Origin of the sequence: Flavobacterium subsaxonicum WB 4.1-42 = DSM 21790 (assembly GCF_000422725.1) — a bacterium.
Taxonomy (GTDB): Bacteria; Bacteroidota; Bacteroidia; order Flavobacteriales; family Flavobacteriaceae; genus Flavobacterium; species Flavobacterium subsaxonicum.
The window spans coordinates 1-96,566 of record NZ_AUGP01000003.1 but is presented as its reverse complement, the minus strand read 5'-3'; the positions used below and the strand labels follow the sequence as shown (position 1 = coordinate 96,566).

Genomic DNA, 96,566 nt, shown 5'->3' with positions numbered 1-96,566 from the left:
GGCGGTAAGCATCATCGACTACCCGCACTTCTTTACACCAAACGGCGATGGCTACCACGACACCTGGAACATTGTAGGGCTTAAGAACTACCCGGAGGCGAGGATCTTTATCTTCGACCGTTACGGCAAGCTGCTGAAACAGCTAAGCCCGGAATCGGATGTAAATGATGGCGAAGGATGGGATGGTACTTATAACGGCCAGCCTGTACCGGCTGACGACTACTGGTTTACCGTTACCTACCCTGATGGTAATGTAACTAAAGAATTTAAGGCACACTTCTCGTTAAAACGATAAGCAGCCTATAAATAACAAATACCAAAACCGCCCCATGCTGATTGCATGGGGCGGTTTGTTTTAGGGGTATATCAGGATTCTCTGTAGAGACGCATTGAATGCGTCTAACACAATAATGTCAAAGCTGGATTGGAGACGCATACAATGCGTCTCTACGTGAAATAGGGAGTGGTTTAAAACAGGAATGGCCTAAAAATAAGAAAGGGAAAACTGTATAGTTTTCCCTTTCTTTGCCCCCAAAAATACCGTAAAAATTAATTTTACTAATGCTATTTTGGGTAAATATATATGCTTTTATAATACCCTGCAACTTTTTCAGGCAAAAAACCTAAAAATTCGTTGAAATGCGTCTTTTTTAAGTTATCATTCGAATAATAGGCCTTACGAAAACAATTGAGAAATGGTATTAGCCTTTTTTTATTTAATCTTTAATTATTAATAGGCCCTTGCATCGTTACCTTCGTAAAAGTTAATAAAGGCACGGTTTACCACACGGTTTCCACCCGGTGTAGGGTAATCTCCGGTAAAGTACCAGTCGCCTAAATTTTTAGGGCAGGCAACGTGTAAATTATCTACCGTCTGGAAAATAATCTTAACCTCAGCCTTAGTTTCCGGCGTGGTTAACATATGGGCAATTTTATCCGATATTTCCTGATCTGTAAACGGAGCGTAAAACTCGGTTACATAGTTTACCACATCTTTATCGGCAAGGTTTTCCTGCGCTTTCGATTTTTTGTACACATCTTCTATAATGTGCTCCATGCCGCGCTCTTTAAGCAAGGCTAAAGCCGCCTGGAAAGCAATAAGCCCTTCCAGCTTTGCCATATCTATACCATAACAGTCAGGGTACCTGATTTGCGGAGCACTTGATACAACAACAATACGCTTAGGGTTAAGCCTGTCCATCATTTTAATGATACTCATTTTTAACGTAGTACCACGAACAATAGAGTCGTCTATAATAACAAGGTTATCGGTAGGTTTAATAACGCCATAGGTAACATCGTACACATGCGCAACAAGATCATCACGGCTGCTATCTTCGGTAATAAACGTACGAAGCTTGGCATCTTTAATGGCAATTTTCTCGGTACGTATTTTAACCGAAAGCAAATCTTTAAGCGTTTCCTCGGTAAGGGTGTTCCTGTTATTAAGGATATCGGTATTTTTACGATCGTTTAGAAAATCCTGTGCCGCTTCTACCATACCGTAAAACGACGTTTCGGCCGTGTTAGGAATGTACGAGAATACTGTATTATCGGTATCATCATCAATGGCTTTAAGCACATCAGGCAATACTAATTTACCAAGGTGCTTGCGCTCTTCATAAATCTCAGCATCGCTACCGCGAGAGAAGTAAATTCTCTCAAAAGAACATGCTTTTTTAGGCAGTGCCGGTATAATTTCTTCTACCGATACTTTACCACTTTTCTTGATAATGATAGCATGGCCCGGTTCAAGCTCCTGAACATCATCAAAAGCTACGTTAAACACGGTTTGTATAACAGGCCTTTCGGATGCTACAACAGCAACCTCGTCATCCTGATAATAGTATGCAGGGCGGATACCCGCAGGATCGCGGAAAACAAATGCATCGCCGTGGCCAATAAGGCCGGCCATTGCATAGCCACCATCCCATTGTTTGGAGGCACGTTTAAGTATACGTGCAATATTTAATCTTTCTGATATTACCGGAGAGGCTTCCTGCTTGCTGTAACCTTCGTTTTTACAATCCTGGTACAGGTCGCTAACTTCATCATCTAAAAAATGACCTATTTTTTCCATTACCGTAACAGTATCGGCAAGTTCTTTAGGATGCTGGCCAAGCTCTACAAGGCTGTCAAAAAGCTGCTTAACGTTAGTAAGGTTAAAGTTACCGGCAACAATAAGGTTACGGTGCATCCAGTTATTTTGGCGCAAAAATGGGTGAACACTTTCTATGCTGTTTTTACCAAAAGTACCGTAGCGCACGTGGCCCAAAAACAATTCGCCTACATAAGGCAACTGGTCTTTTTGCAGCTGAACATCGTTAGCATACTCAGGATGAGCAGCCATTTCTTCGCTAATGCGGCCATTGATCTGGGCAAACACATCTTGTATTGGCTGTTGCTGGTTAGAGCGAACACGGCTAATATAACGCTGGCCTGGTTTAACATCCAGCTTTATACTGGCAAAGCCTGCACCGTCCTGGCCACGGTTATGCTGCTTTTCCATTAACAAGTACATTTTTTGAATGCCATAAAAGGCAGAGCCATACTTTTCTTTATAGTACTCCAGTGGCTTTAATAATCGTACCAGTGCTATACCGCACTCATGTTTTAAAGCGTCGCTCATAATTGTTGTGTGTTGTAGTTATATTAAAAAAAGCCCCGCAATGAGGCCTTAGTATTCTTTACTCCTGTTCCAGCGCTATATCAAACTGGGTTAATGCCTTAAACTGTTGCAGCCTTTCGTGCACCTCGTCTTTATCAAGGCGCTGCAGGCGTGCCGTACCAAACTCTTCTACGCAAAACGATGCAAGGTTAGAGCCGTATATTATAGCATTTTTCATGTTCTTAAAACTTAGGTTTTCGCTTTGTGCAATGTAACCCGTAAAGCCACCCGCAAAAGTATCGCCTGCCCCGGTAGGGTCAAACACCTCTTCTAACGGTAAGGCCGGTGCAAAAAATATTTTTTTATCGTGGAAAAGCAATGCACCATGCTCTCCTTTTTTAATTACCACATACTTAGGGCCCATGGCATGTATTTTAGCTGCTGCTTTAACCAGGCTGTATTCTCCGGTAAGCTGGCGGGCTTCTTCGTCGTTAACGGTAATAACATCTACACGTTTAATAACTTGCAATAACTCTGCCAAAGCACAGTCCATCCAAAAGTTCATACTGTCTAAAACAATAAGCTTAGGGGTGGCAGTAAGCTGGTCTAAAACACCCATCTGAACAATTGGGTGCAGGTTACCCAGCATTACCACATCGGCGTCTTTAAAATCAGCAGGAACAACGGGGTTAAAATCGGCCAGTACGTTAAGCTGGGTATCCAGCGTATCGCGGCTGTTAAGGTCGTTATGATAACGGCCGCTCCAAAAAAACGTCTTCCCCCCTTTTACAACTTCTATACCCGATATATCTATATTCCTCTCTGTAAACAAATCTAAATACTCTTGAGGGAAATCATCGCCTACAACAGATACTATGGCCGACTTAACATTAAAAAATGCAGCCGACAGCCCTATGTAGGTAGCTGCACCGCCCAGTATTTTGTCGGTTTTACCAAAAGGCGTTTCTATAGCATCAAAAGCTACGGTACCAACAATGAGTAATTTATTCATAAACAGTTATAGAATTTAAAGGCGCAAAGATAATGCTTTAGTTACACCAAAGCAATACGTGCAGTATCAATTTAGCTTATGGGTTTATAGGCAAAATAATAGCTTTTAAATAATATACTTGATATATTGTTAGATGGAGCCTTTTCAAGATATATTTACTTAAAGATTCACAATTATCAGTTAAGCATTTTTTTATTAATTTTACATGTACTAACATAATTATAGCACCCAATGAATAGTCCAGATAGTATGTCTGATTTTCTGTTTTATACTTCAAATGATGGTAAAATAAAAATAAATGTTGTCATAGATGACAAAAATGAAACAGTATGGTTAACTCAGCAAAGAATTGCCGAACTTTTCAATGTTGATAGAAGCGTAATCACAAAACATTTAAGCAATATTTATAAAGATTTAGAATTAGAGAAAGATTCAACAAGTGCAATTTTTGCACATGTTCAAAAAGAAGGCAACAGACAAGTAAAACGAAATATTGAATTTTATAATTTAGATGCAATTTTGTCAGTAGGCTATAGGGTAAATTCATACGAAGCCACACAATTTAGAAAGTGGGTAAATAGTATTTTAAAAGAATATCTCATTAAGGGATTTGTTTTAGATGATGATAGATTAAAGCAAGGCAAAAACCTTTTTGGCAACGATTATTTTAACGAACTACTCGAAAAAATTCGGGAGATCCGCGCAAGTGAAAGACGTTTTTATCAAAAAATCACCGACATATATGCTACCTCCATAGATTATGACTCCAAAGCACAAATTACACAAACTTTTTTTGCTACGGTTCAAAACAAATTAGAATTCGCAATCACTAATAATACTGCTCCTGAAATAATTAAACTTAGGGCAAACTCCAATGAATCAAACATGGGGCTTACAAGTTGGAAAAATGAAAAAACAGGCGGCAAGATTCTAAAATCTGATGTGACCGTTGCAAAAAACTATTTAAATCAAGATGAGATATCTGAACTCAACATGATAGTTTCAATGTATTTAGATTACGCTGAAAATCAAGCTAAAAAGAAAAAATTAATGAACATGAAAGACTGGATCACTCGGTTAGACGCATTTTTACTTTTCAATGACTATGAAATACTTGAAAATTCTGGGAAAATTAAATCTGCCATCGCAAAAACATTTGCCGAACAGGAGTATGAAAAATTCAGGAAAATTCAGGATAAAGAATACAAATCTGATTTTGACAAAGTTATAGAAGATATTAAAACTAATGGAAATTTACCTCCGGAAGCCACCACTACCTCTTTTAACCCCATGTCAATAAAATCCGTATCTAAATTATCAAAATTTAATGAACACTTAAAAAAAACACTTGATCAAAATAGTGACGAAAACAAGACAAGAGAATAGAACTAAAGCTATAAAACAACCCAAATACAAAAACTACTTTTGTCAAAATTTTATATAATTATCGAAAATAACTAAACCATCTTACTACCCACATCTTCATAAAAAGCATCAACATTTAAGTTGGGCAATGTAGATGCCATCACAGCAAGCTGGTCGCAGCGCTCGTTTTGCGGATGGCTGTTATGCCCCTTTACCCATTTAAAATCTACTTTATGCTGGCGGTATATTTTTAAGAAGCGTTTCCACAAGTCAGGATTTTTTTTACCTACAAAACCTTTTTTTTCCCAGCCAAAAACCCAGTTTTTAACCACCGAGTCTACCACATATTTAGAGTCAGACACCACAAGCACACTCGTGCCCGGCGTTTTTAACTTCTCCAGGCCCACAATAACTGCAAGCAGCTCCATGCGGTTGTTGGTGGTAAGCCTAAAGCCCTCGTAAAATTCTTTACGGTACGGCTGGCCAACCAGTTCCATTACCACGCCATAGCCACCGGGACCGGGATTGCCCTTGGCAGCGCCATCGGTATATATGTGTACGGTGTGAGCCATTATTTAGATTTTGGATGGTTAGATATTTAGATTTTTGGACGGTTTAATAATCTGCTATTTTAGAAATCATATTATGTTTAAATGGAGTTGTCTGAACCGAATAATCATGTATATCAACTAAATACCAACAATTATTATAATAACTAAATTTATAATTTAATGTTTGTTCGCTTTCAATAGCTTTGTAAATACATGTCACAGTATCTTTATTTCTATCTATTTCATGCTTGTAATTGATTTTTGATTTAGCATACGATTGAAAATCTGTTTGAGGCAGTTTTAAAAAATGTTGGTAGTTATCCCTGCCTACATATTCAGTAATTAAAGTATCGGCTGAGTTTTCATAATAATGCAGCAGTAGCGGAAATTTAATATGCTCTCTTTGGTATAAGCTATCCTTTACAAAAGCTTTAAAAAACGCATCAAAATTAACCTCACAAACAATTTCATCTATAGGCATTTTAACCTCTTCCTTTGTACCTTTATTCCTGTTACAACCAAGCAACATCCCAAACAGCAATGGTAAAAATACACTTCTCATAGTACTACTATCTAAAAATCCAGTAACCTAATTATCCTGTTCATTCAACAATTCCTCAATAACTCTCGGAAAATGCTCATGCTCTAAAGCCAGTACTTTCAGGGCAACATCTTCGGGGGTAAGGCAGCCGTCTAAGGGTACCGATTGCTGAAATATTATGTTGCCTTCGTCGTAATTATCGTTTACATAATGTATGGTAATACCGCTTTCGGGGTCTTTATTTTCTAAAACCGCGCGGTGAACGTGCATTCCGTACATGCCTTTTCCGCCATAATTAGGCAATAATGCGGGGTGAATGTTAATAACCCTGCCCGGATAAGCCGAAATTATGTCGGCCGGAAATTTTAACAAAAAGCCCGCAAGCACAATTAATGCCGGGTTAAAAGCCTGCACATGGCGCAGCACAAAACCATTATTTAGCTCGTCTTTTGTAAACACAAGCGTGGGCACATTGTAGGCCTCTGCTTTAGCCAAAACACCCGCATTTTGGTTGTTAGCAAGCACAAGTGCCACTTTATGGGTTTTACTTTGTGAGAAATATCGCATAATTTGTTCGGCATTAGAGCCCCCACCCGATGCAAAAAGCACTATATTTTTCATGTTGAAGTAATTTTTATTGTGCAAAAAAAAGAATAATATCCCGCAAAATAACGCATCTTTCACATTATTGTAAAATTAATTTTTTACTTTAGTACTCACATTTTTTGGGTAAACCTCGGTTTTAAAATAAAGTTTTTTATTTTTGCCGTTCAATTTAAATTCTAAAATTAAAGATTATGTCAGACATTGCATCAAGAGTAAAAGCGATTATCGTAGACAAATTAGGTGTTGACGAAAACGAAGTTGTAACAGAAGCTAGCTTCACAAACGATTTAGGAGCAGATTCATTAGACACTGTTGAGCTTATTATGGAGTTTGAAAAAGAATTTGATATTCAGATTCCAGACGATCAGGCTGAGAACATCTCTACTGTTGGTCAGGCTATTTCTTACATAGAAGAAGCAAAAAAATAATAAATACCTAACATCCATGCAGCCTTATAATTGCATGGATGTTATTATTTATTGGCGGTTTTTAAGCCTTATTAAAAAGATTTTACCGAAAAAAGGCTCAAAACCAGCCTTCTATAATATGCAAGTGCCCATGTATTGTTAATCTTATTTGTTTAGATAGACGCATGGGTATTGTTTTATAATTTTAAACTATAAAATTAGCTTTATGAAATTACGGAGAGTTGTGGTAACCGGTTTGGGCGCACTAACCCCTATAGGAAATACGGTAGAAGAATACTGGAACAGCCTTATAAATGGCGTTAGCGGTGCTGCCCCCATTACATATTTTGACACCACTAACTTTAAGACCAAATTTGCCTGCGAAGTAAAAAACTTTAATGTTGAAGATTTTATAGATCGTAAGGAAGCCCGAAGAATGGACCGCTACGCACAGTACGCCATTGTGGCTACGGATGAAGCCGTAAAAGATGCAAATTTTGATTTTGAAACCCTTGATAAAGACAGGGTTGGCGTTATTTGGGGCTCTGGTATAGGAGGTCTTGAAACGTTTCAGGAAGAGGTAATAAACTGGACTAACGGTAACGGTACACCCAAGTTTAACCCCTTTTTTATACCTAAAATGATTGCCGATATTGCAGGTGGCCACATATCTATTAAGTATGGCTTTAGAGGCCCTAACTTTACTACGGTATCTGCATGTGCATCATCTACAAACGCAATGATAGATGCGTTTAATTACATTCGACTTGGCCATGCAGATGTTATGGTAACAGGCGGAAGCGAAGCAGCTGTAACCATTGCCGGTATGGGCGGGTTTAACGCTATGCACGCACTTAGCACAAGAAACGACGACCCTAAAACAGCAAGCAGACCTATGGATAAAGACCGCGAGGGCTTTGTACTGGGCGAAGGCGCAGGCTCTCTTATTCTTGAAGAATATGAGCACGCCATTGCACGAGGGGCTACAATATATTGCGAAGTTGGCGGCGGCGGCATGAGTGCCGATGCGCACCACATTACTGCACCACACCCCGAAGGGCTTGGCGCACGCAACGTTATGAGAAACTGCCTTAAAGATGCAGGCTTAAACCCTGAGGATGTAGATGCCGTAAACATGCACGGTACCTCTACCCCACTGGGCGATATTGCAGAGAGTAAAGCTATTATAGAGGTTTTTGGCGAACATGCTTATAACCTTAACCTTAACTCTACAAAATCTATGACGGGGCACCTTCTTGGGGCTGCCGGCGCTATAGAAACAATATCGTGCATACTTGCCATTAAACATGGTATAGTACCACCTACCATTAATCATTTTACAGATGATGAGAACATCGACTCTAAACTAAACTTTACCTTTAACAAAGCCCAGAAAAGGGATGTTAAAGTGGTTATGAGCAATACCTTTGGTTTTGGCGGACACAATGCCTGCGTACTGGTTAAAAAACTTGAAGAGTAATGAACCATTATGGGTATTTTTAATAAAATATTTTCTAAAAAATCCCGTCTGCCGGAAAGTGACGGGATTTTTTTTACCGAAATACAAAACATGCTGGGGTTCGATCCGCTCGACCTTAGCCATTACCGTAAAGCATTTACCCACAGGTCTTCCAACAAACTCGACGAAAAAGGCTTTCCTATAAATTACGAAAGGCTGGAGTTTTTGGGCGATGCCATGCTGGGGTCTGTTATTGCTGCCCATCTTTTTAATGAGGTACCTACCGGAGACGAGGGCTACCTTACCAAAATGCGCTCTAAAATTGTTAGCCGCGAACACCTTAACGAGCTTGGCCGCGATCTTAACCTTATTAAATGGGTGGAGAGCAAAGTTAGCGCACAACATTTTGGCGAAAACATTCACGGTAACCTTTTTGAGGCTTTTATTGGAGCCATTTACCTGGACAGGGGCTTTGATTACTGCGAAAAATTTATCCATCAAAAAGTAATACTGCCTTATGTAGATATTGCCCAGTTAGAAGGCAAGGTTATAAGCTACAAAAGCCTTGTAATTGAATGGTGCCAAAAAGAGAAAAAACCTTTTTTATACGAAGTTTACGAAGACAACGGCGTAGAGGGCCAAAAACATTTTGGGGTAAAACTTAAGATAGACGGCAGGGTAGTTTCGCGTGCGCGTGCCACTTCTAAAAAGAAAGCCGAGGAGCAGGCATCCAAACGTGCGTTTTTCGCATTTCAGGAAAAAATTAACAAAAAATAAATCAACCTGATAGATTACTCAAACGTTTTCGTGAAAAAAATAGCGTTAACTTAATTTTAAGAGTGTTTAATGTAAGTTATAAATAGTATATTTACGACTTATTTGGATTTGGAATTTATGGCTACTCATAAATTAATGATTGACGATTTTGTTTCAGTTGATTATGGATTGATTGCCATACACTCCTCCCTTGAAGATTACCGCCTGGCTTATTTTATAAACCGACATTTAGAATTAAGGCTCGAAAGATGCCCAAGAGATGTAAGTTTTAAACGCAAAGATGGCGAGAGTTTTTTTTCCAGGTATCTTTTTGAAGACGACACTAATGATGCCGCCTGGAGCCTTATCCAAAATAAAAACAGCATGGTGAGCACGCATACAAACAATACATCGCTTTTTGCAGGAGAAGGCCTTATGGGTACCTCAAGTGCTTTGTTTATCCCTGAACTTAAAACGGTAGATTATATCTTAAAGATAGAAGATACAGAAAGCGATACGGCTATAGACAATGCCGTTACCGGCCTGCTTGCCATAAAGTATATTGCCACTGCGTATAAAATAGACCACTATAAACTAAAATCGAAAAACAATTTAATTTTCTAATAGAATGTCGACAAGAAAAAAAACCAAAATTGTAGCCACGTTAGGCCCTGCATGCAGCACTAAGGAAGTGATTAAAAACATGATCGATGCCGGTGTAAATGTATTCAGGATTAACTTTTCTCACGCTGATTATACCGATGTTAAAGAACGTATAGACATCATCCGCGGACTTAACGAAGAGTTTGGCTACAACACCTCTATACTTGCAGATTTACAAGGCCCAAAACTTCGTGTGGGTGTTATGGGCGAAGATATTATTGTTCATAAAGGCGATATTATTACTTTCCAGACTGCCGAAGATGTTATTGGTACAGCAGACAGGGTTTACATGAACTACAAACAATTTCCTAACGACGTTAACCCGGGCGAAAGGATTTTGCTTGATGATGGTAAACTAATGTTTGAGGTTATTGAAACCAATAAAATAGACGAGGTTAAAACTGTAGTTGTACAGGGTGGCCCGCTTAAATCTAAAAAAGGGGTTAACCTGCCTAACACTAAAGTGTCTTTACCGGCCCTTACAGAAAAAGATATCAGGGATGCTATTTTTGCCATTGGCCAGAATGTAGACTGGTTAGCGCTTTCTTTTGTACGTACGCCAAGAGACTTACAAGACCTTCAGGATCTTATTGCTGAGCATTCAGACCATAAAATTCCGATTATAGCTAAAATTGAGAAACCGGAAGCGGTAGAAAATATAGACAAGATCGTAGCATTTTGCGACGGCCTTATGGTTGCCCGTGGCGACCTTGGTGTAGAGGTTCCGGCACAAGAGGTACCACTTATCCAGAAAAAACTAATAAACCGTGCTAAAACGGCCCGTATTCCTGTAATTGTTGCTACCCAGATGATGGAAACCATGATTACAAGCCTTACGCCTACCCGTGCCGAGGTTAACGACGTTGCCAACTCTGTAATGGATGGTGCCGATGCTGTAATGCTTTCTGGCGAAACATCTGTAGGTATGTACCCTGTAGAGGTTATTGAGAAAATGACACAGATTATCGAGGCTGTTGAAGATTCTCCGCTAATCACTGTTCCGCAAAACACACCACAGGTGCGTACAAAACGTTTTGTAACCAAATCTATTTGCTACCACGCTGCACAAATGGCAAACACCATTAAAGCTAAAGCAATTGTTACGTTAACAAATAGCGGTTATACAGCATTCCAGATTTCTGCATGGAGGCCAATGTCTCAAATATTAGTGTTTACAGATAACAAAAGGATACTTACACAAATGAGCCTTTTATGGGGTGTTAATGCTTTTTATTACGATAAATCGCTTAGTACCGATGAAACTGTAACAGAGGTTAACCAGATAGCGCAAGAAAAAGGCTATGCTGAAAAAGGAGACATCCTTATTAACCTTGCTGCTATGCCCGTTGCAGAACGCGGTATGGTAAATACCCTTAGGGTATCTGAAATCGAATAGTTTTATTCTTATCCGTTTTTATATAGTGGAAAAAGCTGCCTTAGGGCAGCTTTTTTTATAACCAAATTTCCCCAGGGCCGATGCCCCGGGTTATCTAAAACCCTTTCAGGGTTACCTTTACCGTTTACTTAAGCCTAAAAACTGTAAACTGCGACTGAACACTGTAAACTGCGCTCTACCTTACCTCTTCTAAAAATGGAATTTCGGCGTTTAGTATCTCGTTAATAAGCGTTACCAGTTGCGACTTGAATTCTTCTAAAACGGCGGTATCAACAATATCTAAAACGGGAGCGCTTTTATCGTAGCCATCTTTAAAGTTAAAGCCCATAAAGCCGCTTTTCATGTTTTTGAAGGAAATAATACCCGCCTCTATTTCCTTACCTTCAGCGTGCTGTTGGTACATAAAAACATAGCATAGCAACTGGATTATTTTGTCGTTTTTAATATCGGTTGTAAGTCCGTCCCAGGTTTTAAGCACCACATTGGCTTTATCTACCTTACCGGTTTTATAATCAGTAATGCGTATGCGGCCGTTTCGTTCTTCTATACGGTCTATATTACCCGATATCATTACCGGATAGGGCAACCTTTCATCAGTAAGTACACGCTCATATTTTTGCTCCAATGCAATAATCCTGATAGCATCGCCATCGGTCAGGTCTTGTTTTTCCTGCTTTAAAAAGTTGTGCACATTACGCTTGGCTACCTCAAAAGCCAATAAGTTACGGCCTTTTCTAATCTCTCCCTCTTTATAAACGGTAACAAACTGGCGCATAACCTCGTCATCAGCCAGGGCGCCCATAGCAGCGAGGTTTTGTTCTGAAAGGAATTTGCCAATAAACGGTTTGTACAGCTCCTCTAACGCACCGTGAATAATAGTACCCAGTGTGTTAAGTGCAATACTTTCTTCTACCTCGTCGGTCTCGCGAATGCGGAGGATGCGCTGGTAGTAAAACTGTATGGGGTTGCGCAAATAGCCCGTTAACGCCGATGGCGAAAAGCCCTTGCCTGTAGCAATTTCTTTTAATCGCTCTGTTACGGCGGCGGTTTTTGGCACCGTCATGGGTTCGTAAGCCTTTTCGGGCAGGTGGGCGTTATAAATAACGCTGGTAAGGTTGTGTGCCGGCTTTTTCTCAATTTCTAACTGGGTTAAAAAGCGGCTGCGTTCGCCGGCATCGAGGCCCTCGCTTTCGGTGTTGTAAAGCAGGTAGATATTTTTGGCGCGGAGTAAAAGGTGGTAAAAGTGGTAGCTGTAAATAGCGTCTTTTTCTTTATACGTTGGCAATCCTAACTCGCGCTTTACATCATACGGAATAAACGAATTCTGGCTCTTTCCCGCAGGAAATTTACCCTCATTCATACTCGTAATAATAACATTCTCAAAATCGAGCACGCGGCTTTCCAGCACTCCCATGATCTGGAGGCCCAATAGCGGTTCGCCTTCAAACGACACCTCTGCCAGGTCGATTACCTGTTTGTAAATAGCATGCAGCACCGTAAGGTTATTTATTTGCGGATGGGCCTCGTGATAATTGATAAGCTTATTGATAACCTTAAAAATAGAATACAGGAATGCCTTGGCTATCTTATCCTCTTCTTCATCGGTGCTAAGGAACAATTTTAAGCCCAGCATGATGTTAGAAAGGCGCGTGAGTATATTGCCCACATTATCGTCCCATCGTTCAAACAGGAGCCTGAAAAACGGTGTGGCGTTGCCCTGAATCTCGAACAGCTTGTTGAGTGAAAAGAAGGTTATATTGTTTTTATTGATGGTATCTACCAAACGCGATGCATCGGCATACGGCTCCACCAAAGGGTGTGTAAGGATGTCCAGCACTTCGCGATAATACAGCGTGTAGCTTTTTTCGTTTCGGTTTATGGCATTGGTGTGCATTTTAAACAGCTTTTGCACCAATATTTGCGCCGGGTTGTTTTTGCTGCTGTAGCCCATTGTAATGTTGAGGCTGCCCACATTGGCCGGAAGGCTGTACAGCAAGGGTATTAAAAGGCTTTCTTCGCCAAGAACCAACGCTGTTTTATCGAGGCTGTAGCCTGCATTTTGAATTTGCTCTGTTATTTCGCCCGCAATTTTGGCCTGCCCAACGGTTTTTGGTGTACCAATGATCTGTATGTTCTTTTCCTGGCTAAACTCGTTGGTAATCCACTCAAAAGGGTTGGCGCTGTATTGTTTCCAGTCTTTTTGAAAACGGCGGATAAAAAGCCCGGCATCGTGGTAGGGATCGCTTAAAAAAGCATAGTCTATATCCCAGTACACGCGTGCCTGCCCGCCCGACATAAGGTGCTGGATAATTTTTTCTTCGGCAGCATTAAGCGCATTAAAGCCTGCAAATACGTGCTGGCCCTGTGTATAACTGTTGCTAAAATGGGTAATGTTTCTAACCGCTTCGCGATATATAAGCCCCTGGTAGCCCACGCCTTTATCTAAAAGGTGTGCATATAGGGTGTTGTAATAGGATGGAAGAAGTTTCCAGAATTCTAAATAGGCCTCTATCATGGTAGTGCGCTTGTCTACATCTACCGCCCAGTGCTCTATTTCCTGTATATTTTCAAGGTATGATAATACGTGCGATGGGTTAAGCAGGTAACGGTCTATCTCGTTAAAATCCTGCAAAAGGGTTTTGCCCCAGTTGGCAAAGGTTTCAAAAGGTTGTTGCTTGTCTTTCGGCGTAAGCCCAAGGTATACATTATAAAACTCAAAGAGCAGTTCTATAGCATCTATAGATCGTATTCCGGCTACATCGGCCACAAAATCTTCTATGCTTATAATATTGGGTGCAAATACTGTGGTGCTCAGCTGCTTTTTAAGCGCCTCAAGCAAAAAAATGCGTGCCCTTTTGTTGGGCAGCACTATGGTAATGTTGGGCAGGTTGCTGCCGTAAATGTTTATTATCTCTGTACTTAGTTTATCTAAAAAGCTGGGATTTGCCATGGCATAAAAATAAAAAAACGCCCCCGATAAATCAGGGGCGTTCTCTATAAATATTTAAGCTTTTTAAAAACTATTAGTTAGTTTTTATAAGTTTAACTTCAACCCTACGGTTTTGAGCTTTACCTTTTGCATTTTTGTTAGATGCAATTGGTTTAGTTTCACCAAATCCTGTAGATGTTAACCTGTCAGCTTGTATACCGTTTTCTACTAAGAAGTTTCTAACAGCAGCAGCACGGTTTTCAGATAATGTTTGGTTAAGCGCGTTGCTACCATCGCTATCTGTGTGACCTTCGATGCTAAAGCTTGCATTTGGATACTCTTTAAAGATGCTTAGCATTGAAGCAAGTACCGGAAGAGTTTCTTCTTTAAATGTAGCTTTACCACTATTGAAAAGGATAGTTTTAGCGTACTCGTTAAGACGTTTCATTACTTCTTCAGTAACTTCAGGACATCCACGGTTAGCAGCAGTACCTTTAACTGATGGGCAAAGATCATCTTTGTCTAATACACCGTCGCCGTCAGTATCTGGCCATGGGCATCCACCGTTTTCTTTAGGACCAGCAACTTCTGGACATTTGTCATCTTTATCAGCTACACCATCACCGTCGCCATCAGGGCAACCGTTAAGTTCTTTAGGACCGGCAACTGTAGGGCAAGCATCATCTTTATCAGCTATACCATCACCGTCTGTATCAGGACATCCCTGGAATTCTGGTAAACCAGCTTCTGTAGGACATGCATCATCTTTGTCAGGAATACCATCTGAATCTGTATCAGGACATCCTTGGAATTGTTTTAAACCTGGTACTTCAGGACAAGCATCGTCTTTATCGTAGATACCATCTTTATCAGTGTCTTTTCCACCAAATTTAAATGTAATACCTGCAAAGTGCTGTATGTGCTTAGGCACATTAGCTTCAGCCTGGTCTTCGAATGTGTGTTTGTAAGTAGATTGTACTGTAAGACCAACATTTTCTGTAAACCAGAAGTTGATACCAATACCACCGTTTACTGTACCGTTACCTTGCTCATCTAACCAAGTGTAACCTCCACCAACGTGAACGTAAGGGTTAAACCAGCTTTTTGGAAGGAAACCATATTTAATAATACCGTCTACTCCGTAGTAAGTAAGATCTCCCGGATCTGTTACATCGTAGTAAGTAGCGCCCGGCTGACGAGTAACAACTTTATCAATTTTGTTTACAGATCCTGTAATACCAAAAGAGAAGTTGTCGCCTACGTGCCTTGACACGTTTAAGTAAGACACAGATGGAAGTACGTTCCAGTACTCATCGGTTTTAAAGAAACCGCCAAATTGGTCTTCAAATTTAGAAGCAGCGCCAAAACGTGTGCTCACTGCGTTGACACCGAAGGATATAGCCCAAGGGTTGTCTTCGTCCTGCGCTTGTACATTTAGTCCTACGACTAAAAGTGCAGCTACGAATAGTTTGTTAAGATGTTTCATACTTTTTTTGTTTTAATTACAAATAGGTTATATAGGACAAAATTACTGTGTTAAAATATAACAACAAAACGTTTTAATACAAAATATCCTACTAAACCCGCTAAATTATAGTTAAATTACACTTAACGATTTCCCAACTTGGGTAAAAGCGGCAATTGCGTGGTCTAAATTTTCTTTAGAATGGGCTGCCGAAAGCTGTACTCTTATTCTCGCTTTTCCTTTAGGTACTACCGGGAAGAAAAACCCTATAACGTAAATGCCAAGGGTTAGCAATTGGTCGGCCATTTGTTGCGAAAGCTTTGCATCATAGAGCATTACAGGCACAATGGCCGAGTCTCCGTCTACAATATCAAAGCCTGCTGCCTTAATACCTTCTTTAAAATAGTTAGTGTTCCACTCCAGTTTATCGCGTAAGCTTGTATCTTTTTCTAAAAGCTCAAAAACCTTTAAAGATGCCCCTACTATAGAGGGTGCCAGCGAGTTAGAGAATAAGTACGGCCTTGAGCGCTGCCTAAGCAGTTCTATAATTTCTTTTTTGCCCGTAGTATAACCACCCATAGCACCACCAAGGGCCTTGCCAAACGTACCGGTTACAATATCTACACGGCCCATTACGCCTTTAGCCTCAAGCGTACCTTTGCCTGTTGCACCTATAAAACCGGCTGCGTGGCATTCGTCTACCATTACCAATGCATCATACTTATCGGCCAGGTCGCATATTTTATCTAATGGGGCAACAACGCCATCCATAGAAAAAACACCATCGGTTACAATTATCTTAAACCTGCGGCCTTCTTCATTGGCTTTTATTAGCTGCTGCTCCAGCTCTTCCATATTGCTGTTCTCATAACGGTAGCGCGCTGCTTTACAAAGGCGCACACCATCTATAATAGAAGCGTGGTTAAGACTGTCTGATATTATAGCATCCTCTTCGCCCAACAGCGGTTCAAACACCCCACCGTTAGCATCAAAGGCAGCGGCATATAATATAGTGTCTTCGGTACCATAAAAATTAGCTACGGCTTTTTCAAGGTTTTTATGAATATCCTGCGTGCCGCATATAAAACGGACTGACGACATACCAAAGCCGTGGGTGTCCAGCGCATCTTTAGCTGCCTGTATAACCTCCGGGTGAGACGATAGCCCTAAATAGTTGTTGGCACAAAAGTTTAATACTTTTTGTCCGCTATCCAGGGTAATTTCTGCCCCTTGCGGCGATGCTATTATACGTTCTTTTTTAAACAGGCCGTTCTCTTTAATAGATTCTAATTCGGCTGTAAGGTGTTCTTTAATTTTTCCGTACATGGTTTTAAGTTTTCAGTTTGTTGTCTTTATTTTGTTTCACAAAGATGCGCTAAGAAGCCGCAAAGTTACACAAAGCCAAAAGTTAGCGTAAAATTTCTTTGCGAATCTTTGTGCCTTCTTTGTGGTTCTTTGCGAAATAGATTAATCAAGATTTACAATCTCGATGTTCTCTCCTATATATACAAGTGTTTTTTTAGCCACTTGCAGTCCCATAGCCTGCAATGCGTTTTGATAGCCTGCCAGCTGCTTTGCATACTTATCTAAATGTGCCCCGGTTTTATAATCCAGCAAATACGCCTTGCCATCGCGCACGGCTACCCTGTCGGGTTTAATGTTGGCGGTTTGCGGGGCAATAATGCTCTGCTCGTTAAAAATAGTATTGCCCTCGGCGAAAAATATGTTCAGTTCCGGATGAAAAATAACTGCATTTAGCGTTTTTTCTACCTCGTCTTTTTGTGAGTGAATGATAAGTCCGTTTTCTATGGCTTTCATGATCGCGACAGGAATATCGTTCTCTGTTTTTATGTACGATAATATTTCGTGCGTAACGTTACCAAACTCTATGGCCTGCAACTGCGTGCTGCCCCACATAAGCGATTCGCGCTGCGCAATTTTAACCGATCGCGGATTAAAATGCTCTTTTACCACTTTAATAGTATGCTGCCCGCCCACGTGTGTTTCGGGTGCAGAGAGGCGCGTGACATTGCCAAACTCATATTCGGCAACCGTGTTATCAAACAATTGCTTTTGCTGCAGGAACTTTATAAAGTAACTCGACATGTTGTTGGTAAGCTCACCCCTCGATGTAAAATTGCGGTTAGATATAATGTACAGCTGCTCTTCGGCGCGGGTTAGCGCTACATAAAGTATATTTATGTTGTCCAGCAGTTCTTCCTGGCTCTTTATAAAATACATTTCGGCGGCTTTTTCGCCATATTCGGCAACAGCCTTGCTGCTGTCTATTAATGCTTTCTGGAATTCGAAGGTTTCATCGTCCAGTTCCAGCCACAGCTTATCGCGGCGGGAGCGGGCGTAGTCTTCTTCGGCAAACGGAAATATCACAACCGGAAACTCCAGACCCTTACTCTTATGTATCGTCATTATCCGTACGGCATCGTTGCCTTCCGGCGATGGTATGCTGAATTTTGACCCATTATTATCCCAATATTCTAAAAAGTCGGAGATGCCGCTTTGCGTACGGATGTCGCGCTCTAAAACCAGGTCCAAAAAATACTGCACGTAACTCTGGTTACTCTTGGCTTTAATAAAAGCATCTATAATAGTTTCTACCGCCTCGTAAAGCGATTTTTTACGGCAGCTTTTAAACGATATGCTAATGTTGTAATTGGCCAGCCATTTTTCGAGCGCGTCTTCATCGGGCTGCGCCATGCCCTGGGCAATAAAATCGTGTATGCCGGCATCGGTTTGCGTGTTGGCAGCAAAGTATAAAAAGTGGGCCTTAGCCTCTACATTCTCGTTACTTTTTAGGTAACGCAGCAGGTTGATGATAAGTTTAACCTCGGTGGCGTTCTCAATTAAAAGTGTTTCAGATGATAAAATGGGTATGGCATTCTCTGTAAGGTAGTTGGCCAGCAATATGCCGGGCTGCCTTTTACGGGTAAGCAGCACAATATCTTTATACTGAAAACCCTGCGCCTGTGCTTTGCGGATAACGGCAAGCGTTGCGGCAAGGTACAGGTCGTTCTTATCGGTGTCTTCGTCCAGCTCCTGCTCAATTTCCGGCAGGAACGATATGTTTACGTAGCCGCCCAGTTTAGGGTTTATTTCCTGAATGCTGGCGGCATACATGGCGCTGTAATCCTGGTTGTCGAATTCGCCCGAAAGGAATGAGAAAAAGTTGTTATTAAATCCTATAACCTCGCTGTAGCTCCTAAAGTTAGTACCCAACGGAATGGTTTCGCGGCTTGGGTTACTAAACGGGTTGTGGCCTTTGCCCAGTTCTATAAACTGCTCTGCCTTGCCACCACGCCAACGGTAGATAGACTGTTTTGGGTCGCCCACTATCATTAACGATCCCGGCCCGGCCAGCGGGTCTTCGCCCGCAAGGGCATTGTCAATGAGCGGGATAAGGTTATGCCACTGCATTTGCGATGTATCCTGAAACTCGTCTATAAAAAAGTGGCGGTAGCGTTCGCCCAAGCGCTCGTATATAAAGGGTGCAGGCTGGTTTTGTATTTCGCGGTGAATAATGGCATTAAACTCTGATATGCTCAGTACATTCTGCTCTTTCTGGATGCGCTCCAGTTCCTGGCCTATCGAATTTAAGAGCGATAGCGGTGTTATATTTTTAAGGAAGGCCGTATAAAAATTCTTTTTCTCGTAGTTTTTGTACACCTTTTTAAGCAGCACCAAAAGCGGGTCCAGCAGGCCTTCTATAACCAGCCTGTCCTTCGCGGTTTTGTTTATTTTAATATCCTCGGATTCGTGGTATTTTTTGTGTGATGATGTTAGCCTGCCTTCTTTTATGTAACCTATATGGTTAGGAAAATGCCCTGCCGAGAACGACTTGGGGTCTACTCCGCTACCATCCAGCAGCGCCGTCATTTCATCGGCCAGCGCCGAACATTCTGCTTCTAACGCTGCAACCGACTCTTTTAATTTTTCTTTTATGAATAGAAACTCCTCAATACTTTTATCTTTAAACTGCACCAGTTCGTTACGGTTGTTCTCGTCTACCAGTAGTCGCCCGGTTTCAAAGAGCTCGCGGGTAACATCCCAACTCTTATCGTTATCCAGCTTATCTAACGAAAAATCTACCAACAGGGCGGTAAGCACCTCATCATCGCCCGCCTTGGCAATAATAGCGTCTACAGCTTCCTGCAATAAAATATCGGTCTCCAGCGACACGTCAAACGAAACCGACAAATTTAAATCGTGTGCAAATGCACGGATAACCTTGTGCGTAAAACGGTCTATGGTACTAATATCAAACGATGCGTAGTTATGTATGATGTTTTTTATAATGGCGCGGCTCTTGTCTTTTATGGTCGCCAAAGAGAGGCCCGTCTCAACAGAAAGTACCTTCATTAACGATTCTGCACGGTCGCCCGGATCGTCTTTACTAAAGTCGGAGAGGTTGAGTATAATACGGCCCTTCATTTCCTCCACCGCTTTGTTGGTAAAGGTAATGGCGAGTATGCGGCGGTAGGCATCATCGGTAGGGGCCTGCAGCAAAATGCGCAGGTATTCTTTAACCAGGGTATAGGTTTTGCCGGAGCCCGCCGAAGCGTTGTATACCGAAAATGCAGTTTTACTCACTTAAAATGTGGGTTTTATAGTTTGGGATTAGAAATTATAACAATTTCTTATTTTTTATAATGCTTTAAATCTGTAAATTTGGATTAAAATTAATATTAATCTTTTAAAAATAAGATATTATGGCTTTTGAATTACCAAAATTACCTTACGCATACGACGCCCTGGAGCCACACATTGATGCAAAAACGATGGAAATACATCATACTAAGCACCATAACGCATATACTACCAATTTAAACAATGCTATTGCCGGCACAGATCTTGAGGGCAAAACAATAGAAAATATCTTATTAAACCTGGACCTTACCAACGCTGCGGTAAGAAATAACGGCGGCGGTTTTTACAACCATAACCTTTTCTGGACTATTTTATCGCCTAAAGGCGGAGGCGAGCCAACCGGCGAGCTTGAAGAGGCTATTGATAAATCGTTCGGATCTTTCGAAGAGTTTAAGGCTAAATTTGTAAAAGCGGCTACAACCCAGTTTGGTTCAGGATGGGCATGGTTAACCGTACAAAAAGGCGGCAAGCTTGAAGTGGTTGGTACGCCAAACCAGGACAACCCGCTAATGCCGGAAATAGGTGGCGAAGGCACACCAATTCTTGGTCTTGACGTTTGGGAGCACGCTTACTACCTAAACTACCAAAACAGAAGGCCGGATTATATTGAGTCGTTCTTTAACCTGGTTAACTGGGAAGAAGTAGCAAGGCGTTTTGCTATCGAGAAATAGTCTTTTTACATTATAGATATAGAAACGGGTGCTGAAAGGTACCCGTTTTTTTTTCTTTTTTCTTGAACAAAAAAAAAAAAGAAACCGCCTGCACCCCTACAACCTTGTAGTTAAAATTACTTTTATTACCGTATACCATCAACGGTTAAACAACGTTAAATCTTAACATTTCGTTAAGATTTAGCCTTTAAAACAATTACATTTGCTTTTATATTTGATGTTTGTTTAATGATGATAGTCCGCTTATTACTTTGCCTGTTGTTGTTTACCGGCCTGCCCATTGCGGCGCAGACCGTAACCGATGCACAGACTATTTTTAACGAGGCATCATCGCAACTGTATACCGATACCGATAAAGCCCTAAAGGGCGCCGACTACCTTTTAAAGAATGCCGCCAGCAATGATGATAAGGCCAATGCTTTGTGGCTGCAATCTGAAATTTATAGCCTTAAAGGCAACTATCCTAAGGCAACCGACCTGCTTTTTGATGCTAAGCAACTTGCTAAAGACAAAATACTACAATCTAAAATTTTTACGGCAATTGCCGTGCAGTGCCAGCTTGCGGGCCTGATTGATAAGGCTAAGGAGTATGCAAAAGAATCGAATAAGTTGTCTGCAACCAGGCTTAAGCCCATTATCGATTTTAACCGGGTAAAAATTATGCAATTAGCAGACGCCGACAATGAGCCTGCCATTGCCGTAAAAAACATTAACACCATACTACCGCAGCTCCAAAAATCGCAGGATGTGCTGCTTAAAGCCATTGTGTACAAAAAGCTGGCGCACAATTATCTGTTGCTTAAAGATGGCCCCAATTACAGCGCTTATAACGAGCAGTTTGATTCGCTTAACGAAATGATAAGCGAACAGAAAGACAAGGCACGCATTGCCCTGCTTAGCCATATCGATAAAGATTATGAAGCCGCAGCTATAGCCGAAACTCAAAGCTATACCACCTTTATTACCATTATAGGCGGCACGCTGCTGTTGCTGAGCCTTATTGGGCTAATCTACTTGTTAGGGTTGAAAAAAGACTACAGGCAGTACCAAAAAATATTGCACGGACTGGAAGCATCTGAAGCTGCCAAGCGCGCCGAAGCCGCTATTGTGCCGGAAACCAAAGTATACTCCATGCCCGAAAAAACCGAGAAGGGCCTGTTAGATAAACTGGCACGTTTTGAAGAGTCGGGTAAGTTTATCAGCAATAACATTTCGCTTAGCGGCCTCGCCAGGCAACTGGACACCAATACTAAATATTTATCTGAAATTATAAACACGCATAAGGGTGGTAATTTCAACACTTATATTAATGAGCTCCGGGTAAAATACATTCTCAAAAAACTACAGTCAGATCCGGTTTACCTCAATTATAAAGTAAGCTACCTGGCCGAGGAGAGTGGCTTTTCGTCGCACAGCGCGTTTGCAACCGTATTTAAGTCCGTTACAGGTATTTCGCCTACCACGTACATCAGCTTCCTTAAAAAAGAGGCCGATATTCTTATAAACCAACAAGCTGCCAGCCATGCCTCGTAAAAAGATATACCAACTTTTTATGTGCCTGCTGTTATGCCTGGCTGCTCCTGCTTTTGCACAGGGCGAGCTTAATTTGGATACACTTACGCAGCAGGCCGGCAAAGAGCTCTATACTAATCCGGACAAAGCCATAAAGCTTGCGCTTAAAATTTATGATCTTTCTGAGGGCGATACCCAACACCAGATAGCGTCACTGATAATAGTATCTAACGGCTATTTTTCGCTTAAAAAAGGCAAAGAGGCCAAGAAATATGCGTTTAAGGCTATTGAACTTGCCCAAACCACCAACGATTATGTAAACCAGGTTAAACTGTACGGTTTGCTTGGCAACCATTACCAGGTGCTTAAAATTAACGACAAGGCACGATTGTACCTTAACAAAGCCGAAGAGATACTACAGCAACACCCCATGCCACCCGACATGGCCTATCTTAAAGGCAATATTTACGCGGTTAAGGGCAACAGTTATAAAAACGACCTGGACTGCGATTTTGCCATTACCTATTTTGATAAGGCCATTAACGAGTTTAAGCACACCCAGCATAAATCGGCGTCAACCAACCTGCGGCTGGTTATGGTGCAAAAAGGGTTTTGCCTTTTAGAAAAGCAAATGCCCAACGAGGCCACTGCTATATTTAACGAGGCTATTAAAAACACTTCGGCTACACAATATTACGATACCTGGGTGTATGCTAAGATTGGGCTGTCTAAAAGCCTTGCCCAAAAACAGCAATACAACCTGGCTATTATACAACTAACAGAAGCCCTTAACGGCAGCCCCAAAGATGGGCAGGTAGAAATTAAAAACGACCTGTATCGTAATTTGTCTGACAATTACTTAAAGTTAGACGACCTTAATAATTACCGCAAGTATAATTCGCGCTATCACGAAACGCTGGTTAAGGCTACCGCCAATAAAGAACATTCTTTTAACTGGCTTGCCAACGACCTTACCGATGATGCTAATGAGCAGTTACAGGCTACCCGAACCACCTATAAAATATATGCTATTGCCGCGGCAGCAACAGGCCTGGTTTTACTTTTTTTGATAGCCGTTGCCATCAAAAAAAACCAAAAAAAGGCGGCTGCTTTAAAGCAGCAACTGTTCAGGAAAACACTAAACAGCCAGGTTTAGCGTATACCACAAGCTTAGTAACACAATCGTAACATTTTCTTTAAAATCAAGTACAATTCCTTTATTTAAAAGGGATTGCGCAGCATTTTTGGTTATTAAAATCTTAAAAAATTCTGCAATACCAAAAGCCCTTCTCTTTTATATAGTATACTAATGCGCTAAGTTTGGCCTATAAAACGGTTACAGCCTACCCCCAATTACCGCTGTACCGCTTTACCCGAAAATGCTATTACTTTAACTACTTAATATATTAATCAATGAATGAAAAATTGCTACACCGCAGGCAAAAGGGCACGCTCTTTTTTGCCTCGTTTTTAGGATTGGTGGCCTGCCCTTCGTTCGCGCAAAACGGACTTACCGTTTTTGGTAACACGCATGTGGGCCCTGCTACAGAGCTGCATGTAAAATCGTATACCATAAACCTGCCGGGTGTTGCCACCACACAGCGCGAAACGCCGCAAGGGGTGGTATCGCTAAGCAGCGATGCCGCAGTGGGCAGCGTGTCTCCCACGGGCTTTATTAACGGTTTTGTGCGCAGTTATACTACAGGCGCTGTGGTATTTCCTGTTGGCAGCACGGCTTATGCCCCAATTACTATTACCCCCACAACGGCCACGGCGTTAGATGTTGCTTACAACAACGGTACGTTTAACCCCACCGTTTTTGACCCTTTGGTTTTAGAAGAACTTTCTGCAACCGGCTATTGGGATGTACTTGGCGCTAACAGTGGCACGGTTACCCTTGCGTGGCAACAAGTTACAAATTTAGGCGACATTACTACAGATCTTACCAAACTAACCATTGCCGGCTGGAACGGTACCGCATGGGTTGCCCTTGCAGGCATTACAGGTTCAGGAGCCACACTTACAGAGGGTACTATAACCTCTAACGCTGTGGTAGATTTTACGGCATACTCTGCATTTACGTTTGCTAAAGTGTATGAGGCACCTGTTGCGGGTGTTACCGGCTTTGATGCTTCTAAAACCTTTATGCTTTTACAAAACGGCCAGTTTGAGCTTAGCTCAATACAGCAGGTTAAACAGGTAGAAGTGTATGATGTTAACGGCAGGCTGGTACAATTGTACAGTGTTAATGCTACAGATTACCAAAACAACTTTAACCACGCCACCGGAATTTACATTGCCAAAGCCCTTTTAGACAACGGCAAAACCGTGACCCGAAAATTACTAAACCGATAAACCATTACTCTGAAGCCGCATATACCGCGGCCAAAAAATATATATAACACATTAACTTTTCTTGATCATGAAACTAAAACAATTGTTCCTTTCATTGGGCGTTGCCCTTGTTGCTACTGCAGCATCTGCACAGGTTAAAATAGGTGCTAACCCTACAACAATAAACAGTACCGCCGAACTGGAAATAGAAAGCACCACTAAAGGATTTTTGCCTCCAAGGCTTACTACAGCACAGCGCGATGCTATTGTTAGCCCCGCCGAAGGCCTTACTATTTATAATACGACCACTAAATGCCTTAACTGGTACGATGGCCTTGCATGGTTTAGCCCGTGCGAAGCTGCTACACCGGAGCCGGAGCCGGAACCGCTTACTTTTTGCAACATTACCGTGCAATGGCAGGTATACCCTATTAGCAGCGTAACCTTTGCAGGTATTGCCAATACAAGTGCCAGCGCAACATCTACCGACCTGACTCTTGCCAACCAGGATTTTACAACCATAGAGGGCAACGTTACCAAGGGGCAATCGTATCCTATTACTTTAAAAGGAAACACCGGCAGCTGGGCACCACAGGTGTGTAAGTTTACCGTATTTATAGATTTTAACCACAATGGCGTGCTTAACGATGCCGGCGAGGTGTTTGAGGCAGGCAGCATTCAGGGGTCTAACGGTACCGATGCTGTACAGGCGGTTACCAACATTGCCATACCGGCGACTGCCCTTACCGGCGAAACCAGGATGAGGGTAATTTATAACACAACCGATTTTGCTTTAGATCCTTGTGCTACCTACAGCTGGGCTCAAGCCGAAAATTATACGTTGAATGTAGCTAACTAAGCGTAAGCATACATAGTAGTGTTTTAACCCCGGCCATCCCAGCCGGGGTTGTTTTGTTAGGGATAGGGTTTGCGTCTCTACGGGTGCTGATACTGTTTAAAACAACCGCAGCTGTTCGCCTTTAGTGCCATCAAACAGATTGGTGGCGAGGGGCAAAATCCCTTCGTTGGTAAAAAACTTCTGGCGGCCTATGCGAAAGGTAGTATGGATCATTTCGGCAATATTGCCTTCGCCTTTTTTGCGTTTGGCTACATTTTTTTCGCCCAGCTTGCCACCGTGCATTGAGGCTATGTGGTTCAGCACTTTTTCTTTACGGTCGGGGTAATGTTCTTCGAGCCAGTCGATAAAAATAGGCTCAACGGTATCGTTAAGTCGAACCAGCGTGTATCCAAAGCTTTTTGCCCCTTTTTCGGCTATAACCTTTAATGTGTTTAAAATTTCCATGCTGTTAAGCCCGGGAATTATGGGTGCCACCATAACATGGGTAGGTATGCCGTTTTTAGAGAGCGTTTCCAGCGCCTGCAATTTGGTGTTGACAGACGACGTTCTCGGCTCCAGTTTGCGCCGTAGTTCTTCGTTTATAGTTGGGATGCTAAGCGATACGCTAACCAGGTTTTTTTCGGCCAGTTGGGTTAATATATCAAGATCGCGGGTAACAAGGGCATTTTTGGTAAGGATATCTACCGGGTGCCGGTAATCTAAAAACACCTGTAGTATTTTGCGGGTAATTTCAAGCTTACGCTCTATGGGCTGGTAGCAATCAGTATTGCCGGATAGTAATATCGGCTCCGGCTTATAGCCGCGTTTTTTAAAGAACTGCTCTAAAAGTTCGGGGGCATTTTTCTTAACCAGAATCTTTCGTTCAAAGTCGACACCCGCGCTATAGCCCCAGTACTCGTGCGTGGGGCGGGCAAAGCAGTACGCACAGCCATGCTCGCAGCCCTGGTAGGGATTCATAGAATAGGCCATGCGCAAATCAGGGCTTTTAACCGGGTTTACAATACTTTTAGGAAAAACCTCCAGTATCTCGGTCTTGGCAACGGTTTCCTCAAAATCGTCATCATAGATGGATTTCTCGTAACGGTTTTTTATAAAATGATTGTGAATGTTGGCAACTGCGCCCTGCCCTTTTATCTTATCCGTCTTCATAACTGCTCCATTTTTAGATGGATGCAAATTACAAAATAGAAGATTATTTTCTTATATAAGAAAGAAAATATTATCAACAATGAATTTTACCACTAATGACACGAATTTTCACAAATTTTAATTAGAGGCTATATAGCAGGTTTTAACACACACAGTAATTAATTACTGTAATTAGAAATTGTAGAATTTGTGCAACCCGCCTACCCACAGGCAGGTTCGTGGCAAAAGATATTAATTACCCGAAAACGGCGATACTTTTGGAGGGAAGACGTGGTCTTTCCAAAAATCGATTACGCCCTTTAGTACATTGGCAAGTTCGTTAACCTCGGTATCGGGTTTGTAGTAGGCATGCACAAAAGTGTGCAGGCTGTTAAGTTGGGTTCGGCTTTTTGTAAGCACTAAGAATATATAAGGCAGCACATCGGTTTTAAACTTTTCGTGCATGTATACCATATTCCGGGTATCGGGCACCTCTATGCCGGGGGCATTGGTGCTTTGCAGCAGTATAAATACATCCAGTATATTATTGCGCATGTAAGTACCTGCCTCATCAGACGATGAAAAACACATTACATCGTTTTTATAGCGCAGCGCTTTTATTTGCTGGCATATAAAATCCCTGTTATCATTATCGGCCTCCAGTACAACTATCGTTCCGTCCTTATTCATTCTGTTTCATAGTAGGTAATTTACAAAGCTACCCTTTAACTACTGGTAACGGGTTATAACATTATACGCTATTTGTTATCATGTGTATATAACAAGGCCGCCCCAACTTAGTTGAGGCGGCCACAGGAACAGGCAATAGTTGAGTTAGTTAATAATACTTGCCCTTAAAAAAGTAGTAGATGTTATTGCTTTAATATTTTTATGGTTTTGGTTTGGTTGCCCGCATAGGCCTTTAAAAAATAAACACCGCTTGCAAGCCCTTCAACAGTAACATTTCCGGAATTGCTGTTAAGCTTTTGCGATAGTACCAGCTGCCCGGTTAGCGTATATACCTCGGCAGTATCTATGGCCGTCGCGTTGCTTAGGGTAAGGGTGTTAGCCACAGGGTTTGGATAAACCGATAAGCTATTAAAAACAGCATCAGGTACAGAAAGCTGATCGGTAGTTGTAAAAGATACCTGGCTCCAAATACTCCACGTACCATCGGCACAGGCAGAGCGCACGTAGGCAACATACGCTGTTTCCGACTCTAAACCGGTTAGTACTCCGCTCGATCCTGTAGTTGCCGTACCGGTTGCAGGCAAAGCACCCGACTCTGTTGGCAGTGCCGCAAATTCGTAGGGCCCACCAACAGCACCGTTCCAGTTAAGGGTGGCCGTAAACGGAGTAACGGAGGTTACAGATAGCCCTGTGGGAGAAGCGCAATCTGAACCATCTACTTTAATATCATCAAGGTAAAGCAGCCCCTGGTTGGCCTGCGTATCCACATAAAAGGCAACATTGTAATTGCCTGCAACTTCTACAGTAAACGATTGTTTTGGAACACTAACCGCACTACCCGAAAAATTTTGGTGTGTGCTTATAACCGCTTGTGGAGCAGTAAAGCCATTTGGCGATACTATAACATCCATCCTGCCAATTACACCCGCAGGGTTGCTAAGGCCATATTTATAAGATACCGAATAGTTGCCCTGAGGTAAATAAATAGCCTGAGAGGTAAGGTTTGAGCCAATGCCGGGATTAACGCCACCATTGCTTTCTACAGCAGTATCATATTGCAATACGTTTCCGGTAAAGCCTCCTATCGAGCCGCTTGCGGTTTCCCACATTTCCGATGAGCTAAAAGTAGTAAATGAGGTACTTACACAATTGGGCACAAAAGGCGGTGTAGTGCCTTCGGCATCTATAGTATACGGAACCTGTGCCGGTTGGCACTGCGCTATTGCCCTGGGGGCAAGCAGCAGCAAAAAAGCGGTTGTTACAATAATAATTTTCATAGTATTTTGGATTTTTAGGAATTTATAAGTGCTGTATTAGTTTTGGCGATTAATGTACACCCACCCCGTTTTAGGGCTGCCGGTTGGCTGGTGTATTACATAATAGTAGGTACCCGTTGGCAGTTCGTCTCCGCCGTTGGTTTGCCCATACCACTGTGCCACATAATTGGCACGGGTATACACTTCCTGCCCGTAGCGGTTAAACACAGCCAGCTTTATAACATCAAGGCCGGTAAGGTCGAACTCATCGTTCTTGCCATCGTTATTAGGCGATATGCCTTTGGGTATAAACGGCACAACGGGGTCTACGGGTGGCTCAGGGTCTACAGGCAGTTCCGGGCAAAGCGTGGTAATGGTGTAGGTTTGCGTTGCCGTACAACCATCGGGGGTAGTAACGCTTACAGTATAATCTCCTAAGGCATCAATAGTAATTTGCTGCTGGGTTGCCGTAAACCCATTGGCGCCCTGCCATGCATAGGTTGCTGTTGCGGCATCAAAAGAGTTATCTGTTGGCAGTACTCTAAGGTTGTACAGGTTGTCCACGCAACCTTCTGTAAAAGTTACGGCAAAAGTATCTTTAACTATAGTTGTGCTTTTGGTAAACGAGCAGCCATTTACGGTAACTGTAACCATGTACACACCAAACCCCGTTGCCTGAATGCTGGCCGTATTACCGGCAATGGGCTGGCCGGTAAACTCCCATTGATAGGTAGCTGTAGCAGGGTCGAAATTAAGGGCTTCGGTAGCTATGGTAACGGTATTGGCAACGCATGCCGTGTACGTTTCGGGCAGGTTAAACTGCGGTAACGGGGTTATTACAATCTGCTGTTGTAAAACCCTCTCGGTACCGGGTTTAAAGGCAGTAAAGGTTACGGTATAGGTGCCGCCTGCTGCGTAGGCATGCACCGGGTTGGGTTCTGTAGAGGAAGTGCCATCGCCAAAATCCCACAGTACGCTATCGTAAGCAATATCGGCAGTAAAAGAAAAGGTGGCGTTAGCACCTTCGCACAAACCCTGCACTTCTATAGCAAGCTGAGAGGGCCAGATATTAAACGGCAGGCCTATAACGCCGGATCTTCCACCTAAATCTACCGCATGCGGAACTACATTGCATCCCATGCCGGCAACTTCCGGATTATTAATTACCGAAAGTGAAGTTTCAGCACTATTAACCATGTATATTTTGCCATCGGCAGCGCGTTGCAGGGCACCCCCAAAATAGGAGCTGTCATCTAAAACAGTAATTTCAGATGCCGCTATGTCTTCGGCCTCCATGTCAAATTGCACTACATAGGCAGAATTGTATTTAGAGAGGTACATTTTTTTGCCCGATGCCGAAAATTCAAGTCCGTAAAAATTCCATTCGCTGCTAATGGCAACCTCATTGCTAAGCAGCCCGGTTTGGTTATCAAAATCCAGCATGTAAATGGCTATCATGTTGCTAAGTGCAATTTTAGAGCTATCCGGCGATGCCTTCATATAACCGGAAAACGACGATATTGATGAATCGCTTGTAACGGCCTGGGTAGTTACGCCATTAGGAGTAATAAGAAACGAGAAAAACTCGCCGCTCTCTCCGTTTTTGCTAATTACCCAAATATCAGTACCATTACGATGAAAGGTTGCCGTAAGCTGCTCGCCGGTATCGTCTTTAAGGTGTATGTTCTTGTTTTGGGTTACAACACCAAGGCCATTATTACCGGCCATATCTATTTCGCTAAAATTTAAGCCTTTAAGAGGCAAATCTTCGGCGGCACCGGCAGTAAAAATGTAGTAAATGGTTGCAGACCCCGGCTTTGGCACAATAAGCAGCTGTGTTGCAGAGCTGTGGCCCAACAGGCCGTGGCCATTTGGCATAACCAGGTGGTCTTTATTATACACCTTTACACCATCGGTATAAAAAAGCAGGTTACCGTTGGCATCGGCTACAGAGGCTGAACTTTCGCTACTGGTAATCTTGCCATCCAGCAATGCAACAGGCTCAGGGCCATTAAAGTCTACACCGGCCTTATTGCCAAAATACCATATATTGCCCTGCTTTTGAGAAAAGGCCAATGCAACCTGCATTAGCGCTATAAATAGGATTAGTTTTTTCATGGCTTTTATCTTTTTGGTTATGGTGTAAAACTATAAACCAAAGAGTAAAAGGCAGTTATTAAAAAACCGGTATTAGTTATAGATTTCGAGTATAGAAGCCTGCAAACCAGAAGGTGTTAAGCCCGTTTGCGCTTTTATAAAGCCGTTAAAGTTGGCCGGGCTGTCAAAATTAAGCTCGTAGGCAATTTCTTTTAAAGACAGGGTGTTAAGCAGCAGCATGCGCCTAATTTCGAGCAAAAGCTCTTCGTGTATAAGCTTAAGGGCGGTTTTGCCCAGGCTTGTTTTGCAGGCATCGTTAAGCTTGTCGAGGCTGCATCCCATAAGGGCGCAATAGTCCGATACTTTTTTCCTGCCCCTGATGTTATCCGGCAGGAGCGATAAAAACCGCACTACTAAGTCCTGATGGATGGTAACCGACTGCGTTTGCAGCTCGGGCAACGAAAGCAGCAGTATTTGCAGGTAGCTGTATATTTTATGTGCCGACAGGGTATTGATCTCTTTTACTTCTATTAAAGCCATAATACGCTCTGCCACTTCGTAAAAATGGGCAAAGGTATCGGGCTTTAGCGTAAAGGCCTGCTCTTTAAAGTACAGGTGGTAGTGTTGCAGGGGTTGTATAAACCTGAAGATGTCTTTCCTGAACTGGATAAGCAGCCCCTGTGCCGAACTGCGCTGCATTAGGTGCACCTGCCCGGGGTAAATGGCGTACAACTGACCGGCCGACATAGTGTAGGCCGAAAAATCGATTACCTGAGAGCCACTACCGCTTTTTACCAGTACAATTTCGAAATAATCGTGCCGGTGCGGCTTATTAAAATCGTACGGATTGTTGTAATCTAACGGTTCTATAATTACCGGCTTCTCCTTTTGTGGCAGGCTTACCGGCGCATCCAATAGTTGTTTTAGATAATTCATAGTTTTTGTTAATTTACTGGTATTCAAATACCGTTATAACTACAGAGCAATTATAAGAGGGTATAAATTAACAACTAACAAATTATTTTCCCTATAGAAAACATCATAAATTTTATATTTTTTTTAACGAAAACGGTTTAGTGGTTACGTATGTCACAAAAAAAACCGCCCAGATAGTTTAACCTACCAGGGCGGCCCTACATAAAACAAACAATTAATCTAAATAATCTAAGGATTGAACGGTCCTTACATTAGCGTTTACTGCCATCCGCCGCCCAGTGCGCGGTACAGGTTTACAACAGCCTGCAATTGCTGCAGCTTATCGTTAACCCCGCTTAACTGTGCAGCCAAAAGGCTTTGTTGCGATGTTAATACATCGGTATAATTTGTTGTAGAAGTATATTGTAATAACTGCTCTGTATAATCAACCGCCTTGGTAAGCGCTTCTACCTGCTTAACACGTGACTCTTGTTTAGAAACAGCCATTTCGTACGAGTACAATGCGTTGCTAATTTCCTGCCCGGCCACAAAAATGGTTTGCTGAAAGTTATTTAACGCCTGTACCTGTTGCGATTGTGCCGTTGTTAAACGCTGCTTGTTTAACCCACGGTTAAATATGGGCTGTGTAAGCGAACCTACAATGCTGTAAAATATAGACTGTTTAAAAAAGCTGTCTAAACTTAACGTAGATGCGCCGCCGTTTGCCGTAAGCGTAAGGCTTGGGTAAAAATACGTTTTGGCAAGGTTTACATTTTCGAAAGCATTTCTAAACGCCATCTCTGCCTGCTGCACATCGGGCCTGTTTTCTAACAGTTGCGATGGCACACCCACCGCAAGGGTTTGCGGCACAGTCTGGTCCTCCAGGGTTGTCCTGTCTATAGGTCCCGGTGCCTGGCCAAGCAATATGCACAATGCATTTTCGGTTTGCCTGATGCTTAATTTAAGGTCTGGTATGGTAACCTCGGCAGCATAGCGGTTGGCTTCGGCCTGCACAACAGCAGCACCGTTTACAATGGCAGCCTCTTTAAGGGCATTTACAATTTCTATGTTATCTATCCTGCTTTTAAGGGTTTGCTCTGTAATCCTTAACTGCTCATCATAGGCAACAAGTGCGTAATAGTTGTTGGCAATGTCTGATATCAGCTGCGTTTGCACGGCTCTTTTGGCGGCATCGGTTTGCAGGTAGCTGGCAAGTGCCATACGCTTGGTGCTGCTTATCTTACCCCAGATATCAGCCTCCCACGAGGTGCTTAAATAGGCTCTGTAAACATCGGTAAGGGTATTGATGTTAATACCCGCCGGAAAGTTTAATGCCGCCTTAGACTGCTTGGCGTGTGTAATATCGGCATTGGCGCTAAGCGTTGGGTAATAACCCAGTTTGCTTTGCTTAAGTGTAGCCTGGGCCTGCACAATATTTTCTATGGCATTTTTAAGGTCTACATTTTGGGCAAGGCCTTTAGATATCAACGCCTTTAGCTTGGCATCGGCAAAAAGCTCTTCCCACGGCATGGTAGCCATAGTAACGGTATCGGTACCCTTAAGATCTCTAAAAAGGTCTTCGGTCTTTACATTGGGGCGATCGTACTTTTTTGTAACGCAACCGCTTAAAAGCAGGGTTAGCGCAAGGGCTGCAAAAAAGGGAATCTTATATTTACTAATCATTTTTTTAGTGCTTAAATTATACATCCTGGGTATGTTCTGGTAATGCCAATACAGGTTCTTCGTCGTCATCATCGTCATCGTAACCATCTTTAGCCGGGCCACTTACTTTTTCCTGTAAGGTCTGGAAAATAACGAACAGTACCGGTATAACAAATACCCCTAATATGGTACCTATAAGCATACCGCCCACAGCACCTGTACCAATAGATTTGTTACCTATAGCACCGGCTCCGCTTGCAAACATTAACGGCACAAGGCCAAAGATAAAGGCAAACGAGGTCATTAAGATTGGCCTGAAACGCGCCACGGCACCCTCTATGGCCGATTGTACGATTGGCATGCCTTTTCTGCGCCTGTCCAGCGCATACTCTACGATAAGGATACCATTCTTGGCCAATAGCCCGATAAGCATGATGAGCGATATTTGCAGGTAAATGTTACTGTTTAGTTTAAAGATGATAGAGAACAAATAAGCCCCTGCCAAACCAAACGGTAATGATAATAATACTGCAAACGGCAATATATAACTCTCGTACTGTGCACTTAATAAAAAGTAAACAAACACAAGACAAAGCATAAATATAAATATGGTTTCGCTACCCGATGCAAGCTCCTCTCGCGTTAAGCCCGAGAACTCGTAGCCATAGCCGGTAGGCAAGGTTTCGGCAGCTACATCCTGGATTGCCTTAATGGCATCACCCGAGCTAAAGCCCGCATTTGGTGCACCGGTAATGGCTATGGATGTAAATAAGTTGAACCTTGAAATTTGCTCCGGACCAAATACCCTCCTCATTTTAATAAATTCGGTAATTGGTGCCATTGCCCCTGCGGCGTTCCTCACAAATATGTTGTTAAGGTCTTCGGGGTTTTTACGGAATTCCGGCGGCGCCTGGATCATTACACGGTACTGTTTACCAAATTTGTTGAAGTTGGATGCATAAATACCCCCAAAATAACCCTGCATGGTGCTTAACAGCGTGGTAACACTTACGCCTGCCTCTTTACATTTTTCCAGGTTAACATCCATCATGTATTGAGGGAAGTTAGGGTTAAACGATGTTGTGGCATACTGAATTTCAGGTCGTTTAGCCAGTTCTGCAAGAAAGTCGTTATTAACTTTATAAAAGTCGGCTGTACTGTGCCCGCCTTTATCCTGCAACTGGAACTCGAAACCACCACTCTGGCCAAAGCCCTGTAATGTTGGTGGCGATATAAAGAAGATACTCGCCTCGCGGATGCCTGCTGTTTTAGCAAACATTTCTTTAATAATATCATCTACCGTCCTGTCTCTTGCGCTCCATGTTTTAAGCCTGATGATAACCATACTGTAGGCACTACCTGCACCTGCGGTAAAGTTCTGGCCCACAATTCTAAGCGAGTTCTCTACCTCGGGTATGGATTTAGCAATACTGTCTACCTGCTTGGCAATTACGGTAGAACGCTCCATAGATGCCGATGGCGGAAGGCTGATGTTGGCAAACAATACACCCTGGTCTTCAGATGGTACAAAAGCCGATGGTGTGGTTTTCATCATATAATATAAACCGCCACCTGCTACAAGTATAAATACCCCAACAAGCCATTTTGTGTGCGAAAGGAAGTTAACCGATTTTTTATACTTACCGGTAACCCTATCAAAACCAACGTTAAACGCGGTATAAAAACGCTGTATAAAGCTTTTGTGTTTGTGGTCGTCTTTATGGGGTTTTAGCAATATGGCACAAAGCGCCGGGCTTAATGTTAATGCATTTACTGCCGATAATATAATAGCTACCGCCAGCGTTACACCAAACTGCTTATAGAATACCCCGGTAGAACCTGTAATAAACGTTACAGGTATAAATACCGCCGCCATTACAAGGGTAATAGATATAATAGCCCCGGAAATCTCGTCCATAGCATCTATAGTTGCCTTTTTAGACGATTTATAGCCTTCGTCGAGCTTGGCGTGTACCGCCTCTACCACTACAATGGCATCATCCACAACAATACCAATGGCCAGTACCAATGCAAACAGTGTTAGTAAGTTAATGGTATAACCAAAAAGATTTAAGAAAAAGAACGTACCCACAATTGCCACCGGTACTGATATGGCCGGTATTAAGGTAGACCTGAAATCCTGAAGGAAAAGGAAAACCACTATAAACACCAGTATAAAGGCCTCTACAAGGGTGTGGATTACTTTTTCGATAGAAGCATCCAGGTTATCGTTAATGTTGATTAGCGTAGTATATTTTATACCTGCCGGAAAGGTTTTTGCTGCCTCTTCTATAATTGCCTTAGACTGGTTAATTACGTCTCGCGCGTTAGATCCCGGTGTCTGGCTTACCGCAAAACCAACCGACGGCTTGCCGTTAGTGGTACTGGTAGAGGTATAGGTAAGGGCATCAAGCTGAATGGTAGCTACGTCTTTAAGCCTTAAAAACTGCCCTTGCCCTGCTGATTTTATTATAATGTTTTCAAACTCCTGCTCGGTAACCAAACGGCCTTTGTATTTAATTACATACTGAAAAGCCTGCTTGCCGTTCTCGCCAAATTTACCCGGTGCCGCCTCAATATTCTGTTCGGCAAGGGCTGCGGTAATATCGCTTGGTATAAGGCTGTACTGCTGCATAACATCGGGCTTAAGCCAAATACGCATCGAGTAGTCTTTACTACCAAAAACGGTAACCTCTCCTACACCCGTAACACGTTGTATCTGGGGTATAAGGTTAATTTTTATATAGTTTTGAAGAAATGTCTGGTCGTAGCCCGGCACATCGCTGTAAAGCGATGTAATAAGCAGGTTACTACTCTGGCTTTTAGTTACGGTAACACCCGCCTGTGTAACCTCTTGTGGTAAAAGGCTGGTAGCACGCGATACCCTGTTTTGCACGTTTACCGCAGCAAGATCGGGGTCGGTACCTACTTTAAAAAATACTTTTATACTTGCAGAACCATCATTGGTGGCGGTAGAGGTCATGTAGGTCATGTTCTCTACACCATTAATCTGCTCTTCTAAGGGTACGTTAATACTTTTAAGTACCACATCGGCATTGGCGCCGGTGTAGCTTGCCGCCACCACAACCGTAGGCGGGGCAATATCCGGGTACTGGGCAATAGGCAGGGCGGTAAGGCCCAAAATACCCAGTATTACTATAATTACAGAGATAACCGTAGAGAGTACCGGCCTCTGGATAAATATTTTAAACATGTGTTGTTATTTTAAATTTGCATAAACGGTTTCGGCAGATTGCGCTGTTGGTTTAATTTGTGTGCCCTCTTTAAGGTTGGCAACACCTTCCAGCACTATCTGGTCTCCGGCTTTAAGGCCGCTCTCTACAATATAGAAGTTGCCAATAGTATTATCTCTTACTGTAATAACCGCATTTTTAGTTTTGCCCTCTTTATCTACAAGTACAGCAAAACGCTTGTCCTGCAACTCGAAAGTGGCACTTTGCGGAACAATAATAACATCTTTAACATCCTCAGGAATACGCACCTTAGTACTGCTACCGCTGCGAATAATGCCTTTATTATTAGGGAAACGCGCACGCACATTAACCGATCCTGTTGCAGTGTTAATTAAACCGTTTATGGTTTCAATGTGTCCTTTTTCGGCATATTCTGTACCGTCAGATAATAAAAGCGATACCGGTGGTATCCTTTTTATTTTGGCAGCTAAAGAGTTAGCGGTGCTGTCTTTGGTTATGCTTAGCAATTGCTTTTCGTTAAAGGCAAAGTAGGCATATACGTTACCAATGCTCGATACGGTAGTTAACGGATCGGCAGTGGTAGCACCTACAAGGCTTCCTAACCTAAAAGGTATAGAGCCTACAACGCCGTTTACCGGGCTTTTAACTGTGGTAAAGCCTACGTTGGTGCGGGCGTTAACAAGGCTGGCCTGCGCTTGCGCAAGGGCTGCCAGGGCCGACTCATAACTAAACTGCGCCGACTCTAATTCGTACTTGCTTACAATTTGTTTTTGTACCAGTGGGGTTACTTTATTAACCGCCAGTTTTGCAGCGCTAACATCGGCCTGTGCACTTTTTACACTGGCTGTGGCGGTACGTACTTCCTGCTCGTACTGTGGCGCGCTGATTTTAAATAACGGCTGGCCTGCTTTTACAACAGCACCTTCGTCTATATATATCTTCTCGATATAGCCGTCTACCCTTGGGCGAATTTCTATATTTTCCTGCCCCTGTATGCTTGCCGGGTAATCTATATTTACTGTGGCCGATTGTGGCGCTATAGTAACAACCTTAAAGTCTTTAGGCTGAGAGGCAGCAGCTGCTGCTGTGGCCGGGTCTTCTTTCTTTCCGCAAGCGGATAGTATCATTAAGGCTGCAATTGCCCCAAAAAAAGATCTGTTTTTCATTCGTGTTTATTAATTGTTTATTATGTATAATGCCTTAATGTTTTATGTTTTTGCGATTGTTTAACTAACAATCAAAGTTCGGGCTTATAATATAAGGGGCCGGGGCATTATAGACATACAGTGTGTTTTTGTCTACAAACAGTGCTATATCCTCTACCTGCTTTACTCTCTTAACTATCTACCTGCTCTTCTATGGCCTTAAACTTTATTATGGCCTTGTTAAAAAGCTCCTGCATTTGTATAACGTGTTCTTTGTAAGCCAGGCATTTTTCCAGGTCAATGCGCTCTGCAGGGCTGTTTTGGGTACTCTCCCTGTAATGCAGCATCTTGTCTATAATCTGCCTTTCAAAAGCTATCATTTTAATGTAATTATCAAACCGTTCGCTAAAGGCAGCCGGCCTGTAGTATTTTTTACGGTCGCCGGGCAGGGTGTAGTAATTTACTTTGCCCAGTTTAAGCAACAGGTTAAGGTTGGTAGACACAGAGCTTTTGCTGGCGCCGGTTAGCTCTACCACATCATCAAAGGTAAACTGGCGGGTACAGCCATCTATAATAAAGGTGGCCAGTATCCGCGACCCTAACGGTGGCAGGTGGTGCAGCGTTTCGAAATGGATGCCGAAAAGCTCTATAAGTTCTTCGCGCTCTTTCTTAATATCTTGCATCAATGACTTAATTTGAAGCAAAGGTACAACTTAGTTCGGCTACAGCCGAACTAACCGAACTAAAGTTTACGTTAAAGATTTGTTAAGAAATTTATGAGGCAATAAAACCGCCTGCACTAAAAGGATTTCGTGATTTTGGCAGATAGCTGGCACTGTGGGTTGTAAGTAATTATTGGGGCTTTTAGTAAAATTATATAAATATTTCAGGATTTATTTATAGTTAAACATTTCATTAACATTAATTACAACGTGTTAATTTGAATATTTGATTTATTTTTGCGGTGTAAAAAACAAGAAATGTCTTTAAAGAAAGCCTACCTTATTGTAATTGCCGTATTGCTTATAGACCAGATTAGTAAGATCTATATTAAAACGCATTTTAGACTACGCGAAAGCAAAGAGGTGTTTAGCTGGTTTTACATACAGTTTATAGAAAACGACGGTATGGCCTGGGGCGCCGAGCTGCCCGGTTGGGCCGGTGGCAAGCTTACGCTTACCCTTTTCAGGATACTGGCAGTGGTGGGTATTGGCTGGTGGCTTAAAGACTCTATTAAAAAAAGAGAGTCTAACTACCTTATTGTTTCTATAGCACTTATTTTAGCCGGCGCTTTTGGTAACATTATCGACTCGGTTTTTTACGGGCTAATTTTTGACCATAGCCTGCCTAACAAGGTAGCGGCCTTTAATACTGCCAACCATTATGGTACAATATTGCACGGCAAGGTGGTAGACATGCTTTACTTTCCTATAATAGATACCACATGGCCAAGCTGGGTGCCTGTTTTAGGCGGAAGGCCTTTCTCGTTCTTCAACGCTATTTTTAATGTTGCCGATGCCGCTATATCTGTAGCTGTGGGCATACTGATTATCTTCAACAAAAAAGCATTCCCAAAACGATAATTATTTAGAATTTTCGCCGCAGTGTTTGTCGTACAATTCTACAACCAGTTCCAGGCCTTTGTCTTTAAAAGCAGCCTCTGTAAGGGCGTTTAAAAAGTCGGGGCAATCATTGCTGAATAATTCTGTCAACGCCTTTTTAAGGTCTTTAAAATCACGTATGGTAAGGCGGTGCCTGTCGGGCATCATGTAAATGTAAGTGCAAAAATCGTCTGATGGCCTTTGCAGGTAAAAACCATAGCAGTTGGTAAGCTCTGTGCCCACACTACCATTTACTGCCGGCACAACATAGTTAAAAACCAACAGATTTATGCTACCTTTTTTAACCACTTGCAGCCACGATTTTTTATTTGAATTTTTAGATGTTTTTAGCGTAACGTACTTAACCGTTTCGTTATCATTATCCAGCACCATAAGTTCCTTAACATCATCTATAGATATCTTTTCTACAGGGGCATCAGGGTGTGTTTTAAACTTTACTTTACCGGCATTAAATTTAGGAATGTTAATGAGTCCGGTTTTAATAGTACCGTTGTTTAGCGTTACAGTACCATTGTACATGGTAGCAAAGGCATGAAGCGGCAACAGCAACAGCAGGAGTAAAAGGTGTTTCATTTGGGAGGGAATGATATCCGGTGTTAAAAATAATATAATTTTTGATATAACCCCTAACTAAAGTCAGGGACAACACAACTTTACATATAATTTAGATATAAAAAGCATTACCACCCCCCATAGCATAATTAGGGCACGTGTTGCCCGTGACTTTAGCAAAATATAAAATAATTGGATTGGAAATACATATTGGGAGACGCATTCAATGCGTCTCTACCTAAAAACAAAAACCCCAAAACAGTAAATGCTTTGGGGTTTGATATTATAAATCGTGGCGACTGAAAACTGCCACTGTATACTGAAGACTATTTGCCCAAAAACGCTTTTAATAAAAACGTAGTCGAACTATCGTGTTGTTTAACATCGCCGCTGTTAATTTCGCCAAGAATAGAGTTAGCAAGCTGCTTGCCAAGCTCTACGCCCCACTGGTCGTAGCTAAAGATGTTCCATATAACACCCTGCACAAATATCTTGTGCTCGTAAAGCGCCACTAACGACCCTAAAGTCTCTGGTGTAAGCTTTTTGATAAGCAAGGTATTGGTTGGCTTGTTACCCGTAAATATTTTGAATGGCGTAAGATAATCGGCTTTTTCTCCGGTAACACCTGCTTTTTCAAACTCGGCACGCACCACCGCTTCGGCTTTGCCGTTAAGCAGGGCTTCGGTCTGGGCGAAGAAGTTCGACATCAATTTATCGTGGTGGTCTTTATTGCCGTAAAGCGGCTCAATAAAACCAATAAAGTCGGTAGGTATCAGTTTAGTACCCTGGTGAATTAACTGAAAGAAAGCGTGCTGGCTGTTAGTGCCCGGCTCTCCCCAAATAATAGTACCCGTTTGGTAGGTAACCGGTTTGCCATCGCGGCCAACACTTTTACCGTTACTTTCCATAATGCCCTGTTGCAGGTACGGCGCAAGCTTTTGAAGGTACTGCGTGTACGGTATAAGCGCTTCGCTTTCGGCACCAAAAAAGTTGTTGTACCAAACGCTAAGCAAGGCCAGCACTACGGGAATGTTGTCTTCGAACGCCGCCGTACGGAAATGCTCATCCATATCGTGCGCGCCTTTAAGCATCCCGTCAAAATTATCAAAACCTACTGCAAGGGCAATAGATAAACCTACGGCGCTCCATAAAGAGAAACGGCCGCCAACCCAGTCCCACATCGGGAAAACGTTGTTAGGGTCTATACCAAACTCGGTAACTTTTTGTATGTTGGTAGATACTGCCACAAAGTGCTTGGCAACATCGGCCTGAGAGGCAGTATTTAAAAACCAGTCCCTTGCCGTCTCGGCATTGGTAAGTGTTTCCTGTGTTGTAAAGGTTTTAGAGGCAATTACAAACAGCGTAGTCTCGGGGTCAAGGCCTTTAAGGCTTTCTGTAACGTGGTCGCCATCTACATTAGATATAAACCTAACGTTAAGTGGTGTTTTGTAAAACTTAAGAGCTTCAACCACCATGTTGGGGCCAAGGTCAGACCCACCAATACCTACGTTAACCACATCGGTAAACGGCTTGCCGGTATAACCCGTTTGTGCGCCACTGATAATGGCCTCTGTAAAGGCTTTAATCTTGTTTTTAACCGCATATACTTCCGGCAATACATTAGCACCGTCTACAAGCACGTTAGCGCTCTCCGGGGCACGTAATGCAGTGTGCAGCACCGCACGGCCTTCGGTACGGTTTATAGCATCGCCACCAAAATAACTTGCTATAGCACCGCTAAGGTCTACTTGTTTGGCAAGGTCCTGAAGCAGCTCTAACGTTTTTGGGTTGATGATGTTTTTAGAGTAGTCTATTAAAAAGTCGTTCCACTTAATGTGAAATTTCTCTGCCCTGTTAGTATCTGCCGCAAACATATCCTGCATAGAGGCGGTTTGCATTTCGGCAAAGTGTTCGCCAAGCGCCTTCCAGGCAGCGGTACTTGTTGGGTTAATATTTTGTAATGCCATGGTGTTGTGTTTTTATTGGGTGTTGAATTTTTTATCTGATATACTGTCCAGCTCTTTTTTAAGCGGGGTGCTGTAGGCCAAAAAGCGCGGCTTGTCTTTAGCGCTCATAGGTTCAGAGCTTGGCAGGCGCTGCTTAAGGGCATCTACCTGTACGCCATTTTTCCAGAAGCGGTAGCATACGTGTGGGCCTGTAGCCAAGCCGGTACTGCCCACGCGGCCAATGGTTTCGCCCTGGGATACACGCTGGCCCTGGCGCACCAGTATTTTAGACATGTGCAGGTATTGCGTAGTATACTGGCCGTTGTGCTTAACTTTTACATAGTTACCGTTACCGGATGTATAGCCCGCCTGGATTACCACACCGTTAGCGGTACTCATAATAGGGGTGCCGGTTGGGGCGGCATAATCGGTACCGTTGTGCGCTTTCCAGCGCATTTGCACGGGGTGGAAACGCTTAGGCGAAAACTTGGAGGTTATATGGCTAAATTTTAACGGGGCTTTTAAAAACATGCTTTTTAGCACCTTGCCCTCGTCATCATAATAATCGGCTTTGCGCGAATTCACGTCTTTTTTGAAGGGGAAAGCATATATTTTTTTGCCTTTGTACTCAAAATACGATGCCTCTATGCTTTCTACACCGGCATAAATGGTATCGCTAATGTAGCGCTCGTTTACAATAACGGCAAATTTATCGTTTTTCTGGATTTTAAAGAAGTCGATACTCCAGGCATAAATTTCAGACAGTTCGTGCACCATTGCGGGGCTTGCACCTGCCTTGCCAAGGGTTTCGGCCAGCGAGCCCTCTATAGCAGCAGCAATAATGCGCCTTTTTATGGTTATGGGCTTAACCACCTTTGCTACTTTGGCAACGGTATCGTTAAGGTTTATAACATAGTAGCTTAAATTATCGGGCTCGTAGATAAAGGCTTTAAGGGCGTTGGGCGCTTTTTTATCTTTAAGCATGGTGTAAGGCCTGCCCACACGGATATCCCTCAAATCAAACGTATCCTTAATTTGCTCTGTAATTTTATGAATCTGCCCTGCATCATACCCTTCTTTACCAAGAAGTGCCCCAAAAGTATCGCCGCTTTTAATAGTATCGTTAACCACATTAAAGTTGTTAAGCGTAAAGCCGAATTTTTTAACTACGGCTACTTTTTTTTGTGCTGTTGGCTGTGCTTTTAGGTTTTTTTCTGGCTCTTTATTGCAGGCTGTTAGGGTTAGGAGTATAAATAATATGAATGCGGTATATCTCAATTGTGTTGTTTTATTGTGTGTTATACATTTTCGCCCCAGGTACGCAATTCTTCCTCGCTCCATAGCTCCGGGAAAAATATCCGTCTTTGGTACTTAGGGTGCATGTACTTTTTCCAGTCGCTGCCGCCGGTAGCCTCCTGCGGGCCGGCAGAACTTTCTATATATTTTTTTGCTGCGTTAAGGTGGCCCATAACCCAGGTTACGTTTACGGTATAATCGTAATGGCGCATGGCTTCAACCAGTTTTTCGTCTTTTTGGGCATCGGCAGGCAACTCCTTAAACTTTCTCCAGATGTTTATGGTGTTGTACTCTTCCATGTGCCTTAAAAATTCGCCTTTGTATTTGCGCTCAAACTCCTTAAGCAGGTAGCTTTTTTCGCCGGTGCGGTAGTCTTTGCCGGCAGCCTGCCAGTACAAATGCTCTAAAGCATGCTCGTAAGGCGTGTTGCGGTCTATAGTGCTCCTAAAACGGTAGTCTATCAGGTTTATTAAATCAGTACTTGCGAACTCTATAAGGCGGTATTGCGCACTCTGGAAACCGCTTGCCGGGGTAAGGGTGTTCCTAAATTTCATGTACTGGTCTATGCTCATGCCATCGCCCATAATATCGAACGATGTGGTAAGCATATCAAAGTAGCGGCTAATGCGCCTAAGCTTCTCGGTAAAAAAATCGGTAGCCGGGGCATCGGTATGGCACAGCTGCTCTACCTCCCACAGTATCATTTTAAATAAAAGCTCGTTAACCTGGTGGTACATAATAAAAACCATCTCATCAGGCAGTGTGGTTCGTTGTATTTGCAGGTTTAGCAACGCATCGGTATTAATATAATCCCAGTAAGTAATAGGTTTGGCCCACACAAGCCCCTCAAGGTGCGTTTCGGTCTTTTGGTTTATGGCCCGAAATTTCTCATCAAGCGCATCAAGTTTTTCAATTATCGGGGATGTGATCTCCATTTGTTCTATTTTGCTTTTTTTACCGTAAACGGATGCGCCAGGCCTTTGTATTCTTCGAGGTCGGCTTTAAGCGAACCTACTGCAAGGCTGGCTTTAATACGTACGGGTACTTTATTTTCATCGTCTGATATCCAGACTGTTAAACTCTCTTCTTCTTTAAATACACGGCCTGCCTGAACGTAGGGGCGGAATATCATAGTAGAAACCACGCCAAATTTAGTGCTTATATCTTCCCTGCCAATAAATTTGAGCTTAAATTTTGTAACTTCTTCATCAAAAAACATATCTACCGATATGGCTTCGCCCACCTTCATTTTATCTACAGAGGGGTGGTTGCGCAGGTAATAAAACGTAGACATGATGTCCTGAACGTTTTCTGTAACCGAAATTGTTTTCTGGCTTTTGTGCTTGTAGTCTTTTACCAGCACGGTATTTTTATCCTGGTTAAAAAAGCCTTCCTGGTTTTTGGTGTAGCCGCCTTCGTCTATTTTTCTAACATACTGGTAGGGTTTACCGGTAACTTTATCAAAATAGGTTTCGTACAGGTCTGTTACTTTAAAGAAAAACTTTGTCATGCCGGTAGTAACGCCGGTTCCTACAACATGATGTACTTTTTTATTATCTCTTACAGCCTCTTTAACTTCCAGGGTTGCATTACCGGCATTTACTACGCCATAATGGATCCTGAATTTTAAAACCTCGCCTGTTTTAAAGGCATCCTGCGAAAAAGCATCGCCTACGGCAAAGAACATAATTATAGCAATCAATCTTTTCATAGTACAATTTTTTGTTGGTGTGTATGGCTTAAATGCAATTTCTGTTCCAAATTTAGTGAAACAAAAAAACCCAGTCAAAATAATGACCGGGTTTTTATGCTATTAACCAACCAAAAACTATAAATTATGAAAAATTTACCTGCAAAAAGACAAGGTTGTTGCTTACCTTCTTTTTTGCGAGTGCAAAGGTATCCACTTTTTTGAAAATTATGCATTGAAAATCAACTTTAACACACATTTCGCAAAAAACTTATTACAGAAGGGCTGATTATTAAATTATCTTTAATAAACGATTAAATTTATAACGTACCTCGCAGTTCCTGCTCGCGTTCTATGCTCTCAAACAGCGCTTTAAAGTTACCTGCACCAAAGCCACGGGCCCCCATTCTCTGAATTATTTCGTAAAACAGTGTTGGGCGGTCTTCAACCGGCTTGGTAAATATCTGTAAAAGGTAGCCTTCTTCATCGGCATCTACCATAATGGCCAGTTTCTGTATCTCTTTAATATCTTCTTTAAATGCATCGCGGTGCACACCCAGCCTATCGGGCACTGCATCATAATATGCCTGTGGTGGTGCCGATAAAAACTCTACGCCACGCGATTTAAGATCGCTCACGGTTTTAATAATATCATCGGTAGCAATGGCAATGTGCTGTACACCCGGGCCACCGTAAAAATCAAGATATTCTTCAATTTGCGAACGTTTTGCACCTTCGGCCGGCTCATTGATCGGGAATTTTATCCTGCCGTTACCGTTGCTCATAACTTTACTCATAAGCGCAGAGTACTCGGTATTGATCTGCTTGTCATCAAACGAAAGGAAGTTAACAAAGCCCATAACCTCTTCGTACCATTTAACCCAGATGTTCATCTCATTCCAACCAACGTTGCCCACCATGTGGTCTACGTATTTAAGGCCTGTTGGAGCCGGGTTGTAATCGCTTTTCCACTCCCTGTATCCCGGTAAAAATGCGCCGGTGTAGTTTTTGCGTTCTACAAACATGTGTACGGTTTCGCCATAGGTGTAGATGCCGGAACGTACCACTTCGCCAAACTCATCGGTCTCTACCGTTGGCTCCATGTAGGGCTTAGCACCACGAGATACCGTTTCTTCAAACGATTTGCGGGCATCCTCTACCCAAAGGGCTACTACCTTAACGGCATCGCCATGCTTAACAATATGGTTGTTAAGTTCAGATTCGCCCGTAAGCGGCGTAGTAAGCACAAGGCGAATTTTGCCTTGCTGCAGCACGTAGCTGGCGCGATCGCGAACGCCGGTCTCTAAACCTGCATAGGCAAGCGACTGGTAGCCAAAGGCGGTTTTATAGTAATGAGCAGCCTGTTTGGCGTTGCCCACAATAAATTCTACATAATCGGTTCCTAATAGCGGAAGGAAATCCTGTGCGCCTTCAAATATTTTTTCAAGGCCGTATTCTACGTTTTTAATTTCGTTGCTCATATCTTATTCTTTTTGATCACGTGTGCGCGATCAGTTAGTTTTTGTTTTGTTTATACTGTTCTTTTGTCTTGAAACAAAAGAACCAAAAATTCAAGGCTTGCACCCTTTTACGCTACAAAGTGTTACATTCGGCTAAATCATTTGAACTCGCTACGCTCAAACAGCAAATGATTTTTAACGCCTTACTCCACACTTTGCTTAACGCTTAAAGGCTGATACCTTAGCTTCACTCATACCGATATTCTTTGCGGACTCATGTTTTCTGTCCTCACCCCGGCCCCTCTCTTTTGGAGAGGGGTGGAGCTTCACTCATGCACCTGGCACGTTGAAGATTTATTTGACCTCGCATAGCATCTTTTTGACCTCACCCCCGGCCCCTTTCCTTCAGTATAATATGAAAGCCTTTTTAGTCCTCACCCCCAGCCCCTCTCCGAAGGAGAGGGGAGGAACTTCACTCATGCACCTGGCACGATGAAGATTTTGGTAATCTTTCTATTTAACCTCACCCCCGGCCCCTCTCCAGAGGAGAGGGGAGCCAGTACCGCTAACTCATACGGCTTACAGCTGAATGAAGCTGCTCCCCTCTCCTTTGGAGAGGGGCTGGGGGTGAGGTCTGATGGAGCGGCATGTTTCTTTTGTTTCAAGACAAAAGAAAATCAGCCACCCCTCCATAGGAGGGGAATGCCACGATTGCTGTTATTAGCAGCCTATTCTACCCACGATTTATAATACTGTCCGTCGTCTAAGCCCATAGCTTCGGCGGTTACCATAAGCGGGCGGAAGGTATCTACCATTACCGCAAGCTCTTCGGTTACTGTTTTGCCTATGCTGCGCTCCATAGCACCAGGTGCCGGGCCGTGTGGTATGCCTTTAGGGTGCAGTGTTATGTGGCCCTGCTCTATATTGTTGCGGCTCATAAAGTCGCCATCAACGTAGTACAAAACCTCATCGCTATCTATATTGCTGTGGTTGTACGGCGCCGGTATGCTTTTAGGGTGGTAGTCGTACAGCCTTGGGCAAAACGAGCACACCACAAACCCCGTTGTCTCGAACGTTTGGTGTACCGGTGGCGGCTGGTGCACGCGGCCGGTAATGGGCTCAAAGTTATGAATGCTAAAGGCGTACGGAAAGTTGTAGCCATCCCACCCAATAACATCAAACGGGTGCGTGGCATACACTACCTCGTGCATCATGCCTTCTTTTTTTATTTTGATGATAAAGTCGCCTTTCTCATCGTGCGTTTCCAGTTCGGTTGGCATTTTAAAGTCGCGTTCGCAAAACGGCGAATGCTCTAGGTGCTGCCCGCTCTGGTTTTTGTAGCGCTTAGGCGTGTAAATGGGCGACGTTGACTCTACGTAAAACAGACGGTTCTCGGTCGTATCAAAATCGATCTGGTAGATCATGCCACGCGGAATGATAAGGTAATCGCCGTACTCAAACGGAATGTTACCCATAAATGTGCGCAGCGTGCCTGTGCCTTTGTGTACAAAAAGCATTTCGTCGGCATCGGCATTTTTGTAAAAATACGTACGTAGCGATTGCTGTGGCGCGGCAAGCCCAATAATACAGTCGCGGTTAACCAGCATGGCTTTGCGGCTGTCTAAAAAGTCGGCTTCCGGCTTTAGCTCAAAGCCTTTAAGCAGCAGCGATTTTATGTTTTTATCGATGGCTATTTTAGGCTCTACCGAATAAGATTTAATAATCTCTTTAACCTGTGTGGGCCTGTGCACGTGGTACAGCAGGGCAGAGTGCCCATGAAACCCCTCGGTACCAAAAAGCTGCTCGTAGTAAAGGCCGCCATTGGGCTTTTCGAACTGCGTGTGGCGCTTTTGCGGTATATTTCCTAATTTATGGTATATAGGCATGTTGTAAATGTATTAGTTATGAATATTTAACGGCATAACCGGGCGTGCTCATTCCGGATTTCGTTTAATGAGAAATTTTAGGTAAGACAATAAACCCTGCCATTGTGTATTCATGTAACAAATATCGTAAAAATTTAATTTTACGGGATATTTTTTGAGGAAAATTGAATTCCTTCTTTTTCTTTTGCCTTTCTATAAAAGAAAAAGGATACAAAAGTATGCTGCTTTATGAATTTGGCTTTAGCCGAATATTTTTTTCACATCTATACGGGAGATGGATTCAATGCGTCTCTACTGAGAACCTAACAACACTGAAATGTGTTGCCCCTGACTTTAGTCAGGGGTTCGAATATTATGGATGGTTTCTGGCTTTAGCCGAATATTTTTTCCAATTGATATGGGAGACGAATGCAATGCGTCTCTACGGAGAACCAACGCCGCCGCTTTGCTACACAGAAAACTTATACACCCTTTGTGGCGTTACGCAATAACCCAGCGAAACATCGGTATCGTTGTGCGGAATAGCGTCGGCTTCGGCCTCAAAAAAGGAGAGGCCTATTTTTATAACGCCGGGTTTACATTCCGATAAAAAACGGTCGTAAAAGCCCTTTCCGTAGCCCACGCGATGGCCATTGCCATCAAACCCCAGGAGCGGTACAAAAACCACGTCTATTTTATCAGAGGGTACTTCTATCCCCTCTACCGGCTCAGGGATGCCATATTCACTTAGCATAAGCTTGGTGTTATCGGTAAGCAGGTAGTGCACCATGTTGCAACTGCTAAAATCGCTGCGCGATACTATTACCTCTTTGTCTTTGCCGGCCAGTATATTAAGGATAAATTCGGTATGAACCTCTTTTTGGGTTTCGATGGCCAAAAAGATATGAAAGTAAATGTTATTCCAAATATCAAGTGTTAGCAGGCGGTTGGCTATGGCCAGGCTCATTTCTTCGGTATCCTCGATGGTGAGTTCCTGGCGCAGGTACTTGTATTTTTGGCGCAGTTCTTTTTTTGTCATTACAGTAAAAGTAGGTTTACAAATATACACAGAACGGTTACACAGGCGCATAAAAAAATCCCGACAGCGTGCGCCATCGGGATTTTTCAACCTATTTGTGAATGTTGTTTTGTTTATTCTCCTTTACCAAGCCTGCTGTGTTTTTTGCTGTAAGCAAAGTAAAACACAACGCCCAGTGCCATCCAGCCAATTAGCCTGGCCCAGTTTAACCATCCAAGTCCGTAGATCATGGCAAGGCAAACGCCTACACCTAATAACGGTACAAAAGGTACAAACGGGGTTTTAAATTCGCGAACCATGTTAGGCTCTCTTTTTCTAAGTATAATTACCGATATACATACTAATATAAAGGCAAACAGTGTACCAATACTGGTCATGTCTCCTACAATATCGCCCGGAATAAAGGCTGCAAAAAGGCCCACAATTACCAAAATTACAAGGTTAGCTTTATAAGGCGTTTGGTATTTTGGGTGCAGGTGGCTAAAGAATGATGGCAGTAAACCATCTTTACCCATTGAGTAAAACACACGGCTCTGGCCCAATAGCATTACAAGTATTACCGATGAGAAACCGGCAAGGATAGCTATAGTTACAAAGTTACCCAACCAGCCGTAGCCTATCATGTATTTATTGATGGCAAAAGCAACCGATGCTTCTTTACCGCCTGTTCTAAAATCTTCTATAGTTGCCACGCCTGTAAGTACGTGTGCAAACAAGATGTACAACACGGTACAAACCGCAAGCGAGCCTAAGATACCTATTGGCATATCGCGCTTAGGGTTTTTGGTTTCCTGGGCAGCGGTACTTACGGCATCAAAACCAATAAAGGCAAAGAACACCGTACCGGCGGCACCAAGTATACCCATTATGCCCCCAAAGTTATGGCTTACGCCAGAATCGTCTGTATAAGTAGAAGCTGCTGGTATGTAAGTAGCGTGGTTTGCAGGGTTTATAAACTGCCAGCCCAACACTATTATTAGTATTACAATGGCCACTTTTACTATAACAATAAGTCCGTTTACAAAAGCCGACTCCTGTGTGCCTTTTATTAGCAGTAAACTAATAACACCTACTATAAACAAGGCAGGAAGGTTAATAATACCCTGAGAGATAACCTCGTGGGTTACTGGGTCTACAACTTTTTGGAACGGCGAATGCGACAGCGCATACGGTATCGGGTCGGTATGGAGTACCGTGACCAGCAGGTTGTTAAGGTATTCGCTCCAGGCAATACCCACGGTAGCGGCACCAACGGCATATTCTAAAATTAAGTCCCAGCCAATTATCCATGCTAAAAATTCGCCCATGGTGGCGTAGGTATAGGTGTAGGCACTACCTGAAATTGGAATAGACGAAGAAAGTTCGGCGTAGCAAAGGCCGGCAAGGGCACAGCCAATAGCCGCAACAATAAAGCCAATAGTAACCGACGGACCTGCGTTTTGAGCAGCTGCGGTGGCGGTTCTTACAAATAAACCGGCCCCTATAATGGCGCCAATTCCTAAAGCAATTAACGACCATGCGGTTAACGTTCTTTTTAGGCCCTTTTCAGATTCGGCTGCTTCGTTGAGCAATAATTGTAATGGTTTCCTTCTCCAGATAGACATAAATAGTTTGTTTAGTTTTTATTTTGAAGCTTCAAATATAGAGGTTTTGTAATTATTATAATAATTTTAACACATTTAAGTACCAACACCCAACCATAGTTACCTGATAATAAATAAGAAATGAAATTTTAGAGGGAATTTTCTGAAGAAAGCTTATTGAGTTAGTTTTCAGTGGGCATTGGGCAGTGTTCAGTAGACAGTGGGCAGTAGAGACGCATTGAATGCGTCTCCCATACAGAAAAAATGCTATTAGTACTCTGCCCCCAGCCCCTCTTCCAAAATTGCTATTAGTCCTCTCCCCCGACCCCTCTCCGAGGAGAGGGGAGCACGAACGGGTACAGTATGGAGATTGTGGAGTTAGTCGCAATGTTCAGTCAGTTGGCAGTAGAGACGCATTGAATGCGTCTCCCATACAGATTAGCGGGTATGCAATGGTTGCTTTTTGTCCTCTCCCCCGCCCCCTCTCCGAAGGAGAGGGGGGCCGAGAACGGGTACAGTATGGAAATCGTGGGGTTAGTCACAGTTGGCAGTCGCAGTTGGCAGTAGAGACGCATTGTATGCGTCTTCTGTAATGTTTAGGTTATTTTATATTTGGCTAAAGCCAATAACTCGCCTACATAAATCCCGTGGCTAAAGCCACGGGCAACACATGGTAAAACACAACAATTTTTCCAATCTATATGGGAGACGCATACAATGCGTCTCTACAGAGAAACAAACCGATCGCAATGTGTTGCCCATGACTATAGTCAGGGGTTATAAGCAAGAGTAATATTCGGCTAAAGCCGAATATTTTTTTCAGTTGCTATGGGAGACACAATTTTATGGAAGATGCATTCAAAGCACCTCTACTGCCCACTGCTCCTGTAAACTGTAAACTGAACACTGTTCACTGTAAACTATTCCAACACCTTTTCCAGTGTTTCCAGGAAAACGGCCGGGTCCTGCGCGCCGGATACGGCATATTTTCTGTCGAAAACAAAAAACGGAACCCCGCGTATGCCCAGTTGTTGGGCTTCGTTAATATCGTTTAGTACATCGTTTACAAACGCGCCGCTGCCCATAGCATCGGCAAAGGCGCCGCCATCAAGGCCCAGTTGTGCGGCAATGTGTACTAATGTTTGTGCGTCGTCTATGTTTTTGCCTTCGGTAAAGTAGGCTGCAAAAAGGGCTTCTTCGGCGGCCTGTTGCCTGCCGTGCTGTTTTGCAAAATGCAACAGGCGGTGGGCGTTAAAGCTGTTGGCGGGTATGGTTTTATCAAAGTTGTAGGTAAGGCCTACGTTAGCGGCAATGTGCGCCACATTATCGTTCATGCCTGTAGCTTCTTCTAACGATATGCCTTTGTGCTCTGCCAGAAACTGGTGGATGTTTTTGGTATCATCGGTCTTCATTTCAGGCGAAAGCAAAAAGCTTTTCCACTCTATTTCTATGTTGTCTATATTATCTAATTGTGCCAGGGCTACCTCAAACTTGCGCTTGCCGATGTAGCAAAACGGACACATTATATCGCTCCAGATCTCTATTTTCATGGTAAATGTATTTGCTGCAAAGGTACTTTTTATGTAATTAAGTTTATCATATCGCAGCTATCTGTAAGTATAGTTATGTGGTGCATCCCATTGCACCGGTTAGCCACCAAACAAACTGTATATAGTAGCTGCCCAACCCTGCTAAAAGCACCCCCATTAAAAACAGGACCACTATATCTTCGGTATTGCATTTTGTTGGCGATACCGACCTGCGCTGCACCATTGCCACAATTAGGACTATTGTTATATGAACAAAGAAACTGATTGCCATGTAAACTGCAAAAACAACATCGGCAATGCTGCTGTGGTTGCGAAGTACCAGGGAGCACAGTATTAAATAGGCCAAAAAAAGGCCTCCCTGCCGTATTATTGCCAGTTTTACGGCTACCATACTTTTATAAATTAGGGTTGCTTAACCAATTTATAGTGCGTACCGCTGTGCGAGTGTGTCGTTCCAGATCGCTATTTTTCATGCTATTATTTTTCCAAGGTCTTTTCAAACCCCATTTTTATATACAGGGTTTCTTTTTTACTTACCGGTCGGCCTTTAGTCTCGGCATAAATAGCCAGGGCATCATCAACAGTATTTACACCGGCATCAAACGCTGCACGGCCCCATTTATAAAGTGCCACACCCATATTGGTTTCAAAAATGCCCGGTTTTATTTGCACACCGTTATTTTCTATGCCTATAATAGGGGTAAAAAAGTCGAGCTTACCACCCTTAGCCGACTCTTTTATAATATTCTCCTTAATCTGCATCTGCGAAAGCACCTGTATGCCCGTACTGGTAGCATCTTTAAGTTTTTCATTCTTAATAATAGCTGCCGCTTCTTTTTTTATATCGGCAGTGGTTATAATTTTAAATTGGGCATTGTTAAAAGTTAGCTTGTCTCCCTTTATTTTGGTATTAGCTGCATATTTTTCGGTTAACAGTTCGTTAGCCCTGTTTTGTGTCAGGGTGCCCTGTAACGCCGGTGAAAAATTTTTGCTTGCACCGGTTTTAATATCCATAAGCATAAATTCAATTTTAGGAGAAGCCGTAAACAAAAGTAGCGACACTACCTCCTGGCCCCTCATTATCACAAAAAAATCGGATGGCAGCGTTTGTGCCGCATCAATAGTTTCTGCTAAAGAGGGCTTATCATCAATATAAACAGAACTGTTTTTATTCTCTATATTATTTTTAAGCGTATAATAATTATACATTACCGTAAGGCCATCTACCGTATCTGTACCCAATATAACCGAATTAAAAATGGGGTTGTTATTATCATCTGTTTGAGCAAATAGCGAAGCTGAAGAGCACAATACGATTAAGGCAACAAGCAGGTTTTTCATAAATTAGCGGGATGAGCTTTGAGACTGCAATTTATAATAATTTTTAAATAATGAGTATTATAGTAGTTATAGTAATTATTGCTTAACCAGTTTGTAGTGTGTGCCACTGTGCGAGAGTACGAGTGTGTCGGCCTTTATTTTAAAGTTGTATGTAATGCTGTTATTACTATTTCCGGTTTCTTCAAAATAAATATGGTCGGCTCCGGGTAGTTCGTCAGGGTCGTTAACGGCAAAATCGGTTCCTACGGTATAGGTCTTAAAACCTTCAAAACCGGTAACAGTACCGTTTTGATTAAATGTAATGGTAAGCGGCACCGTAACACCTTCAATAATATACGTGCCCGCAATAAGCTGCTTGTTTGCCACCTGCTCTATGCCCCAGCCCATATCGTTATTTTCTGACTGTTTGCCCACGCGGTTGTATTGCTGGGCACTTATAAGCTTGCCCGCCCTGTTGTAGCGGTACATAAAAAGCAGGGTATCTTTAGTGGTTACTTTATAGCCAAGCTCAAAACTGTTATTCGGATTATTATAGTCGGAATAATTAGTGCGCAGGCTATTCGGGCTATGGCCCTTTGCAAAATAAGCCGCGAAGCTGCTGCCCTCGTGGTTGTTAAGGCTTATGCCCACAAACAGGCTGTCAGCCTCGTTATCATCAGTAATTGCTATAGCTGCAATGCCCCGTAATTTATTGTACGATTTAAATGGCGACCCTGTTTTTTGAAGGTCATCAATATAATCTGACGTAACCCATACGCCCTCTATTATGGGCAGGAACTGTTGCTTAAGCACCTCAACATTAGCGGCATCGGCAGGAGCTATACCCGCAGGTAGCTGACTTTCTTTTTTATCCGAAGCACAGCCAACTACTAAAATGCAGCACAGAATCAGGAATAGGTTTTTCATGTAGTGTTAGTCGCAAAAATTGTATTCGGCTGTTTTGCAGGGTTTGCCTGTGGCAATTATGGTATGCGCCTGTTCTTTTTGGTTGTGAAGCACACGATTCATAAAGTCGACAATTTCCTGCGGCTGCTTGGCAAAAAGCTCATCGCTGTACTCGTGTCCGCCCCCGCAAAAGGTGTACAAATGCGTGCTGCCATTAAGGCCAATAATATGGTTGTAGAGGGAATACGACCCAAACAGCATTAACCATCCGCTGGCATTGGCAGGGCAATAATGATGCGCGGCGGTACCGTAAGGCACGGTACGATCGCAACTGCCATGAAAGAACAGCGCCGGAATAAGGTTTTGTTTGGTGATAAGGTTCAAATCCATTATGGCACCCGACCCTGATGCAATACCTGCATACTTAAAGGTATCGGGTAATTTTTGCGGGTACAGCGCCATAACGTTACGATCCCAAAAGGCGGCGTGCAGGGCGGTTTCGGCACCGGCACTACTGCCCGATATAAATATCTTAGTGGTATCTATATTGTATTTATCGGCATTAGTAATAAAAAACAGGGTGGCCTGCCACAGTTGGTTGGCCGCTATCTGGAAGGCCTTTGTTTTTTGAGACAGGATACCATCGCAGCTAAACTTGCGGCCCTTCATGTACAGGGTATAGCTAATAGATGCCGCAGCATAGCCCTGGGTGGCAGCGTGTTTGGCTATGTGGTGGCCGTCTTCTCTCCTGCCGCCCGAAAACCCACCGCCGTGCACGTGTATTAGCAGCGGAAGCTTGTTTGTAGATTTGGTTTTGGGCAAAAAGAGGTCGAGTTCCAGTTTGGTAGAATCGTTTACAAAATAGGTAAGGGTTTTAAAATCCTGCGCAGTTGCGCTGCAAAGTGTAAAAAAGGTAAAGAGTATAAAAATGCTTTTTTTCATGAGGTAGTAGATGTTGGATTTTTTGGAAGCACTAAAATACTAATTATATTTTGAAGAATTTACCGCATGGGGTTTTATACCGGTTGGTATATTTACGGATTATACCTTTTTTGCGCATAAAAATATACCGACCGGTATATTTAAAGGTTTTAATGATTAAAGGCATTAAAGGAGACAGGCTCGTTATGAGGCAATTGCAACAAATTATTATTTGTTAAATAATGCGACCATGCCTTAACTTTTTTTACCACATGACAGTTATACATATTTTGAGAGCTGCAATATTTGCTGGACAAGTCTAATGTAGTTTTAAAAGTTATTTCTAATAATTTTATTAATGCATACGTTTCATTTACCAATGCTGGCCCGCCCCCGGCAAGCATCTCGGTTTCGCCATATTTTATCAGGTCGTAAATTTTATCGTAGTTTAATGAGCCATTGCTGTTTTTATAGTCGATACCTGCCTCGCATAAATAATAACTATACAATTCAAATTCTGAGTATTGATTATAATTATCCATAAATTGCCGCCTTACAGCGGGGTCCTGCGGTTCGTTAATCCAAAAGAAACCAAAATCGCGATCCAAAAAAGAGTAAGCATCATAAGGTTTTGTAAAGGTAACTTTATCCATCAGTTTTAAAACTGTACCAATCTGGCTGTAACTTATTTGAGACACTAAACCTTCTAAAGTATCCATCTGCTCTTCGGTATCTGCCCACCCTTTTAAAGCATCCTTAAGTTTTAACTCCAGACCTCTTACATAATATTGAGTGGTATCTAACGGATGTACCGGATAAACTTTGTACTCCTGCGTTTGCAATGGCCTTATTAGGCTGGCCATATATTTTATATCGTCATCGGTAGTATTATAATCATCAAAAAGACTCAGAATTTGTGCTGAAGCACCTGCAAATTTTGCCCTGTAATTATAGCATACACCATTAATGTAAAGTCTTTTAAAGAGTATTGCTTTCTTTAAAAACAAGTTAGTTTGTTTTTTATCGGCCAGCATTTTATCCCACTGCCCAGAATAAAAAACATCTACAATTCGCCCGGCAGAATAAGACAGGCTGCCATTTTTTTCGTATATCAGGCTCCAATATTCAAAGGCCGTAACAGTATCTAAGGTTAAGCCGTTTATAAGCCTGTTTTCTATAGCCCTGCGTTCTTTAAAAGACAAATCTGTTTTTAACAACTCTATATCGGCACGCAGCGTTGGCGTATATGTAAGATCTATACCGTTGGCTCTGCAATATGCTGTAAGTTTAACCAGCTGCTGTAAAAACCTATAAGCAAACCCTGGTAAGGTGTAGTTAAAACTAATGCTGGACTCATCATACTCTTTAGCAAGCTTAGTTACCTCGTTAACATTACTATTAGTAAGCTCTATAAAGGCATTTATGGCTATAGTGCTATCGTTACTGCTTAATTGGCTAAAAAGAGCAGCCTCTTTGCTAAACGGCAGTAACGTTTGCCCGGCATTGTTAAAAATGCCTTTTTTATCATCCCATTTGTACTGTTTATAGTATTTGCTAAAATAAATAAGCAGGTTTAATTTAGAGTTAGGCTCAAAATCTTCATCAATATGCCAGCTTATCTCTTTACGTTCGTCTTCTACGCCAATAACAGTACCGGTAAGATGCTCCAAAAGGCTTGTAAATTCCTCATAATTAAAATAATGCCTATCATACCGATAGCGTTTTTTAAATAATTCGGATGCTATTAAAAGTAAGGCTTTAGGGTTTTTCTTTTTGATAAGCGAGTCAATCTGGTTAAATACCACCCATTGGGGTGTAAATAATTGGGCAGATTTAGCCTTAAGTTCGGCCATTCTTACAGTAGGCACCTGCCTTACCTGATAACGAATCTCTCTTTTTTCTAAGGGTGTTATTAAAAAAGCATTTGCGAGGTCAGAAAATACAATTTTATCATTGTTTTTGTTTAGAAACCCTAAAAATTGAGCTGTGGTAGCGGTATCAACTAAAATTTCGGTTTTAGTAAAGAGTGTATTTTCATCAACAATCCTTTTAGAGACCTGAGCAACCGAAGGTTGTAAGCGGTGATAGCCTAAATTTTCTACAATAATACTTTTGTCATCAAAATAAGGGCCTATATCAAAAAGTGCCTGCTTATTGGCTTCCATTAGCTTAAATTCTAAAAAATACATGGGATGCCTATCCTGACCCTTTACAGTTAGAATTGTAAGCAAAACTATAAATTGTAAGATTTTTTTCATGCCCCTTTTAGTTTCTACAAATAAATACATCGCATTACAACCCACGGTCAAAGCAAAATGGTATGTTCCGAAAACCAAAAATGGCAATAGGTCTCAAAAATCTAACGACATTTTAGGTTCCAATTTCACATGCAATGACAGACTCTAAAAATAGTTATTTTAAAGGATAACCCAAGACATTTTATACCGGTTGGTATATTATTTTTAAGCCTTTTTATCCATTACAAAAAATTATGGCAATAATTGCCCATAATTATGCGCAAACTCAAAGTCCAAAAGTGAAATATTAAGGGTAAAATTGCCCGAAAAAGCAAAAAAAAGCCCGCGCAACAGCACGGGCAAAATATTTAATTTTTAATACAGTTTAAAGAGTCGGGTAAACACATCGAGCGTGGTTTCGTAGTAATACTTTTCCAAGTCCTGAGGGGCGGTGTAGCTAACGGCGGTTTGCAGTATAAAGCGCACATTGCCCTTGGTTAGCCGTATGTTAACCATAAGGTCTTCTTTAAAAATAGGTTTTTCTTTGCTTTTAATGGCGGTTTGCAGGTCGGCAATAATATCGTAAAGGCTAAATTTATCGCTGATATTGAGCATAGTACGGCAATACAACGTGTTAAACTTAATGTTGTAAAGCGTCTCCGGCGCAAGGTTTTTAAGCTTATCCATCTCGGCGGTTTCAAACACGTAGTAGGTAATGCTGTTTTGGGCTACCCAGCCCTTCATTACCGATTCGTACTTGTAATACCCGTCTTTATACTTCTTAATCAGGATAGTACAGGGCGTGTTGCCCAGGTTAACATCTCTAAGCTCCATGTAAACAAAGTTTTCACGGTTTTCGCCAAGGCTGTTTTGTTCAAGGTCTGAGAGGTTTTTGTACTGAGCCTCAAGGTTTGCCGGAATTTTGTTACGGCCCGATATCCACTGTCCTGATTTATTTTGCAGCCAGCCGGTAGTTTCGAGCATGCGGCCTGTTACAACGGTATTTATTAACGGTGCTGTGGTAGTTGCCTTCTCCTGGGCAAAAACAACAGTACTAATTAACAAATAGATAAACATACTAAATATGTTTTTCATTGTGATAGTAGGTTGTTAAGTTGGTGTTAAATACATACAAATATATATTTTATTTAATAATTAAATACTTACATCGCAAAAATATAATATTATAATCGGCAAATTTTCTTACTAATATAATTGCAAGATTCTCATTATCATCAAATAATTAACAACTTAAAAGCCGACATTGCATTACTGGCCTTATTCTACGCTACAGTTGCCACTATTAATATTTGACACCGTTGGATTATAATAGTTGCCAAACGCTTCAAATATAGTAGTAATATTTCCGGTAGCAGCAATGCCCTGAAGACTGCAAAAGTTCTTTAAAATGGTATTACCGGACAATTTAAAGGTCATACCTTTAAAAGAAGTAAGGTTCTGGAGTCCGTTTAACGACTGTAATGCAGCATTACCAGAGATAGTTAACTCGCCGTACTGGCTGTCACTGCCAATAGATGTAAGGGCATTTAAACCGTTAAGCGATGCTAAATGCATGTTATTTTCTATACTCAAACCGTCTATGCTTACAAGGTTATCTAAACCTTGCATAGATTGTAATGCTGCATTATTGTGTATGCTTACAAACTTTAACGACGTTAATTTTTCTAAACCCTTCATATCCTGCAACATTTCATTGCCTGAGATATTAACTACATTGCCCACTGACTCTAAATTACCTACACCATCTATATAAAAAAGCATAGGATTGTTTAATAGCCGAAAGCTACCCTTTACACGTTTTAGATTGGTTAACCCATTTAAATTGATTAACGTAGGGTTGTCTTGTATAATAAAATCTCCGTTTATTATGACAAGCCCTTCTAAACCTTTAAGATTTACATTTTGGCTTACGTTATCTATCTGTTTTACAGTAACTGTACCGTTTATCTGGCAGTAGTTATGGGCAGCAAATGCATCTATTTCCTGCTGACTGGTAAGAGTAACGTCTCCATTAAAGGTACATTCTGCCGACACTACAGGCTCTATAGCAACGGGTTCTGTATCTACAGCGTTATTATCATCATTACTGCATGCCGCTATACTAAATACAGCCATTATTAAGAATACAAACTTTTTCATTGAGGGAGGGAGGTTTAATGTGTTACAAATATATGTACACGGTTTAAATAACCCCTATAAAAAATGCCCGCTGTTGGGGCGGGCATTTTAATGTAATATAATTTTTTATTAATCTATACTGCAATTGCCAGCTATAATATCTGTAGGTGTTACAGGATTTAAATTATCATAAACAGACACATAACTATTTGATGTTTTGTTTATTAAAATAGATTGCAAAGCACATAGGTTTTTTAGCGCGTTGTTTTGGGTAACGTAAAGGTTGCCGCTAAACTGTTCTATGTTCTGGAGTCCGTTTAGCGAGATAAGCGATGCATTATTTCTTAACGTAAGGCCTCCCAGGTAATTAGTACCATTAAGGGTATTTGTAATACTTGTTACACTCAATAAATGTTCTACAGAAACAATTGCATTATTACCCTCAATAACTAAAGAATTTACATTCCCCGTAAGGTTTTGGAGTCCGTATAGCGATGTAAGCCCCGCATTGTTGCGAACTGATACACCACTTACTGAGATTAACCCTTCAAGCCCTTGCAACGTAGTTAAGTTGGGCAAAAATTCTATACTTATATAATCAGCTTCCGTTAAACCATTTAGCACCGATAATGACGCAACGCCTAAGTCTTTAAGACTTAAATCTCCTATTGTTGCAGCCGTAATACCATTGAGGGTGGCGAGCTGTGGCGAAGATGATATAGTCAACTGGCCAAATTCTGTACAATTTTTAAGCCCTATACAACTAATTAAAGCCGGATTGTTGGTAACCAGCAACTCCCGCATTTTTGTTATTGCCTCTAAACCAGTTAAGTTTTGCAGGCTGGCATTATTATTTATACGTAAAGTTCCGTATTCGTCGAAATTTGTTAAAGCCCTTAGTCCCTGCAAATTTAAAAGCGAGGCGTTGTTTTCTATAAGTACTTTACTAACATTAGCAATATTATGCAACCCCTCTAACGATACAAGATTTGGGTTGTTTTTTATAGTAAATGTAAATCCGGTGCCGGTAGCTGTAACAATATCCTTAAGGGGTTCCAGGCTGGTAATATTGCTTACTCCATTCTGGCTTCCAATATAAAAATTACCCATAACGCCGCAGTAATGGTTAGCACCAAAGGCATCAACTTCGGCCTGGGTAGTTAATATCGCATCACCATTATAATAAAGGCATTCTGCAGGCTGCTCTTCTCCAGGCTGTTCTCCTTCTTCAGGCACAATTACCACAGGTTCATCAGCCGGTTTATCATCATTACTGCACGAAAAGCTCAATGCAGCCAGTAAAACTAAAAATAGGTACGATTTTTTCATGGGAGAGAATATTTGATATCAAAGTTACTATTTCAGACTATTATTATCAAAAATATAACAGAAACAGTTTAGAACACTTGTGGGCTCTATAATAAATGCCCGCTGGGTGCGAGCATTTATATAAAAAGCATTTGTGTCAATAAATTACTCCTTAATTATCTTAAAGTTAGCTGTACCAGATTCTGTAGTTGCGTGTACAACATAGCATCCTGCCTGTAAATTTGTAACATTTATTGCATCCAGGCCAGATGCTGTAGTTATTTCCATTACTGCCTGACCTGTAAGCGATACTATTTTTACACCGGTAACAACATCGGCCGAATTTATGTACAGCTTATCATTAACAGGGTTAGGATAGTACGAAACTTTATTTTTTGCAAAGGTATCTGTACTTAGCACTTCTCCGCCCATAAGCCTTGCAACATTTACCATAGTAGTACTTTTATACTTATTAAAATGGCCTGCTGCAAGTATTTTACCGTCGCCCTGTAGAGCAATAGATCGTACTTCAGAATTTACATCTGCCATAAAGCCATTGTAATATGCGGTACCTGTAGTATAATGATTAAAACTGTCATCCAATGTTCCATCACTGTTTAGCTTTGCGAAGCTTATTCTTGGTTGTCCATTATATGAAAAAAGACTTCCTCCAATAAGTATTTTCCCCTGGGCATCAACCGCAATTGCACGTATTAATCCTATAGCACCTGAGCCTCCCACATTAAACGTTGTATCTAAAGTACCGTTGGTATTAAGGCTGGCTAAACAAGTAATGGGTACGCCATTATAGTTTACAAAATATCCTCCTACAAGCAGTTTTCCATCGGCTTTTACATGTATAGAATGTAATTCAGAATTATTATCAAAGCCTGTGGTAAAAGTAGTATCAAGGCTACCATCTGCATTAAGGCGTGCAATGCTTTTAGCACTTATAGCACTAAAATAATTAAAACTACCTAACGCTAAAATTTTTCCATCGGGTAATACGGCTACAGAATTTACTGTTGAACTAAATCCGGTGGTACCTGCCCCTTCTGTTAAATTCAGAGTTGTATCTACACTTCCATTGGTGTTAATACGTACAAGATTAGCAGTGGCAATGCCATTAATATGTTCAAATGATCCGCCTGCTACTATTTTACCATCACTTTGCAATGCCATAGAAAAAACAGTATCAGCAAAAGCACTATTACTTGCAACAGGTGTAAATGTTTCATCTAACGAACCATCGGCATTAAGCCGTGCAATACAGTATTGAGCACTACCAATTGTAAATATACCTCCTACAACAATCTTTCCGTCCGGCAGGATTAACAGTGCATTAATGTTTCCACTTGAAAAAATTGTAAATTCCTGATTAAGGCTTCCATCTTCATTAAGCCTTACCAGGCCACCATTATTATTACCGATGCCTGTTGTAAAAGCTCCACTAACTATAATTTTTCCATCTGGCTGGACAGCAACGCAGTAAGCTTCGGTGGCAAAATCATTTGCAAAAGGCGAAGTAAATGCAGGGTCAAGATCATGTGGCAGCAGTGGTACATCCTGCCCATTCATTACAAAAAATGAAAAGCACGCTAAAAATAAGCTAAGATAAATTTGAGTAATTTTTAATTTCATAAATAAGGTGTAATTTGATTAATACTGTTAGCGGCAAAAGTAAAGGTTTTAGGGTGATACAAACCCACATCTGCCCTTAGAATTACCATTACATAAAAAAAATCATTACTTTCGCAAATTGATTTTTACAAGCTATAAAAAATGAGCACTAAGTTTACTGAATACAAGGGGCTTGACCTGCCAACGGTAGCAAGCGAAGTCCTTGATTTCTGGAAGAAAGAATCTATATTCGAAAAAAGCGTAACCACCCGCCAGGGCAAGCCGCAATATGTATTTTACGAGGGCCCGCCATCGGCAAACGGCCTGCCGGGCATTCACCACGTTATGGCCCGCGCTATTAAAGATATTTTTTGCCGTTACCAAACGCAAAAAGGCTACCAGGTTAAACGTAAAGCCGGTTGGGATACCCACGGCCTGCCTGTAGAGCTGGGTACCGAGAAAGAACTGGGCATTACTAAAGAAGACATAGGCAAAACCATTACGGTAGAAGAGTATAACGAGGCATGCAAACGCACCGTTATGCGCTACACCGATGTGTGGAACGACCTTACCGAAAAAATGGGCTATTGGGTAGATATGGAAGACCCGTATATTACCTACAAGCCTAAATACATGGAAACCGTTTGGTGGCTGCTTAAACAAATTTATGATAAAGGCCTGCTTTACAAAGGCTACACCATACAGCCGTATTCGCCAAAAGCGGGTACCGGGTTAAGCTCTCACGAGGTTAACCAGCCGGGCGCTTACCGCGATGTTACTGATACTACCATTGTGGCGCAGTTTAAAACCGTGCCCAATACGCTGCCCGAATTTTTACAGGGCTTTGGTGAGGTAGACATCATGGCATGGACCACCACACCTTGGACACTTCCATCAAATACGGCATTAACCGTTGGCCCACACATAGACTATGTTTTAGTGCAGACTTTTAATCAGTACACCTATCAGCCTATTAATGTAATACTGGCTAAAAACCTTGTAGGTAAGCAATTTGGCAAAGGCTATTTTGCAAGTACTGAGGATGCTGATTTTACAAACTTTAAAGATGGCGATAAGAACATTCCGTTCAAGATTATAACCGAAGCTAAAGGTAAAGACCTGCTTGGCATTCGCTACGAGCAGTTATTGCCGTATGTACTGCCCTACCAAAATGCAGAAAATGCCTTTAGGGTAATTGCCGGCGACTTTGTTACTACAGAGGATGGTACCGGTATTGTGCACACCGCCCCTACTTTTGGTGCCGATGATGCCAAGGTAGCCAAAGAGGCCAAACCCGAAGTACCGCCAATGCTGGTGCTCGACGATTATGGCAATCCTGTTCCATTGGTAGACCTTCAGGGTAAATTTACAAGCCATGTAGGCAGCCTGGACAACCCTAACGGCAAGCCTTTAGAACTGGCAGGCAAATATGTTAAGAACGAATATTATGATGCCGGTACAGCGCCGGAGCGTTCATCTGACGTAGAAATTTCTATCTACCTTAAAGAAAACAACAAGGCTTTTAAAGTCGAAAAATACGTACACAGTTACCCACACAGCTGGAGAACAGACGAACCACTTTTATACTACCCGTTAGACAGCTGGTTTATAAAGGTTACCGATGTTAAAGACCGCATGTTCGACCTCAACGATACCATTAACTGGAAGCCAAAGGCTACCGGAGAGGGCCGTTTTGGCAACTGGCTTAAAAACGCTAACGACTGGAACCTTAGCCGCTCGCGCTACTGGGGTATCCCGCTGCCTATCTGGAGAACTGAAGATAAAACCGAAGAGGTACTTATTGGCAGTGTAGAAGAGCTGTACAACGCCATAGAAAAATCGGTTGCAGCCGGTACAATGGAGGCCAACCCGTTTGCAGGCTTTGAGCCGGGCAACATGAGCGAAGACAACTACAGCCTTATCGACCTGCATAAAAACGTGGTAGATAAAATTGTACTGCTATCGCCATCAGGCAAACCTATGACCCGCGAAACCGACCTTATTGATGTTTGGTTTGATAGCGGTGCCATGCCGTATGCGCAATGGCACTACCCTTTTGAGAATAAAGAACTTATTGATAACAGCGAAGCCTTTCCGGCCGATTTTATTGCCGAGGGCGTAGACCAGACCCGTGGTTGGTTTTACACGCTGCACGCTATTGCTACCCTTGTGTTTGATAAGGTAGCTTATAAAAATGTGGTAAGTAACGGACTTGTGTTAGACAAGGCCGGACAAAAAATGAGCAAGAGGCTGGGCAATGCGGTAGACCCGTTTAGCACCCTTGCCGAGTATGGCCCCGATGCTACCCGTTGGTACATGATTAGCAATGCCAACCCGTGGGATAACCTTAAATTTGATATTGAGGGTGTTGCAGAGGTGCGCCGTAAATTCTTTGGTACACTATATAATACGTACTCGTTTTTTGCGCTTTACGCCAATATTGACAACTTTACGTATGCCGAGCCTGAAATTCCGCTTAACGAGCGCCCCGAGATAGACCGTTGGATATTATCAGAACTTAATACGCTTATAAAAGATGTAGACACGTTCTATTCCGAATACGAGCCTACAAGGGCTGCAAGGGCAATATCAGATTTTGTTCAGGAAAACCTGAGCAATTGGTACGTGCGCCTGTGCCGCCGCCGTTTCTGGAAAGGCGAGTATGCGCAGGATAAAATTGCCGCTTACCAAACCCTGTACACCTGCCTGGTTACAGTGGCTAAACTTAGTGCGCCAATAGCACCATTTTTTATGGACAGGTTGTACAAAGATTTAACACAGGCTTCACAGTCGGAAAAATATGACAGCGTACATTTGGCCGAGTTTCCGGGGTATGCTGATAACTTTGTTGATAAATCGCTTGAGAGCCGCATGCAGAAGGCACAAACCATATCATCATTAGTGCTATCTTTACGTAAGAAAGAGATGATAAAAGTGCGCCAGCCACTGCAAAAGGTAATGATACCCGTGCTTGACGCAAAACAGAAGGCAGAGATAGAGGCGGTTGCAGAGCTTATTAAGGCCGAGGTTAACGTTAAAGAAATAGAGCTTTTAGACGATGCCAGCGGTGTATTGGTTAAGCAGATTAAGCCTAACTTTAAAGCACTTGGCCCACGTTTTGGCAAGGATATGAATCTGGTTTCCAACGAGATAAAAACCCTAAGCCAGGAGCAGATTGCAGAGATAGACAGCAAAGGCACACTTGATATTATAGTATCAGGAAAAAGTATTACTTTAACCGCCGATGATGTAGAGATTACAAGCCAGGATATACCGGGATGGCTGGTGGCTAATGCAGGCGGTATTACCGTAGCGTTAGACATAACACTAACCGAAGACCTTAAAAAAGAAGGTATTGCCCGCGAACTGGTTAACAGGATACAGAACTTAAGGAAAGACAGTGGTTTTGAAGTAACCGACAGGATTACCGTTACCCTTACAGAAAATGCTGTTTTACAGGATGCCGTTAGTGCCAACGAGAGCTATATTAAGAGCGAAACGCTTACTGATACGCTGATTTTCAGCGCAGAAGCAATAAATGGTACAGAAATTGAGTTTGACGATATAAAAACCCTAATATTAATTTCAAAATAGATTGACAATGGTAGATGAGCAGCAAATAAGATACTCTGACGCTGACCTGGCAGAGTTCAAGGAATTAATTTCGAAGAAGATTGAGAAAGCTAAAGCCGATTTAGATCTTATAAGAAGCGCCTACATGAACGACCTTAACAATGGTACCGATGATACATCGCCCACTTTTAAAGCGTTTGAAGAAGGCAGCGAAACCATGAGTAAAGAAGCTAACTCGCAACTGGCCATCCGCCAGGAAAAGTTTATCCGAGACCTTAAAAATGCCCTTGTTCGCATAGAGAACAAAACCTACGGCATTTGCAAAGTAACGGGCAAGCTTATCAATAAAGAAAGGCTAAAACTGGTACCGCACGCAACTATGAGCATCGAAGCTAAAAACATGCAGCGATAATATAACTAAGCCGCCCTTACATGGGGCGGCTTTTTATTTTAATGCAGGCGCATAATGCGCTTACATACTTTGTTGTGCCTACTATTCTTTGGTGCAGACGCATTGCATGCGTCTCACATACTTATGTATACCGCCACCAACAATCCTAATAGATGTGGGAGACGCATTCAATGCGTCTCTACGGAAATGTTATGTTCAACCAAACCGATTAATATTGGCAGCAATCGTGTTACGCACTATTGCTCAGTAGAGACGCATTGCCATGCGTCTCATATACAGTACAAAACCTATTTATCTCAGTCATTACGGGAGACGCATAGCAATGCGTCTCTACGGGAACTGCTGTGCCTATCAATACCGGATAGACAATCGTGGCATTCCCCCTCCCTTGTAGGGGTGGCTGAAAGCCGGGGTGGTTCACTCATTAACAAGCAAACCACCCCACCATGCGGGCACCCCGCCAAAGGAGCGGAGGAATGCCAATTAATACAGGAAACGCATAGCAATGCGTCTCTACAAACCGAGCACCTTTATTCAGTAACAACCTGTAAATCCTCTTTCCTTAAATTTAAAACCTCCGGATTGTGTACCCGTAGCGATATATGAAAAATCGCATCGCCCTGATATACAATAGGCGCATCGTTAGCGTTAATAATATAACCGCTGGTGGGCGCCTTAACCTTCTGTTCAAACTTGCCAAACGGGTCGGTTATCAGGGCAATAATATCGCCTTTGTTTACAAACTTACCGGCATGGGTATGGTTCTGGAAAAGGCCGCTGTGCCGCGCACGTATCCAGGTAGAAGCCTCAATATAAATGGGTGGGGCATCGGGTTCGCGGGCATTTTTCCGGATGTTAAGCATCCCTAAATGCTGCAATATGCGCTTGGCACCATGCACCCCCTCTTGGGTAACATCATTATTTATATCTAACGATTTTCCGCCTTCAAACAATAAAATCTTTACACCAAGTTTCATGCAGGCATTCCTGAAAGAGCCCGGAATGTTCTTGGAATATAGCGTAAACGGCGCATTAAAAACGTCTGACAGTTCTTTAAGCTCGGGGTTGCCGGGCACAATGCGAATTTGCGGTGCGTTAAAACGGCTGGCGCCCCCGGCATGAAAATCAACACAATAATCGATATGCGGAATAATCTCTTTTACAATATGGTAGGCAAAACGGCTGGCCAGAGAGCCCATACGGCTACCGGGAAAAACACGGTTAAGGTCGCGCCCATCCGGAAATTCGCGGGTTTTATTCACAAATCCAAAAATATTAACCACGGGTATACAAATAATGGTTCCGCGCTTAGGTTTGTTTATTTTTCGAACAATAATCTGCCTCACAATCTCTACCCCGTTAATTTCATCGCCATGCAAACCTGCCGAAAAAAGTATTACGGGGCCGTCTATCTTAGAGCGTTCTACAATTATGGGTATCTTTAATTTGGTCATTGTATGCAGCCGCGCAATTTCCATATTAATGGTTTTGCTTTGTCCGGGCAGCACGCTTTCTCCAAGTATAGTAATATCTTTATGAGGCATAGGCATTTGTTAAAGTATAAAAATAGTAATTTGCAGTAACATTGGCGTAACAAATTGGGGTATTTAAACGTTTATAGTTAGCCATTTGTTTTTTAACTTTGTTACATGCAAACTCCGCTGGAATTACAAATACAAACACTACCCGACAGCCCGGGGGTTTACCAATATTTTGATAAAGACGAAAAGCTTCTCTACGTAGGTAAAGCCAAGAATTTAAAAAAGAGGGTAATGTCTTACTTTAACAAGGTGCACGAGGTAGGCCGCACCCGTGTAATGGTACGCAAAATTGTTACCGTTAAGCACATTGTGGTACCTACCGAAAGCGAGGCTTTGCTACTGGAAAACAACCTGATAAAAAAACTGCAGCCCCGCTATAACGTACTACTTAAAGACGATAAAACCTACCCGTGGATATGCATTAAAAAAGAACCCTTTGCACGCATATTCTCTACCCGTAACGTTATAAAAGATGGGTCTGAATACTTTGGCCCATACACCAGCTTTCGTACCGTGCACACGCTCTTAGACCTTATAAAAGAGCTGTACCCGCTGCGCACCTGCAATTACGACCTTAGTCCTGCCAACATACAAAGCGGCAAATATAAAGTATGCCTGGAGTATCATCTGGGCAACTGCAAAGGCCCCTGCGAGGGCCACGAACCGTTTGATGTGTACCAGCACCATGTAGATGCCATTCGCGAAATACTTAAGGGCAACTTTAAAGAAAGCCTTCGCGATTTTAAAAAGCTGATGATGGAACTGGCTACCGAAATGCGTTTTGAAGAGGCACAGCGCATCAAACAAAAAATAGAAGTACTGGAAAATTACCAGTCGCGCTCTACGGTTTTCAATCCAAGAATTTCCAATATCGATGTGTTTACCATTATAAGCGACGAAACCATGGCATACGTAAACTTTATCCAGGTTTCGCATGGGGCAATTATCCGTTCGCATACTATGGAGATAAAGAAAAAGCTGGACGAGCCCGATGAAGAGCTGCTGGAACTTGCCGTGGTAGAGCTGCGCGAGCGTTTTAACCTTATGAGCAAAGAGGTACTGGTGCCCTACCCTATAGACCTGGGCGAAAAAGTAAACGTTACCGTGCCCAAACTGGGCGATAAAAAACTTATACTGGACCTAAGCGAGCGCAACGCCCGTTTTTACAGGATGGACCAGCTTAAGCAGGAAAAAATTGTGGACCCGGACAGGCATACCAACCGCATTATGGCGCAAATGAAAAAAGACCTGCGCCTGCCCGAAGAGCCGCGCCACATAGAGTGTTTTGACAACTCCAACATTCAGGGTACCAATCCCGTTAGTGCCTGTGTGGTATTTAAAGACGGTAAGCCGAGTAAAAAAGACTACCGCCATTTTAACATTAAAACCGTAGAAGGCCCCAACGATTTTGCCTCGATGGAAGAGGTGGTACACCGCCGCTACAAGCGATTACTGGAAGAAAACCAGCCGCTGCCACAGCTTATTATTATAGATGGTGGCAAGGGGCAGTTATCATCGGCATTAAAAAGTTTGGATGAACTGGGACTTCGCGGAAAAATCACGATATTAGGCATAGCCAAAAGGCTTGAAGAAATTTTCTATCCGGGTGACTCGGTACCCATGTACCTGGACAAAAAAAGCGAAACGCTAAAAATTATCCAGCACTTGCGTAACGAGGCGCACCGCTTTGGTATAACCCACCATCGCGACAAGCGCAGCAAGGGTGCGCTGCAAACATCGGTAGAGGCCATACCGGGCATAGGCGAAAAAACAATGGTTACGCTGATTACCCATTTTAAATCGGTTAAACGGATGCAGGCCGCCCCAATAGAAGAAATTGCCAAAGTGGTTGGGCCATCTAAAGCAAAAAAAATTACGGAGTTCTATCAATCCAGGAATAAATAAAAAATGAAAAAGCTGCTGCTCCTGTTTATAAGCATTTTGCTCTGTGGCACCCTTGCCGCACAGGATACGCAGGCAAAACCCAAACCTAAAGTGGGTGTTGTGCTTAGCGGCGGCGGTGCAAAAGGCCTGGCGCATATTGGTGTGCTTAAGGTGCTGGAGCAGGCAGGCATAGAGGTATCTTACATTGGCGGTACCAGTATGGGCGCTATTGTGGGCGGGCTGTATGCAGCGGGCTATTCGGCTACAGAGCTGGATTCTATTTTCCGCGACCTGGACCCTGATGCGCTTTTGCGCGACTTTACGCCCCGTAGCTCCAAAAACTTTTTCGAAAAGCGTAACGACGAGGTGTATGCCCTTACCCTGCCCTTTCGTAACTTTAAAATAGGCTTTCCTACCGCACTTTCTAAAGGTTTATACAACTACACCACAGTTAACCGCTTAACAGAGCATGTGCGGCATATACGCGATTTTAACGAGCTACCTATACCCTTTGTATGCATTGCTACCGATATTGAAACCGGCCGCGAAGTAATACTAAACAAAGGCATATTGCCCGATGCTATTTTGGCAAGCGGTGCTTTCCCATCCTTATACACCCCGGTAGAGATAGATGGCCGCCTGCTTATAGATGGCGGTATTGCCAACAACTATCCTATAGAAGAGGTTAAAAAAATGGGTGCCGATATTATTATTGGCGTAGATGTGCAGGACCCGCTTAAAAACCGCGACCAAATAAAGGGTGCAACCGGTATTATCATTCAGATAAATAACTACCAGATGATCCAGAAGATGGAAGCCAAGCGCGCGGCCACCGATATTTATATTAAGCCCGATATTGCAGGCTATTCGGTTATTTCTTTTGATGATGGCAAGGCTATTATAGACAAAGGCGAAGAAGCCGGCCTAAAAATACTGGATACCCTTAGGCATCTTGGCGTTGGCCACCCTATTGTAAAAGAGCGTATTACAATACAGGATTCTGTTTGTGTAGACCTTATTAAAATTAACGAGCTTACCAACTACACCCGTTCTTATGTTATTGGTAAACTGGGCTTTAAACAAGGCAGCCGCATTAGCTACGATAAGTTTAACGAGGGTATAAGCAAGCTTAATGCCAGCCAGAACTTTACCTCTATTTCGTACTCTTTTGATGAAGGCCCCGATGGTGGCGAAGAATTAAAGCTGCGCCTTAAAGAAAATCCGGTTAACCGCTTTCTTAAATTCGGATTGCATTATGATGGGTTGTATAAAAGTGCCATACTGGTTAACGTTACCCAAAAAAACCTGTTTAAGCGCAATGATGCTGCATCGTTAGATATAATTTTAGGAGACAACTTTAGGTATAATTTTGATTATTATATAGATAACGGCTTTTACCTTAGCTACGGCCTGCACTCGCACTACTATCAGTTTAACCGTAATATTGCTGCCGATTATGCTTCAGACGGACTTAGCGATGCCTTAGACTTGCGCACTATTAACGTAGATTTTTCTGATTTTACCACCCAGGCGTATATACAAACCATTTTTGCACAGCGCTTTATGGTGGGTGTGGGCTTAGAATACAAACACCTCAAGATCAAATCGCCTACATTGCAAACAACCGATCCGGTTTTTGACGACAGCGATTATGCATCGGCATTTGGTTTCCTTACGTTCGATTCGTACGACAGTAAGTTCTTCCCTTCCGAAGGTTACCATTTTTATGGCGAGGCCAAGGGTTTTGCGTACTCATCCAATTACAATAATGAGTATGAGAATTTTACCATGATACAGGCCGAAGTGGGTACTGCCCAAAAACTATTTGTAAAAGGCTTAACCGTTAACCTGCAAACCGATCTGGGCTTATCTTTAGGATATAATGATAACTCTACCTTCGACTTTGTTTTAGGGGGTTATGGCTATTACAAAACGCACACCTTTAAGCATTTTTATGGCTACGACTTTTTGAGCCTTTCGGGCAACAGTTACATTAAAGGGCTTGCAATGCTTGATTATGAATTCCTTAAAAAGAACCACGTTAACTTTAGCGCTAATTTTGCCAATGTGGGCACCGACCTTTACGAAGACGGCCAGCTTTTCTCAATACCTAAATACAGCGGCTACGCCTTTGGCTACGGTATGGAAACCATTATTGGCCCATTAGAGCTTAAACACAGCTGGTCGCCCGAAACCGGCAAACACTACACCTGGTTTAGCCTTGGATTTTGGTTTTAATACCGTTACCGGTTTTGAGTTGCGAGTTGTTGGTTAAGCGTTTGTAGCAGGCATAATTTCAATTGATGTTTTTGTATATTTACATTGTAAAACCACAAACAGGATGGAAGAAATTATAAATGCATTAGAGCTTAAAAAACAACTGGATGCCCTGCGCCCTATAGACCGCGAGCAGGAAGCCAGGATAATGCAAAAATTTCGACTGGACTGGAACTACCATTCTAATAACCTTGAAGGCAATTCGCTTACCTATGGCGAAACCAAGGCTTTGATTATGCACGGTATTACTGCCCAGGGTAAACCGCTAAAAGACCATTTCGAAGTTACAGGGCACAACGAGGCTATTAACTGGGTTATTGATGTAGTTAAAGGCGATTATCCTTTAACCGAACATTTTATCAGGGAGCTGCACACCCTTTTATTAAAAGAATCGTATGAGGTTGATGCTATAACACCCGATGGCAAACCGACAAAAAAACGCATTGCTGTAGGCCGTTATAAATCATCGCCTAACCACGTGCAGACAAAAACCGGTGAGATATTTTATTTTGCCACACCAGAAGAAACTCCTGCAAAAATGAGCGACTTAATGGTGTGGTATAACGAAAAAATTGAAGACTCCGGCTTTAACCCTATTTTACTTGCTGCCGAATTTCATTATAAATTTATTCGCATACACCCGTTTGATGATGGTAATGGCCGTACTGCCCGTATACTCATGAATTTTATATTAATGAAGTTTGGCTACCCACCTGTTATTATTAAAACCGAAGATAAGGCCAACTACTTTGCAGCCCTTCAGCTTGCCGATGTAGGGCAACTGGAAGCCTTTGTAAATTACATAGCACAAAACCTAATACGCTCTTTAGAGATTATGATTGCCGGAGCCAAAGGCGAAAGCATTGAAGAACCGGATGATATTGATAAAGAGATTGCACTACTTGAGAAGAGGTTGAATGGGCTGGGAGATATATCATATCACAATAAAACTACTGATGATCTATATTTATTATTTGACAGTAGTATAAGGAAATTCGTTGATGCATTAATAACTGAATTTAAAAAACTAACAATTTTTTACATGAATGGTTATCCTGAATTCATTGTAAAAAAAACTGTCTATGTTGAGGTTGAACATGAAGATTATAGAAATGTAAAAAGAACTAATAAGTATTCTAGTTTCGAAGAAGTTATGCAAACAGGAATAACTGACGAATTTAACCAATTTACTATTAAATTCCACTTTAAGTACTTTAATCGAGTAGGATTTGGTGAATTTAATTTTACTTCAGAATATAATTTTATATTCTCAGAATTAGCATATTCCCTTACTATTGGAACTGTGGTATTATACCAAAAACCTTACAACGCCGAACTTACAGAATCAGATATTATTAATGCCCTAAAAAGAGAATCTAAGCGTCATACAATTTTTATCGAACAAAAAATTTCTGAAAAAGAAAAAGGTCAATAATTTAAATTCAGCTAAATCAAATTGCTACTTTAACTTGCCTCCTGATTAAAACCGGCGCAACTCATTAACTTCTATTATACTCGCGCAGAAGCACCTCAACCGCATCAACTTTAACAACATATTACCCTGTAGAGACGCATTCAATGCGTCTCTACTGCCAAACCCGCGACCCCAAACTCCTAACCATAAACTAAACCGCAATACGTTTCCACCTGCCTTTTTTAAACAGCATAAAACTTACAATACACATACCGGTTTCGGCAATGGGTATCGCCATAAATACGCCCGTTGGGCCAAGGTTAAAATGTTTTGCCAGCACATAGCCCAACGGAATCTGGAACAGCCAGAACCCAAAAAAGTTGACCCACGTTGGGGTTTTGGTATCGCCGGCGCCATTAAACGCATTGATAAGCACCATGCCAATTCCGTAAAAAATATAGCCTGCACTAAGTATGCGTATGGCCTTAACGGCAATATCGTGTACGTGCGGGTTATTGGTAAAAAACCACATAAGCGGGTCGGCGGCCAGGAGGGTTATTGCCATAATAACCGCCATATAAATAACGTTGAATTTTGCTGTAACAAGTACCGACCGTTCTGCTCTGTCTTCCTGTTTGGCTCCAAGGTTTTGCCCTACCAGCGTTGCAGCGGCATTGCTCAGTCCCCATGCCGGCAGCATAAAGAACATCATAATACGCAGGGCACTCTGGTATCCCGCCGAACCTTCATCGCCACCGGTAGTTGCCACCAGCTGCGCCAAAAATATCCAACTGCACGAAGCTATTACAAACTGCAACACACCCGGTGCGGCAATTTTTACCAATGCTTTTATTTGTACCATATCCGGAATAAAATACGACGCAGCAACCTTTAGCATACCCTTGCCGTTAAACAGGTTATACATTTGGTACAGCACACCAATGCCACGCCCAATTGTGGTTGCAATGGCTGCACCGGTTAAACCGAAAGCCGGTACAGGGCCCCAGCCATTAATTAATATGGGGCACAAAATGCAGTTACAAATGTTGGCTATCCACAAGCTTTTCATGGCTATGGCGGCGTTACCGGCCCCTCGGAATATTCCGTTAAATAAAAAGATAAGGATAATTACAAAGCTACCGCCCAGCGTTATACGGATAAACGGCGTACCATATTGCGCCGACTCTAATGATGAGCCCATGAGCACTAAAATATCGGTAGCATAAATAAAGCCCAGCACTGCAAATACAACATTAATAGCTATGGCAACCAGTATGGCCTGCATGCCCGCTTTGGCCGCAGCAACAGGGTCTTTTTCGCCCACACGGCGGGCTACCATTGCAGTAGCAGCCATGCTCATGCCTATGGCAATGGAGTAGAGTACGGTTAAGACCGATTCCGTCAAACCTACCGTTTGCACAGCAAAGCTGCTGTTTTCCAGGTGGCCCACAAAATATAGGTCGACAAGTGCAAATACCGACTCCATCATCATTTCCAGCATCATGGGTATGGCCAATAGCAGCACCGCACGGCGAATGCTACCTTTTGTAAAGTCGATGTTTTCGCCGTTAAGCGATTGTTTTAAAAGCGCAAAAAAACGCGATAAGGCACTAACGGGTTGTCCTGCTTGCGACATAATATATTGTTTGATAAAATTAATGGTAAGGAAGGCAGCCGGTTGGTACCTTGTTATGCGTTGCGAAAGGAGTTGCCCTGTTTATTGGGTGCGGACAGCAATTACTATCATATTGGCGTAGATGTATCACACAAATATAGCAGAAATTTTTAAGAAAGAAGGTTGGCTGCTAATTTTCCAATAGCGCTTCGCCCACCCTTCCGGCAGCAATGCGGGATGCTAAAATGCCCAGTGTAAAGATAGTAACCACCACAATAATAACATTTTCAAACAGCAGTGCCGCAGGATACGCCATGCTCTCGGTTATCATAAGCAACGAGAATTGCTGTTGCAGGATTACGATAATAACAGCTAATATCAGTCCGAAAAACGTTCCTAATGCGGTTATAAAAATGCCCTGGTAAAAAAAGATGCGGCGCAGGGATTTAACCTCGGCACCTAAATTATATAGCGTTTTTATGTTCTCTTTTTTGTCGAGTATCAGCATTATTAATGCCCCGGCAAGGCAAAAAAGAGTGAGCACCACCACGAGAGAGCAAAACAGGTAGGTAACTAAATTTTCTGCGTTAAGCATCTTATAAAGAGAGTCGTTTAGCTGGGCTCGGTTTTTAATGGTTAGGCTATTGTTAAAAATAGCCTCCAGTTGCTTGCGCACCTTATTTTCGTTGGCGCCGGGCACCAGCCTCATTTCTATGGCCGTGTACTGGTTGCGTTTGTACTGTAGTAAATCCTGCGCCAGGTCGATACTGCAATACACATATTGGTTGTCTACATCTTCGTTAATAGAATAAATGCCTACAACAATAAGCTCCTGCGTATTAAAACCCTCTTCGGCAGAATCTATCGTACCCTTACCGGCCTTGGGCACAAACACCTCTAAAGCACGGTTAAGGTCGAATAATCCTAACGACAGTTTATGAAAAACCCCATAGCCCGCCACCACCTGGCCGGTATACATTTTAAACCAGCGCGTGCCGCCTAAAAGTGTACTATCCATTGGGGTAACGCGGTTATACAGGGTGTCTACACCCTTTAGGTAAGCCACATGGCCTTTATCTTCGTAACTAAACATAACGCGTTCCTGAGCCACGGGGCTGTAAACGGCAATGTCTTTAATAGCTTTAAGTTGTTTTTCCTGATTGGGGGTAACCAGGAACGATTTGCCCGTTTTAGGGCCAATCTTAAGGTCGGGGTCGGTAGTGTTGGCAAACGAAAGGCTAAAATCCCTCAGTCCGCTAAAAACCGAAAGTATAATAAACAGTGCAGCCGTACTTACAAAAATACCCAAAGATGCTATGCCCGTAATTATATTAACGGCAGTGCTCTTGCTACGGCTTATGGTGTAGCGGCGGGCTATGTAAAACGGAAAGCTCAATATATTATAGTTTCTTACGCCTGTCTAAAAGCTCAGGGTTAGTAATAGGGTTGTTTTCGCCGGTAAGCTCTTTGTCCAGTTTTTCCATACGGTCTAACGTGTCATCCAGGTAAAATACTAAGTTGGGCACTTTGCGCAGTTGCAGCTTAACGCGCTGAGAAAGATCGTGCTTAATAAGCGGTGCGTTGCTTTTAACCGCGTTTAAAATTTCGCCACCCCTGTCTGTAGGGAAAACGCTAAGATATACCTTTGCAATAGAAAGGTCTGTAGTAACCACCACTTTAGATATAGAGAGTACCAGGTTGCTAACCCCATTTTTGCGCACTTCGCCCTGTAAGATATCTACAAGGTCTTTTTGCAGTAGTCCGCCTATTTTTTTTTGCCTATTTGTTTCCATCCTGCAAAAATACTCAAAATTTTAATCGTTTACGGTTTAAAGTTCGGGCTTTAAAAAGTTAACGGTGTTGTAATTAATAAAATTTTAGGGTTTGGGGTAAGCCTCGCAACCGGAGCCTCTATCTAAAGAAAGGGAAATATAGAACGGTACGGTAAAATTAGAGGAGGCATTTAATTTGATATTTATATGCTTTAAACTCTATATTTGTAATTACCACACCAGCATTAATTCATGGGCATCGTATTACTTCCAATTTTATTTTTTGCTTTAGCAATTACCATTCGCTCTGGAATAGCTGTGTATAAAGCAATCAAAAACAAAGCTATAACTATAAAACATTGCGCAAGTGCCCTTATAATAACTCTTGCCATTTATACAGCGTTGTTTTCCAGCTACTACTTTAGCAGCAACGCCTACGCCTTTAGCCCCTATTTTTTATTTACATTTTTTATGGTGTTGGCACCTTATCTAATGAGTTTGTGGCTACGCAAAGACCCTAAAGACGCAGAAATTTATAAAGGTTTTATTGTAAGTGTAGTGTTTTCGGCTGTATTTATAGTTGTATTTTACCGTTATACTTTTGGCATCATTCAGTATTTAAAGTTACCGGTACATCATTAAATTATTTCTACCTACTTATGAAAAAAATAGAACACATAGGCATTGCCGTTAACAGCCTTGCGGCTTCCAACCTTTTGTTTGAAAAGCTTTTAGGCACTCCACCTTATACAATGGAAGAGGTGTTGAGCGAAGGTGTTAAAACATCGTTTTTTATGAATGGCCCAAATAAAATTGAGCTGTTGGAAGCTACTACCGCAGATAGCCCAATTGCTAAATTTTTAGAGAAAAAGGGCGAAGGCATCCATCATATAGCATTTGATGTGGAGGATATAGTGGCCGAAATTGCCCGGCTTAAAGCCGAAGGTTTTACCGTACTTAATGAAATCCCTAAAAAAGGCGCCGATAATAAACTGGTGGCTTTTTTACACCCTAAAGGTACTAATGGGGTTTTGGTGGAGCTTTGCCAGGAAGCGCCGAAAGCCGTTTAGAATAGTTTAGGGTTTAGCGTTTAGGGTTTGGGGTTTAGAGTTGCCAATTACAACTTTAAACGCCAAACCCTAAACCCCAAACCGTCAACTACTCTTCGCTTTCGTTTTGCAGCGCGTTCCAACCCCTTGCCTTTAGCGGAATTTTGGTATTGGCACGGGTAATAAGGTGTATGCCTTCGCTTTCCTGGGTCATGTGACCGATGATGGTAAAGTTAGGGTTGCCTTTTATCTTTTCGAAGTCTTCCATTTTAATGGTAAACAACAGCTCGTAGTCTTCGCCGCCATTAATGGCAACGGTGGTAATATCTATATTAAACTCTTCGCAAACATTAATTAGCTGCGGGTCTACCGGTATTTTTTCTTCGTATAAATTACAGCCTACACCGCTTTGTTTGGCAATATGAATAATTTCTGACGATAACCCGTCAGACACATCAATCATCGCCGTAGGCTTAACATCTAATGCCTTAAGAATTTCTTTAATATCCCTGCGGGCTTCCGGCTTAAGCTGGCGCTCAATAAGGTAGCTATAGGCATCAAGGTCGGGTTGGTTTTGCGGGTTAACCTGAAACACCTGCTTTTCGCGCTCTAAAACCTTTAGGCCCATGTAAGCCGCACCTACATCGCCGGTAACAACTAACAAATCGGTACTGGTAGCGCCGTTGCGATAGGTAATAGCATCGGCATCAGCCTCGCCAATAGCAGTAATGCTCAAAATCATCCCTTTTTGAGATGATGTAGTATCGCCACCCACAATGTCTACCCCGTATATCTTGGCAGCATGCTTGATACCGTCATACAGCTCGTCTAACGCCTCTACCGGAAAACGGTTAGACACTGCTATAGAAACCGTAATTTGTGTAGGCACAGCGTTCATAGCGCAAATGTCTGACACATTTACCACCACGGCTTTGTAGCCAAGGTGCTTAAGCGGCATGTAAGCTAAGTCGAAATGTACGCCCTCTACCAGCAAATCGGTAGAAACTACCACTTTTTTGTCTTTAAAGTCTAACACAGCAGCATCATCGCCAATACCTTTAAGGGTGCCCGGGTTGCTGGTGGTTATATCGTGGGTAAGGTGTTCTATAAGCCCGAATTCGCCAAGGTTGCCAAGGCTGGTACGTTGCTGGTTTTTATCTTCTATCATAGAGTTTGTAGAGTCGTAAAGTTATAATGTCTAAAAGTTACAGAGTGGCAAAGTAGCAAAGTCCTTTAAGCCGTTCTGGATTTGAATATTTTTCAAGTTAAGTGTTGCCTGAGTTGCCTATACCGTTTGGCTATGCCCAAATTTTTCTATAACCTGGTCTAAAACTGCATATACATCTACGGCGGCATCCTGCGTTACAAGCTTCTGTCGGTATTCTTTAAAATTAGGAATACCTTTAAAGTAATTGGTATAATGGCGACGGGTTTCGAAAACACCTACGCGTTCGCCTTTCCATTCAATGGCCCATGTAAGGTGGTTGCGTGCGGCCTCTACCCTATCTTCAAGCGTTGGGGCAGCAAGATGCTCTCCGGTGGCAAGAAAATGTTTAATCTCGTTAAATATCCACGGATAGCCAATGGCTGCACGGCCAATCATAATACCATCCAGGCCGTATTTGTTTTTGTAGTCTAATGCTTTTTCGGGGCTGTCTATATCGCCATTCCCAAAAATAGGAATGTGCATACGCGGGTTGTTCTTAACGCGGGCAATCTCGGTCCAGTCGGCCTCGCCCTTATACATTTGTGCGCGGGTACGCCCGTGAACGGATAGTGCTTTTATGCCCACATCCTGCAGGCGCTCTGCCACCTCAAATATATTAATAGAGTTGTCATCCCAGCCAAGGCGGGTTTTTACCGTTACCGGGAGGTGCGTGCTGTTAACCACCGCTTTGGTAAGGCGCACCATAAGGTCGATATCTTTAAGCACGGCAGCGCCGGCACCCTTGCACACCACTTTTTTAACGGGGCAGCCAAAGTTAATATCTACCAGATCTGGGTTAACGGCCTCAACAATTTTTGCCGAAAGGGCCATAGCCTCTTCATCGCCACCAAATATCTGGATACCCACGGGGCGTTCGTAATCAAATATATCCAGCTTCTGGCGGCTTTTCATCGCATCGCGAATAAGTCCTTCGCTGCTTATAAACTCGCTATACATCAGGTCGGCGCCATGTGTTTTGCATAACCTTCTAAAAGGCGGGTCGCTTACATCTTCCATTGGGGCAAGCAATAACGGAAAATCCGGTAGCTCTATGTTGCCAATTTTAACCATCTTCTTCATTTTGTGCAAAATTACATTATTTTATAATAAGCAGCACATCTTAACTTTTAATGAAGATGCCATAGATACTATAGATGCCAATATAGTTATTACATATTGAACTATTAATTTATTAACAATAGGGCATAGTACATTTGCTATATCAAAATAAAACATATAATGATACCGCAATAGCCCTCTGCAGGTATCTAAAAAAAATATTACAATTAATTTACCCCTTTTGCTATTAAAAAACGCGTGTCCCCAACATGCGTTTTTTTGTTTATTATCAACCTATAATGATTGCTTCACTCATAAGCAACTGATTTAACAAGATTTAACATATCTATAAATCAGATTTACATGTGCATTTCATCGGTATTTTTTGCATTATTTATCTATCAAATGTAGTTTTTTAGATTTTTTTGGTTAATAAAGTGTTTATAAGTTGTTAAAATTGTAGGAAAAAACTTTATAATCAAAGATTTCAGAGTTAAAAATTAGATAAAAAAAAGCTAATTTATTTGAATTAAAGCAGCAAAAAATATCATTCTTTCAAACTATATTATGAGTTTTAGATAATATTTTTAGTAATAATGCAAAACGTAATTATATTTTGTTATTTGCTTGATTTACAATAGTTATAAATATAAATTTGTTTTGCCCTAAATACCATTGTTACCCATTATCTATTATTTAAATATCTAAAGATTAGATAGTGAGCAATTGTATTTTCTCAAAAATATTTTTTAAAAGTTAATTTAACTGCTTATGAACATTCAAAAAATTACTCCTTTCAGGAAACAATTGCTTTTGTGGTTGTTTTTCATTCAGGCAGCCGCGTTTGCACAAACGGGGACTACCATTCAATCTTTTACTCCTAACTCGCGGGTTACTTACCGTACAGTTATTACAGTAACTACTACAAATGCTGCATTTCCGGGCAACGCCACAGGAGCAGCATATCCTGCACCATTCGGAGCTGATAAAGTCAGGTTTTACAAAGGTGCAGCGTATACTAACTCTTTAAAAGCTGTTGCATTATCTGCAAACAAACTGCAAATTACTGTTCCTGCTATTACAGGTACCAATACAGGCGAAAGTGTTGTTTACTTTAGAATTATTGCTACAACAAATATAAACTCTAATGTAATTTCTTCTAATTTTACGTTTGTATCGCCAAATGCAACTGTTGCAGCAAATTCAAAGGTTACACGTATGATTAGTACCTGGAACGGTTACTGGTCCAGTACGGCTACCAGCTCTAATACTAACGATAGGCCAGACCAGCACCACAGTCTTACCGGTTTTCAATACGGTGGCGTGTTGTATAGTACAGGTAGCGAAAGCGCTGTTACAAACTCTCTTACTGTTGGTGGCTTAACTGCCGGAGATGGTGTTGCTGCTAATACTTACTTACCTGCAAACTTTAGGGCACTGCCTGTAAGTACACTTGAAGGTACTATAAGTGCTAACGATCAGCTTATCGTTTTAGGATCTAAAGTAGACAATAACCCAAATGGTGGTACAGTTACTGCCCCGGATGTTGCCGGACTTAAGGTTAGAGATGTACTTATAGACGGTATTCGTGGCCTTGACCTTGGTACAGGTGTAACTAACCTTCCTGCCGAATCTGTAATGACATTCCAGGCTACATCTATTGTAGGTGATGGTATTGATGATAATGTACCAGATATTATGGTTACACAGGTAGCTGCTCCGGGTAGTACAGATATTTACTCTTTTATAGATGCTACAGGTAACGTAGTAGGTACACCTATACAGGTTACTTTCGACCAGATTCCTGCAATTGGTACTTATAAAACAGATTTTTTTACATTACCAATGGGTAGTGCAATTAACAGTGCAGTTGTACAAGCTTATACTACATCTTTCTCTCCAAGCTATAGGGATTATAGAATTGTAGCTTACAAACTAAGCGAATTTGGTATTAATGCAACAAACAAAGACCTTGCAGCTAAATTTAAAGTGATGCCAAGTGGTAGCAGCGACCCTGCTTTCTTAGCGTATAACAGAGCAAGCTTCCAGGTACCTGCACCAGAAATTACTGGTGAGCCAACTTCTCAGGTAGCATGTCTTGGTAGCTCTACAACTTTTGCTGTATCGGTTAACGCTGTTGGTACAGAAAACACCTTCCAGTGGAAAAGAAATGGTATTGACCTTGTTAACGGTACTTTTAACGGTGTAACAATTTCTGGCGCAACCAGTACATCTTTAACTATAAGTCCTATTACAAGTGCTTATGTTGGTACATATACATGTGTAGTAACTAATACTTCTAACGGTAGCGTAGCTATAACCAGCCCGGCTTACCTTAACACGGCTATAACATCTGTATCGCCGTACACCACTGCATGTATTAACACTACAGATAAATTTATAAGTGTAGGTGCCCAGGGTGCCGACCTTAAATATCAATGGTATACAACTACCAATATTACAACTGAAACCGGAGACACTAACGGTAATGGTATTTCTGGCGAAATTATCCCTACTCCAAACGCTACACATACTCTTATACCAGGTGCAACAAGTGCTTCTTACTATCCAAGTACAGCGGCTTTAGGCCAAAAATACTACTTTGTAAAAGTTTGGAATAATGGTTCTGCAATCATTGATGGCGAACCATGTACATCTGTAACAAGTTCTATTGTTTACTTTACGGTAGGTGCCGGTGCTAATGCAGGTAACCCTGTAGCGGCTCCTGCCCCGGCATGTATAGGCTCTACATCTGTATTATCTTTATCAGGACAACAAGGCAATATACAATGGCAACAATCTACAAGTGGCGAAGACAACACGTTTGTTAACGTTACAGGTGGTACAGGCGCAACAAGTGCTAATTATACTACTGCTGCCCTTACACAAACAACTTACTACAGGGCGGTAATAACTTCGGCTAACGGGTCTTGTACAGAATATTCTAATGTTGTAACTATTTCTGTTATTTCTGCTAACTCATGGGTTGGTAGTGCAAGCAATAACCTTTGGAATACTCCATCTAACTGGTCTTGTGGTATTGTACCAACAATAGAAAGTGATGTTACAATTCCAACAGGAAGGCCAAGCTACCCGCACATTGCTGCCGGTGTAACAGGTCTTGCTAAAACACTTACTGTAGATGCTGCCACAAGCGGATTTACACCTGCTGTAACAGTAGAAGCTAACGGTACTCTTGAAGTAGCTACAAATTTAACTGTTGCCGCTACAGCAAGTGTAGTGGTTAATAACAACGCATCTTTAGTACAACACGATGGTGCAGTTAACACAGGTGCTGTTACGGTTAAAAGAAACAGTAACCCATTGTTCAGGTTAGATTACACCATGTGGTCGTCTCCTGTAGACAACCAAGTAATTGGTACTTTCTCTCCATTTACAAGCACATCTCGTTTTTATACTTTTGATGGCCCAACTAATAGCTATATACAGGTTCCAAACCTAACTGCCTCTTTCCAGACAGCTACAGGTTACCTTATACGTATGCCTAACTCTATAACAGGTGGCCCAACAGGACCATACTATTTAGGTACAGCTACACATATATTTGAAGGTAAGTTTACAGGTAAGCCTCACACAGGTACATACACTAAAGCACTAAATGCAATTGGTACTGCATATACGGCTACAGGTAACCCTTACCCATCTCCAATAAGCGTTAAAAAATTCTTTAATGATAATGGTATTGTTTTAGGTAACTCAGGTTCTACAGGTGCACTTGCAGCTGGATCTGGCCTTTACTTATGGAGAAAGAAAAACGACCATACAGTATCTACTTATGCTACATTAACCCTTGCAGGTTTAACAGCTAACTCTGCTACTCCGGAAAATCCTAACGATCCTACTAACGCCGAATATTCCAACACTGGCGGCCAGGCTTGGTTAGACACTTACACAGGAGATAACGCTGCATGGACCATTGCTCCTGCACAAGGTTTTATTGTAAAAGCAAATACCAGCTTTGCTACACCACAGTTACAGTTTAATAATGCAATGAGGGTTGCTGCAGCTCCAAGCGGAACCAATCCTTTCTTTAAAGGTGCAACTGCAAATAACGATTCTCGCCTTTGGTTAAACTTATCTTCAGAAGGCGGATTTAGCCAATTGCTACTTGCCTATATAGATGGTGCTACAACAGGTATTGATGCTGGTTATGATGGTTTTAAACTTAACGAAACTGCTAATGGCGCATCTATTTACACTACTGTAGAAGATAACGACCTTGTTATTGAAGCAAGACCTGCTTTTGATCCTACAGACGAAGTTACTGTTAACTATACAGCTTCAGCTGCCGGTCAGTACACATTTAAATTAGACCATACTGATGGTGTTTTTGAAAACGACCAGAATGTATTCTTAGTAGATAACTTTACAGGTGCAACAACTAATATCTCTGAAGCTCCATACAGCTTTACATCAGAGGCTGGTGTTTTTGCTAACAGGTTTAAAATAATCTACATGCAGCCACTAAGTACAGAAAATCCTGCACTTACAGCTAACAGTGTAGTAGTTTACCAACAAGGTGGTGTTATAAACATTGCTTCTGGAAATATCGAAATGACAGATGTTACTATTTATGATATACGTGGCCGTAAACTGTTAACTAAAACAGATATCAATGCTACCGAAACATCTATAGCTAACCTTGCTGCTCAGCAACAAGTTCTAATTGTAGAAATAAACACACTTAGCGGTAAAGTTACCAAGAAGATCGTGTTCTAATACATAAGATTTTTTATAAGAAAAACCCCGCAGTTTAATTACTGCGGGGTTTTCTCATTTCTTAAAGAAGTGCGTTTGACCGATATATCGTTCATTTTGACCGACATATAGAAATGTTAGCCACCCCTACCTGTTAAAGCCGCGTTAATTTTGCCTCATAACTTATTGAAAATGAATTATGAAGGCAAAACAACTCTTTAGAGCAATTTTTACAATTGCATTTTTTTGTTATTGTGGCTTTGGCGCATTTGCACAAACACAATATGCTAACTCAGTTAGCAGTCAGGCTTATGTAGCCAGCCCTACGCTGGCTCACGATCAAAACCTTGCCACTGCGGCACGTATTACCACTACCAACGTGGCTGTTACTCTTGAAGGCCATATAGAACTGCAGTTTTCTTCGGTGGTGCCGGCAAACACCCCGGCTTATGTTAAAATAAACATGCAGGAAACAGATCAGCTAAAAGCACTTCTTGGTGGTGCCCTTGGCGATTTGCTGGACGATGTTCTTGGCATTGTACTTGGCGACCAGTACCTTCAGGTAATTGTTTCCAATAATGGCGCCACCCCTGCAGTACTAACCAGCACAAGCTTTACATCTAACACTATGAGGATTGTACAAGACGGCACAGGCGATTACTATATAAGAATTGTACCTACAGGTAACTATAACCGTATTAGGATTAACAATAAGCTTGGAGGAATTATAGCTTCAAGATGGTTAGACGTTTACGAGGCTTTTTACACTACCGGAGCAAATTCTTGCGGTATTGGTAACTATACAAGCTACGAAGGTGTTGGTGTTGTAAGCCTTTTAGGTGCCAATGTTACTAATGCAAACCGTGCTATAGATGCCAATACTACTAACTACTCTACTATTAACCTTGGTACACTTGCCGTTGGTGTGGGCTTGCAACAATCTATATATTTTGCAGGTACAGCTGCCACTACAGATAGTTACAACATTAAATTTCAAATGGCAAACACCCTTGTAGATCTTGGTGTTCTGGGTAGCGTTCATATTATTGGTTACGATGGCAGCGGTACAATAGTGTACAACAAAGCCTTAAACGATGCCGCATTTGTATCTTTAGGCATTGCTACAGGTCTTGCAAATGGCCAACCTGTATCTATTAACATACAACCGGGCGTGGCTATACAAAGATTAGCGCTTAGGTATACCAGTATTGCAGGTGTGGGGCTAACCGCTCAGGAACTACATTTATACGGCATAACCCGCGGTAGCTTTGGCGTTAGCCTTGCCGGTGCAGGCTCGTATCAAACAGGTGCTACAATACCATTAGTAGCTACGGTTACAGGTTGTACCGGTCCATATACATATTCATGGACAGGAACAGGGGCTACATCATCAACAACTAATACGGCTTCGCCGGTTCTTACTACTCCGGGCACATACAACTATACTGTTACAGTTACAGATAAATTTGGTATTCAGCAAACAGCGACGGCATCTGTAGTAATAGAGCAGCCACCAGTTGGCGGTACTGTAGCCGGTACTCAAACAGTATGCAGTGGCTTATTGGCATCAGATCTTACATTATCGGGCTACACAGGTAACATTATTAAATGGCAAAGGGCTACTAATGCAGCCTTTACAGATGCAACAGATATTGCCAATACAACTGCTACTTTAACCGGTGCCGAGTTGGGCCCGTTAGATACCACTACTTATGTAAGGGCGGTTGTTGGCAGATTTACCTATGCTAATGTAAATTCTACTAACTACGCAACACTTACTGTAAAAGGTACAACCTGGAATGGTACTGCATGGAGCAATGGCGCACCAGATCTTTCTACAACGGCATTCTTTACCGGTGCCTATAATGTGGATGCCGACCTTAATGCGTGCAGAATTATAGTTTCTAACAACGCGGTGGTAAACATCCCGTCAGAAAATCTGGTAACGGTACAACACAATATTAATGTCCAGACTGGTAGCATTACTTTCCAAAACAATGCACATCTTATACAACAAACAGGCGAGGCCAACATTGGAAACGTTACTGTTAAGAAAAAAGCATCAGAATTATACAGGCTGGATTACACTTTATGGTCTTCTCCGGTAAACGGACAAAAACTGGGGCAATTCTCTCCCTTTACAAGCACTGGCCGTTTTTATGAGTATGGTTACTTTAACGGCAGCAACATATACATGGAAAAATACAACCCTGTGGCCGACCTTACTGCTCCGTTTACTGTAGGTAAAGGCTACCTAATACGTATGCCAAACAGTATTACCGGTGGTCCAACGGGTCCTTATTATGCAGGTACTCAAACTTACGTGTTCGAAGGTAAATTTACAGGCGTACCAAACAACGGTACTATTACTTATCCGCTAAGCATAAACGGAGAACGATACACTGCAACGGGTAACCCTTATGCATCGCCAATAAACGTTCAGGCATTTTTTGATGCTAACGAAGATGTGATGGCAGAAGAATCGGCAATTTATTTCTGGAGAAAGAAAAACGACCATAATGCTACCACCTATACAACACTTACCCGCGATGCTTACGTGTATAACAATGCAAGTGGTGGGGTAGCTGGAGACGATATTTATGGCGGTAAAATATGGGATGATTTTTTTAATAATGATGTAGACCCTGCAGATTGGGTTATTAATGTAGGCCAGGGCTTTATTATACAGGCCGCACAAATTGCAAACCCTGTGGTTACTTTTACCAACAGTATGAGAAGAGGTGCTATTTACAACAACCAGTTCTTTAAAGGCAATATGGCGGGCCAAACGCAGGAAACAAGGTCAAGGTTCTGGATAAACATAGCAGGTAGCGCAAACAACTCTTTTAGCCAGGCAGCACTTGTTTACAGCAGCAACGCAACCTTAGGTTTAGATAAAGGCCGAGATGGCAAAATGTTTAGTAACGAGAGCCCGTTAGCATTTTATTCTATACAAGATGCTAATAACTTAACCATACAGGCAAGGCCACAGTTTACAGATAGCGATGTTGTTGCAATGGGCTACCGTGCCGATGTTGCAGGGCAATATTCTATTAGCATTAGCAGAAAAGATGGCGTATTTGCAGATCAGGCTGTTTACATTAAAGATAACCAACTTGGCATAACTAAAAACATTAGTACAGAGGCATACACGTTTACAACAGAAGCCGGTACTATAAACAACAGGTTCGAAATTGTGTACAAACAGCAAGGTGCTCTTAGCACAAACAATCCTGAGTTATTAAATAACAGCGTAGTGGTTTACCAACAAAACAATGTTATAAACATTACTGCTGCCAACACACAAATTACAGATGTTACTGTTTATGATATGCGTGGAAGAAGGTTATACGGCAAAACCGGTATAAACGCCACACAAACCACTATAGATAACCTTAACGTACAAAAAGAGGTTATAATTGTAGAGGTAAATACGGTTAATGGTAAAGTAACCAAAAAGATTATTTTCTAAGTTAACACGTTTAAGTAACAGTGGGAAAGGTGCATGTTTAATTACATGCACTTTTTTTATTTATACACTTTACCTTACTAAATAGTATTAAAGCTAAATTTTACAATTCATAATAAATTAACTTTTAGCTGCTTATATCGTTAAAATAACGAGCTAAAATTGCCAATTAACAGCGTTTAACTAAGTCTAAACATAATATTAGTTTTTAGTGTTTTTATTTTGCAATACTAAAAAATCACTATTATGTCAACAAAAATCACCTTACTAAAAAGCGCCCTATTGTTAGCAGCAGGCCTTACTCAGCTGGCTGTTTTTGGATTTAGCAAAACCACTAAATCTGTTGCTACATTAACCTCAACAACTATTGAGTGCCCCACCGGAAATGTATCAGACAATACAATTATCTGTCCGGGAGAAACCGCAACCGTTAGCATTACCGGCTATGAAGGCACACTGCAATGGCAGGAATCGGCCGATGGCGAAAGCAACTGGATTAATGTTACCGGCCCTAATGCAACCTCAGCAGCATACACAACACCTGAATTAAACTTTTCGGCCTATTACAGGGCAGTAATTACAAACGAAACCTGTGGAGAGCTATTTTCAGACGTTGTTGCCGTAACCGTAAATACTGTGTTTACCTGGGTAGGTGCTTTTAGCAGCGACTGGAATACACCAAACAACTGGTCTTGCGGTATGGTACCCACCCAGGAAAACCCTGTAATAATTCCAGGCTATGCATTTCATCAGCCTATAATTACCGATGCCACAGCCCGCGCCAGGACATTGATAGTAGATAGTGATGCCGAATTGGTTGTTGCCACAGGCGCTACCCTAAAAGTAATTAACAACCTAAGCGTTTATGATAACGGTAGTGTTATTGTAGAAAATAATGGTGCCTTATTACAAGAGGGAGCGTACAACAATTCTGGTTTTGTAACCATAAAAAAACACAGCAACCCATTATACAGGTTAGATTATACCATGTGGTCATCTCCCGTACAGGGTCAGGCTATAGGCGCATTCTCTCCGTTTACATCAGCAAGCCGATTTTATACCTACAACGGTGCCGAAGATGAATTTGCAACGGTACAGGACCTTACAGCAAGTTTTGAAACCGCAAAGGCCTACCTTATACGCATGCCCAACTCAATAACCGGTGGCCCAACAGGTCCTTATTATGCCGGTACCGAAACGCTAACGTATCAGGGTGCATTTACGGGCACACCTAATAACGGCACCATAACCGTAGACTTAAACAGTGCCGGCAACAGGTATACTGCAGTGGGTAACCCCTACCCTTCGCCTATAAGCTTACAAGAATTTTTTAACCAAAATCAAACGGTATTAGATTCGCTTTCTGGAATGCATTTTTGGAGAAAGAAAAACGATGCCACCGTTTCTACCTATTGTACGCTAACCCTTGCAGGCCTTGTTGCTAATGCTGCAACATCTGATGATACAGGAGAGGCTACGCCAGATTACCAATTTGGCGGGCAGGATCAGGCCGTTTATTATAATACAGACGATGATGTTGCCAACTGGATGCTTTCTACCGGGCAGGGTTTTTTTGTAAGAGCTAAAGAAGGTGCAACAGGCCAGCTTACCTTTACCAACAGCATGCGCAAAAGTGCCACACCGGGCGGCAACCAGTCTTTCTTTAAAATAAACCAGAATAACACCATTGCAGCAGCACGCCTTTGGATAAACCTTAGCGGATCTAACAGCTTTAGCCAGACGGCCATTGCATACATAGACGGAGCAACAACGGGTTTAGATTATGGTTATGATGGAGGTCGATTATCAGACAACGAGACTGCACAGTTATATACAACCGTAGGCCAAAACAACCTGGCCATACAGGCAAGGCCAGTATTTAATGCTAACGATGTGGTAGCCCTTGGTTACACTGCTAATAACGCAGGCCAGTATACCCTTGCCTTAGACCATACTGATGGTGTTTTTGCAGCAGCGCAAGACATATATATTAAAGATAATATGCTAAATACCTATCATAACATTAAAGAAGGTGCTTACAGCTTTACTACAGAAGCCGGCACTTTTGCCAACAGGTTCGAAGTGCTTTATCAATTACCGGAAGACAAACTTAGCACCGATAGCCCTCTGGCTACAGCCAACAATGTAATTGTATATCAGCAAAACGGCGCTATAAACATAACAACAGGTAATATTGCTATGACCGATGTTACTATTTATGATATTAGCGGCAGGGCGTTGTATAACCAGAATAACATTAATGCATCTGCCACAGCAATAAGCAACCTTACAGCGCAGCAGCAGGTATTAGTTGTAGAAATTAATACCGCGGGTGGCAAAGTAAGCAAGAAGATTATTTATTAGATAAGTCCCCCCAAATTACTCATTAAAGGGTGCATGTTTAACTACATGCACCCTTTTTGTTTAACGTCAATGCAAAAATTAGCTACTATATTTAAAAAATATTTGCTTTGGAAATATTTTCTTTGTTAAAATTGCTTCTTGAAGATTAATTGATACACTTTATCGATTAAAGAAAATACATGTTAATTAAATTTCAGATGCCTTATCAATTCTTAAATATTTGTTAAGAGCCTTATAACGGCTCGTTAAAATACCCTTAAGGTCATGTTAGCATTAACACACTTTAACTTTTGTTTATTCAAGTTTTAAGTTGGTTAATTATTTCTTTGCTGCACATCTCTAAATTATTTATACATGAGGGTTCGAAAAACTACCTTTGCATTAAGGCAGCTATTCCTATGGCTGTTTTTAATCCAGGCGGGTGCTACGTTTGCACAAACGCCAACATTTACGGGCTACAGCCCAACAACGGTTACACACAGAACAGCTGTGGTTATTACAGGAACAAACTTTACCGGTATTACCGGCGCAAGTAGCGTTAAATTTAATGGAGTTAATGCCACATCTTACACCGTTAATACTGCCGGTACACAAATTACCGCCATTGTACCTGCTATTGCTACAAGCGGGCCATTAACAGTTAGCGTAGTTAAAAACAGTACTACCACAACAGCACCCGCAACGCCTGTATTAAATTACACTGCGCCGGTTGTTATTGCAGACTCTGGCGTTACCCGTGTAATTACTACCTGGAATGGTTACTGGAGTTCTACAGCGGCCAGCACAGCACCGGCTAACCAACCGGACACAGGGCATAGTGTGGTGGCGTTTCAGTACAACGGCGTACTTTACAGCACCGGTAACGAACCTACCATTACCAACACTCTTGCTGCGGGTAATGTTACCGGCTATACCGAGAGTAACTTCAGGTCGCTGCCTATAAGTGCTATCCAGGGTACAGTACCGGCAACTACTACATCTAACCCTAACTTAATTGTTTTGGGCAGTAAGGTAGACGGTAGTACCAATGCCACAGTGCCAACGGCGCCAAGTGTTGCAGGCCTATCAGTACGCGATGTGCTTATTGACGGTTTTAGAGGATTAAATTTAGGTACAGGTGTTACTAATCTGCCTTCAACCTCGGTATTATTATTTGAGGCTACCAATATTCTTACAGCCGGTATTGAAGATCCGGAACCGGATATTTTGGTATCTCAGGTGGCATCGCCAAGTACCAACTCTTTTTCGGTATACTCGTTTGTAGATGATAATGGCAATATTGTGGGTAATCCGGTACAAATTAACTTAAGTGCCGTTAATGCAATTGGCACTTATAAAACCGATTTTTTTGGCCTGCCTGCCGGTGGACAGCTAAACACCGCTACGGTTAACGGTATTGGTAACACTACAGGTAATACAAGAGATATTAGGCTTGTAGCTTATAAGCTGAAAGATTTTGGTATTACCGAGGCTAATAAGGACCTTGCAAAGCAGTTTAAAGTAATGCCAAGCGGCACCAGCGACCCTGCTTTTATGGCCTATAACAGAAACACATTCCAAATACCTGCACCGGTAATTACAGGCCAGCCGGTATCTCAGGCGGTGTGCCCGGGCGGAAGCGCAAGTTTCTCGGTAACCGTATCAGCTACCGGTACAGAAATGACCTATCAGTGGGAAAAAAACGGTGTTGCCCTAACTAACGGTAATGGCGTATCAGGAGCCAACTCGGCTACGCTGACTATTAGCCCTGTTACGGCTACAAGTAACGGTATTTATCGTTGTTTGGTAACTAATCCTGCCGGCGCATCTTTTAGTACCGTAGCTTACTTAAATACGGTAATACTATCGGTTACAGGTGCAGGCACCTGCCAAAACAACAACAACGCACAGTTTGTAGAAGTTGGAGCACAGGGCAATACCCCGGTGTACCAGTGGTACTCTAACACAACCAACAGCAACACGGGTGGTACTATTGTAGATGGAGCAACATCAAGCATTTACTACCCTCCTACAGATGTTGTGGGTACTAAATACTACTATGCCGAAGTATACCCATCGGGTTTTGCGTGTGCATTGGTACGATCTGAGGCCGTACCGTTTGTAACGTCGGGCACATCAAATGCCGGTACACCGTCAGACAACCAGGTTATCTGCGAAGGCAGCACAAGCACTATTACCCTTACAGGTTCTGCCGGCACTATACAATGGCAGCAATCTTTAGATGGTGTAACTAACTTTACCAATGTAACCACAGGTACAGGCGGCACTACAGCAACGTATACAACCCCGGCATTAACTGCAACAAGATACTACAGGGCAGCCGTAACCAACGGTACCTGCGGTGTGGCCTACTCTACAGTGGTAGCCATTACGGTTACTGATAGCTTTACATGGACAGGCGCCCTTAGTACCGACTGGAACACGGCGGGTAACTGGTCGTGCAACATTATACCTACACTAACACATAACGTAACTATACCGGCATTACCGGCAAAACAGCCACAGGTATCGGGCGCTGTTACAGCCCTTGCAAAAAGCGTTACGGTAGATGCAGGCGCAAGCCTAACTGTACTAACAGGTGCCTCTATACACGTTGTTAACGAGGTTAGCATTGCCGCAACAGCAACGGTAACAGTGCAGAATAATGCAGCCTTGGTTCAGGATAACAACACCAACAACTCCGGCCTGGTTACTGTTATTAAAAACAGCAACCCGCTATTTAGGTTAGATTATACTTTATGGTCTTCTCCTGTAAGTGGCCAGCAAATAGGAGCATTCTCGCCATTAACAAGTACATCGCGGTTTTATATTTATAATGGCCTTTTAGACGGTTATGATGTTGTGCCAAACCTAAGTGCAAATTTTGCAGTGGCAACAGGCTACCTTATCCGTATGCCTAACAGCATAACAGGCGGCCCAACCGGCCCGTACTATAATGGCACACAAAGCCTTGTGTTTGCAGGAACATTTAGAGGCACGCCTTTTAATGGCACTATAAATAAAACACTTAACATGCAGGGTGGCCGTTATACCGCGGTGGGTAACCCGTATGCATCGCCAATAAACGTAGAGCAGTTTTTTAATGCTAACTCAACTTCGTTAGATACCGACTCCGGTTTATACTTCTGGAGAAAAAGAAACGACTCAAGCGTATCGAGCTATGCCACATTAACCCTTGCAGGTTTTGTGCCTAATGAGGCCAAGCCAGACGGCACCAACACCCCAACACCGGGTTATAGTTCAGGTGGACAGGATCAGGCGCAGTACTACCCAATAAATAATGTATCGAGCTGGATAATTTCTCAGGGGCAGGGCTTTATAGTTAGAGCTAAAGAAGGCGCTACGGCTCCGCTTACCTTTACCAACAGCATGAGGAGGATATCGCCTACAACCGGCCAGCAGCCTTTCCTTAAGCCAGCTATAGGTGCAGTAGCGCCTTCGCGCCTTTGGTTAAACCTTAGCAACAACACTAATGGATTTAGCCAGGCAGCCATTGCTTACATAGATGGCGCTTCTCTTGGCTTAGATTACGGTTATGACGGCCGCACTATTGCCGATGAAAGTACAGTATCTTTATACACTACCGTTAACCAGAACAACCTTGTAATACAGGCAAGGCCGGCCTTTGATGTTACCGATGTTGTACCATTAGGCTTCCGCGCTACACAGCCGGGCCAGTACACGCTTGCGTTAGATCATGTAGATGGTGTATTTGAAGATGATCAGGATATTTACCTTAAAGATAATATGCTTAATACTACAACCGATCTTAAAGGCGGAGATTACACATTTACAACCGAAGCAGGTACATTTGGCAACAGGTTCGAGGTTATCTACCTAAAGCAAGACGGCCAACTGGGTACAGACGAGCTTACAGCTGTATCTAATAGTATTGTTTTGTATCAGCAAAACGGTGTTATCAACATAACATCGGGTAACATAGAAATGACCGAAGTGACCATTTATGATGTTCGCGGAAGCAAAATTTACACACAAACAGATGTTAATGCTACACAAGTTGCTATTACTAACCTTGTTGCACAACAGCAAGTATTAATTGTAGAAATTGGTACCGTTAACGGCACCGTTACCAAGAAAATTATATATTAAATAATTGCCTTGTTGGCAAAAAGTACAGCGCATGCAGCCCCCACTGCATGCGCTTTCTGTTTATTTATAATATAAATATTGTGTTAGTGTAAAAATTTAACAATTGTGTATCAACATTTTATAAAAATTTAGCATACTTTTGTTATAACAATTTTAGCAAACAGGTTCCTGTTTTTAAAATTTAAAATTATAAATACCTTGCTATTTAACAACAGTGCATGTGAGTCCCTACACATGCACTGTTTTTTTATATCCACCTCTTAAAAGACGAATAAATAATTTTATTGTTTTGAAAATCAATAAATTATGCCTTGAATTCAGTTTTTCTTAACTTATTTTCGCTACATTTGGGTTAAACCAATTAAAACCAAATGATTATGAAAAACAGCAGCCTTTTGGCTGTGGTACTAACGGCTGTTAGCTGCGAGAAAACCAAGACAGAACAACCGGCAGGCGCCTCTGCTGTTTAAAAACTAAAGAAATAGTGCCCTCTTCAGATGGGTTGCAGGTAGCAGAAATAGGAACCTTTACCGGGTTAGATTCTGTAAAAAACGTGAAAATGAGTGGTAACTTTATCAGCATTTTCGAAAAACGCAATGGCAAATACGTATGCTTTCGCGATATGGCGGTGCACGATATGCCAAAACCTAAAAAATAACACATCTTACTTTAATAGCTGTTGCCCCAATATTGCTGCACTGTCAGTAAACGTTGGGGCAATTTGTTTGAAATGTTTTGCCGATGTTTTGCGAGATGCGCATTCAATGCGTCTCTACTGAATTACGTTGTTTATAACGCTCCCCTCTCCTCCTATGTTTGCAGTGCTAATAAATCAAATTAGATTTGTATAAATTAAAGTGAAAAAGAATGAGAGCCGTTTCTCTCAGAAATAACTCATTGAAGTATATTGATCCGAAGATATCGCCTCATTCTTTTATTATCTTTTAGAGTCTGAACAGAATGTAAGGAAACAGGCAAACCTGTTATCCAGAATATCCAGCCAGGAGAAAAGACGAAGGGAGATTCATCACTTTTATAACTATAAATATTAGTAATGGAGGCAGTAAAACAAGTATTAGGCGTAGATGTGGCAAAAGATGAACTGGTTGTTACCTTAGGCCGGATGTTGGCAGATTTTTCGAT

67 protein-coding genes are annotated in these 96,566 nt (G+C 42.2%); 23 read left to right on the top strand and 44 right to left on the bottom strand.

Annotation, left to right across the window (positions count from 1 at the left end):
• The coding region (locus G509_RS0101540; protein WP_026989915.1) for a T9SS type B sorting domain-containing protein at window positions 1-295 on the top strand (295 nt) is incomplete at its 5' end.
• Between the two features lie 435 nt (window positions 296-730).
• Here the strand turns inward: G509_RS0101540 and G509_RS0101535 are convergent.
• Together G509_RS0101535 and G509_RS0101530 are read right to left on the bottom strand one after the other, a co-directional pair.
• Complete coding sequence (locus tag G509_RS0101535) at window positions 731-2,629, bottom strand: amidophosphoribosyltransferase (protein ID WP_026989914.1); 1,899 nt, start codon at window positions 2,627-2,629, stop codon at window positions 731-733.
• 58 nt (window positions 2,630-2,687) lie between these two features.
• Window positions 2,688-3,620, bottom strand: coding sequence for a PfkB family carbohydrate kinase (locus G509_RS0101530; RefSeq protein ID WP_026989913.1), 933 nt, complete (start codon window positions 3,618-3,620; stop codon window positions 2,688-2,690).
• A gap of 231 nt (window positions 3,621-3,851) precedes the next feature.
• On the opposite strand from G509_RS0101530, the gene G509_RS21260 reads away from it, so the two are divergent.
• Window positions 3,852-5,006, top strand: coding sequence for a virulence RhuM family protein (locus G509_RS21260; protein ID WP_081663223.1), 1,155 nt, complete (start codon window positions 3,852-3,854; stop codon window positions 5,004-5,006).
• Between the two features lie 71 nt (window positions 5,007-5,077).
• Here the strand turns inward: G509_RS21260 and rnhA are convergent, their stop codons facing one another.
• Genes rnhA through purN form a run of 3 tightly spaced genes read right to left on the bottom strand, consistent with a single transcriptional unit; the run spans window position 5,078 to window position 6,698 of the window.
• Window positions 5,078-5,557 (bottom strand): ribonuclease HI, encoded by a 480-nt coding sequence (rnhA, locus tag G509_RS0101520; protein WP_026989912.1) that lies wholly within the window; start codon window positions 5,555-5,557, stop codon window positions 5,078-5,080.
• 43 nt (window positions 5,558-5,600) lie between these two features.
• Complete coding sequence (locus tag G509_RS0101515; RefSeq protein ID WP_131450762.1) at window positions 5,601-6,098, bottom strand: hypothetical protein; 498 nt, start codon at window positions 6,096-6,098, stop codon at window positions 5,601-5,603.
• Between the two features lie 27 nt (window positions 6,099-6,125).
• Window positions 6,126-6,698: a phosphoribosylglycinamide formyltransferase gene (gene purN / locus G509_RS0101510; protein WP_026989910.1), complete on the bottom strand. Its 573-nt coding sequence runs from the start codon at window positions 6,696-6,698 to the stop codon at window positions 6,126-6,128.
• A gap of 176 nt (window positions 6,699-6,874) precedes the next feature.
• Between purN and G509_RS0101505 the strand changes: the two genes are divergently transcribed.
• The 5 genes from G509_RS0101505 (at window position 6,875) to pyk (ending at window position 11,364) form a co-directional block, all read left to right on the top strand.
• Window positions 6,875-7,111: an acyl carrier protein gene (locus G509_RS0101505; RefSeq protein ID WP_019037482.1), complete on the top strand. Its 237-nt coding sequence runs from the start codon at window positions 6,875-6,877 to the stop codon at window positions 7,109-7,111.
• Window positions 7,112-7,316: 205 nt separating this feature from the next.
• Window positions 7,317-8,570 carry a beta-ketoacyl-ACP synthase II gene (fabF, locus tag G509_RS0101500; protein WP_026989909.1) on the top strand — a complete coding sequence of 418 codons (1,254 nt, stop codon included), beginning with the start codon at window positions 7,317-7,319 and terminating at the stop codon, window positions 8,568-8,570.
• A 9-nt stretch (window positions 8,571-8,579) separates the two neighbouring features.
• On the top strand, window positions 8,580-9,326 hold the full coding sequence (gene rnc, locus G509_RS0101495) for a ribonuclease III (RefSeq protein ID WP_026989908.1): 747 nt from the start codon (window positions 8,580-8,582) through the stop codon (window positions 9,324-9,326).
• A gap of 135 nt (window positions 9,327-9,461) precedes the next feature.
• The gene (locus G509_RS0101490) at window positions 9,462-9,929 is read left to right on the top strand and encodes an IPExxxVDY family protein (RefSeq protein ID WP_051199884.1); all 468 of its coding nucleotides are present in this window, start codon (window positions 9,462-9,464) and stop codon (window positions 9,927-9,929) included.
• A gap of 4 nt (window positions 9,930-9,933) precedes the next feature.
• Window positions 9,934-11,364, top strand: coding sequence for a pyruvate kinase (gene pyk / locus G509_RS0101485; protein WP_026989906.1), 1,431 nt, complete (start codon window positions 9,934-9,936; stop codon window positions 11,362-11,364).
• Between the two features lie 175 nt (window positions 11,365-11,539).
• Here pyk and G509_RS0101480 read toward each other — a convergent pair whose 3' ends face one another.
• The 4 genes from G509_RS0101480 to G509_RS0101465 form a co-directional block, all read right to left on the bottom strand.
• Window positions 11,540-14,314: a PD-(D/E)XK nuclease family protein gene (locus G509_RS0101480; protein ID WP_026989905.1), complete on the bottom strand. Its 2,775-nt coding sequence runs from the start codon at window positions 14,312-14,314 to the stop codon at window positions 11,540-11,542.
• Between the two features lie 73 nt (window positions 14,315-14,387).
• A complete protein-coding gene (locus G509_RS0101475; protein ID WP_026989904.1) occupies window positions 14,388-15,779 on the bottom strand; it encodes an OmpA family protein in 1,392 nt (463 codons plus the stop codon).
• Window positions 15,780-15,890: 111 nt separating this feature from the next.
• On the bottom strand, window positions 15,891-17,084 hold the full coding sequence (gene kbl / locus G509_RS0101470; RefSeq protein ID WP_026989903.1) for a glycine C-acetyltransferase: 1,194 nt from the start codon (window positions 17,082-17,084) through the stop codon (window positions 15,891-15,893).
• A gap of 141 nt (window positions 17,085-17,225) precedes the next feature.
• Window positions 17,226-20,363, bottom strand: a complete 3,138-nt coding sequence (locus tag G509_RS0101465) for a UvrD-helicase domain-containing protein (RefSeq protein WP_026989902.1) — start codon at window positions 20,361-20,363, stop codon at window positions 17,226-17,228.
• Between the two features lie 119 nt (window positions 20,364-20,482).
• Here G509_RS0101465 and G509_RS0101460 point away from each other — a divergent pair, with 119 nt between their 5' ends.
• From G509_RS0101460 to G509_RS0101435, 5 genes are all read left to right on the top strand, one after another.
• Window positions 20,483-21,091, top strand: coding sequence for a superoxide dismutase (locus tag G509_RS0101460; RefSeq protein ID WP_026989901.1), 609 nt, complete (start codon window positions 20,483-20,485; stop codon window positions 21,089-21,091).
• Window positions 21,092-21,319: 228 nt separating this feature from the next.
• Window positions 21,320-22,624 (top strand): helix-turn-helix domain-containing protein, encoded by a 1,305-nt coding sequence (locus G509_RS0101450; protein WP_081663222.1) that lies wholly within the window; start codon window positions 21,320-21,322, stop codon window positions 22,622-22,624.
• 19 nt (window positions 22,625-22,643) lie between these two features.
• Window positions 22,644-23,759: a tetratricopeptide repeat protein gene (locus G509_RS0101445; RefSeq protein ID WP_131450763.1), complete on the top strand. Its 1,116-nt coding sequence runs from the start codon at window positions 22,644-22,646 to the stop codon at window positions 23,757-23,759.
• Between the two features lie 257 nt (window positions 23,760-24,016).
• The gene (locus G509_RS0101440; RefSeq protein ID WP_026989898.1) at window positions 24,017-24,958 is read left to right on the top strand and encodes a T9SS type A sorting domain-containing protein; all 942 of its coding nucleotides are present in this window, start codon (window positions 24,017-24,019) and stop codon (window positions 24,956-24,958) included.
• 67 nt (window positions 24,959-25,025) lie between these two features.
• Window positions 25,026-25,796 (top strand): GEVED domain-containing protein, encoded by a 771-nt coding sequence (locus tag G509_RS0101435; protein WP_026989897.1) that lies wholly within the window; start codon window positions 25,026-25,028, stop codon window positions 25,794-25,796.
• 96 nt (window positions 25,797-25,892) lie between these two features.
• Here the strand turns inward: G509_RS0101435 and G509_RS0101430 are convergent, their stop codons facing one another.
• From G509_RS0101430 to G509_RS21250, 9 genes are all read right to left on the bottom strand, one after another.
• Window positions 25,893-26,945, bottom strand: coding sequence for a PA0069 family radical SAM protein (locus G509_RS0101430; RefSeq protein ID WP_026989896.1), 1,053 nt, complete (start codon window positions 26,943-26,945; stop codon window positions 25,893-25,895).
• A gap of 231 nt (window positions 26,946-27,176) precedes the next feature.
• Window positions 27,177-27,614: a hypothetical protein gene (locus tag G509_RS0101425; RefSeq protein ID WP_026989895.1), complete on the bottom strand. Its 438-nt coding sequence runs from the start codon at window positions 27,612-27,614 to the stop codon at window positions 27,177-27,179.
• A 182-nt stretch (window positions 27,615-27,796) separates the two neighbouring features.
• Window positions 27,797-28,891 carry a T9SS type A sorting domain-containing protein gene (locus G509_RS0101420; RefSeq protein WP_026989894.1) on the bottom strand — a complete coding sequence of 365 codons (1,095 nt, stop codon included), beginning with the start codon at window positions 28,889-28,891 and terminating at the stop codon, window positions 27,797-27,799.
• A 36-nt stretch (window positions 28,892-28,927) separates the two neighbouring features.
• Window positions 28,928-30,988, bottom strand: coding sequence for a T9SS type B sorting domain-containing protein (locus G509_RS23800; RefSeq protein ID WP_026989893.1), 2,061 nt, complete (start codon window positions 30,986-30,988; stop codon window positions 28,928-28,930).
• 72 nt (window positions 30,989-31,060) lie between these two features.
• Window positions 31,061-31,903 carry an AraC family transcriptional regulator gene (locus G509_RS0101410; protein ID WP_026989892.1) on the bottom strand — a complete coding sequence of 281 codons (843 nt, stop codon included), beginning with the start codon at window positions 31,901-31,903 and terminating at the stop codon, window positions 31,061-31,063.
• Window positions 31,904-32,161: 258 nt separating this feature from the next.
• Window positions 32,162-33,565, bottom strand: a complete 1,404-nt coding sequence (locus tag G509_RS0101405) for a TolC family protein (RefSeq protein WP_026989891.1) — start codon at window positions 33,563-33,565, stop codon at window positions 32,162-32,164.
• A gap of 16 nt (window positions 33,566-33,581) precedes the next feature.
• Window positions 33,582-36,758 carry an efflux RND transporter permease subunit gene (locus G509_RS0101400; RefSeq protein WP_026989890.1) on the bottom strand — a complete coding sequence of 1,059 codons (3,177 nt, stop codon included), beginning with the start codon at window positions 36,756-36,758 and terminating at the stop codon, window positions 33,582-33,584.
• 6 nt (window positions 36,759-36,764) lie between these two features.
• Window positions 36,765-37,925: an efflux RND transporter periplasmic adaptor subunit gene (locus G509_RS0101395; RefSeq protein ID WP_026989889.1), complete on the bottom strand. Its 1,161-nt coding sequence runs from the start codon at window positions 37,923-37,925 to the stop codon at window positions 36,765-36,767.
• 170 nt (window positions 37,926-38,095) lie between these two features.
• Window positions 38,096-38,587 (bottom strand): hypothetical protein, encoded by a 492-nt coding sequence (locus G509_RS21250; RefSeq protein WP_035738332.1) that lies wholly within the window; start codon window positions 38,585-38,587, stop codon window positions 38,096-38,098.
• 297 nt (window positions 38,588-38,884) lie between these two features.
• On the opposite strand from G509_RS21250, the gene G509_RS0101385 reads away from it, so the two are divergent.
• The gene (locus G509_RS0101385) at window positions 38,885-39,487 is read left to right on the top strand and encodes a lipoprotein signal peptidase (RefSeq protein ID WP_026989888.1); all 603 of its coding nucleotides are present in this window, start codon (window positions 38,885-38,887) and stop codon (window positions 39,485-39,487) included.
• Here the strand turns inward: G509_RS0101385 and G509_RS0101380 are convergent, their stop codons facing one another.
• The 19 genes from G509_RS0101380 to G509_RS0101275 all read right to left on the bottom strand — a co-directional run bounded on the left by G509_RS0101380 (window position 39,488) and on the right by G509_RS0101275 (window position 62,979).
• Window positions 39,488-40,099, bottom strand: a complete 612-nt coding sequence (locus tag G509_RS0101380; protein WP_026989887.1) for a hypothetical protein — start codon at window positions 40,097-40,099, stop codon at window positions 39,488-39,490.
• A 305-nt stretch (window positions 40,100-40,404) separates the two neighbouring features.
• On the bottom strand, window positions 40,405-42,045 hold the full coding sequence (gene pgi, locus G509_RS0101375) for a glucose-6-phosphate isomerase (RefSeq protein ID WP_026989886.1): 1,641 nt from the start codon (window positions 42,043-42,045) through the stop codon (window positions 40,405-40,407).
• Window positions 42,046-42,057: 12 nt separating this feature from the next.
• Window positions 42,058-43,302, bottom strand: a complete 1,245-nt coding sequence (locus tag G509_RS0101370) for a peptidoglycan DD-metalloendopeptidase family protein (RefSeq protein ID WP_035738330.1) — start codon at window positions 43,300-43,302, stop codon at window positions 42,058-42,060.
• A 20-nt stretch (window positions 43,303-43,322) separates the two neighbouring features.
• Window positions 43,323-44,255 carry a tryptophan 2,3-dioxygenase family protein gene (locus G509_RS0101365; protein WP_026989884.1) on the bottom strand — a complete coding sequence of 311 codons (933 nt, stop codon included), beginning with the start codon at window positions 44,253-44,255 and terminating at the stop codon, window positions 43,323-43,325.
• A gap of 5 nt (window positions 44,256-44,260) precedes the next feature.
• Entirely contained in the window at window positions 44,261-45,031 is a 771-nt protein-coding gene (locus tag G509_RS0101360; protein ID WP_026989883.1) for a DUF3108 domain-containing protein, read from the bottom strand.
• A gap of 299 nt (window positions 45,032-45,330) precedes the next feature.
• Entirely contained in the window at window positions 45,331-46,491 is a 1,161-nt protein-coding gene (gene hppD / locus G509_RS0101350) for a 4-hydroxyphenylpyruvate dioxygenase (RefSeq protein ID WP_026989882.1), read from the bottom strand.
• A 707-nt stretch (window positions 46,492-47,198) separates the two neighbouring features.
• A complete protein-coding gene (locus tag G509_RS0101345) occupies window positions 47,199-48,356 on the bottom strand; it encodes a homogentisate 1,2-dioxygenase (RefSeq protein ID WP_026989881.1) in 1,158 nt (385 codons plus the stop codon).
• A gap of 448 nt (window positions 48,357-48,804) precedes the next feature.
• Window positions 48,805-49,374, bottom strand: a complete 570-nt coding sequence (locus G509_RS0101340) for a 5-formyltetrahydrofolate cyclo-ligase (protein WP_026989880.1) — start codon at window positions 49,372-49,374, stop codon at window positions 48,805-48,807.
• Between the two features lie 113 nt (window positions 49,375-49,487).
• The gene (locus G509_RS0101335) at window positions 49,488-50,978 is read right to left on the bottom strand and encodes an amino acid permease (protein ID WP_026989879.1); all 1,491 of its coding nucleotides are present in this window, start codon (window positions 50,976-50,978) and stop codon (window positions 49,488-49,490) included.
• 899 nt (window positions 50,979-51,877) lie between these two features.
• A complete protein-coding gene (locus G509_RS21245) occupies window positions 51,878-52,507 on the bottom strand; it encodes a DsbA family oxidoreductase (protein WP_035738328.1) in 630 nt (209 codons plus the stop codon).
• A gap of 73 nt (window positions 52,508-52,580) precedes the next feature.
• The gene (locus tag G509_RS0101325) at window positions 52,581-52,898 is read right to left on the bottom strand and encodes a hypothetical protein (protein WP_026989878.1); all 318 of its coding nucleotides are present in this window, start codon (window positions 52,896-52,898) and stop codon (window positions 52,581-52,583) included.
• Window positions 52,899-52,984: 86 nt separating this feature from the next.
• The gene (locus G509_RS0101320; RefSeq protein WP_026989877.1) at window positions 52,985-53,848 is read right to left on the bottom strand and encodes a hypothetical protein; all 864 of its coding nucleotides are present in this window, start codon (window positions 53,846-53,848) and stop codon (window positions 52,985-52,987) included.
• A 75-nt stretch (window positions 53,849-53,923) separates the two neighbouring features.
• Complete coding sequence (locus tag G509_RS0101315) at window positions 53,924-54,754, bottom strand: META domain-containing protein (protein ID WP_026989876.1); 831 nt, start codon at window positions 54,752-54,754, stop codon at window positions 53,924-53,926.
• A gap of 6 nt (window positions 54,755-54,760) precedes the next feature.
• Entirely contained in the window at window positions 54,761-55,675 is a 915-nt protein-coding gene (locus G509_RS0101310) for an alpha/beta hydrolase (protein WP_026989875.1), read from the bottom strand.
• Window positions 55,676-55,824: 149 nt separating this feature from the next.
• On the bottom strand, window positions 55,825-57,912 hold the full coding sequence (locus tag G509_RS0101300; RefSeq protein WP_131450764.1) for a hypothetical protein: 2,088 nt from the start codon (window positions 57,910-57,912) through the stop codon (window positions 55,825-55,827).
• 354 nt (window positions 57,913-58,266) lie between these two features.
• Window positions 58,267-58,986: a hypothetical protein gene (locus G509_RS0101290; protein WP_026989873.1), complete on the bottom strand. Its 720-nt coding sequence runs from the start codon at window positions 58,984-58,986 to the stop codon at window positions 58,267-58,269.
• Between the two features lie 183 nt (window positions 58,987-59,169).
• On the bottom strand, window positions 59,170-60,051 hold the full coding sequence (locus tag G509_RS0101285; RefSeq protein WP_026989872.1) for a hypothetical protein: 882 nt from the start codon (window positions 60,049-60,051) through the stop codon (window positions 59,170-59,172).
• A gap of 108 nt (window positions 60,052-60,159) precedes the next feature.
• Window positions 60,160-61,359, bottom strand: coding sequence for a hypothetical protein (locus G509_RS0101280; protein WP_026989871.1), 1,200 nt, complete (start codon window positions 61,357-61,359; stop codon window positions 60,160-60,162).
• 144 nt (window positions 61,360-61,503) lie between these two features.
• Entirely contained in the window at window positions 61,504-62,979 is a 1,476-nt protein-coding gene (locus G509_RS0101275; RefSeq protein ID WP_026989870.1) for a T9SS type A sorting domain-containing protein, read from the bottom strand.
• A gap of 141 nt (window positions 62,980-63,120) precedes the next feature.
• On the opposite strand from G509_RS0101275, the gene ileS reads away from it, so the two are divergent.
• Window positions 63,121-66,552 carry an isoleucine--tRNA ligase gene (ileS, locus tag G509_RS0101265; protein WP_026989869.1) on the top strand — a complete coding sequence of 1,144 codons (3,432 nt, stop codon included), beginning with the start codon at window positions 63,121-63,123 and terminating at the stop codon, window positions 66,550-66,552.
• A 7-nt stretch (window positions 66,553-66,559) separates the two neighbouring features.
• Window positions 66,560-66,943, top strand: coding sequence for a TraR/DksA family transcriptional regulator (locus G509_RS0101260; protein WP_026989868.1), 384 nt, complete (start codon window positions 66,560-66,562; stop codon window positions 66,941-66,943).
• A gap of 530 nt (window positions 66,944-67,473) precedes the next feature.
• On the opposite strand, the gene G509_RS21240 is transcribed toward G509_RS0101260, so the two are convergent.
• The gene (locus tag G509_RS21240; RefSeq protein WP_051199882.1) at window positions 67,474-68,487 is read right to left on the bottom strand and encodes a succinylglutamate desuccinylase/aspartoacylase family protein; all 1,014 of its coding nucleotides are present in this window, start codon (window positions 68,485-68,487) and stop codon (window positions 67,474-67,476) included.
• A gap of 105 nt (window positions 68,488-68,592) precedes the next feature.
• On the opposite strand from G509_RS21240, the gene uvrC reads away from it, so the two are divergent.
• The 3 genes from uvrC to G509_RS22685 all read left to right on the top strand — a co-directional run bounded on the left by uvrC (window position 68,593) and on the right by G509_RS22685 (window position 74,080).
• The gene (gene uvrC / locus G509_RS0101245; RefSeq protein ID WP_026989867.1) at window positions 68,593-70,389 is read left to right on the top strand and encodes an excinuclease ABC subunit UvrC; all 1,797 of its coding nucleotides are present in this window, start codon (window positions 68,593-68,595) and stop codon (window positions 70,387-70,389) included.
• 3 nt (window positions 70,390-70,392) lie between these two features.
• Window positions 70,393-72,606 (top strand): patatin-like phospholipase family protein, encoded by a 2,214-nt coding sequence (locus G509_RS0101240; RefSeq protein WP_026989866.1) that lies wholly within the window; start codon window positions 70,393-70,395, stop codon window positions 72,604-72,606.
• A gap of 103 nt (window positions 72,607-72,709) precedes the next feature.
• Complete coding sequence (locus G509_RS22685) at window positions 72,710-74,080, top strand: Fic family protein (RefSeq protein WP_081663220.1); 1,371 nt, start codon at window positions 72,710-72,712, stop codon at window positions 74,078-74,080.
• A 190-nt stretch (window positions 74,081-74,270) separates the two neighbouring features.
• Here G509_RS22685 and G509_RS0101230 read toward each other — a convergent pair whose 3' ends face one another.
• The 4 genes from G509_RS0101230 to G509_RS23240 all read right to left on the bottom strand — a co-directional run bounded on the left by G509_RS0101230 (window position 74,271) and on the right by G509_RS23240 (window position 77,838).
• The gene (locus G509_RS0101230) at window positions 74,271-75,695 is read right to left on the bottom strand and encodes an MATE family efflux transporter (RefSeq protein WP_026989864.1); all 1,425 of its coding nucleotides are present in this window, start codon (window positions 75,693-75,695) and stop codon (window positions 74,271-74,273) included.
• Between the two features lie 169 nt (window positions 75,696-75,864).
• Window positions 75,865-77,070 (bottom strand): ABC transporter permease, encoded by a 1,206-nt coding sequence (locus G509_RS0101225; RefSeq protein ID WP_026989863.1) that lies wholly within the window; start codon window positions 77,068-77,070, stop codon window positions 75,865-75,867.
• Between the two features lie 4 nt (window positions 77,071-77,074).
• Window positions 77,075-77,467: a 30S ribosome-binding factor RbfA gene (gene rbfA, locus G509_RS0101220; protein WP_026989862.1), complete on the bottom strand. Its 393-nt coding sequence runs from the start codon at window positions 77,465-77,467 to the stop codon at window positions 77,075-77,077.
• A 224-nt stretch (window positions 77,468-77,691) separates the two neighbouring features.
• On the bottom strand, window positions 77,692-77,838 hold the full coding sequence (locus tag G509_RS23240; protein WP_154657758.1) for a hypothetical protein: 147 nt from the start codon (window positions 77,836-77,838) through the stop codon (window positions 77,692-77,694).
• Between the two features lie 267 nt (window positions 77,839-78,105).
• Between G509_RS23240 and mce the strand changes: the two genes are divergently transcribed.
• Window positions 78,106-78,516 (top strand): methylmalonyl-CoA epimerase, encoded by a 411-nt coding sequence (gene mce, locus G509_RS0101210; RefSeq protein WP_026989860.1) that lies wholly within the window; start codon window positions 78,106-78,108, stop codon window positions 78,514-78,516.
• An 88-nt stretch (window positions 78,517-78,604) separates the two neighbouring features.
• On the opposite strand, the gene thiL is transcribed toward mce, so the two are convergent.
• Complete coding sequence (thiL, locus tag G509_RS0101205) at window positions 78,605-79,663, bottom strand: thiamine-phosphate kinase (RefSeq protein ID WP_026989859.1); 1,059 nt, start codon at window positions 79,661-79,663, stop codon at window positions 78,605-78,607.
• Window positions 79,664-79,780: 117 nt separating this feature from the next.
• Window positions 79,781-80,773 carry a tRNA dihydrouridine synthase DusB gene (gene dusB / locus G509_RS0101200; protein WP_026989858.1) on the bottom strand — a complete coding sequence of 331 codons (993 nt, stop codon included), beginning with the start codon at window positions 80,771-80,773 and terminating at the stop codon, window positions 79,781-79,783.
• A gap of 759 nt (window positions 80,774-81,532) precedes the next feature.
• On the opposite strand from dusB, the gene G509_RS0101190 reads away from it, so the two are divergent.
• The 4 genes from G509_RS0101190 to G509_RS0101175 all read left to right on the top strand — a co-directional run bounded on the left by G509_RS0101190 (window position 81,533) and on the right by G509_RS0101175 (window position 95,423).
• Entirely contained in the window at window positions 81,533-85,501 is a 3,969-nt protein-coding gene (locus tag G509_RS0101190) for a T9SS sorting signal type C domain-containing protein (RefSeq protein WP_026989857.1), read from the top strand.
• A gap of 178 nt (window positions 85,502-85,679) precedes the next feature.
• Window positions 85,680-88,952: a T9SS sorting signal type C domain-containing protein gene (locus G509_RS0101185; RefSeq protein WP_026989856.1), complete on the top strand. Its 3,273-nt coding sequence runs from the start codon at window positions 85,680-85,682 to the stop codon at window positions 88,950-88,952.
• 243 nt (window positions 88,953-89,195) lie between these two features.
• Window positions 89,196-91,313: a T9SS sorting signal type C domain-containing protein gene (locus tag G509_RS0101180; RefSeq protein ID WP_026989855.1), complete on the top strand. Its 2,118-nt coding sequence runs from the start codon at window positions 89,196-89,198 to the stop codon at window positions 91,311-91,313.
• A 354-nt stretch (window positions 91,314-91,667) separates the two neighbouring features.
• Window positions 91,668-95,423, top strand: a complete 3,756-nt coding sequence (locus G509_RS0101175; RefSeq protein WP_026989854.1) for a T9SS sorting signal type C domain-containing protein — start codon at window positions 91,668-91,670, stop codon at window positions 95,421-95,423.
• Window positions 95,424-96,566 lie beyond the last annotated feature (1,143 nt).

Coding starts and splice junctions, on each gene's coding strand:
- G509_RS0101535 (WP_026989914.1), bottom strand. CDS start 2,629: ATGAGCGACGCTTTAAAACATGAGTGCGGTATAGCACTGGTACGATTA.
- G509_RS0101530 (WP_026989913.1), bottom strand. CDS start 3,620: ATGAATAAATTACTCATTGTTGGTACCGTAGCTTTTGATGCTATAGAA.
- G509_RS21260 (WP_081663223.1), top strand. CDS start 3,852: ATGAATAGTCCAGATAGTATGTCTGATTTTCTGTTTTATACTTCAAAT.
- rnhA (WP_026989912.1), bottom strand. CDS start 5,557: ATGGCTCACACCGTACACATATATACCGATGGCGCTGCCAAGGGCAAT.
- G509_RS0101515 (WP_131450762.1), bottom strand. CDS start 6,098: ATGAGAAGTGTATTTTTACCATTGCTGTTTGGGATGTTGCTTGGTTGT.
- purN (WP_026989910.1), bottom strand. CDS start 6,698: ATGAAAAATATAGTGCTTTTTGCATCGGGTGGGGGCTCTAATGCCGAA.
- G509_RS0101505 (WP_019037482.1), top strand. CDS start 6,875: ATGTCAGACATTGCATCAAGAGTAAAAGCGATTATCGTAGACAAATTA.
- fabF (WP_026989909.1), top strand. CDS start 7,317: ATGAAATTACGGAGAGTTGTGGTAACCGGTTTGGGCGCACTAACCCCT.
- rnc (WP_026989908.1), top strand. CDS start 8,580: ATGGGTATTTTTAATAAAATATTTTCTAAAAAATCCCGTCTGCCGGAA.
- G509_RS0101490 (WP_051199884.1), top strand. CDS start 9,462: ATGATTGACGATTTTGTTTCAGTTGATTATGGATTGATTGCCATACAC.
- pyk (WP_026989906.1), top strand. CDS start 9,934: ATGTCGACAAGAAAAAAAACCAAAATTGTAGCCACGTTAGGCCCTGCA.
- G509_RS0101480 (WP_026989905.1), bottom strand. CDS start 14,314: ATGGCAAATCCCAGCTTTTTAGATAAACTAAGTACAGAGATAATAAAC.
- G509_RS0101475 (WP_026989904.1), bottom strand. CDS start 15,779: ATGAAACATCTTAACAAACTATTCGTAGCTGCACTTTTAGTCGTAGGA.
- kbl (WP_026989903.1), bottom strand. CDS start 17,084: ATGTACGGAAAAATTAAAGAACACCTTACAGCCGAATTAGAATCTATT.
- G509_RS0101460 (WP_026989901.1), top strand. CDS start 20,483: ATGGCTTTTGAATTACCAAAATTACCTTACGCATACGACGCCCTGGAG.
- G509_RS0101450 (WP_081663222.1), top strand. CDS start 21,320: ATGATGATAGTCCGCTTATTACTTTGCCTGTTGTTGTTTACCGGCCTG.
- G509_RS0101445 (WP_131450763.1), top strand. CDS start 22,644: ATGTGCCTGCTGTTATGCCTGGCTGCTCCTGCTTTTGCACAGGGCGAG.
- G509_RS0101440 (WP_026989898.1), top strand. CDS start 24,017: ATGAATGAAAAATTGCTACACCGCAGGCAAAAGGGCACGCTCTTTTTT.
- G509_RS0101435 (WP_026989897.1), top strand. CDS start 25,026: ATGAAACTAAAACAATTGTTCCTTTCATTGGGCGTTGCCCTTGTTGCT.
- G509_RS0101430 (WP_026989896.1), bottom strand. CDS start 26,945: ATGAAGACGGATAAGATAAAAGGGCAGGGCGCAGTTGCCAACATTCAC.
- G509_RS0101425 (WP_026989895.1), bottom strand. CDS start 27,614: ATGAATAAGGACGGAACGATAGTTGTACTGGAGGCCGATAATGATAAC.
- G509_RS0101420 (WP_026989894.1), bottom strand. CDS start 28,891: ATGAAAATTATTATTGTAACAACCGCTTTTTTGCTGCTGCTTGCCCCC.
- G509_RS23800 (WP_026989893.1), bottom strand. CDS start 30,988: ATGAAAAAACTAATCCTATTTATAGCGCTAATGCAGGTTGCATTGGCC.
- G509_RS0101410 (WP_026989892.1), bottom strand. CDS start 31,903: ATGAATTATCTAAAACAACTATTGGATGCGCCGGTAAGCCTGCCACAA.
- G509_RS0101405 (WP_026989891.1), bottom strand. CDS start 33,565: ATGATTAGTAAATATAAGATTCCCTTTTTTGCAGCCCTTGCGCTAACC.
- G509_RS0101400 (WP_026989890.1), bottom strand. CDS start 36,758: ATGTTTAAAATATTTATCCAGAGGCCGGTACTCTCTACGGTTATCTCT.
- G509_RS0101395 (WP_026989889.1), bottom strand. CDS start 37,925: ATGAAAAACAGATCTTTTTTTGGGGCAATTGCAGCCTTAATGATACTA.
- G509_RS21250 (WP_035738332.1), bottom strand. CDS start 38,587: ATGCAAGATATTAAGAAAGAGCGCGAAGAACTTATAGAGCTTTTCGGC.
- G509_RS0101385 (WP_026989888.1), top strand. CDS start 38,885: ATGTCTTTAAAGAAAGCCTACCTTATTGTAATTGCCGTATTGCTTATA.
- G509_RS0101380 (WP_026989887.1), bottom strand. CDS start 40,099: ATGAAACACCTTTTACTCCTGCTGTTGCTGTTGCCGCTTCATGCCTTT.
- pgi (WP_026989886.1), bottom strand. CDS start 42,045: ATGGCATTACAAAATATTAACCCAACAAGTACCGCTGCCTGGAAGGCG.
- G509_RS0101365 (WP_026989884.1), bottom strand. CDS start 44,255: ATGGAGATCACATCCCCGATAATTGAAAAACTTGATGCGCTTGATGAG.
- G509_RS0101360 (WP_026989883.1), bottom strand. CDS start 45,031: ATGAAAAGATTGATTGCTATAATTATGTTCTTTGCCGTAGGCGATGCT.
- hppD (WP_026989882.1), bottom strand. CDS start 46,491: ATGAGCAACGAAATTAAAAACGTAGAATACGGCCTTGAAAAAATATTT.
- G509_RS0101345 (WP_026989881.1), bottom strand. CDS start 48,356: ATGCCTATATACCATAAATTAGGAAATATACCGCAAAAGCGCCACACG.
- G509_RS0101340 (WP_026989880.1), bottom strand. CDS start 49,374: ATGACAAAAAAAGAACTGCGCCAAAAATACAAGTACCTGCGCCAGGAA.
- G509_RS0101335 (WP_026989879.1), bottom strand. CDS start 50,978: ATGTCTATCTGGAGAAGGAAACCATTACAATTATTGCTCAACGAAGCA.
- G509_RS21245 (WP_035738328.1), bottom strand. CDS start 52,507: ATGAAAATAGAGATCTGGAGCGATATAATGTGTCCGTTTTGCTACATC.
- G509_RS0101325 (WP_026989878.1), bottom strand. CDS start 52,898: ATGGTAGCCGTAAAACTGGCAATAATACGGCAGGGAGGCCTTTTTTTG.
- G509_RS0101320 (WP_026989877.1), bottom strand. CDS start 53,848: ATGAAAAACCTGCTTGTTGCCTTAATCGTATTGTGCTCTTCAGCTTCG.
- G509_RS0101315 (WP_026989876.1), bottom strand. CDS start 54,754: ATGAAAAACCTATTCCTGATTCTGTGCTGCATTTTAGTAGTTGGCTGT.
- G509_RS0101310 (WP_026989875.1), bottom strand. CDS start 55,675: ATGAAAAAAAGCATTTTTATACTCTTTACCTTTTTTACACTTTGCAGC.
- G509_RS0101300 (WP_131450764.1), bottom strand. CDS start 57,912: ATGAAAAAAATCTTACAATTTATAGTTTTGCTTACAATTCTAACTGTA.
- G509_RS0101290 (WP_026989873.1), bottom strand. CDS start 58,986: ATGAAAAACATATTTAGTATGTTTATCTATTTGTTAATTAGTACTGTT.
- G509_RS0101285 (WP_026989872.1), bottom strand. CDS start 60,051: ATGAAAAAGTTTGTATTCTTAATAATGGCTGTATTTAGTATAGCGGCA.
- G509_RS0101280 (WP_026989871.1), bottom strand. CDS start 61,359: ATGAAAAAATCGTACCTATTTTTAGTTTTACTGGCTGCATTGAGCTTT.
- G509_RS0101275 (WP_026989870.1), bottom strand. CDS start 62,979: ATGAAATTAAAAATTACTCAAATTTATCTTAGCTTATTTTTAGCGTGC.
- ileS (WP_026989869.1), top strand. CDS start 63,121: ATGAGCACTAAGTTTACTGAATACAAGGGGCTTGACCTGCCAACGGTA.
- G509_RS0101260 (WP_026989868.1), top strand. CDS start 66,560: ATGGTAGATGAGCAGCAAATAAGATACTCTGACGCTGACCTGGCAGAG.
- G509_RS21240 (WP_051199882.1), bottom strand. CDS start 68,487: ATGCCTCATAAAGATATTACTATACTTGGAGAAAGCGTGCTGCCCGGA.
- uvrC (WP_026989867.1), top strand. CDS start 68,593: ATGCAAACTCCGCTGGAATTACAAATACAAACACTACCCGACAGCCCG.
- G509_RS0101240 (WP_026989866.1), top strand. CDS start 70,393: ATGAAAAAGCTGCTGCTCCTGTTTATAAGCATTTTGCTCTGTGGCACC.
- G509_RS22685 (WP_081663220.1), top strand. CDS start 72,710: ATGGAAGAAATTATAAATGCATTAGAGCTTAAAAAACAACTGGATGCC.
- G509_RS0101230 (WP_026989864.1), bottom strand. CDS start 75,695: ATGTCGCAAGCAGGACAACCCGTTAGTGCCTTATCGCGTTTTTTTGCG.
- rbfA (WP_026989862.1), bottom strand. CDS start 77,467: ATGGAAACAAATAGGCAAAAAAAAATAGGCGGACTACTGCAAAAAGAC.
- G509_RS23240 (WP_154657758.1), bottom strand. CDS start 77,838: ATGGCAAGAGTTATTATAAGGGCACTTGCGCAATGTTTTATAGTTATA.
- mce (WP_026989860.1), top strand. CDS start 78,106: ATGAAAAAAATAGAACACATAGGCATTGCCGTTAACAGCCTTGCGGCT.
- thiL (WP_026989859.1), bottom strand. CDS start 79,663: ATGATAGAAGATAAAAACCAGCAACGTACCAGCCTTGGCAACCTTGGC.
- dusB (WP_026989858.1), bottom strand. CDS start 80,773: ATGGTTAAAATTGGCAACATAGAGCTACCGGATTTTCCGTTATTGCTT.
- G509_RS0101190 (WP_026989857.1), top strand. CDS start 81,533: ATGAACATTCAAAAAATTACTCCTTTCAGGAAACAATTGCTTTTGTGG.
- G509_RS0101185 (WP_026989856.1), top strand. CDS start 85,680: ATGAAGGCAAAACAACTCTTTAGAGCAATTTTTACAATTGCATTTTTT.
- G509_RS0101180 (WP_026989855.1), top strand. CDS start 89,196: ATGTCAACAAAAATCACCTTACTAAAAAGCGCCCTATTGTTAGCAGCA.
- G509_RS0101175 (WP_026989854.1), top strand. CDS start 91,668: ATGAGGGTTCGAAAAACTACCTTTGCATTAAGGCAGCTATTCCTATGG.